Origin of the sequence: Methylobacillus methanolivorans (genome assembly GCF_044751345.1) — a bacterium.
Taxonomy (GTDB): domain Bacteria; phylum Pseudomonadota; class Gammaproteobacteria; order Burkholderiales; family Methylophilaceae; genus Methylobacillus; species Methylobacillus methanolivorans.
The window spans coordinates 921345-1036687 of sequence record NZ_JBIWXY010000001.1 but is presented as its reverse complement, the minus strand read 5'-3'; the positions used below and the strand labels follow the sequence as shown (position 1 = coordinate 1036687).

Annotated in this window: 95 protein-coding genes and 2 riboswitches (2 of these 97 cut by a window edge); of the genes, 59 read left to right on the top strand and 36 right to left on the bottom strand. The window is 53.1% G+C overall.

The window, feature by feature from the left end:
- Positions 1-135, bottom strand: the beginning of a protein-coding gene (locus ACIKP9_RS04740) for a sodium:solute symporter family protein (RefSeq protein WP_400879962.1). It extends 1317 nt beyond the left edge of the window; the window shows 135 of its 1452 coding nt (coding positions 1-135); it begins with the start codon at positions 133-135; its stop codon lies beyond the left edge, outside the window.
- Positions 136-181: 46 nt separating this feature from the next.
- Positions 182-286: riboswitch (TPP riboswitch) on the bottom strand.
- 105 nt (positions 287-391) lie between these two features.
- A riboswitch (TPP riboswitch) is annotated at positions 392-498 on the top strand.
- A 44-nt stretch (positions 499-542) separates the two neighbouring features.
- Between ACIKP9_RS04740 and ACIKP9_RS04735 the strand changes: the two genes are divergently transcribed.
- The 4 genes from ACIKP9_RS04735 to ACIKP9_RS04720 all read left to right on the top strand — a co-directional run bounded on the left by ACIKP9_RS04735 (position 543) and on the right by ACIKP9_RS04720 (position 4258).
- Complete coding sequence (locus tag ACIKP9_RS04735) at positions 543-1328, top strand: 3-oxoacyl-ACP reductase (protein ID WP_400879959.1); 786 nt, start codon at positions 543-545, stop codon at positions 1326-1328.
- Between the two features lie 10 nt (positions 1329-1338).
- Complete coding sequence (locus ACIKP9_RS04730) at positions 1339-2628, top strand: LLM class flavin-dependent oxidoreductase (protein WP_400879956.1); 1290 nt, start codon at positions 1339-1341, stop codon at positions 2626-2628.
- 69 nt (positions 2629-2697) lie between these two features.
- Complete coding sequence (locus ACIKP9_RS04725) at positions 2698-3957, top strand: MgtC/SapB family protein (protein ID WP_400879953.1); 1260 nt, start codon at positions 2698-2700, stop codon at positions 3955-3957.
- A gap of 85 nt (positions 3958-4042) precedes the next feature.
- Entirely contained in the window at positions 4043-4258 is a 216-nt protein-coding gene (locus tag ACIKP9_RS04720) for a hypothetical protein (protein WP_400879950.1), read from the top strand.
- 55 nt (positions 4259-4313) lie between these two features.
- Here ACIKP9_RS04720 and ACIKP9_RS04715 read toward each other — a convergent pair whose 3' ends face one another.
- The 3 genes from ACIKP9_RS04715 to ACIKP9_RS04705 form a co-directional block, all read right to left on the bottom strand.
- Positions 4314-6746 (bottom strand): TonB-dependent siderophore receptor, encoded by a 2433-nt coding sequence (locus ACIKP9_RS04715; RefSeq protein ID WP_400879947.1) that lies wholly within the window; start codon positions 6744-6746, stop codon positions 4314-4316.
- A 105-nt stretch (positions 6747-6851) separates the two neighbouring features.
- Positions 6852-7838, bottom strand: coding sequence for a FecR family protein (locus tag ACIKP9_RS04710; RefSeq protein ID WP_400879945.1), 987 nt, complete (start codon positions 7836-7838; stop codon positions 6852-6854).
- Entirely contained in the window at positions 7839-8285 is a 447-nt protein-coding gene (locus tag ACIKP9_RS04705) for a sigma-70 family RNA polymerase sigma factor (RefSeq protein ID WP_400881858.1), read from the bottom strand.
- Positions 8286-8474: 189 nt separating this feature from the next.
- Here ACIKP9_RS04705 and ACIKP9_RS04700 point away from each other — a divergent pair, with 189 nt between their 5' ends.
- The gene (locus ACIKP9_RS04700; protein ID WP_230347554.1) at positions 8475-9059 is read left to right on the top strand and encodes a LexA family protein; all 585 of its coding nucleotides are present in this window, start codon (positions 8475-8477) and stop codon (positions 9057-9059) included.
- A 183-nt stretch (positions 9060-9242) separates the two neighbouring features.
- On the opposite strand, the gene ACIKP9_RS04695 is transcribed toward ACIKP9_RS04700, so the two are convergent.
- Positions 9243-9806, bottom strand: a complete 564-nt coding sequence (locus ACIKP9_RS04695; RefSeq protein WP_400879941.1) for a hypothetical protein — start codon at positions 9804-9806, stop codon at positions 9243-9245.
- Between the two features lie 212 nt (positions 9807-10018).
- On the opposite strand from ACIKP9_RS04695, the gene ACIKP9_RS04690 reads away from it, so the two are divergent.
- The 13 genes from ACIKP9_RS04690 (at position 10019) to ACIKP9_RS04630 (ending at position 29071) form a co-directional block, all read left to right on the top strand.
- Complete coding sequence (locus ACIKP9_RS04690) at positions 10019-11146, top strand: porin (protein WP_400879939.1); 1128 nt, start codon at positions 10019-10021, stop codon at positions 11144-11146.
- 71 nt (positions 11147-11217) lie between these two features.
- Positions 11218-12441: a formamidase gene (gene fmdA / locus ACIKP9_RS04685; protein WP_230347551.1), complete on the top strand. Its 1224-nt coding sequence runs from the start codon at positions 11218-11220 to the stop codon at positions 12439-12441.
- A gap of 46 nt (positions 12442-12487) precedes the next feature.
- Positions 12488-12838 (top strand): FmdB family zinc ribbon protein, encoded by a 351-nt coding sequence (locus ACIKP9_RS04680; RefSeq protein WP_400879936.1) that lies wholly within the window; start codon positions 12488-12490, stop codon positions 12836-12838.
- 120 nt (positions 12839-12958) lie between these two features.
- Positions 12959-14203, top strand: a complete 1245-nt coding sequence (urtA, locus tag ACIKP9_RS04675) for an urea ABC transporter substrate-binding protein (protein WP_400879933.1) — start codon at positions 12959-12961, stop codon at positions 14201-14203.
- 104 nt (positions 14204-14307) lie between these two features.
- The gene (gene urtB, locus ACIKP9_RS04670) at positions 14308-15225 is read left to right on the top strand and encodes an urea ABC transporter permease subunit UrtB (protein ID WP_400879930.1); all 918 of its coding nucleotides are present in this window, start codon (positions 14308-14310) and stop codon (positions 15223-15225) included.
- Between the two features lie 22 nt (positions 15226-15247).
- A complete protein-coding gene (gene urtC, locus ACIKP9_RS04665) occupies positions 15248-16414 on the top strand; it encodes an urea ABC transporter permease subunit UrtC (protein ID WP_400879928.1) in 1167 nt (388 codons plus the stop codon).
- Positions 16411-17154: an urea ABC transporter ATP-binding protein UrtD gene (gene urtD / locus ACIKP9_RS04660; protein ID WP_400879925.1), complete on the top strand. Its 744-nt coding sequence runs from the start codon at positions 16411-16413 to the stop codon at positions 17152-17154. Before urtC ends, urtD begins: the two co-directional genes overlap by 4 nt.
- 64 nt (positions 17155-17218) lie before the next feature.
- Complete coding sequence (gene urtE / locus ACIKP9_RS04655) at positions 17219-17908, top strand: urea ABC transporter ATP-binding subunit UrtE (RefSeq protein WP_400879922.1); 690 nt, start codon at positions 17219-17221, stop codon at positions 17906-17908.
- A gap of 363 nt (positions 17909-18271) precedes the next feature.
- Positions 18272-20116 (top strand): allophanate hydrolase, encoded by a 1845-nt coding sequence (gene atzF, locus ACIKP9_RS04650; RefSeq protein WP_400879919.1) that lies wholly within the window; start codon positions 18272-18274, stop codon positions 20114-20116.
- Positions 20098-23724, top strand: coding sequence for an urea carboxylase (gene uca / locus ACIKP9_RS04645; RefSeq protein ID WP_400879916.1), 3627 nt, complete (start codon positions 20098-20100; stop codon positions 23722-23724). Before atzF ends, uca begins: the two co-directional genes overlap by 19 nt.
- Before the next feature lie 19 nt (positions 23725-23743).
- Positions 23744-24460: a GntR family transcriptional regulator gene (locus tag ACIKP9_RS04640; RefSeq protein WP_400879914.1), complete on the top strand. Its 717-nt coding sequence runs from the start codon at positions 23744-23746 to the stop codon at positions 24458-24460.
- 236 nt (positions 24461-24696) lie between these two features.
- Entirely contained in the window at positions 24697-28146 is a 3450-nt protein-coding gene (locus ACIKP9_RS04635; protein ID WP_400879911.1) for a hybrid sensor histidine kinase/response regulator, read from the top strand.
- Positions 28133-29071 carry a response regulator gene (locus tag ACIKP9_RS04630; RefSeq protein ID WP_400879909.1) on the top strand — a complete coding sequence of 313 codons (939 nt, stop codon included), beginning with the start codon at positions 28133-28135 and terminating at the stop codon, positions 29069-29071. The genes ACIKP9_RS04635 and ACIKP9_RS04630 overlap by 14 nt, the downstream gene beginning before the upstream one ends.
- 27 nt (positions 29072-29098) lie before the next feature.
- On the opposite strand, the gene ACIKP9_RS04625 is transcribed toward ACIKP9_RS04630, so the two are convergent.
- Positions 29099-31732 (bottom strand): chemotaxis protein CheW, encoded by a 2634-nt coding sequence (locus ACIKP9_RS04625; RefSeq protein ID WP_400879906.1) that lies wholly within the window; start codon positions 31730-31732, stop codon positions 29099-29101.
- A gap of 209 nt (positions 31733-31941) precedes the next feature.
- Between ACIKP9_RS04625 and ACIKP9_RS04620 the strand changes: the two genes are divergently transcribed.
- From ACIKP9_RS04620 to ACIKP9_RS04605, 4 genes are all read left to right on the top strand, one after another.
- Positions 31942-33177, top strand: coding sequence for a putative DNA modification/repair radical SAM protein (locus ACIKP9_RS04620; RefSeq protein WP_400879903.1), 1236 nt, complete (start codon positions 31942-31944; stop codon positions 33175-33177).
- 20 nt (positions 33178-33197) lie between these two features.
- The gene (locus ACIKP9_RS04615) at positions 33198-34118 is read left to right on the top strand and encodes a TIGR03915 family putative DNA repair protein (RefSeq protein WP_400879900.1); all 921 of its coding nucleotides are present in this window, start codon (positions 33198-33200) and stop codon (positions 34116-34118) included.
- 70 nt (positions 34119-34188) lie between these two features.
- Complete coding sequence (locus ACIKP9_RS04610) at positions 34189-35517, top strand: ammonium transporter (protein WP_400879897.1); 1329 nt, start codon at positions 34189-34191, stop codon at positions 35515-35517.
- On the top strand, positions 35514-36152 hold the full coding sequence (locus ACIKP9_RS04605; RefSeq protein WP_400879894.1) for a hypothetical protein: 639 nt from the start codon (positions 35514-35516) through the stop codon (positions 36150-36152). Before ACIKP9_RS04610 ends, ACIKP9_RS04605 begins: the two co-directional genes overlap by 4 nt.
- Positions 36153-36230: 78 nt before the next feature.
- Here ACIKP9_RS04605 and efp read toward each other — a convergent pair whose 3' ends face one another.
- Genes efp through greB form a run of 3 tightly spaced genes read right to left on the bottom strand, consistent with a single transcriptional unit; the run spans position 36231 to position 38469 of the window.
- Positions 36231-36788 (bottom strand): elongation factor P, encoded by a 558-nt coding sequence (gene efp, locus ACIKP9_RS04600; RefSeq protein WP_400879891.1) that lies wholly within the window; start codon positions 36786-36788, stop codon positions 36231-36233.
- A 59-nt stretch (positions 36789-36847) separates the two neighbouring features.
- Entirely contained in the window at positions 36848-37948 is a 1101-nt protein-coding gene (earP, locus tag ACIKP9_RS04595; protein ID WP_400879888.1) for an elongation factor P maturation arginine rhamnosyltransferase EarP, read from the bottom strand.
- Positions 37949-37971: 23 nt separating this feature from the next.
- Entirely contained in the window at positions 37972-38469 is a 498-nt protein-coding gene (gene greB, locus ACIKP9_RS04590; RefSeq protein WP_400879885.1) for a transcription elongation factor GreB, read from the bottom strand.
- 114 nt (positions 38470-38583) lie between these two features.
- Here greB and ACIKP9_RS04585 point away from each other — a divergent pair, with 114 nt between their 5' ends.
- From ACIKP9_RS04585 to ACIKP9_RS04575, 3 genes are all read left to right on the top strand, one after another.
- Positions 38584-41337 (top strand): PD-(D/E)XK nuclease family protein, encoded by a 2754-nt coding sequence (locus tag ACIKP9_RS04585; RefSeq protein WP_400879882.1) that lies wholly within the window; start codon positions 38584-38586, stop codon positions 41335-41337.
- Positions 41334-44708, top strand: a complete 3375-nt coding sequence (locus tag ACIKP9_RS04580) for a UvrD-helicase domain-containing protein (RefSeq protein ID WP_400879879.1) — start codon at positions 41334-41336, stop codon at positions 44706-44708. Before ACIKP9_RS04585 ends, ACIKP9_RS04580 begins: the two co-directional genes overlap by 4 nt.
- A 273-nt stretch (positions 44709-44981) precedes the next feature.
- On the top strand, positions 44982-45833 hold the full coding sequence (locus ACIKP9_RS04575; protein WP_400879877.1) for a choice-of-anchor A family protein: 852 nt from the start codon (positions 44982-44984) through the stop codon (positions 45831-45833).
- Between the two features lie 145 nt (positions 45834-45978).
- Here the strand turns inward: ACIKP9_RS04575 and ACIKP9_RS04570 are convergent, their stop codons facing one another.
- The 6 genes from ACIKP9_RS04570 to ACIKP9_RS04545 all read right to left on the bottom strand — a co-directional run bounded on the left by ACIKP9_RS04570 (position 45979) and on the right by ACIKP9_RS04545 (position 57016).
- Complete coding sequence (locus tag ACIKP9_RS04570) at positions 45979-46617, bottom strand: DedA family protein (protein ID WP_400879875.1); 639 nt, start codon at positions 46615-46617, stop codon at positions 45979-45981.
- A 2-nt stretch (positions 46618-46619) separates the two neighbouring features.
- Positions 46620-50024 carry a transcription-repair coupling factor gene (mfd, locus tag ACIKP9_RS04565; protein ID WP_400879872.1) on the bottom strand — a complete coding sequence of 1135 codons (3405 nt, stop codon included), beginning with the start codon at positions 50022-50024 and terminating at the stop codon, positions 46620-46622.
- A 150-nt stretch (positions 50025-50174) separates the two neighbouring features.
- Positions 50175-50450: a DUF2934 domain-containing protein gene (locus ACIKP9_RS04560; protein WP_400879869.1), complete on the bottom strand. Its 276-nt coding sequence runs from the start codon at positions 50448-50450 to the stop codon at positions 50175-50177.
- Positions 50451-50528: 78 nt separating this feature from the next.
- Positions 50529-52004, bottom strand: coding sequence for a metalloprotease TldD (gene tldD / locus ACIKP9_RS04555; RefSeq protein WP_400879866.1), 1476 nt, complete (start codon positions 52002-52004; stop codon positions 50529-50531).
- Positions 52005-52236: 232 nt separating this feature from the next.
- A complete protein-coding gene (locus ACIKP9_RS04550; RefSeq protein WP_400879863.1) occupies positions 52237-53094 on the bottom strand; it encodes a carbon-nitrogen hydrolase family protein in 858 nt (285 codons plus the stop codon).
- A gap of 67 nt (positions 53095-53161) precedes the next feature.
- The gene (locus ACIKP9_RS04545; RefSeq protein ID WP_400879861.1) at positions 53162-57016 is read right to left on the bottom strand and encodes a YhdP family protein; all 3855 of its coding nucleotides are present in this window, start codon (positions 57014-57016) and stop codon (positions 53162-53164) included.
- Between the two features lie 219 nt (positions 57017-57235).
- Here ACIKP9_RS04545 and ACIKP9_RS04540 point away from each other — a divergent pair, with 219 nt between their 5' ends.
- Both ACIKP9_RS04540 and ACIKP9_RS04535 read left to right on the top strand, forming a co-directional pair.
- The gene (locus ACIKP9_RS04540; RefSeq protein ID WP_400879859.1) at positions 57236-59137 is read left to right on the top strand and encodes an ATP-binding cassette domain-containing protein; all 1902 of its coding nucleotides are present in this window, start codon (positions 57236-57238) and stop codon (positions 59135-59137) included.
- Positions 59138-59190: 53 nt separating this feature from the next.
- A complete protein-coding gene (locus ACIKP9_RS04535; RefSeq protein ID WP_400879857.1) occupies positions 59191-59757 on the top strand; it encodes a hypothetical protein in 567 nt (188 codons plus the stop codon).
- 56 nt (positions 59758-59813) lie between these two features.
- Here ACIKP9_RS04535 and ACIKP9_RS04530 read toward each other — a convergent pair whose 3' ends face one another.
- Both ACIKP9_RS04530 and ACIKP9_RS04525 read right to left on the bottom strand, forming a co-directional pair.
- Positions 59814-60416, bottom strand: a complete 603-nt coding sequence (locus ACIKP9_RS04530) for an EF-hand domain-containing protein (RefSeq protein WP_400879855.1) — start codon at positions 60414-60416, stop codon at positions 59814-59816.
- A 122-nt stretch (positions 60417-60538) separates the two neighbouring features.
- Positions 60539-61084 carry a Spy/CpxP family protein refolding chaperone gene (locus ACIKP9_RS04525; RefSeq protein ID WP_400879854.1) on the bottom strand — a complete coding sequence of 182 codons (546 nt, stop codon included), beginning with the start codon at positions 61082-61084 and terminating at the stop codon, positions 60539-60541.
- Between the two features lie 178 nt (positions 61085-61262).
- Here ACIKP9_RS04525 and ACIKP9_RS04520 point away from each other — a divergent pair, with 178 nt between their 5' ends.
- A complete protein-coding gene (locus tag ACIKP9_RS04520; protein WP_400879852.1) occupies positions 61263-61946 on the top strand; it encodes a response regulator transcription factor in 684 nt (227 codons plus the stop codon).
- Between the two features lie 2 nt (positions 61947-61948).
- The gene (locus ACIKP9_RS04515; RefSeq protein WP_400879850.1) at positions 61949-63349 is read left to right on the top strand and encodes a HAMP domain-containing sensor histidine kinase; all 1401 of its coding nucleotides are present in this window, start codon (positions 61949-61951) and stop codon (positions 63347-63349) included.
- Here ACIKP9_RS04515 and ACIKP9_RS04510 read toward each other — a convergent pair.
- Genes ACIKP9_RS04510 through ACIKP9_RS04500 form a run of 3 tightly spaced genes read right to left on the bottom strand, consistent with a single transcriptional unit; the run spans position 63336 to position 66556 of the window.
- Positions 63336-64574: a glycosyltransferase family 4 protein gene (locus ACIKP9_RS04510; RefSeq protein WP_400879848.1), complete on the bottom strand. Its 1239-nt coding sequence runs from the start codon at positions 64572-64574 to the stop codon at positions 63336-63338. The genes ACIKP9_RS04515 and ACIKP9_RS04510 overlap by 14 nt on opposite strands.
- A 3-nt stretch (positions 64575-64577) precedes the next feature.
- The gene (locus ACIKP9_RS04505) at positions 64578-64976 is read right to left on the bottom strand and encodes a YchJ family protein (RefSeq protein ID WP_400879846.1); all 399 of its coding nucleotides are present in this window, start codon (positions 64974-64976) and stop codon (positions 64578-64580) included.
- A 5-nt stretch (positions 64977-64981) separates the two neighbouring features.
- Positions 64982-66556, bottom strand: a complete 1575-nt coding sequence (locus tag ACIKP9_RS04500; RefSeq protein ID WP_400879844.1) for a peptide chain release factor 3 — start codon at positions 66554-66556, stop codon at positions 64982-64984.
- Positions 66557-66808: 252 nt separating this feature from the next.
- Here ACIKP9_RS04500 and ACIKP9_RS04495 point away from each other — a divergent pair, with 252 nt between their 5' ends.
- Genes ACIKP9_RS04495 through ACIKP9_RS04480 form a run of 4 tightly spaced genes read left to right on the top strand, consistent with a single transcriptional unit; the run spans position 66809 to position 70597 of the window.
- On the top strand, positions 66809-67420 hold the full coding sequence (locus ACIKP9_RS04495) for a biliverdin-producing heme oxygenase (RefSeq protein WP_400879842.1): 612 nt from the start codon (positions 66809-66811) through the stop codon (positions 67418-67420).
- Complete coding sequence (locus ACIKP9_RS04490) at positions 67395-69569, top strand: ATP-binding protein (RefSeq protein WP_400879839.1); 2175 nt, start codon at positions 67395-67397, stop codon at positions 69567-69569. The genes ACIKP9_RS04495 and ACIKP9_RS04490 overlap by 26 nt, the downstream gene beginning before the upstream one ends.
- Before the next feature lie 12 nt (positions 69570-69581).
- A complete protein-coding gene (locus tag ACIKP9_RS04485) occupies positions 69582-69950 on the top strand; it encodes a response regulator (RefSeq protein WP_400879836.1) in 369 nt (122 codons plus the stop codon).
- Positions 69947-70597 carry a hypothetical protein gene (locus ACIKP9_RS04480; protein ID WP_400879834.1) on the top strand — a complete coding sequence of 217 codons (651 nt, stop codon included), beginning with the start codon at positions 69947-69949 and terminating at the stop codon, positions 70595-70597. Before ACIKP9_RS04485 ends, ACIKP9_RS04480 begins: the two co-directional genes overlap by 4 nt.
- 2 nt (positions 70598-70599) lie before the next feature.
- Here ACIKP9_RS04480 and ACIKP9_RS04475 read toward each other — a convergent pair whose 3' ends face one another.
- The 3 genes from ACIKP9_RS04475 to ACIKP9_RS04465 all read right to left on the bottom strand — a co-directional run bounded on the left by ACIKP9_RS04475 (position 70600) and on the right by ACIKP9_RS04465 (position 72582).
- Entirely contained in the window at positions 70600-71325 is a 726-nt protein-coding gene (locus tag ACIKP9_RS04475) for a Crp/Fnr family transcriptional regulator (RefSeq protein ID WP_230347502.1), read from the bottom strand.
- 149 nt (positions 71326-71474) lie between these two features.
- A complete protein-coding gene (locus tag ACIKP9_RS04470; protein WP_400881856.1) occupies positions 71475-72170 on the bottom strand; it encodes an MBL fold metallo-hydrolase in 696 nt (231 codons plus the stop codon).
- Between the two features lie 106 nt (positions 72171-72276).
- Positions 72277-72582: an ATP-binding protein gene (locus tag ACIKP9_RS04465; RefSeq protein ID WP_400879830.1), complete on the bottom strand. Its 306-nt coding sequence runs from the start codon at positions 72580-72582 to the stop codon at positions 72277-72279.
- A gap of 230 nt (positions 72583-72812) precedes the next feature.
- On the opposite strand from ACIKP9_RS04465, the gene mtlD reads away from it, so the two are divergent.
- Complete coding sequence (gene mtlD, locus ACIKP9_RS04460; RefSeq protein WP_400879827.1) at positions 72813-74999, top strand: bifunctional mannitol-1-phosphate dehydrogenase/phosphatase; 2187 nt, start codon at positions 72813-72815, stop codon at positions 74997-74999.
- A gap of 64 nt (positions 75000-75063) precedes the next feature.
- On the top strand, positions 75064-75408 hold the full coding sequence (locus tag ACIKP9_RS04455; protein WP_400879824.1) for a TIGR01244 family sulfur transferase: 345 nt from the start codon (positions 75064-75066) through the stop codon (positions 75406-75408).
- A 90-nt stretch (positions 75409-75498) separates the two neighbouring features.
- Here ACIKP9_RS04455 and acs read toward each other — a convergent pair whose 3' ends face one another.
- Positions 75499-77463: an acetate--CoA ligase gene (gene acs / locus ACIKP9_RS04450; RefSeq protein WP_400879821.1), complete on the bottom strand. Its 1965-nt coding sequence runs from the start codon at positions 77461-77463 to the stop codon at positions 75499-75501.
- Positions 77464-77576: 113 nt separating this feature from the next.
- Between acs and glnE the strand changes: the two genes are divergently transcribed.
- The gene (glnE, locus tag ACIKP9_RS04445) at positions 77577-80318 is read left to right on the top strand and encodes a bifunctional [glutamate--ammonia ligase]-adenylyl-L-tyrosine phosphorylase/[glutamate--ammonia-ligase] adenylyltransferase (protein ID WP_400879818.1); all 2742 of its coding nucleotides are present in this window, start codon (positions 77577-77579) and stop codon (positions 80316-80318) included.
- On the opposite strand, the gene ACIKP9_RS04440 is transcribed toward glnE, so the two are convergent.
- From ACIKP9_RS04440 to ACIKP9_RS04430, 3 genes are all read right to left on the bottom strand, one after another.
- Entirely contained in the window at positions 80319-80942 is a 624-nt protein-coding gene (locus tag ACIKP9_RS04440; RefSeq protein WP_400879816.1) for an HD-GYP domain-containing protein, read from the bottom strand.
- Positions 80943-81078: 136 nt separating this feature from the next.
- Positions 81079-81624: a DUF3828 domain-containing protein gene (locus ACIKP9_RS04435; RefSeq protein ID WP_400879813.1), complete on the bottom strand. Its 546-nt coding sequence runs from the start codon at positions 81622-81624 to the stop codon at positions 81079-81081.
- A 124-nt stretch (positions 81625-81748) separates the two neighbouring features.
- Positions 81749-83065 (bottom strand): PQQ-dependent sugar dehydrogenase, encoded by a 1317-nt coding sequence (locus ACIKP9_RS04430; protein WP_400879811.1) that lies wholly within the window; start codon positions 83063-83065, stop codon positions 81749-81751.
- Positions 83066-83157: 92 nt separating this feature from the next.
- Between ACIKP9_RS04430 and ACIKP9_RS04425 the strand changes: the two genes are divergently transcribed.
- Positions 83158-84315 carry a methyltransferase gene (locus ACIKP9_RS04425; RefSeq protein ID WP_400879808.1) on the top strand — a complete coding sequence of 386 codons (1158 nt, stop codon included), beginning with the start codon at positions 83158-83160 and terminating at the stop codon, positions 84313-84315.
- Here ACIKP9_RS04425 and ACIKP9_RS04420 read toward each other — a convergent pair.
- Together ACIKP9_RS04420 and ACIKP9_RS04415 are read right to left on the bottom strand one after the other, a co-directional pair.
- Positions 84312-85934, bottom strand: a complete 1623-nt coding sequence (locus tag ACIKP9_RS04420; RefSeq protein ID WP_400879805.1) for a Na/Pi cotransporter family protein — start codon at positions 85932-85934, stop codon at positions 84312-84314. The genes ACIKP9_RS04425 and ACIKP9_RS04420 overlap by 4 nt on opposite strands.
- Positions 85935-86125: 191 nt before the next feature.
- Positions 86126-86794 (bottom strand): PEP-CTERM sorting domain-containing protein, encoded by a 669-nt coding sequence (locus ACIKP9_RS04415; RefSeq protein WP_400879802.1) that lies wholly within the window; start codon positions 86792-86794, stop codon positions 86126-86128.
- A 245-nt stretch (positions 86795-87039) separates the two neighbouring features.
- Here ACIKP9_RS04415 and ACIKP9_RS04410 point away from each other — a divergent pair, with 245 nt between their 5' ends.
- The gene (locus ACIKP9_RS04410) at positions 87040-88908 is read left to right on the top strand and encodes a PQQ-dependent dehydrogenase, methanol/ethanol family (RefSeq protein ID WP_400879799.1); all 1869 of its coding nucleotides are present in this window, start codon (positions 87040-87042) and stop codon (positions 88906-88908) included.
- Positions 88909-88969: 61 nt separating this feature from the next.
- Here the strand turns inward: ACIKP9_RS04410 and ACIKP9_RS04405 are convergent, their stop codons facing one another.
- The 3 genes from ACIKP9_RS04405 to ACIKP9_RS04395 all read right to left on the bottom strand — a co-directional run bounded on the left by ACIKP9_RS04405 (position 88970) and on the right by ACIKP9_RS04395 (position 90533).
- Entirely contained in the window at positions 88970-89653 is a 684-nt protein-coding gene (locus tag ACIKP9_RS04405; protein WP_400879796.1) for a hypothetical protein, read from the bottom strand.
- Positions 89654-89760: 107 nt separating this feature from the next.
- The gene (locus ACIKP9_RS04400) at positions 89761-90372 is read right to left on the bottom strand and encodes a DUF2238 domain-containing protein (protein WP_400879793.1); all 612 of its coding nucleotides are present in this window, start codon (positions 90370-90372) and stop codon (positions 89761-89763) included.
- 5 nt (positions 90373-90377) lie between these two features.
- Positions 90378-90533: a DUF1757 domain-containing protein gene (locus ACIKP9_RS04395; protein ID WP_400879791.1), complete on the bottom strand. Its 156-nt coding sequence runs from the start codon at positions 90531-90533 to the stop codon at positions 90378-90380.
- A 137-nt stretch (positions 90534-90670) separates the two neighbouring features.
- Here ACIKP9_RS04395 and ACIKP9_RS04390 point away from each other — a divergent pair, with 137 nt between their 5' ends.
- Together ACIKP9_RS04390 and ACIKP9_RS04385 are read left to right on the top strand one after the other, a co-directional pair.
- Entirely contained in the window at positions 90671-92389 is a 1719-nt protein-coding gene (locus ACIKP9_RS04390; protein ID WP_400879788.1) for a PAS domain S-box protein, read from the top strand.
- The gene (locus tag ACIKP9_RS04385) at positions 92386-93024 is read left to right on the top strand and encodes a response regulator (protein WP_400879785.1); all 639 of its coding nucleotides are present in this window, start codon (positions 92386-92388) and stop codon (positions 93022-93024) included. The genes ACIKP9_RS04390 and ACIKP9_RS04385 overlap by 4 nt, the downstream gene beginning before the upstream one ends.
- Positions 93025-93028: 4 nt before the next feature.
- On the opposite strand, the gene ACIKP9_RS04380 is transcribed toward ACIKP9_RS04385, so the two are convergent.
- The 4 genes from ACIKP9_RS04380 to ACIKP9_RS04365 form a co-directional block, all read right to left on the bottom strand.
- Positions 93029-93739 carry a hypothetical protein gene (locus ACIKP9_RS04380; protein WP_400879782.1) on the bottom strand — a complete coding sequence of 237 codons (711 nt, stop codon included), beginning with the start codon at positions 93737-93739 and terminating at the stop codon, positions 93029-93031.
- A 31-nt stretch (positions 93740-93770) separates the two neighbouring features.
- On the bottom strand, positions 93771-94634 hold the full coding sequence (locus ACIKP9_RS04375; RefSeq protein ID WP_400879779.1) for a DMT family transporter: 864 nt from the start codon (positions 94632-94634) through the stop codon (positions 93771-93773).
- 64 nt (positions 94635-94698) lie between these two features.
- On the bottom strand, positions 94699-95823 hold the full coding sequence (locus ACIKP9_RS04370; protein WP_400879776.1) for an aromatic ring-hydroxylating oxygenase subunit alpha: 1125 nt from the start codon (positions 95821-95823) through the stop codon (positions 94699-94701).
- Positions 95824-96011: 188 nt separating this feature from the next.
- The gene (locus ACIKP9_RS04365; RefSeq protein ID WP_400879773.1) at positions 96012-96266 is read right to left on the bottom strand and encodes a hypothetical protein; all 255 of its coding nucleotides are present in this window, start codon (positions 96264-96266) and stop codon (positions 96012-96014) included.
- Between ACIKP9_RS04365 and ACIKP9_RS04360 the strand changes: the two genes are divergently transcribed.
- The 19 genes from ACIKP9_RS04360 to ACIKP9_RS04270 form a co-directional block, all read left to right on the top strand.
- On the top strand, positions 96266-97444 hold the full coding sequence (locus ACIKP9_RS04360) for an aspartate aminotransferase family protein (RefSeq protein WP_400879770.1): 1179 nt from the start codon (positions 96266-96268) through the stop codon (positions 97442-97444). The genes ACIKP9_RS04365 and ACIKP9_RS04360 overlap by 1 nt on opposite strands.
- 19 nt (positions 97445-97463) lie before the next feature.
- Complete coding sequence (gene argF, locus ACIKP9_RS04355; RefSeq protein WP_400879767.1) at positions 97464-98384, top strand: ornithine carbamoyltransferase; 921 nt, start codon at positions 97464-97466, stop codon at positions 98382-98384.
- Between the two features lie 40 nt (positions 98385-98424).
- Positions 98425-99645: an argininosuccinate synthase gene (locus ACIKP9_RS04350; protein ID WP_400879765.1), complete on the top strand. Its 1221-nt coding sequence runs from the start codon at positions 98425-98427 to the stop codon at positions 99643-99645.
- Positions 99646-99670: 25 nt separating this feature from the next.
- Positions 99671-99982: a pyrimidine/purine nucleoside phosphorylase gene (gene ppnP, locus ACIKP9_RS04345; protein WP_400879762.1), complete on the top strand. Its 312-nt coding sequence runs from the start codon at positions 99671-99673 to the stop codon at positions 99980-99982.
- Positions 99983-100257: 275 nt separating this feature from the next.
- On the top strand, positions 100258-100752 hold the full coding sequence (locus ACIKP9_RS04340; RefSeq protein ID WP_400879759.1) for a YajQ family cyclic di-GMP-binding protein: 495 nt from the start codon (positions 100258-100260) through the stop codon (positions 100750-100752).
- 75 nt (positions 100753-100827) lie between these two features.
- Positions 100828-102234, top strand: a complete 1407-nt coding sequence (gene leuC / locus ACIKP9_RS04335) for a 3-isopropylmalate dehydratase large subunit (protein WP_400879756.1) — start codon at positions 100828-100830, stop codon at positions 102232-102234.
- A gap of 23 nt (positions 102235-102257) precedes the next feature.
- Complete coding sequence (locus ACIKP9_RS04330) at positions 102258-102371, top strand: entericidin A/B family lipoprotein (protein WP_400881854.1); 114 nt, start codon at positions 102258-102260, stop codon at positions 102369-102371.
- A 20-nt stretch (positions 102372-102391) separates the two neighbouring features.
- Complete coding sequence (gene leuD, locus ACIKP9_RS04325; protein ID WP_400879753.1) at positions 102392-103030, top strand: 3-isopropylmalate dehydratase small subunit; 639 nt, start codon at positions 102392-102394, stop codon at positions 103028-103030.
- 77 nt (positions 103031-103107) lie between these two features.
- On the top strand, positions 103108-104163 hold the full coding sequence (leuB, locus tag ACIKP9_RS04320) for a 3-isopropylmalate dehydrogenase (RefSeq protein ID WP_400879750.1): 1056 nt from the start codon (positions 103108-103110) through the stop codon (positions 104161-104163).
- A 56-nt stretch (positions 104164-104219) separates the two neighbouring features.
- Positions 104220-105332: an aspartate-semialdehyde dehydrogenase gene (asd, locus tag ACIKP9_RS04315; RefSeq protein ID WP_400879747.1), complete on the top strand. Its 1113-nt coding sequence runs from the start codon at positions 104220-104222 to the stop codon at positions 105330-105332.
- 165 nt (positions 105333-105497) lie between these two features.
- Positions 105498-108596: a FimV/HubP family polar landmark protein gene (locus ACIKP9_RS04310; RefSeq protein ID WP_400879744.1), complete on the top strand. Its 3099-nt coding sequence runs from the start codon at positions 105498-105500 to the stop codon at positions 108594-108596.
- 64 nt (positions 108597-108660) lie between these two features.
- Positions 108661-109446 (top strand): tRNA pseudouridine(38-40) synthase TruA, encoded by a 786-nt coding sequence (gene truA, locus ACIKP9_RS04305; protein ID WP_400879741.1) that lies wholly within the window; start codon positions 108661-108663, stop codon positions 109444-109446.
- A 78-nt stretch (positions 109447-109524) separates the two neighbouring features.
- Positions 109525-110148, top strand: coding sequence for a phosphoribosylanthranilate isomerase (locus ACIKP9_RS04300; protein ID WP_400879738.1), 624 nt, complete (start codon positions 109525-109527; stop codon positions 110146-110148).
- Positions 110135-111337 carry a tryptophan synthase subunit beta gene (trpB, locus tag ACIKP9_RS04295; protein ID WP_400879735.1) on the top strand — a complete coding sequence of 401 codons (1203 nt, stop codon included), beginning with the start codon at positions 110135-110137 and terminating at the stop codon, positions 111335-111337. The genes ACIKP9_RS04300 and trpB overlap by 14 nt, the downstream gene beginning before the upstream one ends.
- A 13-nt stretch (positions 111338-111350) precedes the next feature.
- Positions 111351-112157 carry a tryptophan synthase subunit alpha gene (gene trpA / locus ACIKP9_RS04290; RefSeq protein ID WP_400879732.1) on the top strand — a complete coding sequence of 269 codons (807 nt, stop codon included), beginning with the start codon at positions 111351-111353 and terminating at the stop codon, positions 112155-112157.
- 106 nt (positions 112158-112263) lie between these two features.
- Positions 112264-113133, top strand: a complete 870-nt coding sequence (gene accD / locus ACIKP9_RS04285; RefSeq protein ID WP_400879729.1) for an acetyl-CoA carboxylase, carboxyltransferase subunit beta — start codon at positions 112264-112266, stop codon at positions 113131-113133.
- 15 nt (positions 113134-113148) lie between these two features.
- Positions 113149-114450 carry a bifunctional tetrahydrofolate synthase/dihydrofolate synthase gene (folC, locus tag ACIKP9_RS04280; protein ID WP_400879726.1) on the top strand — a complete coding sequence of 434 codons (1302 nt, stop codon included), beginning with the start codon at positions 113149-113151 and terminating at the stop codon, positions 114448-114450.
- A 25-nt stretch (positions 114451-114475) separates the two neighbouring features.
- Complete coding sequence (locus ACIKP9_RS04275; RefSeq protein ID WP_400879723.1) at positions 114476-115168, top strand: SPOR domain-containing protein; 693 nt, start codon at positions 114476-114478, stop codon at positions 115166-115168.
- Positions 115169-115174: 6 nt separating this feature from the next.
- Positions 115175-115343, top strand: the 5' portion of a protein-coding gene (locus tag ACIKP9_RS04270) for a CvpA family protein (RefSeq protein WP_400879720.1). 323 nt of this gene lie beyond the right edge of the window; 169 of the gene's 492 nt are visible here — the first part of the coding sequence; the start codon lies at positions 115175-115177; the stop codon falls past the right edge of the window.

The window sequence follows — 115343 nt, the reverse complement described above, 5'->3', positions numbered from 1 at the left end:
CGAGCCTTGGCTGTTGCGGGCGACGATGAATTCTTCAAGATTACCGCGATAACGGCGTGAGTAAGCCATGCCAAGAATGGCAAAAGCGGCAGCGAAAAAAACCAGCCAGGCGAGCGTGGCTTGTGTACTGAGCATCTTGTGGTGACTCCTGTAATCAACGAACGACAAGGAGTACGCAAACCCGATGCGGTACTTCCTTCCTTTCGCCAGCATGATCTGGATCAAGTGTTAAGGGTCATGGCCCATTGCCATTTCTCAGCCGTGATCGGCTCCCCCAGGATTGAACAGGCCAATAGCAAGTGGCCGTTCTGGTGCCGGATTATAACGACTTTCATCATGATTTTCACAATGCACTGGATGTGAAGCGTTCAAATTCCGTGCTATGGTTCAACCTTTCGGCACGGGGTGCCCTGGTGGAATGGTTTCTACAGGGCTGAGAGCAAACCCGTAACACCTGATCCAGATCATACTGGCGGAGGAATGCCTGTCGCAGCCCTGACTGCGGTGTCTTCCTTTGCCATGATTTACTGCAAAGGAATGACATGAACAATCCATCCGCCCCACAACTCCGTATTCAAGACCAAGTCGTGCTCGTCACCGGTGCTGCGCGTGGCCTAGGCCAGCATATTGCCCGTGCCTTCCTCGACCAGGGTGCAAGGGTTGTCATCAATTATCTGCATAGCGAGGCCGCCGCGGCCAAGCTCGTGGCTGAAGCGCCTGAACGTGCATTGGCGATAGGCGCGGATGTGTGCGATGCAGCCGCTGTGCGTGACATGCTGGAGCAGGCCCAGGCACATTTCGGCCTGCCAGTGACCACGGTGGTCAACAATGCGCTGCCAGATTTCAAGTTCAATGGCGATGCCCGAGCGCATGCTGCCGATCTTCGCTGGGAAAGCCTGCAGCAACAGTTTGATGGGGTGGTGAAGGGCGCGTTGAATACTGTGCAGGCGGCCTTGCCTGGCATGTGCGCGCAGGGCTGGGGCCGGGTGATCAATATTGGCACCAATTTGTTCCAGAACCCGGTCGTGCCTTATCACGATTACACTGCTGCCAAGGCGGCCTTGTTGTCACTCACACGTACCCTGGCACAAGATCTGGGGCCGGGCGGCATCACCGTGAATATGGTGTCGGGCGGCTTGCTGCGCACCACCGATGCTTCTGCTGCCACGCCAGAGGCTGTGTTTGACCTCATCGCTGCCAGTACACCATTACGCCGCGTAACGACACCAGAAGAGTTTGCCGATGCGGTGCTGTTTTTCGCCTCGCCCTGGTCGCGTGCCGTGACGGGGCAGAATCTCGTTGTGGATGGTGGCTTGGTCAAGAATTAGGGCTGCGGTCATGATGCACATCAATTTATTCCTGTTCGGCTGCGGCCACCACAACGCTGCCTGGCGCCACCCGGATTCCCAAGTCGAACGCCTGGGTGATATTCGCTATTACGAGGAAATGGCGCAGCTAGCTGAGCGCGGCAAGCTGGACGCGGTGTTTTTTGCCGATGGGCATGCGACCAATAACATCACGGATGGGCCGCGCTGGTTCCTCGAACCAGTCACCATGCTGACAGCCATTAGCCGTGCTACCAAGCACATCGGCTTGGTGAGCACCATTTCCAGTACTTTTTTCACGCCATTTCATGCCGCGCGGCTGATGGCATCGCTTGATCATATTTCCGGCGGGCGTGCAGGCTGGAACGTGGTGACGTCGATGTTTGATGTCGAGGCGAGGAACCATGGGTATGAAGCCATGCCGGGCCATGCTGAGCGCTATGCACGGGCTGAGGAATTTATCCAGGCGGTATTGCAATTGTGGGATAGCTGGGATGATGGCGCCTTACTTAATGACCGTGCAGGCGATTATGTCGATGAAAGCCGGGTGCGGCAGATCAATCACCAAGGCGCGCATTTCCTCGTTGATGGCCCCTTGACCGTGCCGCGCCCACCGCAAGGTAACCCTGTGCTGTTCCAGGCGGGCGCTTCCGATCATGGCCGCGCACTCGCCGCGAAATATGCCGAGGCGATTTATGCCGTGGCCTATGACCTGCCGTCGGCCCAGGCCTATTACAGCGACGTCAAGGCCAGGGTCAAGACTGCCGGGCGGCAAGTGGATGTACCTATCTTGCCAGGCCTGGTGACCTTCATCGGCTCAACTGAGGCCGAGGCGCGTGCCAAGCAGCGTGCGCTGGATGAGCTATTGCCGGCAGAAACATCCCTGCGGCAATTACAGTTGTTCATCGATCAGGATTGCATGAATTGGGAGCTGGATGCGCCAGTGCCCCCCTTGCCACCGCTGGAAGTCTTTACCGGCCCCAAGGGCCGTTATGCCACTGTGCTACGCATTATTGAGCGCGAAAAGCCTACCGTGCGCCAGCTATTAGGCCGCTTGGCGGCAGGGGGAGGGCATTGCACCATGGTTGGTACGCCAGAGCAGGTGGCTGACCAGATGGAACATTGGTTCCGCAATGGCGGTGCCGATGGCTTTAACCTGATGCCACCGATGCAGCCGGAAAGCGTGCAGGATTTTGTCGATCACGTCATTCCTATCCTGCAGCAGCGCGGCCTGTTCCGCCGTGATTATGAGCATGCCACCCTGCGCGGTCATCTCGGGCTGGCCAGGCCAGTGCGCGTCTAGCATTGTCTTGGTGCCAGAGGGCGCTGGCTCTTGGTATCATGCTCGCAGATATAACCGGGAACCTAATATATGCACCAGGCTTTTGCCATCGATACCATGCTGCACCTGCTCATCGCACTGGGTGCCGGGCTATTGATTGGCGCTGAGCGCGGCTGGCAAGAGCGCGATGAAAACGACTCATACCAAAGCGCAGGCATCCGCACCTTTGCCTTGACGGGCTTGCTGGGCGGCTTGAGCACTTTGCTGGGGCAGCAGATGGGCATGGCCGTCTGGGTGACGGTGCTGGCGGCATTGATGCTGGTGGTGGGCATTGCCTATGTTGTGGATGTGCGCCGCACTGGTGACCATGGCATCACCAGCGAATTGGCCTTGCTGATTACCTTCCTGCTGGGCAGCCTTGCCTTGTCTGGCTACGTGATGCTGGCGAGCGCTGGCGTCGTGGTGGTGGCCTTGCTGCTCAGCCTGAAAAACGTATTGCACTCCCTGCTCAAGCGCTTGAGTGAGGCCGAAGTTTCCGGTGCGCTCAAGCTGCTGTTCATCTCCGTGGTGATGCTGCCCGTATTGCCGAACGAGACTTATGATCCCTGGGGCGTGTTCAACCCTTATACCACCTGGTGGATGGTGGTGCTGATCGCCGCCTTGAGCTTTATTGCCTATATCGCCATTCGCCTGACTGGCACACGCTATGGCCTGATGTTGACGGCTATCCTTGGTAGCCTGGTGTCTTCCACCGCCATGACGCTTACCCTGTCACACTTGTCGAGCAAACCATTGCAGAATGTATTGTCAGCAGGCCTGCTGGCGACATCAGCCTTGATGTTTCCACGTGTCTTGCTGATTGTGGCCGCGGTGAATATTTCCATATTGCCGCATATTGCCTGGCCATTGAGTGTGATGTGTTTAGTGTATCTTGCCGGGGCAGGGGTGTTCTGGCTGCGGGCTATCAAGGAAGAGCCAGCCAATGCAGAAACACCACTACGCAACCCCTTTGAGCTACGGCCAGCCATCCGTTTTGCCTTGTTGTTAAGCCTGATCTTGTTCCTCGTCGAGGCGGGCAGGCGCTACATGGGGGATGCTGGTGTTTATCTGGTCTCTATCCTCGCTGGTCTGACCGATGTCGATGCCATCAGCTTGTCTTTATCGCGTAATGCCTTGCACGAGCTGGGGATGAACGTGGCGACGCAGGGTATTGTGCTGGCCGTGGTCAGCAATAGTGTGGTGAAGGCCGCACTGGTCGGTGTAGTGGGTGGCAAAGCATTAGCTTGGCGTACTTATCCCGTGATTGGTGTCGCTTTGGCCGCTGGTTTATTAGTGATGTTGCTTACCTGAGAAGTGGCTAGATTGTTCACGGGAAAGGCAATAAGCAGGCAGGAATTTGTTATCATGCCGCCCTTTTTTGCATAAAGGAACACGCATGGCAGACAATCAGAAAAAAGACAACAAGACCAATCTGGTGATCCTTGATCGCCCCATGATCTCGGTAGAAACGACAGAGTATAAGGAAGTCAGAATCACGGTGATTGGCATGGATGGCGCGATGGAAAACATTCGCCAGCAGGAGCTTTTGTTTCCCTTGGAATGTGCGGAGCAGGTGGCGCAGTTTTTGTTGCAGCTGGCTGTAAAGCAATAACAAATGACACATTCACTCCTACTTAATGTTGGCAAAAGCAGGAGTGAATAAGCTATTAGAAGCTGTATCGGGCAGTGGCGATGACACTGCGGGTATATCCCATTGTGCAGGCCCCCCAACCGCAAACTGTATATTCCTTGTCAAATAAGTTATTAGCGTTAAGCGCAAAATACCAGTGCGAATCATGGTGGTAATTCAGCATGGCATCGACTTGGGTATAAGATCGATTGGTGTAACTTTCGCCCCAAGGATTTCCGCCATTGCTTTCCCCTGTATAGCGCACACCTGCGCCAATACCAAGGCCTGATAAAGGTCCGGTGGAGATTTTATAATCCAGCCAAGTTGAAGCAGCTTTGCGTGGCACATAGACTGGGCTATCACCTTTATTGCCTATGCCGATACCATCGGTCTTGGTGACTTTTACGTCGTTATAGGTCAGGGCTGTGACCAGATTCAGGTTATCCAGCAACTGCGTTTTGATTTCCAGTTCTGCACCACGTGAGCGGATCTCTCCAGTTTGAAAAGCCCCTGTATTGGTATAAGTCACTACATTTTGTTGGGTGATTTCAAATACAGAAAAGGTATACAAATCCCGGCTGTTGTGCGGCATGTAACGCAATCCTGCTTCGTATTGCTTGCCAGTCGTCGGCTTGAAGGTTTTGCCGTTACCATCGACCCCAGCACTCGGGTTGAAGGATTCTGAATAGCTGGCATAGGGAGCAACACCATTGTCGAATATATAAGCGACACCTGCACGATAGGTGGTTGCTTGATCTTCCTGTTTATCTTGCTTAACGCCATTCAGTTTGTCGCTACCGCTGATGTCAGCCCGGTCCCGACGGCCACTCAGGGTGAACACCCAATGATCTCCAAACTTGATTTGATCTTGCAAATAAATACCGGTTTGCTTGATAGCGCTAGCTGTGACAGACGTATAGGCAGGTCGTGCAATATGTCGGCCATAGATCGGATTGCTCAAGTCCAGGTTATCGGCTGGGTCGACAGCAGAGCCATTACTCAGCGTATAGGCAGAGCGTTGAAAATCTACCCCAAGCAGCAGGGTGTGAGATAGCATGCCAGTATCTATCTTGGCTTGCAGGTGGTTGTCCAGTGCAACACCATTCAATTGCTCGTCTATATAGCTTTTGCTGCGACTGAGCAATGTACCGGTCAGGCTTTCTGCCCCCATTCGTGCATATTGAAAATCCACTTTGCTGGAACGCAGGTTCTGCCTGAATGTCCAGGCGTCGTTGAACGCATGTTCAAATAAATAGCCGATGGAGTATTGTTTACGTTCATTCTTGTCGTAGCGATAATCTCCAATCATGATGTCAGTAACTGTGGTCGGCGATCCCAGTTGTGCGGATACGCCAGTTTTTGCATGCAAATATTCGGCTTGCAATGTCAGGCTGGTTTTTTCTGAAGGGCGCAAGGTGATGGAGGGTGCCAGCAGTTCCCGATTGTCCTGGCTACGATGGCCGGTATCATATTTATACGGAGTTTCGCTATCACGTACCATGCCGATGATGCGGTATAACGCCGTGCTATCACTATTCAGTGGACCACCCATATCCAGGCTGCCCTGGTATCGGTTGTAATTGCCGGCCTGGATTTCCACTTGCTGTACCGGTGCTTCGCTGGGACGCTTGCTGATTTTATTGATAACACCGGCGGGTTCACTTTGACCGTATAGAACGGAGGAAAGGCCTTTGAGGACTTCGATACGCTCCACCGTATTGATGTCGGTGGATAACCGGCTCCATAGGCCATTAAACTCTCGTAGGCCATCACGGTACATGCCGGTTGTTGATGGGTCAAAGCCGCGGATAGTGCCAATGTCGAAACCTGGCCGTATGTCATTACCATAGTTTTCGCTGATCACTCCTGCCGTATAGCGCAATGCATCGCCATCCCGCTGCACATTTCGCACAGTGAGTTCGTCACGGGTGATAATCGAAATAGATTGCGGATTTTCCAGCAAGGATGAATCGGTTTTTGTTGCACTGGTTGAGCGTTTTGCCACATAGCCTTTTATCTGCCCAGTGGCTGTTTCATGCTCGCCAATTGTATGTACGCTGATCTCTGGCAATGTATTGCTGGAGTTGGGTGTGGATGATTGGTTGATGCCATTCACTTGACTGGCTTTGCGTAGACGATAGCCACCGTTTTCTGCTGCTACTACTTCCAGTCCGGTTCTCAACAGCAATGCTGATAACCCCTGCTGTTCCGTGAATCGACCTTGCAGGCCTTGGCTCTTGATGCCAATTGTTAGCGCCGGGTCGATGGCGATCATGCGGCCGGTGATGCGGCCGAACTCGCCTAGGGCTGAGTCCAGGGTGCCTGCGGGAATATCGTATTGTTGGGCTGTCGTATCGGCTTGCTGCTCTGCCGCATGCAGGTGCGGCATGGCGCAAATGCTGGCACTTAAAGCCATGCTGAGCAGAATAGCGTGTGTGATTTTTTTCTTGGTAAATGGCATCGCGGCCATGTGGTTCTCCCTCTGGTTCAAGTTTGCAATGGCACCGTGAACAGGTGCTTATGATTTACTTGATGCGTAGCAAACGAAAACCTGCCAGATGAGAACAGGAATTTTTTATAAATGATGCAGAGTGATCCAATAGCGAGTGAAGTACTGTATCCGTAGCGGCAGGGTTTCTTGCAGTAATCCGATGACGGCGAGGGTGTCGTCGATGGCATAGGCGCCGCTGACGAGCATATTGGCGGCATCGTCGGCGCAGCCCAGCTTGCCGCGATGGTAGCGGTTGAGTTCGGCAATGAACGCGAACAAGGGCATGCGTTCCACGACCAGCATGCCGGAGGCCCAGGCCATGCCGTGTTGATTGAGCGTGATGGGTGTGGCGATCTCCTGGCCGGTGAATTCGGCCTGCATCCCTGCGGCAAGGAATTGGCTATTGGCGCTGTTGCGGGGTTGCAGGCGCACCGCGCCTTCGGTCACCATCACGCGGGTCGGCGTGTGGTCTTCGTGACGCACGCTGAAGCGCGTGCCGATTGGGGTAATCGTGCCGTTGCTAGTCGTAACCACCATCGGCCTTGGGTCTTTTGCCGTGGCGATGAGGATTTCGCCATGATGCAGGGTGATGCGCCTTTCATGGTCGAGGAATTGCACATCCAGCGCGCTGTCGGTGTTCATCAGCAGGGAGGTGCCGTCCGCCAGGGTGAGCCGGCGTTGTTCGCCGACGCCCGTGCGTTGGTCTGCCATCCATGATGTCCATGGCAATTGTTGCCATGCCAACAGGCCGCTGCCGCCCGCGATGCTGATGCTGGCGATGGATTTCAGCACCATGCGGCGCTGCTTGCCGTTGGCAGATAATAAGGCTTGGCGCGCAAGCGGCGCTGCGACGAGATGGTTGTTGGCTTGCAGGTCAGTTGCTAGCCCGGTCATGCGTTGCCATGCAAGCTGATGCTGCTGGCTGGTATGTAGCCAGGTCTGGTGTTCCATTTGTTCATATGGCGATAACTCACTGGATTGCAGCCGCATCATCCAGGTCGCGGCTTGCTCGATGATGTCTGCGGGGATGTTGCTGTTGTCCCCGTTCATTGGGGTGAACAATCTATTCATCTAGCTTGCGTCAGTCGAGTACACAGCCTGATAGCAGTGTTGGAACCCCTTGATCATGGCTTTCTGCACTACATTGACCGAAACGCCCAGCTGCCTTGCAATATCGACATACTTCATGCCATCGAGCTGAGACATGAGAAAAATTTCCCGTGTACGGGCCGTTAGGCCTTCTAACACCCGGCTGATTGCAGCCAAAGCCTCCACGACCAAGGCCACGGTTTCAGGCGATGGGCTGGTTGCCTCGGGTTGCGAGGCAAGCGCGTCGAGGTAAGCCTGCTCCAAGGCATAGCGTCGGAAGTGTTGTGCAACCAGGCGGGTGGATACGGTGGTCAAGTAGGCTTTCGGCTCGCGTAGTTCATGATATTGGTTGGCAGCCAGAATACGCGCAAAAGTGTCCTGAGCGAGGTCGGCGGCCTGTTCCATATTGCCAAGTTTTCTGCGTAGCAGTTGTACCAGCTAGCGGTGGTGTTCTTGGTAAATGCTATGTAGAGGATGGGGCGCAGGCGGCGTGCTTGGGGAGTTCATAATGCATACAAATGATAATTAATATCAAGTTTAGCAGATGGGATTCACCCATGGAAAATTTAACAAAACAGGGGTTGACATTTTGTACGATCGTACAGTAAATTTTCATTCATGGGACAAGACAAAGACTTTGAATACCTGGGCAAGATCCAGGACTATTTCGCCGAGCACAAGACATTGCCGACGTTTAGCCATGTCGCGCAATTGCTTGGGTTCAAATCCAAGAATGCGGTGACATCGTTCGTGGCGCGGCTCAAGTTACAGGGCTTCCTCGACTATGCGCCTGACAAGCGGCTCAAGCCTGGCAGGCGCTTTTTCGAGCGTATCCTGGCTGAGAGCACGGTACAGGCCGGGTTTGCCACACCATCATACGGCGATACCCTGGACACGATGGGTATTGATGATTACCTCATCGAGAAGCCTTCGCAGACCATCCTCATCACCGTGCGTGGTGACTCGATGAAGGACGCCGGGATTTTCAATGGCGATGTCGTGATTGTGGAAAAACGTCCTTTTGCCAATCTTGGCGATATTGTCGTGGCTATCCTCAACCGGGAATTTACGCTCAAGACTTTGGGTAAGGAGGATGGGCAGTTTGTGCTGATTCCTGCCAACAAGGATTTTCCGGTGATTCGCCCCAATGGTGATTTCGAGATTTTTGGGGTGGTGGTGGGGCAGTTCCGCAAATATAGCTAAGTCCACATGTAAGTGCACATGGCCTAAGCCACTCTGTATTACGCCTCAAATGATGCCGCTGCCTAGAAAATAGGCAGCGGCATTTCTCTTTATTGCATCAGCAAGTTAATTTTGCCATCCCCAGACTGCCCACAAAGTTATGCACAGATTTTGTGGGGCGCTGTGTATAGGCTATTCACTGGCTTACTGCGCCTGTAGCGCTTTCCAGCCCAGTTCCCTCATGCAGAGCAACAAGCCTCGGCTCGCTTTTGCCGTGGTACCTGACATATCAGGCTGGTGTTCTGGCCCCAGCTTTGCCACGCATTGCTGGATATCAGCCTTGAGGTTGTCTGCACCTTTGCCCATTTTCCACCATGAGCTAATAGTAAACATATCCAGAGGGCTCTTGGGTGCTGGTGCCGGTGTTTCTTGTGTCACCCCGGTTTTTGCGTCGGCAGCGATTGCCACAACAGGTGCCGGTTTCTGCACTGTTGAGATATCTCGATAGTCATTCTTTAGTGATGCCTTGATGACGGGGTCATCATCATCCAGGTTGTCCTGTGGGTTGTGGAATATCCAGCCATTGTTTTCCATGCATTGTGCAAATGCATTCCCTTGCAGGCCTTGTGCCTGGCATGCATTTTTTGCCGTGTTGAGGTCGTGTACGCCAGCGCCTCTTTTATATGCAAATTCACCACCGCATCCTGCCAATACCAAGCATAGAGTCACGGTAGCTGGAATTGTCGTTATTAATCCTTGATTATTCATGTATTTTTCCATATTTCCCATGCCAGCCCCGGCATAGGCGTTGATTGTCGACGAGGCCAAATTACCATGCGGCCTGATTCTGGCATGTACGCAATATGACGTATTTAAGCCGACCCCCTCAATCGCTAATCTGGCAACACGAAAGATTTGGCGGGTAGTTCACCGTTCGGTTTGATGGTTTTTGGTGAAACTTAAACAAAGGGGTAAGGGAAATGAAATTCAAGATGAAGAAGTGTGCGCTGTTGGTGGCACTGGCAACCTCTGCTGCATTGCCATCCATGAGTTCACAAGCTGCTGGCACGATCACTTTTGGTGAAGATAAGTCAATCAGTATCGGCTTTGGCATGATCGGCAGTTTTTCCAGTGTAGAAAACGGTGCTGCCAACGGAAGCTCTCGCTCCAATGATTTTGATCTGAATTCCGCTCGTATCATGATTTCTGGATCGTTAAACAAATATATCAAAGGTATCCTGACCACTGAAAAGGATATCGCTGGTGAAGGTTTCCAGGTCATTGATGCTGCCGGCATTATTGAATTGACACCTAACTTCAGTATCTGGGCTGGTCGCTTCTTGTCTCCAAGTGATCGCGCCAACATGGCAGGTCCTTACTATTCACTGGGTGGTAACTACTGGGCAAGTATTGCATCACGTTATGGCTTTAATGGAGGCTACATTGGTCGTGATGATGGTGTGGCTGTGGTTGGTAATCTTCTAGAAGGACGCTTGAACTACTCCTTCGGTGTATTCGAAGGCAATACTGCATTCAAGATAGCACCAGTTGCAGGCCAAGTTGCTTCTGTACGTGGTTCGGATGGTCTGATGTATGCCGGTCGCCTCCAGTACGATTTTTGGGACCTTGAGCCAGGTTACTACGGTACCGGCAATTATCTTGGTACCAAAGACATTCTTGCTGTCGGTATTGCTGGTAGAACCCAGAACAATGGTGCTGTATCCGCTGCCGAACAAGGTAAGTACAGCTCTTACAGTGTTGACTTCCTACTTGAGAAGAAAGGCGTAGGACCTGGCGCTCTGTCATTGGAAGCAGCCTATTACGACTATGACACCGATGATGTCTTCCTGAGCGAGCAAGGTAAAGCTTATTCCGCTGGTGCTGGCTATATCTTCAATGAAAAGGTGGGTTGGGGACAATTCCAGCCATTCGTTCGCTACCAGAAATTCAATGCAGATTCGAAGATCGATATCAAGAAATATGACCTAGGCGTTTCCTACATCATTGATGGATACAACGCGCAGGTTAGTGGGTTCTACTCGAAGCAAAGCACCACGAATGTTTCTGATATTGACAGCATCGTGTTTGCGCTGCAGTTGCAATTCTAGTTGGGAATGGCCGCCATTCCTAAATGGAGTGACGGCCGTCATGAGTTGAGTTTCTTAAGGAGGATGTATAGATGAAGACCTTGATTAAGCTGGATTTCGACAAGCCAGCCTGGGAACAGGACGGCCAGATTCACAATCGTTGGCATCCTGATTTGCCCATGGTCGCCATGGTCAAGCCTGGTGACGAGTTCCGTGTTGAGTGCATGGACTGGACCGGTGGTCAGATCGGCAACAACGATAGCGCAAACGATATTCGTGATGTCGACCTGTTGCAGGTGCATTACCTGAGTGGCCCGATTGGTGTTGAAGGTGCTGAGCCGGGCGATCTGATGGTAGTGGATATCCTGGATGTAGGTACCTTGCAAGATCAACAATGGGGTTTCAATGGCTTGTTTGCCAAGGAAAATGGTGGTGGCTTCCTCACTGATCATTATCCTGAAGCAGCGAAAAGTATCTGGGATTTTCACGGTATCTATACCACCTCCCGCCATGTTCCCAACGTCAAGTTCGCTGGCATCATGCACCCGGGTTTGATTGGCTGCTTGCCATCCCGTGAGTTGCTGGATACATGGAACAAGCGCGAAGCTGAATTAATCGCTACTGATCCTGATCGTGTGCCAGCATTGGGCTTGCCTCCCAATCCAACGGGTGCCGTCATGGGCCGCCTGAGCGGCGAAGAGGCCTCAGCAGCAGCCAAGGAAGGCGCACGTACGGTGCCTCCACGCGATCATGGTGGTAACTGCGATATCAAGAACTTGACCAAGGGCTCGAAGATTTTCTTCCCGGTTTACGTCAAGGATGGCGGTCTTTCCATGGGCGATTTGCACTTCTCCCAGGGCGATGGCGAAATCACGTTCTGCGGTGCGATCGAAATGGCTGGCTACCTCGATATCAAGGTCAGCTTGATCAAGGATGGTGTGAAGAAGTATGGCGTCAAGAATCCACTGTTCCAGCCTAGCCCATTGACACCTAACTATCGTGACTACCTGATTTTTGAAGGTATTTCCGTGGATGAGCAGGGTAAGCAGCACTACCTGGATGTACAAGTGGCTTATCGCCAGGCTTGCCTCAACGCGATTGAGTACCTGAAGAAGTTTGGCTACAGCGGTGAGCAGGCCGTGGCAATTCTCGGAACTGCACCGGTTGAAGGCCATATCAGCGGTGTGGTGGATATCCCGAATGCGTGTGCCACCCTGTGGTTGCCAACCGAGATCTTTGACTTTGACCTGAAGCCGAATGCCGATGGCCCAGTGAAGATCATCACCGGCAACGTGGATGTCGCCAAGACATCCTGATCACAGACTTCTTGATTGACGATTTGAAAGCATAAGGGGAAGAGCCATGCCTATGTATGAATACAGATGTGATGAGTGCGGTGTGTTTTCCGCACTGGGAAAAATGAGTACCTCCAGCGAGCCTACGATCTGCCCAGATTGCGGCGAGTTGAGTGAGCGCATTGTCTCCGCACCACGCCTGGCCATCATGGGCAAGGCTCAACGAAGCGCGCATGAACGCAACGAAAAATCTGCCCATGAACCCCGGTCTACCCGCCGCTCTAGCTGTGGGTGCTCTGGGGGTCATACCTGCGGTTCATCATCGACTTCGAAGCAATCCACTCAGGGAAAAGAGAAAGGAAGCCTATTGCAGATGCAAACCAAGAAGACGGCCCGCCCCTGGATGTTGGGGCATTAGGGGTGTCCAGTATTACGTGATAGCGGCGTTGCGCCTTGCTTTCAAACAATGCTGAACATCCTAGGCAGTTAATTTAGTTGATCACCCCACTTTTTTAGTTTTAATTTCAGGAGAAATCTGATGAGTAAGACAAATCGACGCCAGTTCATCACTAAAACAGGCGCCCTGATGGGGGCAATGCTCGCAGCAGGCATTATTTCTGGTAGCGCTTTTGCTGCTGATACTTCCACTGCCAAGGTCAATACCACTGGCTTGGCTGTCACTGACAAGGTCGTGAAGGTAGGCATTTTGCATTCCTCCACTGGCACCATGGCGATCAGTGAAACCGGTTCCATCCAGGCTGAGAAGCTGGCGATTGCCCAGATTAATGCCATGGGCGGTGTACTGGGCCGCAAGATCGAGATTATTCAGGAAGACGGCGCCAGCGATTGGCCAACCTTCGCTGAAAAATCCAAGAAGCTGCTGGAAAAGGACAAGGTAGCAACAGTATTCGGCTGCTGGACTTCCGCTTCACGTAAGGCGGTATTGCCAGTGTTCGAGAAAGATAATGGCCTGTTGTTCTACCCAACTTTCTACGAAGGCCTGGAGCAATCCAAGAACGTGTTCTACACCGGTCAGGAAGCGACTCAGCAAATCCTGGCAGGCCTGGACTGGATCGCCAAGGAAAAGAAGGCCAAAACCTTCTACCTGATCGGTTCTGACTACATCTGGCCACGTACATCCATGAAGATCGCTCGTAAGCACATTGAGCAGCATCTGGGTGGCAAGGTCGTGGGTGAAGAGTACATCGCCTTGGGTGATACCCAGTTCGGCTCCGTGATCAACAAGATCAAGCTGAAGAAGCCTGATGTGATCTACGCAGCGGTGGTGGGTGGCAGTAACGTGGCATGGTTCAAGCAATTGAACGCTGCAGGCCTGAACTCCAAGAAGCAGAACATGCTGACCATCTCCGTGACCGAGGATGAAGTTCTGGGCATTGGCGGTGAGAACCTGGAAGGTTTCTACTCCGCGATGAAGTACTTCCAATCCTTGAAGAACCCAAACAACGAGAAGTTCGTTGCTGAGTTCAAGAAGATGTGGGGTCCTAAGGCTGTGATTGGTGACGTGACACAAGCTGCTTACCTCGGCCCATGGCTGTGGAAGGCTGCAGTTGAGCGTGCTGGTAGCTTCGATGTAGATAAGGCAGCAGCAGCATTGCCTGGCTACGAGTTCAAGGAAGCACCAGAAGGCTACGTGAAGGTTGATCCTAACCACCACTTGGAAAGCAAGCTGCGCGTAGGTAAGTGGCGTGCTGATGGTCAAGCGGATGTTGTTTACGAGTCCGAGTTGATCAAGCCTGATCCGTTCCCAAAGGGCTACCAATAATCACCTAGTGGTTTACATGCAAGAAGTCACAACAGCCCCGCTTGGGGTTGTTGTGGCGAGTACCAAATGTTTTATCTTCGTAAGTAAAAGGCTGGAGGCCGATTATGTTTGATTATTCAATGGCAGAGATAGGCAATATCGTTGTCATGCAGGCTTTCTCCGGATTGAGCCTGTTCAGCGTTCTTCTCCTGATGGCACTTGGCCTGGCGATCATCTTCGGGCAAATGGGTGTGATTAACATGGCCCATGGCGAATTTATGGCCATAGGCGCCTATACCACTGTGTTTCTTTCCCGGGTTGCCGAGACTTACGGAATTGTGAATTACTACTTTCTGTTCGCGATTGTTGCGGCGTTTATTATCGCGTTCATCATCGGTTATATCGTCGAGTTTGCCCTGATACGGCATCTTTACAAGCGGCCGCTCGATACCTTGCTTGCTACCTGGGGTTTGAGCCTGGTGATGCAGCAGATTTTCCGTTCTACCTTTGGTGCCAAGGAAGTCAGCGCCGTGTTGCCAGAATGGCTCATGGGCTCCTTCCAGCCGACGCCTGATATTGATATCCCGATTAATGGGGTGTTCGTGCTGGTGCTGGCTGCGGTAGTGACCTTGGGTGTCTTTATCTTCATGTTCCGTTCCCGTTGGGGCTTGCGTGTACGTGCTACGGTGCAGAACCGTGTCATGGCAGGTGCTGTGGGCATTAATACCAAGAAGGTTGACCGTGTGACCTTTGCACTCGGCTGTGGCATTGCCGGTGTGGCAGGTGCTGCGTTTACCACGATTGCTTCTACCGGCCCGACGACAGGTTCGCTCTATATCGTCGATAGCTTCATGGTGGTTGTTTTCGGTGGTGCAGCCAGCGTATTAGGCACGATTGCTTCCGCCTTCGGTATCGCCCAGGCGCAATCCATCCTGCAGTTCTTCATGACCAGTTCCATGGGCAAGGTCGCGACCCTGATGGTGATCGTCGGCATCCTCATGATGCGTCCAGAAGGCCTGTTTGCATCCAAAGTACGTAAGTAAGTAAGTAAGTAAGGGGAACACTATGAACGAAACATTAAGCAAAATGCTAGGCGGAAAGCAGGGGGCCATCGGCCTCGGCATTCTCGCCGCCCTGATCCTGGTGCTGTTGCCACTGGGGCTGGATCCCTTCCGTCTTGGATTGGTGGGTAAATACCTGACTTACGCTTTCGTGGCGGTCAGCCTGGTGTTGTTGTGGGGTAATGGCGGTATCTTGAGCCTGGGGCAGGGTATTTTCTTCGGCCTAGGTGGTTATGCGATGGCGATGTTCCTCAAGCTTGAGGCTTCTGACCCGGTGAGCACTGCGATTCAGTCTACCCCTGGCATCCCTGACTTCATGGATTGGAACCAGCTCACGGCCTTGCCATGGTTCTGGGAGCCGTTCAAGAGTTTGCCACTCACTATCCTGGCGATCCTGGTGATTCCTACCTTGTTTGCCTTCCTGATCGGTTACGCCATGTTCAAGCGTCGTGTGGGTGGTGTGTATTTCGCCATCATCACTCAGGCGATCGCACTGATCTTGAGCATCCTGATCATCGGCCAACAAGGTTATACCGGCGGTGTGAATGGTATTACCGACCTGAAAACACTGTTGGGCTGGGATATCCGTACTGATAGCGCCAAGTATGTGTTGTATTACGTCAATGCTGCATTGCTGATTGGCTGCATCCTGCTCTCTCGCTATGTGTTATCCAGCAAGTTCGGCATGTTGCTGCTGGCGATGCGTGACAAGGAAGAGCGCGTGCGCTTCTCAGGTTACGATGTATCCAACTTCAAGATATTCATCTTCTGCCTGTCTGCCATGATCTCGGCGATTGGTGGTGCGATGTTCACCTTGCAGGTTGGGTTCATGTCACCTACCTTCATTGGCATCGTGCCTTCGATCGAAATGGTGATCTTCGCAGCCGTGGGTGGCCGTATGTCCCTGATCGGTGCGGTGTATGGCACCTTGCTGGTAAATGCAGGCAAGACCATGTTCTCTGAAACCTATCCTGAAATGTGGTTGTTCCTCATGGGCGGCCTGTTCATTGCTGTGGTGATGTTCTTCCCCAATGGCCTGGCAGGTATCTACGACAAATATGCGAAGAAAGTACCTTTCCTGCGCAAGTTGTCTGAAGAGTCACCAAAAGCCAAGAAGGCTGATGCAGTACCAACGCCAGTTGAAACCAAGGAAGCAGGGGTGAAAGCATGAGTAATACTGATTTCGTACTGGCTATCGAAGACCTGACCGTATCGTTCGACGGTTTCAAGGCGGTCGACAAGCTCAATATGTACATCGACAAGAACGAGTTGCGTGTGGTGATCGGTCCTAACGGCGCGGGTAAGACTACGGTGCTGGACCTGATCTGCGGCAAGACCAAATCAACTGCCGGTTCAATCAAGTTCAAGAACCGCGAGCTGACCAAGCTTTCCGAACACGAGATCGTGCGTGCCGGGGTAGGCCGCAAGTTCCAGACACCGTCGATTTACGAGAACCTCACGGTGTACCAGAACCTGGAAGTGTCTTATCCCAAGGGCCGTGGCGTATTTGGCAGCCTGTTCTTCAAGCGTAGCGATGCCGTTGTGGCGCAGGTGCACAAGATCGCCAAGGAAATCATGATGGAGGATATCCTCGGCATGGAGGCAGCACTACTGAGCCACGGGCAAAAGCAATGGCTGGAGATCGGCATGCTGCTGATGCAAGAGCCTGAGCTGTTGATGCTGGACGAGCCAGTCGCCGGCATGAGTGCCAAGGAGCGTGACCAGACGGCTGAGCTGCTCAACCGCATCTGCCAGAACCGCTCTGTGATCGTGATCGAGCATGACATGGAGTTCGTCAAGAAGATCGCGCACAAGGTGACCGTGCTGCACCAAGGCAAGATTCTTGCCGAAGGTGCCATGGACAAGGTGCAGGCCAACGAAAAAGTGATTGAGGTCTATCTGGGCCACTAATGCCAAGATGCGGCGCGATTCTTCCAGTGTCGCGCTGCCAGCCCGGACAATGAAAGGATAGAAAATGATAGAAGTTAAAGACCTGACAGTCAGTTACGGACAAAGTGAAGTGATCCACGGCATCAGCTTTAGCGCCGCCAAGAACGAAACCCTCGCCATCATGGGCCGCAACGGTATGGGTAAGACCACCTTGTTCAAGTCGCTGATGGGTATCCTGCCGAGCAAAAGCACAAAGGCCACGGTGGATGGTGTAGATATCGGTGGTAGTGAAACTTTCCAGCGCGTGCAAAAAGGGTTGGCTTATGTGCCGCAAGGCCGCATGATTTTCCCGACCATGACTGTGCAGGAAAACATCGAGACTGGCCTGGAAAAATCCAAGTCACGCCAGATTCCCGAGGACATCTACGCCTTATTCCCCGTGCTTTACGATATGCGCGGTCGCAAGGGTGGCAACCTGTCCGGTGGTCAGCAACAGCAATTGGCGATTGCCCGTGCATTGGTGACCAACCCTAAAGTGTTGCTGCTGGATGAGCCGACTGAAGGTATCCAGCCATCCATCATCAAGGACATTGCCAAGGTGCTGAATGAAATCCGCAAGATGCGCGAAATCACCATCATTGTGTCTGAGCAGGTGTTGAGCTTCACCATGGAAATCGCGGACCGCATCATCGTGATTGATAAGGGCAATTTCATCCACGAGAACAAGCGTAGCGAAGTGGATGCGGCCAAGATCAAAGGCTACCTCTCCGTATAAGAAAACAAACAAAACAGCCTGCTGGCGGCGTTGCGCTCACTTGCCGTACTTATTGTACTGTCTGCGTGTCGCGCGCCTTGCCAGCACCGCTGTGCTGGCTTTTTTGATTGTTTTGAACGTGGGAGGGATTCAATCAGTGATTGAAACTGGTATTGGTTATAAATTGACTTCAGACTTCATGATGCACTTAATCAGTTTTCGACTATGTCCTATTGCCTAGACTTGCAAGATGAACTCAATGATGCAGATCATTTGCAATCTCGGTTCAGACTCTTAATTTAACAATGCAATACGCAATATTGCGTATTTCCGGTCGCAAGGTAGCCCTTTACTCTCTGTCTTGTATACAAGATGGAGCACAAAATGGCAGCAGGCACTCAAAGCATAGGCTGGACAATCGCGGATTGGGCCGCAGCATATGCAAATCACCAAACCCCTCAAGCATTACTTTCCGAACTTCTATTAACTTTCGATCAGGATGAACCGGCCTGGATCTGGATTGCATCCGAGGCACAACTGGATCGACAGCTAGCTCAACTCGCAAAGCTGCTTGCCGATCATCAAGGCGACAAGAGCAAGCTGCCGTTGTATGGCGTACCTTTCGCCATCAAGGACAATATTGATGCCAAAGGCTGGTCTACGACAGCAGCTTGTCCTGCTTATCAATATCAGGCTGAGGTAGATGCCACCGTCGTGGCCAATCTTCAGGCTGCAGGTGCGATTCTGCTGGGCAAGACCAACCTTGACCAATTTGCTACCGGGCTGGTCGGCACTCGTTCTCCGTATGGCGCTGTACCCAATACCTTTAACCCGGAATATGTCAGCGGAGGCTCAAGTTCAGGCTCGGCATCAGTCGTTGCCAGAGGACTGGTTACTTTCTCACTAGGTACTGATACCGCAGGTTCAGGCCGAGTGCCGGCAGGCTTCAATAATATTGTGGGCTTGAAACCTACACGGGGCTGGTTAAGCACCGCTGGGGTGATTCCCGCCTGTCGCAGCCTGGATTGTGTTTCCGTGTTTGCATTAACCGTCGATGATGCCGTCAAAGTCGCACAGGCAGCTGGCGGTTTTGATGCTGCCGATCCTTACTCTCGCCAAAATCCCAATACTGCATCTACCAAAGTATCGTCTAAGCCCAAACTTGCGATCCCCGATAAACTGGAATTCTTCGGTGACAAACAGGCTGAGCAGGTTTATCTGCAATCACTGGAAAAACTCCAGGCCATGGGGTGTGAAATTGAGGCGATCGATTACAGCCCATTCTCTGAGCTGGCTGAGCTACTTTATTACGGGCCGTGGGTGGCAGAACGTACAGTGGTACTCAATGATTTGCTGAAGAGCGATCCTGATGCGATCAACCCGGTGGTGGCCAATATCGTACGCAACGGCGAGAAATATTCGGCTTGCGATACCTTTGCCGCCGAGTATAAACGGCAGGCGCTGGCTCGCACGATTCAGCAGACCTTATCGGCTTATGATGCCTTGGTTGTTCCTACCACGCCAACTATTCGCACACTGGTAGAAATCGAGCAGGAGCCTGTCGCTTACAACTCCCAGTTCGGCACTTACACTAACTTCACTAACCTGGCTGACCTCAGTGCCTTGGCGCTGCCATCCGGGTTCCGGGAGGATGGCCTGCCTGCGGGTATTACCTTGATTGCCTCAACTTGGCATGACCAGGCATTGGCTGATTTGGGTAAGCGCTGGCAGGAATTTCTCTCACTGCCCCTTGGTGCAACTGGTCGCGCGTATACCAGCCATCCCGATGCTGACGACAACCTTGCGAGCAGCGTGAAAGTGGCCGTGGTCGGTGCGCACTTGACCGGCATGCCACTTAATTTCCAGCTGACCACGCGTGATGCGGTATTGATCGAAACCACCAAAACTGCGCCAGAGTACAAGCTCTATGCATTGCCTGGCACCACGCCTCCCAAGCCAGGTTTAGCCAGGGACAGCAAGGGCGAATCCATCATCATCGAAATCTGGGAAATGCCGATTGCCCGGTTCGGAGAGTTCGTCAGGGAGATTCCGCCACCGCTCGGTATCGGGAATGTGAAAACCGAGGACGGTCGGATTGTTAAAGGATTCATCTGTGAGCCGTGGGCGCTGGAAGGCGCATGTGACATTACGCACTTTGGCGGATGGCGTGCCTTTATCCAGAACAAGAACCAGACAGAAAAGGGCATCGCATGTTCAGTACCGTATTAATTGCCAATCGTGGCGAAATCGCCGTACGCGCCATCCGTACCCTGAAAAAACTCGGGGTCAAGAGTGTGGCTGTCTACAGCAATCCAGACCGAAACGCGGCGCATGTGCAGGATGCGGACGTTGCAGTAGCACTCGGCGGCGACAAGGCCAACGAAAGTTACCTGCTGATAGATAAGATTATTCAGGCTGCCAAGGAAACGGGTGCTGAGGCTATTTATCCAGGCTATGGCTTTCTGTCTGAAAGCGCTGACTTTGCAGAACGCTGTGAAGCAGAAGGTATTGCGTTCATCGGCCCGACCCCGGAACAGATTCGTGAGTTTGGCCTAAAGCACAGAGCGCGTGAGCTTGCGGCTGAAGCTAATGTCCCCATGGCGCCCGGTAGCGGCTTGCTGGCAACGCTGGAAGAAGCATTGACCACAGCAGAAGGCATTGGCTATCCCGTCATGCTCAAGAGCACGGCAGGTGGCGGTGGTATTGGTCTGACGCGTTGCGATAGCGAGGAAGATCTCAGGAATGCCTATGACTCAGTCAAGCGTATGGGCGAGCAGTTTTTCAGTGACTCGGGCGTGTTTCTTGAACGCTTCGTAGATCAGGCAAGGCACGTGGAAGTGCAGCTGTTCGGCGATGGCCTGGGCAATGTTGCCGCTTTGGGAGAGCGTGACTGTTCCTTGCAACGCCGTAACCAGAAAGTGGTTGAAGAAACCCCAGCACCTAACCTGCCAGAAGCAACCCGCAAAGCGATGCACCAGGCCGCTGTTGAGTTGGGCAAGCTGGTCAAATATCGCTCCGCTGGCACAGTGGAATTTATCTACGACCACAAGCGCGATGAGTTCTACTTTCTGGAAGTAAATACACGATTGCAGGTTGAACACCCAGTGACCGAGATGGTGACGGGCTTGGACTTGATTGAGTGCATGCTCAAGGTGGCTGCAGGTGATACAGACTCTCTGGATTGGGAGCGTATGCATAGTGCTCCTCAAGGATGTGCGATCGAGGTACGGATCTATGCAGAAGACCCATTACGGAATTTCCAGCCTAGTCCTGGTGTACTGACAGAAGTTTACTTCCCGGACGATGCGCGTATCGATGGCTGGATTTCGACCGGCACGGAAGTGTCGGCTTTTTATGACCCCATGATTGCCAAATTGATTGTGCATGGCAGCGACCGTGCCGCGGCGATCAAGAAAATGGAAACTGCATTGGCCCACACGCGCCTGCACGGCATTTCCACCAATCTGCAATATCTCCGTCAGATCATTACCAGCCCGGAATTCAATCAGGCTTCATTCTGGACTAGGTTCCTTGACCACTACCAGTTCGTGCCTGCCGTGATTGAAGTGCTGGAACCTGGCACTTATACCAGTGTGCAGGACTATCCAGGCCGTCTGGGTTACTGGAGCATAGGCGTGCCACCCTCCGGCCCGATGGACGATTACGCGTTTCGCTTGGCGAATCGTATCGTCGGCAATCATGAAAGCGCTGCCGGACTGGAATGCACACTGCAAGGCCCCAGCCTGAAATTCCATCAGGATGCCGTGATTGCACTGACAGGTGCCGATTGTCCCGCGACATTGGACGATGAGTTTGTTGCTTATTGGCAGCCTATCAACGTCAAGGCAGGTCAAGTGCTGAAGGTAGGCCGGGCTGCTAGTGGTTGCCGCACTTACGTTGCAATCCGTAATGGTATCGATGTGCCTCTATACCTTGGTAGCCGATCCACGTTCGCCTTGGGTCAGTTCGGCGGACATGCAGGCCGGACACTACGGCCTGCGGATATGTTGCAGATTGCCGATCCGGCATTGCCAGCATCCACAACACCTGCACCAATCAGCTTGCCGCAGGCGATGAGTTCCGACCTGATCCCACATTATGGGACAACCTGGAACATCGGAGTGCTGTATGGCCCGCATGGTGCGCCTGATTTTTTTACGTTGGAGTCCATTGATGCCTTCTTTGATGCCGAGTGGGAGGTGCATTACAACTCCAACCGGCTGGGCATCCGTTTAACCGGCCCCAAACCAAGCTGGACGCGTACCGATGGTGGTGAAGCCGGATTGCACCCCTCCAACGTGCATGATTGCGAATATGCGATAGGCAGTATCAACTTTACCGGCGACTTTCCTGTCATCCTGACGCGCGATGGCCCCAGCCTGGGGGGCTTCGTCTGCCCAGTGACGATTGCCAAGGCTGAACTGTGGAAGGTCGGTCAGGTTAAGCCCGGTGACAAGATCCGCTTCCATCCAATTAGCTTCGATGAAGCCCAGGCGCTTGAGCAAGCCCAATTGAGCACGCTGGAAACCCTGTGCGAGCAAGCAACGCCAGCACATACTGGTTATTCATTACTGCCTAGTGATACCAGCTCCGCGACTATCCTGGCTGAACTACCAGAAGAGGGGTATCGTCCTTCAGTTACCTATCGGCAGGCGGGTGATGCCTACATCCTGCTTGAATACGGCGACAATGTACTGGACTTGGCACTGAGGTTGCGCGTGCACTTGTTGATGGAGGCTATCAACAAGGCTCAAATTACTGGGCTTGAAGAGCTAGCTCCTGGTGTGCGTTCGTTGCAAATCCGCTATGACAGCAACAAGATTCTGCAAAACGACCTGATCCAGCGGCTGTTAGCGTTGGAAGCACAATTGCCGGATGCCAACAATATCAAGATACCTAACCGGGTGGTTTATCTGCCAATGGCATTTGAGGATTCCGCCACTCTAGGGGCAGTGCAACGCTACCAGGAGACAGTGAAGAGCAAGGCACCATGGTTGCCCAACAATGTGGACTTCATTCAGCGTATCAATGGACTGTCGTCGCGCGATGAAGTGCGTGACATCATCTTCGATGCCAGTTACATGATCCTGGGCTTGGGCGATGTCTACCTCGATGCGCCTTGTGCCGTGCCACTTGATCCAAGGCACCGATTGCTGACATCCAAATACAATCCGGCTCGCACCTTTACGGCAGAAGGCACGGTGGGTATCGGCGGCGTCTATATGTGCATCTATGGCATGGATTCGCCGGGCGGCTATCAGTTGGTAGGCCGAACCCTGCCTATCTGGAACAAGTACGTGAAGAATGCCCAGTTCAAGGATGGCAAGCCATGGCTGCTGCATTTCTTTGACGAGGTGAGGTTCTATCCTGTCTCCGAGGATGAGCTGACCAAGCTACGCGAGGAGTTCAGGGAAGGCCGTGCCGAGATACGCATCGAGGAAAGCACATTTGACTATGCCGCCTATCTCGATTTCATTGAAAGAAATCAGGACAGCATTGCCACATTTCAAGCCAAGCAGAAATCGGCTTTTGATGCAGAGGTTGCCCTGTGGCAAAACAGTGAAGAAGATGAGCAACAAGCCGATATTGCCCTAGAGCAGGACGACATTGATGACACTCTTCATAAAGTGCTGGCCAATCTGAATGGTAACGTCTGGAAGATACTGGTTGAACCAGGGCAAACCGTGGAAATAGGTGACACTCTGATGATTGTCGAAGCCATGAAAATGGAAATGACGGTTCAAGCCAGTGTTGCAGGTAGGGTGCACCATGTACGTTCCAAGGTAGGCCATATTGTCTCACCAGGGGATATGTTGGTTCTCATTGATCCTCAATAAGTGGAAAGCGGCGGTTTAAGTGCAATTACAGCAGCCTAGTGTAAAAGAGGGAGAACTACGAAAAAACAGACCTCCTGCGATTGCTGAGCGCATATATCAGGCGATTAAGGATGATATTTTTGAGTTTCGCCTGATTCCTGGTGACCGGTTTACTGAGCAGGAAATAGCGCAAAGGCTCTCTGCCAGCCGGACTCCCATTCGTCAAGCCTTGTTCCGCTTGCAGCAGGAGGGCTATGTCGAAGTTAGATTCCGTAATGGCTGGCAGGTTGCCCCTTTTGATTTTGAGAAGTTTGAAGATTTGTATGAATTGCGCATCGTGTTGGAACTGGATGCCATCAAGCGCTTGGGGCAATTCTCACCTGACCACGTATTGATTGCATTAAAGCCGTTGAGCGATATTTGGTTGGTTAAACAAGATGCAAGACTGACTGATATTGCTAGGGTTTCGGCATTGGATGAATCATTTCACTGTAGTCTGGTTCGTGCGGCAGGCAATGCAGAGATCGCCAGGGTACATCAAGATGTCAGCGAAAAAATCAGAATCATCCGGCGGCTCGACTTTACGAAGCCTTCACGGATTACAGCTACTTACGACGAGCATACCCAGATTCTCAAAGCCATTCTGAAAAGTCGCAGCGATGAGGCATGTCGTTTGATGCAAAGTCATATTGAGCTGAGCAAAATGGAAGTCCGCAAGATAACGATTCATATGCTGCATGAAACTCGCTCTATATAAGTCTTACCAGAGGAGTCTTTTTTTACCTCCAGATGTTTACGGACGGCTTGTCCTGGCCTTGGTGCATTCAATTTTCGGGTGCACCATGATGGTGCTTGGTGCCTGGCTCATGGCAAGTTGAACAGCCGCTGTCCTGCATTTCTCGTGATGGTTGGGAGAATTCCTGTGTAACTGCTGACTGGCTTGAAACTTGCTGCACTGATGGTAGGCGCATTAACGGGGAATGACACGGCTGCATGACGACAATTGACTATCAGTATCAGGCAGGGGCGAGCGGGGGCGCTGGCGAGGCAACGGAACCTACGCAGCGCATCGTCAAGGTGCGTCGCGACTACAACACCTGGGTCGTCAACGAGACACTGGAAGACTATGCACTGCGTTATACGCCATCGGCGTTCCGCAAGTGGTCTATCTTCCGTGTGGCCAATACGGCATTTGGTGCCATCTCTTTCCTGGTACTGGAAGCCATTGGTGGCACGCTTGCCATCAACTACGGTTTTACCAATGCCCTCTGGGCTATCATGGCCATCGCTTTGGTCATTTTTATGACTGGCCTGCCCATTAGTTACTATGCTGCGCGCTTTGGCCTGGATATGGATTTACTCACTCGTGGTGCCGGGTTTGGCTATATTGGTTCCACCATTTCGTCGTTTGTCTACGCATCGTTTACCTTCATTCTCTTTGCGCTGGAAGCCGCCATCATGGCTTATGCGCTGGAGCTATATTTTGATTTGCCGCTCTATGCGGGTTATCTGGTCAGCGCCTTGGTTATCGTGCCCTTGGTGACACATGGCGTCACCTTGATCAGCCGTATCCAGATGATTACCCAGCCAATCTGGCTGGTGTTGTTGGCCTTGCCATATATCTTCATTGTTTATAAAGACCCGCAAGTGATTGGCCGCTTGACCGAGTTCGCTGGCAAGTCCGGCTATGACGGCGATTTCAACCTGCTGATGTTTGGCACGGCGATGGCAGTGGGTATGGCGTTGATCCCGCAAATTGGCGAGCAGGTCGATTTCTTGCGTTTTATGCCGGAAAAAACCCAGAAAAACCGCTTTCGCTGGCATTTGGGCGTCTTGATGGCAGGGCCAGGCTGGATTTCACTTGGCATGCTCAAGATGCTGGGCGGGGCCTTGCTGGCCTACTTGGCCGTGGAGGGAGCACGTTCCTTCGAGCAGGCGGTGAATCCTAACCAGATGTACCTGGTTGGCTTTAGTGAAGTCTTTGCCAACCCTGAAGTTGTGCTGGCGGTGACGGTGTTTTTTGTTGTTATTTCCCAGCTCAAAGTCAATATGACCAATGCCTATGCTGGATCGCTGGCATGGTCTAACTTCTTCGCACGCCTGACTCACAGCCACCCTGGGCGCGTGGTCTGGGTCGTGTTCAATGCCATGATTGCCATCATCCTGATGGAAATGGACGTGTTCCAGGCGCTGGAACAGGTGCTGGGCTTGTATTCCAATATCGCTATTTCCTGGATCACGGCTGTGGTGGCTGACCTCGTCATCAATAAGCCTTTGGGCTTCAGTCCCAAGGGCATTGAGTTCCGCCGGGCATATCTTTATGACATCAACCCGGTAGGAGTGGGGGCCATGGGCATTGCCTCCATACTCTCCGTGATGGCGTTTTTCGGTCTGTTTGGCGTTGAGGCTGAGGCTTTTTCTGCCATGATCGCGCTCACTACGGCGTTGGTGACATCCCCGCTGATTGCCTGGGCAACCAAGGGTCGTTATTACATTGCGCGCAAGCCAGTGATGTATCAGCCTATCATCCGCGTACAGCGTTGCAGCATTTGTGAAAAGGAATATGAAATCAACGACATGGCGCATTGCCCGGCTTACCAGGGTGCTATCTGCTCGTTGTGTTGCTCCCTGGATGCGCGCTGTAACGATACTTGCAAGCCCCATGGGCGCATTGAGTACCAATGGCAGCGTGTCATGCGGCGCGTATTGCCGGAAAGCTGGGTGGAGGTCATGCAGAGCGGCTTGGGGCATTATCTGCTGCTCATGGCGGTGACGCTGGCTTTCCTCAGTGCCTTGTTCGGGTTGATCTATTTCCATGAGTCGCTCACCTTTACGGGCGAAAAAGAAGCCTTGCTGCCTGAGCTGAGGCTGGGCTATTTCAAGGTGTTTGCCGCATTGGCATTTGCCAGCGGCATTATTGCCTGGTGGATTGTGCTTACATCTGAAAGCCGCCGGGTGGCACAGGAGGAATCCAACCGCCAGACCAACCTGTTACAGCGTGAGATCATGTTGCACCGCCAGACCGATGCCGAGCTGCAACGTGCGCGGCAGGTGGCTGAGCAGGCCAATCAGGCCAAGAGTCGCTATATCACGGGCATTAGCCATGAGTTACGCACACCGCTGAACAGTATTCTTGGTTATGCGCAGTTGCTGGATAACGACCCGACTATCCCGGAAAACCGCCGTCAATCCATACACGTGATTCGCCGCAGTGGCGAGCACCTGTTATCGCTGATTGAGGGCACACTGGATATTGCCCGCATCGAGAGCGGCAAGCTCACGTTCGATCTGCGCCTAGTACGCTTCCCGGAGTTTATCCAGCAGTTGGTGAGCATGTTCGAGTTGCAGGCCCATAACAAGGGCATCAATTTTCACTATGAATTGCAGGGCGATTTGCCCAAGGTGGTGCGCATCGACCAGAAGCGCCTGAGCCAGATTCTCATCAACATCCTCGGCAATGCCGTGAAGTTTACGCGCCAAGGCGGGGTATCGTTCAAGTTGCGCTATGCACGCGAGATGTTGAATATCAGCATTGAGGATACTGGCCCCGGCATTGCGCCTGAGGAAATTGAGAAGGTGTTCGAGCCTTTTGCCCGTGGCTCAGCCGCTGCCAACAGCAATATTGGTGGTACAGGCCTTGGTCTTACGATTAGCAAGATGCTGACCGAGCTCATGGGTGGGCAGCTCACTGTGCGTAGCACCCCTGGCCAGGGTAGCCAGTTCCATATTCGCCTGTTCCTTTCCCAGGTGCGGGTACCGGAAGAGATCGAGAATGCCTCAATGCCCATGCCCTTGGCCTATAAAGGCCCACGCCGACGGATTCTCGTGGTGGATAATGAGCAAGTGGATAGAGAGCTACTGAAAAATATCCTTCAGCCATTGGGTTTTGAAGTGGCAGAGGCGGCAAGCGGGCGTGAGTGTTTGCAGGTGTATACCGGATTTAAGCCCAACGTCATCCTCATGGATCTGGCTATGCCGGACATGGATGGTTGGGAGGCGAGCTACATGATACGCAAGGTGCATCAGTCGGATGTGCCTATTGCCATCGTTTCAGCCAATGCCTTCGATAAGGGGCTGGAAAATACTGCTGGTATTCCGGCATCGGATTTCATCGTCAAGCCGGTGAATGTGATGGAGCTGTTACGCTGGATAGGCGAGCAGCTCAAACTGGAGTGGGTGACCGAGGTAGGTAGTGTGGTGAGCGATGCCGATGTGACGCTCAGGCATGAGGTGAATGAGGTGCAGACGCCATCCAGGGAGCAGCGGGATGAATTGATGGCGCTGATCAAGGTGGGATATGTAAAAGGCATTACCCGCAAGCTTGACGAGATCGGCCAAGATGACCGATATGAGACCTTTGTTGCGGCCATGCGCAAGCTATCGCAACAATTTGAACTTGAAGCAATGCAGAGAATGCTGGAAGAAGTGAATGATGGAGGCTAGAAAAGAGACCGCGGTGGTGCTGATTGTGGACGATGTGCCGGATAACCTAGCCGTGCTGCATGATGCGCTCGATGAATCTGGCTACATGGTGCTGGTAGCTAATAATGGCGAAACCGCGCTTCGGCGTGCGGAAGATGCACGCCCAGATATTATCCTGCTGGATGCGATTATGCCGGGGCTGGATGGATTTGAGGTCTGTGCCAGGCTCAAGGCCAACCTCAATACCCGTCACATCCCGGTGATTTTCATGACGGGACTGACTGAGTCGGAGAATGTCGTGGCAGGCTTTGCCGCTGGAGGCACTGATTATGTCACCAAGCCTATCCGCACTGCCGAGGTGTTGGCACGTATCAGCACGCATTTGCAAGCATCACGCCAGATGCACCAGGCACGTGGTGCTCTTGATGCCTTTGGGCAGGCGGCGATTGCCGTATTGCCACATAGTGGGCGCATCGTTTGGCAAACGCCTTTGGCACGTGACTGGATGCATCGTTATTTCACTGCCAGTGATATTGATACGGATACCTTGACCCCAATTGCATTGCTCAAATGGTTAGGTAACCTGAAGAGTGCTGGCACGGAGAGCTTGCCTCTCTCTGTCGTGCAGGGTAGCGGGCGCCTGATTTTTTCCCTGGCAGACCTGAATGCCGAGGAGCAATGGGTCATTATCCTCAGGGAAGAATCTGACGCCGCCCAGATCGAGGCATTGATGCAAACCTTTGGTCTCACCCAGCGCGAATCCGAAGTGCTCTACTGGGCGATCAAGGGCAAGACCAACCGCGACATTGGCGATATCCTCGGCACCAGCCCGCGTACCGTCAACAAGCATATGGAGCATGTCTTCGCCAAGCTGGGCGTGGAAACCCGCACTGCGGCTGCGGCGCTTGCTACCAGCAAGCTACGCAACCTCAAGGCGGGGGGCTGATCCTAACCCGGAGCATAAAGCTCAGGTTCAGGCGGCTTGCTCCAGCATTTCATCTGTGTTCACAGGAGAAGTTGCCGTCTGGCTATTCGCTTGCTGCGCCGCTTCGCTGATGCGCGTGATCAGGTTGATGGCCGACAGCAGGATCAGCAAATTCTCTCCCTTATCCGTCATGACCTTGGCAATGCCTTCGGCCGGGATATTGATGGTCGCAAAAAAGGCAGAGAGCGGCTCAATGGCGTTAGGTGCAATGGCCGGGATTTCTCCTAGTGCGCTGACTAATAGGCCGAATTTCGGTAGCTTGGGCCCGGCTTGTACAATGATGATTTGCTTATCCTGCTCAGGCGCCTGGAAATCAATGCCCGTGAGCCGGGCGAGATTGAGCACCGGCACGACGCTATCCCCATGTTTGAACATGCCTTCCAATACCGAGGAGGTATCAGGCAGAGGCTTGATATTATTGGCCTGGATAGCTTCGACAATATGCGCGGCGGGAAGGCCCAGCCAGTGCTTGTCGATATAGAAGGTAGCATATTCTTCAGCATTGTCAGCAGTAGTCATATTGCTTGCTGGCTTGAACTGATTTTGTTGTAGCAGGTTTTCTGAATCAATCATGGCGTTGATGTCAGCAGCCTTGCCGAGTGGAATAAAGATCAACGCAGTGACATGGTTTTTATAGTTGTCACCAGCACCCTTGTATTCACGGTAGCCAGACGATGCGCGTGCGCCCACGGCGTAGTAGTTGCCGTTGTAGAGGGCGATGTCGAAACCTGTACTTCCCGGTGTCAGCTTGCAGAGTTCAGGATGCACGGTGAAGTGGCTACCCACGGCAAAATCGCGTGATGTAGATGAGATGACACACAATTTTTCATCCACATAGAGCGTAAAGCTGCCCTTCACGACATCGTTATCTGCGTTATGCGGCAAGGCATCCATGAGCATGGCGGAAAATTGTGGCGTGCTGTCGAAGACAATGCCGATGCCGCCCACGGTTTGCTCCTGGTGACGGATAGCAGCGCCATAGATGTAAGTAGGCTGGTTGCCATATAGCGGGCTGGGCTCGAAATCAGAGACGACGTAATCCTGTGACTGGCGCAATTGCAAGGCTGCTTTTGCCCAATCGGCAGTGATGGTTTCACCCACCATGCGTTGGTAAGCCGGGTTCGACGTGGCGACAATACAACCATTGCGGTCAAAGACCACCAAGTTCGAATACACGGTATAAGCCTTGTTGATATAGACCAATACCTTGGTGATCGCACTTTTTTCCTGGGAGCTAAGTTCTGGCTTGGCCAGTAAGCGCTGGAATGTTGCTGTCAATGCCCACCAGCGGCAGTCGTTGGCGCGCTCGTACAGGTTGCGATCCATGATGTCGACGGCCAGTGAGGCAAAAAAGCGAGAATTCTCCAGCATCACGGCGACCACGGTTTGGTAGAGGTCAGCTACCGTTTTTTCGACGACGCTCTGTGTCTTGAAGCCAGTATTGCTGATTTCCCACAACAGCATTTTTGAGAAATTGTTTTGCTGTGCATTGTGGCTAGCATCGCGCTTTTGCCAGATATTGCCGTTCCATACGGACTGGTTGAGCTTGCTCTGGATAGTGGCTGCCTGCTTGGGAATGCCAAGCAGGGTTTGCGAGAAGAGCAAAGGGCTGCGCATGACCTTCTTCAGCAGCTTGGTATCAATACCGGCAATGATGTTGGCGACATTATCCTCGAAAGCATGCTCAAGCGGGATCATGACATGCCCACGCCAGCCCGGGCCCATGTAGCCTTGGTAGCCTTTGGTTTCACGCGTGACTGCCAGATATAGCCTGCCAGCAAAGCGCGTAACTATCCAATCCTGGCCCTGGGCATGTTCCAATGTAGCCCCAAGGGGAATCTGGTAATGATCGCTGCTGGCAATCACCCGGTCTTGCTCGTCCAACAGTAGCCCTACACACCATTCATTCTTGCCGATGAGGTCTTGGAAAATACCATCCATTTCATTTTCAAACTTGAAGCAGAGGCAAAGCACGCCCAGCGCGGCATCGCTATCGTCGTGACAGACCTTGCGAGCGTAGATCAGGCTAGATGATTGCGTCGGGGCGAGGTCGCTGTGGTGAAAAGCCTCGATATACGCGGCGTTGGAATGTAGCGCCTCCTTGATCAACGGATCGTGGGATTGAGTAGTCGGGTTGGTGTCATCCAGTTGCACCAAAATGTTGCCTTGTGCATCAAGCAGGATCACATTGAAGTACACCGAGTACTTTTGGACGTATTCATTAAAGCGTTCGCGGAGCTGGATAATGTCATGCGCTTCGGCAAGGCCAGCCAAATGCTTGTCGAGGAAGTTGCTGAGATTATCGTCAGTGGAAAGGAAGCCGATATCAGCCGTACGCTCAAACAGGTTACGCACCACGATATCCACGGCAACCTGTGCCTTGGCCGTGATGGCGGTAATGGTCTTGTTCAAGGTTTCCTGGGCTAGGCTATCCAATACGTCGGTGGTGATTTTTCCGAAGGCTTGACGGGTTTCGCTCATGTCGGTGCCCGTACCGGAAAGTTGGCTGAGCAGGGAAAGATTGTCCCAAGTGCCTTGCAATTGTTGTAGGGATTCGCGATAGCGATTCAAGCTGCTCATGCTTTGCTTCATGGTAGCAATGTTGGGGTTTGCGGTGGTCATATGATGCTTTCTTATAATGATGCCTACCCATAAGGCAGCAAATATCATGCCCGGGCGTGATGCCGGTCATCAGCCGCTCCGGATTTAGCCTGTGAGCAAATGTGCAAAGCGTCTTAAGTGAGCTCGATCTGCATGTCTCTGTTTGCATTTTTCAACGTCATCAATGACCAGGCACTAGTCAACTTTACTGTACGAACGTACAATTCATCATGGAGATTAAACAGAAGTTAGAAATACTGGCGGATGCGGCTAAATATGATGCCTCGTGTGCTTCCAGCGGCACTGAAAAGCGCAATTCGCGCGATGGCAAGGGCATTGGCTCCACCACGGGCGCAGGTATTTGTCATAGTTATGCACCCGATGGGCGCTGTATTTCCTTATTGAAAATATTGCTCACCAATTTTTGCCTCTACGATTGTGTATATTGCGTCAATCGCGTGAGCAGCAATGTGCAGCGGGCGCGGTTCAGCGCTGAGGAAGTGGTGCAGCTGACGCTGGCGTTTTATCGCCGAAATTACATTGAGGGCCTGTTCCTGAGTTCGGGCATTATCCAGAACCCGGATTACACCATGGAGCAAGTGGTGGAAGTCGCGCGTAGCCTGCGTGAAGATCATGATTTCCGGGGCTATATTCATTTGAAAACTATCCCGGATGCCAGCCCGGATTTGCTGGCAAGGGCAGGGCGTTATGCAGATCGCTTGAGCATTAATATCGAGCTGCCTACGGCTACTAGCCTCTCTGCGCTGGCACCAGAGAAGGATAGTACGGCTATCCGTATTTCCATGGCACGCTTACGCGAGCGGATTGATGCGGGCAAAGATAAAAGCACGAGTGGCAAGCGGCCGCCAAAATTCTCTCCAGGCGGGCAGAGCACGCAAATGATTGTGGGGGCAGATGCCACTGACGATAAGACCATACTTACTACCAGCGCTGAGCTCTATGGGCAATATCGTTTGCGGCGTGTCTATTATTCCGCGTTTAGCCCCATCCCCGATGCTAGCCCGGTGTTGCCTTTACAGTCACCTCCCTTGGTCAGGGAACATAGGCTATACCAGGCCGATTGGCTGATGCGTTTTTATGGTTTTGAGTCGCATGAAATCGTGACCAGCGAGCAAGGCATGCTGGCTTTGGATATGGACCCCAAGACGGCATGGGCGTTGCAGCATCGCGCAATGTTCCCCGTCGACATCAATCGTGCACCCAAGGCCATTTTGCTACGCGTGCCTGGCCTGGGTGTACGTAATGTGCAGCGTATCCTGGCTGCACGTCGTGTACGTGCAGTACGGCTGGATGATCTGGTACACATGCGCGCGCCTATTCAGCGCATGCTGCCGTTTATTCAGCTACCAGATCATCACCCAGGTGCGACGCTAGATGCAGCCAGCTTGCCTGCGCGGGTTAGCAACATATCCGCTGCGCCGCAGCAGCTAGGGTTGTTCATCTAGATATTGCTTGGAGGCATTGCATGCACAATGTTTATCTAAAGGATGAAACTGATGTTGACGGCTGGCGCACTGCGGCACGTCGCTTGCTGCATCAGGGAATTGCCCCGCATGAAGTGGATTGGTACGTCATGTCACCCCAGGATGCGGAGGTGCAAGCAGATTTGTTTGCGATGGCAGGTGAAGCCACATCTTGTGCAGGTGTTCAAGTATCCATGAGTAATGAGGCTACTCAGGCTGAGTCTCTATCGGCGACTAGGCAGGCTGTGTCCATTGTTGCTACAGATATCCAGCCATTGATGGTGTCCCGCCAATTCATCGAGTTGCTTCGCCCAGCCTTATTGCATCAGGCGCCAGAGCGCTTCGGCTTGCTGTATCGCGTGCTGTGGCGCTTGCAACGAGAGCGTGGCTTGATGCGCTTGGCGGGAGATGCAGATGTGGCAAGGCTGCATGCCATGGTCAAGTCGGTGCGGCGCGATATGCATAAAATGAAGGCATTTGTGCGTTTCCGAGAAACCATGGTGGATGAGCACCCACGTTATCTGGCGTGGTTTGAGCCGGCGCACCATATCATGGCAGCGGTTGCACCTTTCTTTATTGGCCGCTTTGCGACCATGGATTGGACCATCATGAGCCCACGCATGGGGATGCATTGGGACGGTAGCCACCTCCATTTCTTGCCTGGGGGCAAGTCTGAGACCATGCCAGCCGAGGATGCCAGTGAAGCCTTATGGCTGAGCTATTACCAGCATATTTTTAATCCGGCCCGGCTCAAGCTCAAAGCCATGCAAAAAGAGATGCCCAAAAAATATTGGCATCATTTGCCTGAGGCAGCGCTCATTACGTCATTGATTGCCAATGCTGGGAGCCGTACCCAATCAATGCTGGAGCGTGTGCCCGAGCTGCCCAGGCGAAAAATCGTGCGCTATCAGCGTAAGCCATAGCACCGCTTCATGCTCGCAGCTTGGCATTTTTTGTGCTTTTGAAGTTCTGGCTGTTATCACAGGACGAACCATGCACAATCATTCAGCTCCCATTTTTTTCCATGCCTTAGCGTTTTTGATTATTCATCTGTTGCTACCATTCAGTGTGCTGGCGGCAGACAGTGCCGTTGATATACAGGCTGTTGATACGGCCTGGATTGCGATTGCAGGCGCGTTGGTCTTTATGATGCAGGCAGGGTTTGCCATGCTGGAAAGTGGCATGGCGCGGGCAAAAAATGCCGTGAATGTCATGATGAAAAACTATATGGATCTTGCGGTCGGAGCGGTGCTGTTCTGGCTAATCGGCTATGGCTTGATGTTCGGCCATAACCCTACTGGCTGGATAGGCCAGGATCATTTTGCACTGGCCTATGGCTCAGATTGGACTGCCAGCATGATGTTTTTCCAACTGATGTTTGCCGCGACTGCTGCAACGATTGTCAGTGGTGCCATGGCAGAGCGAACGCGTTTCATGCCTTATTTATTCGGCGCTTGCGGCATTGTGGCGGTGATTTATCCAGTGTTTGGTAGCTGGGCATGGAATGAGCATGGCTGGCTCAAGCAAATGGGATTTATTGATTTTGCAGGCTCTACGGTGGTGCATTCTGTCGGTGGATGGTGCGCCTTGGCGGGCATCATGGTACTTGGGCCACGCCTGGGCCGGTTCGGTAGCAAAGGTGAGGTGCATATGATCCCGGGCCATAATCTCAGCTTGGTTGCCATGGGTGGTTTTCTGCTCTGGTTCGGCTGGTTTGGCTTTAACGGGGGGAGCACTTTAGCGGTAGGCACAGAGATTGGCCCGATTTTGCTGAATACCCACATGGCTGGCGCTGCGGGTGCGGTGGGCGCATTGCTTACTACCTGGATGACGCGCCAGCCCGTGTTGATGAGCTCAGTGGTCAATGGCAGCCTGGGAGGCTTGGTGGCGATCACGGCAGGTTGCGCTAGCATGGAAGTACCCTATGCAATCCTGACAGGCTTTGTTGGCGGTATTGTGACCATGTGCGGCACCTGGGGCCTGGAAAAGCTCAGGCTGGACGATGTCGTAGGTGCCGTGGCTGTGCATGGTTTTAGCGGCGTATGGGGGACATTGGCGGCGGGCTTGTTTCTCAAGGGCAATATGTTCGATCTCAATCAGGTCATTGTGCAATTGATTGGCGTAGCCGTGGCATTTGTATGGGTCTTTCTCAGTGCATTGCTGATGTATGGTTTGCTGGCACGCACGATAGGCCTGCGTGTCAGCACCATGCATGAGCAGCGCGGGCTGGATATTACTGAACACGGCGAAGTGGGGTATCCAGAATTCAACCGCGATGCGGCTTACCAGCGTGAGCATGTGGAGCAACTGAGTAAACTATGACCGTGGATATTGCATTGCGTCGCCGGGCAATATTGACCGGGCTACGGCCATTTCTCGACGATGATGCGCTGTTGTCAGCAGTGGCGCTGTGGGCGCGTGAATATGCTAACCAGCCGCCATTTGCGCTCAGTGGATTTGTCGCCAAATGCTGTGCCCGGGCTGAGCATTTGGCGCAACGGGGGCAGATGCTGCGTGCCATTATTGCTGCCATGGAGTTGCCACCGTCCCAATTATTGCCCGACCCAGGTAGTCAGGGCGAAATTCTTGCCGCTGTTGCTGAACAGGCTAGGCTCAATGATCAGACCCAAATGTTCTCTCTTTTGCTTTCTGCTCTCATCGGCTTAAGTGACGCCAGCATGCAGTCCATGATACGCAGCCGCCTGCTGCAACAGCTCACCAAGCAGAAACTTGAGCGTGAACCGCACCAAGTCATGCAAGACTGGCTTGCAGGCCATGTGGTTTCACTGACGAAAAACTACGACCTGAAATTATTGCAGGCCTTGGTGAACCAAGCTTATATAGTGATGTGCGAAGTGCTTGGGCCGGTGAAGGCAGATCAGCTACTTGCCAATGCGATCCGGCAAGTAGATATCCAGGGTGCTCACTTGAGCTTCCGGGTACACGATTTGTTGTAGTAAAGTCAGCATTGACCAATAAAAGCAGGCAATAAAAAAGGGAGCCAACATGGGCTCCCTTGCTTGGTTACTTGAACCTTACTTCACGCGGTTCTTGTATTCCAGTGTGCGGGTATCGATTTCGATCTTGTCGCCGATGTCACAGAACAATGGCACTGGCAGCTCGAAGCCTGTAGCGATCTTGGCTGGCTTCATGACCTTGCCGGAAGTGTCGCCTTTGACGGCAGGTTCGGTGTAGGTGATTTCGCGTACAACAGAGTTTGGCAGTTCAACGGAGATAGGCTTGCCGTTGTAGAACACCACTTCACATTCCATGCCGTCTTGCAGGAAGTTGAGCGCATCTTCCATGGTTTCCGCTTCAATTTCGTACTGGTTGTATTCAGCATCCATGAATACGTACATTGGGTCAGCGAAGTAGGAATAAGTCACTTCCTTCTTTTCCAGTACGACCACGTCAAACTTGTCATCAGCCTTGTAAACGGCTTCGCTCGGGGATTCTGTGAGCAGATTCTTGAATTTCATCTTGACCACGGAGGAGTTGCGGCCCGATTTGCTGTATTCGGCTTTCAGCACGACCATAGGGTCGTTACCTACCATAAATACGTTGCCTACGCGAAGTTCCTGAGCTGTTTTCATGTGATGTCCTGGGACTTAAAAAGGGTGAAGTGTAAAAAGTCGCGCATTATACCCGAAAATCAGAAAAATTTCTTACAGTAAATCACCAGCTTAGCGGCCAAGTCGGTTTCTTTTGCCAGGTTTTCTGCATAGGTTTGTGCTTGACGCTGCCAGCCTGGCAGGGCTGCCAGCACCGCCTGCCAGGCAGAGGGCGTGAAGCCATGGCGATTCCATGCCCGGTGGGCCGCCATCATGTGGATAGCCAAGTCTGAAGGGCTATCTTGGCAGTAGCGTTGCAGAAAAGCTTCCAGCTTGACGAGGTGAGTGTCTTCCTCTTGCAGATACGGTTGCCAGATCATTGGTTTGCCCGCCCATAAGGCCCTGATCCAGCTATCCTCGCCACGCACAAAGTTGAGGTCGCAAGCCCAAAGCAGTTGGTCATATTGCTCTTGGGAAAGGAAAGGGATAGTCGCGATCCTGAGCCTATCCTGGGTAGGGTGGGCATCAAGCCATTGCATGGCATGGTCGGCAGTCTGGCCCTGGGGAATAATGCACAGTACTGGTTGATCTGTTTGCGCGATCGCTTCCAGCAAGGAATTCACTGGGGCATGCGGATAGCAGAACAGGCTGATGGTATAGGCCTGGTTGGGCATCATGCCCAGGCCATGCCAGAAGGCAGCTTGCGATACCTTGCTTTGTTGAAAGCGTGAGCGTTCTGCCAGCAGATGGTTTTCACGGATGAGGCCACCGCAAGCCGGGGTGAAGCCTGGGAAAAAGAAGTGTTTAGTCAGGCCTAGTTGTGGGTGTACGGAAGGTTTTGCATGAAAATCATCTACCCATGATTCTGCACTCAAATATTCCAGGTTGATCCACACAGGCCGACGATTCTGCATGGCGTGCAGATAAGTTTCAGGTAATTCGCAAGCGAATGCCTCGATAACGACATCTGCAACCTCTACGGGAGGAAAAGGGCTACTCCAATGGCAAACGTCTACTCCGGCGATGTGCTGCGATGCCAATGTTGAGTCCAGCCCGGGGATCAACTTGGCAGCAACGCTGGGTTGATCTACCCAGAGCCTGACCTTGATGCCATGTTCGCATGTCAATTGCCTGGCCAGGCGCCAGCACACGCCTATATCGCCATAGTTATCGATAATGCTGCAAAAAATATCCCAGCGCATGCTCACATCACCCTTGTTCTCAATCAGTCTTGTGCCGGGGCGTGGTAACTGACGTCGACGACCTCAAAACTTTCTTCACCAGCCGGGGTTTCCACGCGAATGACATCGCCAGGTTGTTTGCCGAGTAGCGCGCGCGCCAGCGGGGAAATCCAGCTGATATAGCCTTTGCCTGGGTCCAGCTCATCCTGGCCGACAATGCGGTAATGATGTTCGCTATCTTTTTCCAGGGAATAAAGCTCCACCCAAGCACCAAAATAGATTTTTTCCAGGTCTTGTTGAGTTTGCGGGTCCACCACCACGGCAATATCCATGCGCTTCATGAGAAAGCGCAGGCGCGAGTCAATCTGGCGCAGGCGCTTCTTGCCATAGATATAGTCGCCGTTTTCGCTGCGGTCGCCGTTGCTGGCGGCCCAGGAAACATCACTGACCACCTTGGGCCGTTCAATTTTGTATAACTGCTCGAATTCGTCTTTGAGACGTGCGTAGCCTTCCGGCGTAATGTAGTTTTTCTGCTCAGCCATAGGCTCGCAAGGTAGGCGGCAAGGCCGTGGCTGTCAAGCTGTAGTTATGACGCATTTGGTAGTAGTGATGGCACGCAAGGCCAACCCTGCTTGAATCAAGTAAAATCCTCATCCATGAACAATCACCTTATTCTCTGTGCGACCGCACGTCTTGCCCGCGCCTTGCAGCTAGACCATGCCAGGGCGCAATCAGCCCAAGGACTGAAGCAATGGCCCTTGCTCAATATCATGACCGTCAGCCAATGGCTGGAGGGCTTATTTGATCACGCCATGCTTGCTGGCAAGCTGGATGTGCAGCAAGTACCACAGGGGGTGCTGAGCAATGTGCAGGAACGGCTATTGTGGGAGGCGGTGATCGAGGACGTGCTGGCGAGCGATGTGGCGAGTGCGCTGTTTGACATCAAGGGGCTGGCGCGCATGGCGCAGGAGGCCAACCAATTATTGCTCGAGTGGCGCTTGCCGTTGCCTGACGCTAGTTATAGCGAAGAAACCCGCCAGTTCATTGCCTGGCATCGTGAATTTTTATCACGCTGCCGACAAGGCGGCTGGATGGAAGCTGCACGCTATGTTGACTGGCAAGTGGAGATGTTGGCGCAGGGCATCGGAGACTTGCCAGAGTCCATTTCTTTTGCCGGGTTCGACCGCATTACGCCACAGATGGCGCAGTTACGTGCGGTGTTGCAGCAGCGCAATGTCAATGTGCAGCGCCATGACACTACACTGGCTGATACCGGTCATGCCCAGCGGGTGTTATTGGCTGATCAGGAGGCTGAGTGTCGTGCTGCGGTGGCCTGGGCGCAACAGCAGCTTGCGGATCATCCTGGCGCCAGAATAGGGATTGTTGTCCCGGAACTCGCCAAGCTGCGGGGGGCACTGGCACGCTTGCTGGATGATGCCTTGCATCCGGCATGGGTGCGCCCTGCCATGGTGGAGGCACCGCGACAGTATGATTTTTCCCTCGGTCAGCCTTTGCAGCGTGAGCCCGTGGTGCAAACAGCGCTGACCTTGTTGCGCTTCTTCAGCCAGCACCGACGGCAAGATAAAGTGGAGCAGCAGGATTTCTCGCAATTGCTGCAACAGCCTTACTGGTCGTATGCTGTAACCGAAGCGGATGCGCGAGCCCAGCTTGATGCCCGCATGCGGGAGCGATTGCCTTTGTCCATTAATATGTCGCGCCTGCAGCGTTTTATCCGGCGCGAAGCTGGCAGCGAGCAGGCACCATTGTCGCTTGCTGGCTTGCAAGCGCATATTGCCGCAGCGCTGGCGATTTTGCAGGCGCAACCAGCCCAGCAGCTACCTTCTGCCTGGGTGGACGTGATGCAGCGCGCCCTGGATGCGCTGGATTGGCCGGGCAAGCAGCGTAGTCTTTCCAGTTTTGAGTTCCAGGCGATCCAGGCATTCGGTAAGGTCTTACAGGCACTGGCGGCATTGGAGGTATTGCAGCAGCCCATGTCTTTTTCCCAGGCCTTGGCTAGGCTGCGCGAGCTGGTGCAGGAGCAGATTTACCAGCCCGAGGCCGAGGGCGAAGTGCGGCTCCAGGTGATGGGCATGCTGGAAAGCGTGAGCCAACCACTGGATGGTTTATGGGTGATGGGCATGAATGATCATAGTTGGCCACCGCTACCACGGCCTAATCCCTTGCTGCCTGCGGGTATGCAGCGTGACCATGGCGTCCCAAATGCAGATAGCGCCGTGCAGAGCGCATTTGCCCAAGTCGTTCACCAGCGTTTGCTGCATAGCGCACATCAGCTTGTGTTTTCTAGTGCGGCGAAGGATGGCGAGCGTGAGCTGCGCATCAGCCCGATGTTGCAAGATATATCATTATTTGATGCTGCTCCTGCGGCTAGCCAGAGCCTTGCGCAGAGCTTGGCTTTGCAGGATGCCAAGCCATTGCAATGGCTTGACGACCACCAGGCGCCAGCCGTGGCAGAGGGCGAGCATATCTCGGGCGGCACTGGCCTACTCAAGGCGCAGGCTATTTGCCCGGCCTGGGCTTATTACCAATATCGCTTGCATGCGCGGGCATTGAGAACACCAGTCAACGGCCTGGATGCTGCTGAGCGCGGTACCCTGGTGCACCTGGTGCTGGAGCATTTCTGGCAAGGGCGTGGCCTGCAAGACCTGCTGGAAATGGATGAAGTGCAACTGGAGCAGGCATTGGCTGAGGCGGTGCAGGTATCACTGACTGAATATATTGCCAGCTGTGACGAGACCTTGAGCGACGCTTTTTCCGAGCTGGAAACCATGCGCCTGACCCGCTTGCTCAAAGGCTGGCTGGCGCTGGAGAAAACGCGCGACCAGCCTTTTACTGTGCTGGCCAGTGAGCAGCAGCAAAAGATCATGATCGAAGGAGTTGAAATCACGCTCATCATTGATCGCATCGACCAATTGGCAGATGGCCGCCGTATCGTCATTGATTACAAGACAGGCCGCAAGCCAGATACGAAAAACTGGGCGCAAAGCCGCATCACCGAGCCGCAGTTACCGGTGTACGCCGCATTTGTCTTGGCCACGCAAGACCCTGCTGATGAAAGCGCTGAAGTCGCTGCCATTGCATTCGCCATGGTCAAGCTGGAAGAGCACGCGTTTGCCGGGCTTGCCAGTGATGGCGTGTTGCCCGCCATGCCGGTGCTGGATGACAAGAAAACCCGGGATGTATTTCCTGAGGGAGATTTCCCCGATTGGCATAGCGTGCTTGAACATTGGCATACCAGCATCACGAATGTCGTCAATGAACTCAAGCGTGGGGAGGCCGCAGTCGTGTTGCAGGATGAAAAAGAGCTTGCCTATTGCGAGGTGCTACCTTTGTTGCGCTTGCCGGAAAGGCAGCTACAGTTCGAGCGTTTGCAGCAGGGAGAGGCATCATGACCGACGCCATGGATTTGCTGGAACTGGATCGCATCAGTCGCGAGCGTGCCCTGGAGCTGGCTTCGTTTATTGTTGAGGCCCCGGCTGGTGCAGGCAAGACCGAGCTGTTGACGCAGCGCTTCCTGCGCCTGCTGACCACCGTGTCGGCCCCGGAGCAGATCATCGCCATTACGTTTACCAACAAGGCAGCCGCCGAGATGCGCTCGCGCATATTGGATAGCCTGCTGATGGCGGCCAGCGGCCAGATGCCGCAGGCCATACACAAGCAGCAGACTTTCCGCCTGGGTGTGGCAGCGTTGCAGCATGCGGCCAGCCTGGATTGGCAACTGCTGGACAATCCCTCGCGCTTGAAAATATTTACCATCGACTCCTTGTCGGGCCACCTGGCGCGGCAGATGCCATTGCTGAGCCGCTTTGGCAGCCAGCCAGCGATTAGCGAGGACGCCACTCCGCATTATCAATTGGCCGCTGAGCGCACGTTGGCGCTGGTAGACGAAGATGGGCTAGGGCAGGCTGTGCGCTTGGCGCTTGGTTATGTCGATAATGATGTGCAAAAACTCACCGGCCTGTTGGTGGATATGCTTGGCAAGCGCGACCAGTGGTTGGAGTACGCCAATCATGGTGATTTGCAGCAGGCTGCGGAGCGGGCGCTGGAGCACCTGATCAGCCAGGATTTGCATGCCGCGGCCACCATGTTGCCGGGCCGTGTGCAAAGCGCCTTGATGCCGGTGGCACGCTATGCCGCGAGCCACCTTGCCTGTGATGTGCCGCAAGCCTTGCTGCTGGACTGGGAAACACCGTTGCCTGCGACTTCCAAGGCACTTTGTACATGGCTGGCAGTGTGCGATCTGTTGCTGACTGGCACGGGCACGCTGCGCAAGACCGTCAACGTAAAAAACGGTTTTCCCGCGACATCGGAGTCCAAGCCATTCAAGGAGCAGTTTGCCGAGATTATCGCGACCTTGCAGCAGACGGCAGGTGCCGAGGCTGCCTTGCAGCGCCTGCGTAGCTTGCCGTTACGCCAGGATGAACAAAGCTGGCAGATGGTGGCGGCACTGGCGCAGCTGTTGAAGATTGCCGTGGCTCAATTGTGGGTGGTGTTCCAGCAGGCAGGCGAGGTGGATTTTGTTGAAATGTCGCTACGTGCATTGGAAGCACTGGGCGATGACGATACGCCTACCGACCTTGCCCTGGATTATCCCGTGCAGCATCTGCTGGTGGATGAATTTCAGGATACCAGTCCAGGGCAGGTCAAGCTGTTGCAGCGGCTCACTTCAGGTTGGACTCCTGGTGATGGACATACCTTGTTTGCCGTGGGCGACCCCATGCAGTCGATATACCGCTTCCGCAAGGCCAATGTTGGCCTGTTCCTGGAAGTGGCGGAAGAGGGCATAGGTGATTTGCCGCTGGAGCGCTTGCAGCTTTGCCGCAACAACCGATCATCCCCGCCGGTAGTGGATTGGATCAATGCTACCTTCAAGCATGTGTTCCCCGCAGAGGATAGCGTGGTACAGGGCGCGATTCATTACCGTGAATTCGTGGCGACGCGTGCAGCGGAGGCTGATGCTGGCGTGGTGGTACATCCACTGATTGCCGGGCCGGACCACGATGCAGAGGCATTGCGCATGCGTGAGGCGGCTCGGGTCGTCGAGATCATCCGCCAAACCTGGGCGAGCAAGCCCGCCGCCAGTATTGCCGTGCTGGTGCGGGCACGGGCGCACCTTGACACACTGGTGGCAGAAATTCGCCGCCACCATCCTGACCTGCATTTCCAGGCCGTAGAAATAGAGCAACTTGCCGGGCGCCAAAGTGTGCAGGACCTGCTGGCCTTGACGCATGCCTTGTTACAGCGTGCCGATCGCGTCAATTGGCTGGCCATGCTGCGTGCGCCTTGGTGTGGCTTGCAGCTAGCTGACCTGCATGTTTTGGCTGGGCGTGAGCGCTATCGCACCATCTGGTCATTGCTGCATGATAGTGCTGTGCTGGCGGGTATGAGCGAGGATGGCCGTCAGCGTAGCCACCATGTTGTGCAAGTGTTGACAGAAGCGCTGGGGCAGCAAGGGCGCATGCCATTGAGTCGCTGGCTGGAAAGTGCCTGGCTCATGCTGGGCGGGGCGCAATCTCTCTGGCAGGCTAGCGATATTACCGATGTGGAGGCGTTTTTTGCCCTCGTTGACCAGCTTGATCAACAAGGCCGTTTTAGCCTGGAGCGCTTGGTGCAAGAAGTAGAAAAGCTCTATGCCGCACCCGATATACAGGCCAATGGGCAGTTGCAGTTCATGACCATCCACAAGTCCAAGGGGCTGGAGTTTGATACTGTGATCTTGCCCGGCTTGGAGCGCCGCCCGCGCAATGGTGAAACGCCATTATTGCTGTGGGAGGAAGTGGCGGTGGAAACTGCACATGGCGTCAGCACTGAATTGGTGACGGCTCCGTTTATCCCCAAAGGTGCAAGCGGGCGCGATGAGCCTAGTCCTTACAGTTATCTCAAAATGCTGGAAAAAGAGCGTGCTGATCATGAAAGTGCGCGGGTGCTATATGTGGCGGCTACCCGTACTGAACGCTGCCTGCACTTGTTGGGTAGCGTCAGCCCCAATGCCAAAGGGGAGCTGAAGCCAGCCAGCGGGACGTTCCTCGATTCGCTCTGGCCACACTTGGCGGGGCAATTTATCGAGGTCGCTGCACAAGATGCACAGCCAGCGCAGCCAACTCCACAGGGGGTAGCGCTCGCTGATTTCATCCCCAAGTTGATTCGCGTTGCCGAGCCTGGGCTACCTGCTATCTATGCCGAGAACAGGCACGAGGCAATTTCCTCCGGTCAAGCACATGGCGAAACGTCGGTGCTCGGTAGGCAAGCTGGATTGGAGGCGCATATCGGCACACTGGCGCATCAATATGTGGAGCTGATTGCAGCCAATCCCGACTTTGACAGCTGGCTAACACGCTTGCCTAGGCTACAACCCGCGATGATGCGCTGGCTGGCCAGGCAAGGACATGCACTTGATGTTGCCGAGGCGGCAGCCGCGCAAGTATTGCAATTGCTGACGTTGACCTTGCAAAGCGCGGATGGTCGCTGGGTGCTATCGCCTCGACCAGAGGCCGCTGCTGAGCTTGCGATGGGCCATATAGGGGAAACTGGATTCAAGCCGCAAGTGGTTGATCGTTGCTTTATTGAGCAAGGCGAGCGTTGGATTATTGATTATAAATCAACACGCTTACCTGCCGATGCTGATGTTGGCATGATGCTCACGGCAGCGATGGCCTATGAAGAGCAACTTGCTGGGTATGCAGCATTGTTTGCCGATGAGGGCATTCCCTTGCGCAAGGCAGTTTATTTCATGGCCTTAGGCAAGTTATGTGAACTGCCGTGAAGCCAGACTGGCACCATTGACGAAATCATGACAAACATTGTCAGAATTTTGATCAGGGTGTGGAAATTTTGTCATGTTGACGCGATATAACGAAGGCTGGTGGTGGGGTTAGGCGACATTGGTTGGATGAAATAGAAAAATTAAGTTATTTTAAGTTTTTGAATTTAATTAATTTTTTTATAATTATCCAGGCGTAGAAAGATTCCTGGCATGATGTGGTACAGGGGTTGCTTATAGTAAAGCGAACACAACCCCACTATAGGAAAGTGAAAGATGAAAACGAAGTTAAGTATGTTGGCGGTATTGGCAGCAATCTCTGCTCCGGCAGCTGCGGGCACGATTGACCTTGGGGTTGCTTCTAACTATAACGTGTTTGTATTTGATAATTATCAAACTTCTCAATGGGGCTGGAGTTCAATAGATGGTGCTCTGGCCGTGGGCGGCAATGCTAATTTGACAAGCACAGGCGTGAGTAACTCCAAGAACAATCAATATAAGGTTGTAGTCGGAGGAGTTGCGACAGTAAATTCTTGGGATAGCGCAGTGTATAACAATACTGCCGGTATCAATTTTGCCGCTGCAAAGTCTAATTTGAGTGGCCTCTCGAACAGTCTGTATACAGCAGCAGCAACCGGCAGTGTGGAATATAAATATGGCACTGGTGGCTACTTGACAGGCACTAACTCCAATGTCGAGTATTTCACTCTTGACGCCGCAAACTTGTCATCGATTGGCAATTGGCAATTAAGCAATATTGCTTCTGGTGCAACGCTCATTGTCAATGTGTATGGAAGCAATGTTGCGCTGACTGGTGGTTGGGATGCGTTCGGTGGTTACAATACATTATTTAATTTTTATGATGCTAAGACAATCAATCTGAATAATATCAACTTCAGTGCTAGCATTTTGGCGACAGAGGCAACAATTACTGGTAGTAGTGGCTCGGTTAATGGCACGGTAGTTGCCAATAACTGGAATAATTCCCTGACTTTGGGAAATGGTAACGGGTTTGTCGCAATCACGACAGCAGTACCCGAGCCAAGTAGCTATGCCTTGTTGCTGGCTGGTTTAGGTGTGATTGGGTTGACAGCAACCCGTCGCAAGAGGATTTTGGCTAGAAGTTAAGCCATACCATCTGAATCCCGGGGGGGATAGAGGAGGAGAAAGGCGTGGGGTATTACTACCCACGCTTTTTTCCTTTCTGGCGTTTATGTTTTTTGCTTAATGTTTAGTCTTGGTCAGCGTATAGATGCGAGATCACCAATAATACTCAGTGATGATCGTGGTGATGCACCCGGCGGATTGCCTTCAGGTGACGGCGGATATACCAGACAGCGAATATGACGCCAGCTACGACCAGCACCATGTGGAATTGATGGAAATAGACTTCCAGAGATTCCCAATGCTGTCCGAACTTCATGCCAGCATAGGCTAGGAAATAACACCAGATCAACGAGCCAGCAAAGGTGTAAGCGATAAACTTGCCCATCGCCATGCGGGCAACTCCGGCGGGGAAAGCAATAAAGGTGCGTACTGCTGGCAACAGGCGACCAATGAAGATAATGATTTCGCCATACTTGGCAAACCAGCGGTCAGCCAGGTGCAGGTCGTGATGGGAGATCAGCACCCATTTGCCATACTTTTCCACCAATGGACGTCCACCAAACATGCCGAGGTAATAGGCAGGGATGGAGCCAACCACGCAACCCACAGCCCCAGCCAGTGCCACGCCCCATAATGTCAGCTCACCTGTGAAAACCAAGTAGCCTGCGAACGGCATAATGATTTCTGAAGGCAGGGGAATACAGGCAGATTCAATCGCCATCAACAGCACAATGCCACCATACCCCATGGTGGAGATGATGCCCATGATCCAAGCCGCAATGGCGGCGATGATTTTTTCCAGCATGTTTAGATGAGTTCCTTGAGCAGGTTTTTGATGAAGTCGGCACGTTGTGCGATGCCGGGGTATTGTACCGTAACCCTGAGTTTGTCCGGTCCGTTCATGCGGCAGCGGCGGTCACGTTGCAGCAGCGCGATGAGCTTGGTTGGGTCTAGCTCTGTGCTTGGCGCAAAGTGCAGCTGGATCGCGGAGTCGCTGGCGTCAATCTTGTTGATCCCCAGTGGTTTTGCTGCAATGCGCAAGCGGTGGCAGGCCATTAGGGCTTCACCTTGCTCGGGTAGTAAGCCAAAGCGGTCAATCAGCTCTTCCTGCATGGTGTCGAGGTCATCATCGTCGTTGCAGTTGGCGAGGCGCTTGTAGAGCACCAGGCGCTCGTGCACATCAGGGCAATAATCGTTCGGCAACAAGGCAGGCGTATGTAAGTTGATCTCGGTAGTTACGCCGAGCGGTGCCGATAGGTCAGGCTCTTTGCCTGCCTTGAGCTGTTTCACGGCGTGATTGAGCATGTCGGAGTAAAGGGTAAAACCAATTTCCTGCATTTCACCACTTTGGCTATCGCCCAGTAGTTCGCCCGCACCGCGGATTTCCAGATCATGCATCGCCAAGTGGAAACCTGCGCCGAGATCTTCCAATAACTGGATCGCATCAAGGCGTTTTTGCGCTTGTGGCGTGATATTGCGGTCTGGGTCGGTGAGTAGGTAAGCATAGGCCTGATGGTGTGAGCGGCCCACGCGACCACGCAACTGGTGCAATTGTGCCAGGCCAAACATATCAGCGCGGTTCATGATGATGGTATTGGCGGTGGGCACATCAATGCCGGTCTCGATGATGGTGGTGCACAGCAGCAGGTTGAAACGCTGTTGGTAAAAGTCACGCATCACATGCTCAAGTTCACGTTCGCGTAACTGGCCATGGGCGATGCCAATACGTGCCTCGGGCAAGATTTTTTCCAGCTTTTCCTTCATGACGAAGATGGTATCCACCTCATTATGCAGGAAATACACTTGTCCACCACGCTTGAATTCACGCATGGCGGCTTCGCGGATAATGCCTTCGGAGTATGTCGTCGCGAAGGTCTTGATTGCCAGGCGTTTTTGCGGTGGTGTGGCAATCACTGAGAATTCGCGCAGGCCTTCCATTGCCATGGAGAGCGTGCGAGGAATGGGCGTAGCGGTGAGGGTTAGTACATCCACCTCGGCGCGCATGGCCTTGAGCTGTTCTTTCTGGCGCACGCCAAAACGGTGTTCCTCATCAAGAATGACCAGGCCAAGATTCTTGAAATGAATGTCTTTTTGTATCAGGCGGTGAGTGCCGATCACAATATCGATACTGCCATCTTCCAGACCCTTGAGTGCCTGAGTTTGCTCCTTGGCAGTACGGAAGCGTGAAATTTCCGCAATCTTGATTGGCCAATCGGCAAAGCGGTCGCTGAAATTATTGAAGTGTTGTTCCGCCAAGAGTGTTGTAGGTACCAACACGGCTACCTGCCTGCCACCCATGACTGCAACAAAGGCAGCGCGTAGCGCCACTTCTGTCTTGCCAAAGCCGACATCGCCGCAAACCAGCCTATCCATGGGGCGGCCAGATTGCATATCGCTGATGACGGCCTCAATGGCGGCAAGTTGATCTGTCGTTTCTTCGAAGGGGAAGCCTTCGGCAAAGGCTTCATAGTCATGCAGGCCCAAGGTGAAGGCGTGGCCTTTGCGCGCAGCTCGCTGAGCGTAAAGGTTGAGCAGCTCTGCGGCAGTATCGCGCACTTGCTTGAGGGCTTTTTTCTTGGCTTTTTCCCAATGGCCGCTGCCCAGGCGGTGCAATGGCGCAGACTCTGGTGGGCCGCCGGAATAGCGCGAGATCAGGAATAGTTGTGAGACCGGCACATACAATTTGTCGTCGCCTGCATATTCTAGCAAGAGGAATTCGGTTTCACCTTCGCCAAAATCAATATTGACCAGGCCACGGTAACGCCCCACACCGTGTTGCTCATGGACGACCGGATCGTGCTCACGCAGCTCGGATAAATCCTTGAGCATGCCTTCGGTGTTGCGTTGTTTCTCCTTGTCGCGGCGGCGTTGCTGGCGCACGGTGTTGGCATATAGCTCGGCCTCGGTAATCACGGCAATGTCATCCAGGACAAAACCGCCATGCAAGGGGCTGATGCCTAGCATTACAGGCGCTGTGCTGGCCTGGAAGCTTAGCCAGTCGTCGCAGGCCTCATAAGTGATGCCATGATCACTGAATAGCTGTGCCATGGTTTCGCGGCGGCCCAGGCTTTCGGCAGCAATCAGGGTGCGGCCCTTGAAACGGCGCGTGTAGTCTTGCAGCTTGTTGAGTGGTTGTTCCGAGCGGCGCTCCACTTCCAAGGCAGGCAGTTTTTTGTCTGCATCCAGGCTCAATTGCAGTCTGGCCCAGGCATGGCTTTGGCTGAATAATTCATCCGCCTTGATCAGCAGGATTTCTGGCTTAAGAATAGGGCGCTCAGGGTCGTGCGCTAATTGGCGATAACGTGATTGTGCATCGTGCCAGAAGGCTTGTGCTGCCAAATCAAGGTTGCCATGTAGGCAGAGCAGGGCATCTGCTGGCACATAATCCAGCAAGGTCGCTGTCTGCTCAAAGAATAAAGGCAGATACCATTCGATACCACCACTGGCGATACCCTTGGAGACATCCTTGTAAATACGGCTGCGGGATGGATCACCCTCGAATATCTCGCGGAAATTCTGGCGAAAACGGGCAATGCCGTTTTCATCGAGCGGGAACTCCTTGGCAGGTAGCAGGCGGATATCGGCAACTGGGTAGAGACTGCGCTGGGTATCGACATCGAAGGTGCGGATGGTCTCGATCTCGTCATCAAACAAGTCCAGGCGGTAGGGCAATGCGCTACCCATCGGGAACAGGTCGATGAGGCCGCCACGCACGCTGAATTCACCTGGGCTCATGACTTGGCTGACATGGTGATAGCCGGCATTGGCGCATTGGTTGCGCAATGCTTCGACATCCAGTGTCTGGCCTTTTTTCAGCATGAAGGTATGCGCGGCCAAATAAGCATTGGGCGGTAGGCGTATCAGTGCTGTTGATATTGGCACAAGGACAATATCGCAACTGTTCTGGCTAATCTGGTACAGCGTGGCTAGCCGTTCAGAAATCAGGTCAGGGTGCGGTGAGAAGTGGTCGTAAGGCAGGGTTTCCCAGTCCGGCAGCAGATGCACCCGCAATTGCGGCGCATACCAGGGAATCTCCTCCAGTAGTCGCTGGGCATCGAAGGCATTGGAGGTAATGACGACGATAGGCGATTTTGCCGATGTCTGTGAGCGTTCTGTGGCCAGTCGGGCCAAGGCCAGGCTATCCGTGCCAGGTGTTAGTGGATCAAGTCGGTTAGTTTGACCAGTTGCCGGGATGGGCAGGGAAAACTGCATTGCTTCGCCGTGATAGATGGAATAAACGGCTTATTATAGCCTTCACCTTATAGCGCGGCTAATAGTGAATTGGGCAGGTGTAGTCGTTCACTGCCTCAAGACGCCTTCCAGGCTGTCCGCTTGCGGACATGCCAGAAGACAGAACTACTTTTACTTGCTAAGCAGTTTGTTGATTTGCGCTTCAGCTGCAGTCCAGTATTCCACCGGGCTGCCAGCAAAGCCATTGCGTTCAGCAAGAAAATACGCGGCAACCTCGACCATACGATAATGTTCTTCTGGACTGATCTGGCTAGTGGTATCCGTTGTCTTGGTCTTGCTGGTGCTGGCTTTTCTGGTGGTGGTTTTCTTGGGGGTCACAGGTTTGGCTGTGGGGGTCTTGGGTGCTGCGGTTTTTTTTGCAGTGGTGCTCTTGCTGGGTGTAGCCATGTCGAATCCTTTCTTGTGGTCGGGACTTCTATGCTGCGTTGAGGGGAGGTGAAGGCGGTAACCTTCACCTCCATCATATTAAACCGTTCCGCCCACCGTCAAGCCGTCAATGCGTAATGTCGGCTGGCCTACACCTACCGGCACACTCTGGCCTTCCTTACCGCAAGTACCAACGCCGCTATCCAGCGCCATATCATTACCTATCATGGAAACACGGGTGAGCACGTCAGGGCCATTGCCGATCAATGTGGCACCCTTGACCGGATAGGCGAGCTTGCCGTCTTCGATCATCCAGGCTTCAGCCGCGGAGAATACAAACTTGCCGCTGGTGATGTCGACTTGACCGCCGCCAAAGTTGGCAGCATACAGCCCCCTCTTGACCGACTTGATGATTTCCTCTGGCGCCATATTGCCGTTGAGCATATAGGTGTTGGTCATGCGTGGCATGGGGATGTGGGCATAAGATTCACGGCGTGCATTGCCTGTGAGCGCCATGTTCATCAGGCGCGCATTGAGGCTGTCCTGAATGTAGCCTCGCAAGATGCCATCTTCGATCAGGACAGTGCGCTGGGTAGGGTTGCCTTCATCATCAATATTGAGCGAGCCGCGACGATTGCTGATGGTGCCATCGTCGACCACTGTTAATCCCTTGGCGGCTACCTGATGGCCAATAGCATTGCTGAACGCAGAGCTACCCTTGCGGTTGAAATCACCTTCCAGGCCGTGGCCGATCGCTTCATGGAGCAATATGCCAGGCCAGCCTGAGCCGAGCACCACCGTCATGCTACCCGCAGGCGCAGGACGGGCCTCTAGGTTGACCTGGGCTTGGTGCACGGCTTTTTGTGCATAATCCTGCAATACTTCATCGGTGAAGTAACTGTAATCGAAGCGTCCGCCGCCGCCTGCGGAGCCTTGCTCGCGCCTGCCATTATGTTCGGCGATGACCTGGATCGAGAGGCGCACCAAGGGGCGCACATCCGCCGCCATCACACCATCATGACGCGCGACCATAATGACTTCATATTCACCCGCGACTGAGGCCATCACCTGGGTGATACGAGGGTCTGCTTTACGGGCATACATCTCCAGGCGCTCTAGCAACTTGACCTTGGCCTCGGCGCTGAGCGAGGCGATAGGGTCTTGCGGCACATATAGCTGGGGAGCGCTGATGCGCTGCACCGCCTGGCCTTGTTTTTCTTCGCCGAGTGCTGCAATGGCGCGTGTTGCATTGGCTGCCTGCTTGAGTGCAGGCAGGTTGATGTCGTCGGAGTAAGCAAAAGCGGTTTTCTCACCGCTTACAGCACGCACGCCTACACCTTGGTCTATGCTAAAGTTGCCTGATTTTACCTGGCCTTCTTCCAGTCCCCAGCTTTCCGCCCGGCTGTATTGAAAATACAGGTCGGCGTAATCGACCTGATGCGACATGATATTGCCAATCACGCCTTGTAGCTGGCCAACATCCAGGCCACTGGGAGCGAGCAGGGTTTCTGTCGCGGTGTTGAAGTGCGAGTCTGTCGCAGGGCTGGAGGCGGTGGGTAAGCTATCGGGTTTCATGGTAAAGCGTCTTCCAAGTTGCATGGATTCCATCATAACAGTGCGTTGGGATGACGGAACATAAGTATTTTCTGTAAATGATGCTTAATAGATGGAGTAGATCAGCGCTTTTTTCAAGCCAGATAGTCGTATCAACCAACAACATTGGTGCGCTTCTGGCTAGTTGCTCTGCCCGCATGACCTGTGGTGATACAAGGCAGGGCAACGATGCCAGAACCGGGTCGCGATGGCTTTATAGCTTGCGGTGCTTCAATGCCGGCAGGCTTTTGCGCAGGCTCTTGAGATAGGCGGTGTTGATGGATGAAATCACGACCCCTGAGCCACGAGGTAGCCTGTCCTGTACGACACCCCAAGGGTCCACGATCATGCTGTTGCCATGGGTTTCGCGCCCCGAGGCGTGGTAGCCGCCTTGACCGGGCGCGATCACGTAACAGAGATTCTCGATGGCACGGGCACGGATCAGTGTTTCCCAATGGGCTTTGCCGGTGGTTTCGGTGAAGGCAGACGGCACGGCGATGATATCGACATCGCCCATGGCGCGGTAAAGCTCGGGGAAGCGTAAGTCATAGCAGATAGAAAGGCCGAGCTTGCCGAAAGGTGTATCTACCGTCACAACGGCATCGCCAGGCTCTATGGTTTTCTTTTCCTGGTAATGCTCCTGGCCTTGCTCAAAGCCAAACAGGTGGATCTTGTCATAACGTGCTACCTGTTTGCCCTTGTCGTCGTAGACCAGGCAGGCGTTACGTACCTTGTCTGGATTATCAGACTCCATTGGCACCGAGCCACCGATGATCCATACTTGGTGCTTCTTGGCCGTTTTGGCAAGAAAACGCTGGATAGGGCCACTGCCTTCTTTTTCACGGACGGCAACCTTATCAGTATCTTTGATGCCCATAATGGCAAAATATTCTGGCAGGGCGATCAGCTTTGCTCCCATATTGACGGCAATTTCGATCAGGCGCTCGGCCTCGCTCAGGTTGGCAGCAACGTAAGGGCCAGAGGCCATCTGGATGGCTGCAATACGATTAATGCCAGGGATCGAGTTCTTGGCTTTGCTCTTGGCAACTTTTTCTCTTGATTTGATGGCCATGTTTTATTTTCCGGACGGATGACGAATTATCGGGTCAGTTTGTTGCATTTATACGAGGGGCATCAACTCATCGCCCCAGTGGCAGAGGTGCTTGGTTGTTATTGTCACGCTTGCTGCCTGCCTTGATTTCAACCGGGTTGTCCCAGGTGCCGACAAACTCATACTCTGATGAGGCAATCTGGTTCAAGGGGTCTTTCAACAGCTTTTGGGCAATATAAGTGGCGGCACCTACCACGGGGCCACCTGCCAGTGCTGCAATCGACAGGCTGTCGCTGACATACGGTGTTACCTTGACCTTGAGGTGCTGGGTTTCCTTTTGCAGGTCGGTTTCGCCTGTCATTTGTACTAGTGCAGTCGGGCCTTCCAGGCGGAAGTCGTCGCTGCGCATGATGCCATTATCGATACGGACATTGGCGCCAATCTTGTCAAAGGCAAATCCACTGCTGAATACATCACGGAAATCAAAGGTGAGGCGGCGCGGCAGGTTCTGCAATGTCAATACGCTGAACAAGCGACCAACGCCAGGCTGTATCTTGAGAATCTGGCCTTTGCGTACATCCAGCTGCAAGTCGCCGCTTAACCGGGTGGTCTCAAAATCATGCGGGCTACCTGGCCACTTGAGTTGGCCGGTGAGGTTGGCGTTGCCATCCTTGATGGCATTGGGGTAGCCAAAGCGCTCCAGGGTCTTGCCGACATTGGCGATTTTCCAATTAATGTTGAGGCGAGTGTTAGGCGTGCGCTTCCAGTTGTGCCATTCGCCATCGGCATTGAGCTCGCTTTCAGGGGAGGAAATGCGTAGCTTTTCAATGCTCCAGTCATTATTGTGCTCGTTGGCAAGCAACTCCAGCTTGCCTAGTTGCTTGGTGCCATATTCAAAACTCTCGGCTACGATATCCAGCGAAGGGTATTCGCTGACATTGCTTTGTTGGCTGAATTGGCCTTGAGTGCGCAACTGTGCAGTATCTGGAGTAGAAGATGGAATGCTCAGGCGCTTGAGGCGGGCCAGCACTTTGCCGTTACCTTGGCTTAGCCATTGAATATCCCCGGTCAGCTCCTTGCTTTGTGCCTGCATTTGCCAGCCATCCTTGATCGCCGTGGCGCTGAGCTTGAGGTCATTGATACGGCGGTCAAACACATCCAGCTTGTTGATAGCAAGGTCTACCTTGCTGATATTGACGCTATCGTTGGCTTGCTGGTTCTTGCCCTTGGTACTGCTGGCGAGTTCGCGCCATTCGTCTACATCAAGTAGATCCATCTTGCCATGTACGCTGATGCCGGGCTGTTGTGGCAGCGCTGGGGTGACGTTCAGGCCAATATCGCCACGTTCAACCTGCCAGTTGCCATTACCTTGCTTGGTACGCACAAACACTGCACCCAGATTGCTGCCATAGTTGACGCTAATATTGTCCCGATTGGGGTTGGGTTGTTTACGCTCAATGCGCAAAGGCACATTGTCGTTCATGGCCTTGTTGAGTGGGAAGGGCAGGCTGGAGGTCATGCCTTGCAGGGTGGAATTGATCAGGATATCCACGCCATTGGGGCTGGCATTGATATTGCCAGTCCAATCTGCCGTGCCAAATATCCTGTCAAATATGCCCGTGTCAAAGCTGGAGCGCAAACCAGCATCACTGACTTGCCCACGTGCACTGATGCGCACCGACTTATCCTTGCCTGAGCTCAGGCTGACTTGTGCTGGCCCGCCATAGACCCAGGTGCCGATATTTTGCCCACGCAGGCCACTTTCAGTGAAATCAAGTTTGCCATTGATGCGTGTCAATGGTGGGGTGTCATCGCTCGATAGGCTGCCATTGATGATAGTGTAGCTACCCTTGACCTTGGTCGCATCGACATCATTCAGTGGAATCTGCAAATCCAGTGCCAACTTACCATTGCCACTGGTTTCCAGGCCCTTCGTGAATCCACCCACAATCTCGACCAGCGGGCTGGAGTTGAGATATTGGATGCCATTGCTGATGGGGCCTTGGCCTTCGCTGACTACGCTCAGGATGGGCTGATGGGAAGCCAGGTTAGGAATCACGACCTGGCTCTTGATGACTTGTGTGCCTAGTGTATTGCCCTTGTTGGCATTTAACTCCATGCGATTGCCTTCAAACAGCATATCGAGGGCGATGTTATCGATCTTTGGCCACTCGGGGGCAAACTTCAGCTGGCCATCATGAATCTTGGCCTTAACTTGGAACAAGCCGTTTTTGTTGCCATCAAAAGGAAATTCGCGCAGATTGCCTTTGATGATGACGCTAACATCCTCACTCTTGCCGGCAAGGATGGATGTGTCCAACCACGACAAAGTCTGCTCGCCCAGAATCAATGGGAAATAGAAGCGGGCATACTCCCCATTCACACGATTAAGCTTGCCTACTAGCTCCAGCATATCGCCCTGCGTTGGGTTGTGCTGGAAGTTTGCATTAATGGCACCAGCCAGGTGACGGTTGGAAATATTGAGGTTGCTGACGCGGATTTCCGGTTTGCCGTCATTGGTTTTCCACTTCACCTGGCCGGTGAGCTTGTCCGCAGGCAATGGCCAGCGCAGGATATCCTTGAACTCAAGCTCGGCATTGCGCGAGCTAAGCGTCAGGTTGCCACCATCCTGGTCAGCATTGATGCTGCCACTCAATTGCTTGAAGCCGGGGATATGCATATAAGGGCGCATGCCCAGATCGCTGAACTGGGTACTCAATTTATACTTTTCCGGAAACCCGCCATGACTGGTCCAGGCCATATTGAGCTTGTGTAACTCGCCTACTGGCTTGATTTCTTCCAGGGTTTGCTTGAGTTTGCCAGGTAGTGGCAGGTGGGAGGCAAGCAAATACGCAGATGGCAGTGAAATGTCATCCAGCGCGACATTACCTTCCAATGTTTGTTGCTCACCTGCATGACGCTCACGCAGTGCGATGGTGCCATTCTGCATATCCAGGCCATTTGGCGTGACTATCTTGAGCCTATCGGCAGTCAGCTCCTGGCCATCCTTGTGCTTGATCCACTGCAACCTGCCGGATAGCTGTTGTAAACGGGCTTCTGGTTGATCCTTGATGATATGGCTGACAACATTGTGCAGGATGACATCACTGGTGAGTTTTCTTGGCGCGCCATTGGCAAATTCCAGCCACGCACGCATGGCACCATAGCCTTGGCGGATGTCGATCAGGTTTGTGGGCAACCATTGACGCCATGCGGCAATGTCGGTGCCATCGGCATGGGCATACAAGGTGCCACGCCAGTCATCAGGCTGGCCGATATCCTTGCCATAAAGGTTGCCGCGCACATCTATTGGCCCCGAGGCTGCGACCGACGGGATCGCTTGCAAGCCAAAACGATGGTGCCCGATCAGGCTGCTCCATGCCGGGTTTTCGATATGCAGGTTGAGTTGATCTAGGCTGAGGGCAGGGGCTTTGCGCAATTCATCATGCCAGGTGATGCTGGCATTGCGTACATCAATGTTGGCTTGCCGTAGCAACCAATTAGCAAATTCCGGTCTGGATGGCCCATTGGTCGCCATGCCAGCGACATAGATCGTGCCATCTTCCTCGCGGCGTATGCTCAACGCGGGATCATGAATGATCAATGAGCTGAGGCGTGGTTCCAGCAAGGGGATGCTGAGCCAAGAGACGCTGGCTTCAATGTGCTGAAAGGACAATGCGACGCGGTGGTCGGCATCGTAAATATCGATATTGCGCAATGAGAGATGCGGGTTAAGACCATTCCAGCTGGCATGTAGGTCTTGGATAGTCACGGTCTGGCCGAGAACGGTGCTTACCTTGGCTGCAATGCGTTCGCGGTAATCGCCGATATTGGGCAGGATCAGGTAGCGCAAGCCAAGGACGATAATCGAGAATGCAATGATGGCAAACCATAGCAGGGCGAGGGTGGTGCGGTAACACCATAGCAGGGACTTTTTGACCATATCTTTATTGCATCATCATCGCCGGAAGCCGCACGATTTGTGCCTGTGAGCTATATATTTATCAGTATGCCGAAGTATTTCATTGGCACGGGTGTTGGTCAACGCTTGAAGGGCGAAAGTTGCCAGGTTTAGCTTACAATAACAATTGTTCACAAAATATTGCCTGATTGTTCCGCGAGCAACCTCTCTTCCCCTTGTCCATTAATTGAGTAGACATTCTTGATTCAGCTTAAAAACATCAAATTGTACCGTGGCGTAAAGTGCCTGATTGAAGGCGCAAGCTTCCAGCTTCATCCAGGCCACAAGGTCGGCCTGACCGGCGCCAATGGCGCAGGAAAGTCCAGCGTATTTGCCATGTTGCGCGGGGAGTTGCATCCCGAATCGGGTGAGCTGGAGATACCGGCCCACTGGACCATCGCCCATGTTGCCCAGGAAACCCCGGCACTGGCCGATGCAGCGATAGAGTTCACGCTTGATGGCGACGTTGAACTACGCCAGGTTGAGGCCCAGCTACGTGAGGCCGAAGCGGCAGGCGAGGGCGAGAGGGTCGGGGAGTTATATGCTCGCCTGGGAGAGATTGATGGCTATTCTGCACGCGCCCGAGCGGCAGAGTTGCTGCATGGCCTGGGTTTTGGCTCTGCTGATCTGGCACGGCCTGTGTCTGATTTCTCTGGTGGCTGGCGCGTGCGGCTCAACCTGGCGCGGGCCTTGATGTGTCGTTCTGATTTGCTGCTACTAGACGAGCCCACCAACCACCTTGATCTTGATGCCGTGATCTGGCTGGAAAACTGGCTCAAGGATTATCGCGGCACCTTGCTGCTGATCTCGCATGATCGCGATTTTCTCGATGCCATCGTTAACCACATCGCGCATATCGAGCAGCAGAAGCTCACCCTGTATCGCGGTGGCTATTCAGATTTCGAGCGCCAGCGTGCCGAGCGTCTAGTGCAGCAACAGGCCAGCTATGAACGTCAGCAGCGCGAAGTGGCGCACTTGCATAAATACATTGACCGTTTTCGCGCCCAGGCAACCAAGGCACGACAAGCGCAAAGCCGTATCAAAGCCTTGGAGCGCATGGAGATGATCAATGCGGCGCACGTGGATAGCCCGTTCAGTTTCAGCTTTCGTGCTCCGCTTTCCGCGCCAGACCCATTGCTGGTGTTAGATCAAGCCGATGCTGGCTATCAATCTACCATCATCTTGCAGCACATCATGCTGACCTTGCGCCCTGGTGAGCGAGTTGGCTTACTGGGCCGCAATGGTGCGGGTAAATCTACCCTCATCAAGTTACTCGCCAATACTATGGCACCGCTGCAAGGCAAGCGCGTGGAAGGCAAAGATTTGCGTCTTGGCTACTTTGCCCAGCATCAACTGGAACAACTGCGACCTGACGAATCACCCTTGCAGCACATGCTGCGGCTGGACCCGGAAACACGCGAGCAAGAGCACCGCAACTATCTTGGAGGCTTTGATTTCCGTGGCGATATGGCGACCAGTGCCGTGGGCGCGTTTTCCGGTGGGGAAAAATCCAGGTTGGCATTGGCATTGTTGATCTGGCAACGTCCTAACCTTTTACTGTTGGACGAGCCAACCAACCACCTTGATTTGGAAATGCGCCATGCCCTGACCATGGCGTTGCAGGATTACCAGGGCGGTATGGTGCTGGTGTCACATGATCGTGCCTTGCTGCGTGCTACCTGCGATCGCTTCCTGCTGGTGGCTGATGGCAAGGTGCAGGAGTTTGAAGGTGATCTGGAAGATTACCGGAATTGGCTTAATGAGCAACGCCTGCGAGACAAAGCTGAAGAGGAAAAGTCCAAGCCAGAAGCCGTGCCTAATGCCCGGGCGCAAAGCAAGGCCGAGCGCCATGCCAGATTACAGGAGCGCCGCCCACTGCTGAAAGAACTGGAGCAGATAGAAAAGAAAATGGCGGCCTGGCAACCAGAGAAAAATCAACTGGAGCAAGCATTGGCGGCACCCGAGTTATATCAGGAAGCAGACAAAACCCGCTTGTTAAACCTGCAAAAGCGCCAGGCTGAGCTTGAGCAGCATTTGGGCCAGGCGGAAGAACGCTGGCTGAGCTTGCACGAGCAGCTAGAAGCGTTGCCGGAAATCAGCTAAAAGATAACCATCATTCTCAAGCTAAATTCAAGACCGAAGTACAAAGGAAGACCATGGAAATACGCTATTCACAAAGATTAAGCCTGGCTTATGCCCTGTGCCTCAATGAGGCCCGCACCAATGCAGGCGAGCCACCTAGCACCAATCTGGAAGACTACGATGCGCTGGAAGCCTCGACCTACTTGGCCTGTTACATTACCTTCCGGGCGATCAAACAGGCGGGGCGCTCGCCAGCCGATGAACGCGTGGAAAACTTCGATATGCTGGCTGTCTATCAGGCATATGCCATGCTGGTGTATACCTACCTGACACTACCGTTGGGTGAAGAGGGCATAGAGCCAGATTACAAGGCATCTGCCATCACCATTGCTCGTTCATTGTTCGCCGAGCTGGAAAACGAAGAGCTGGCCGAAATTATCGAATCCGGCAACCATAAATATCAACTCATTGGCGATGCAGAAGCCGAACACTGGATGAATTACCGCCAGGATGTTGAGAAAGTACTAATGGCATTTGTGATCGCTGCGACAGATGAAGAAGCGCCTTTCGATAAGGAGGAGTTGGTGCCGATGCTGGGGGCGTTGCTGAGTATGTTGTGTGAGGCGTTTGCGAGTGAATAAAATGTCAAATGATAACGAAACAACAGGCACCTGACGGTGCCTGTAACATTAATATGTTAAGCCGCTAAACTGAGCGAGTTGCTAGTGCTACTGGTATCGTCACTACTTCCATACGCCGCAATCAATTGCCCAATTTGTCGGTTGATGCTGTTGTCTTCTGGTTGTTTTGCTTGATTGCCTTCATTCTGGCGCTGATATTCCATGGCTTCTTTCGCGCTTACCTTGCCATCTTTGTTGGTATCCGCTGCCTCGAAGTTTGCGGCGATGGTGCTCATCAGGCTGGATAGTTGGCTGTCGTTGGTGCTGGAGGCAATGCTTTCCAGTTCGTCTTGGGTATAGCCTTCATCGTCTTCTTCGCCTTGTGGCGGAGGAGGCGGTGGCATACCGCCTTGCACGCGTGAGTTGTTGAACTGGCTGTTCAGTTCGCTCAGCAGGTTGCTGATGCCGCTGCTGAGTTCTGATTCCGTCAGTTTGCCATCGCTGTCGCTATCCAGCGAGCTGAACAATTCATCAGTATCGCTGCTGTCATCATTGCCATTGATCTTGCTCAGTGCCGATTGCAGGTCTGCCTGCTCGATATAGCCTTTATTGCTGGTATCCAGCTTGCCGAAAATCGAGCTGGCTATCTGGGACGCACTTCCCGAAATACTACTGATCATGTTGTTCTCCTGATTGTTGGTGTTGCCAGCAGGACGATTGCCCTGCTCATGGAGTTGCTAACGGACATGATGCGCCCAAGTTTTGCCTGTGAGGTGTAAAGCCGGGTAAAGCTATGTAAACCCTACATCTGCTTGAGTATTGCATCCCGGGGACGGCCTTCCCATGCTTTGCTGGCTGGTAGTGGGTGGTGCTCTGGACGAGCCTCGGGGCGTGGTTTGTCGAGCTCACGTTTTTCATCAAGCTTGATGAGTTGTTCTGGTGTGAGCACGGCGCGAATGCAGGATTCGGTATTGATGCGAGAGAAAATAGCATCGCCTTGAGCGCGGGCTAGTTCGGTGCTCAATTGCCTTGCTTTCTTCTCATCGAAGCCGGGGGAGGTGACAAGCTTGTCGATTTCTTCACGCAACTTGCGTTGTTGCTTGAAGTTGTTACGTGTTGCAGGCGCTTCTGCATGCAGGATGTAAAAAATCTTATCTTCTTGGGCTTCGCTCAATCCCAATGCGGCGAGATGGGGCGGCAAGCCAAAGCCAGGGGTTTCCTGCACAAATCCTGGGCCTGCTTTAGGTGGTGCGTCCTCCGGGTGTGGGGGCTCTGCGTTTACCCAGGTGCTGGATAGCGTTAATACACTGGTGATCAGGATGCGGACTAGGGTGCGGTGGGCATTCATGTTATTTCCTTTCTCTCAGGCACAATAATGACGAAACATGTGAGTGGAAATTTTGCTGCTGGCTGGTGTTAATTGCCGTTAACTGCGGGTAAAGATAGGTAAATTTGCCAGCTGGGGCATGTCGTGTTGAGCGGTGAATGGTTATGATGTGGCTGCATAAACAGTGTTCAGAATTCTTATGACAAAAGTACTTTTGATTGATGATGATGTGGAGTTGGTTAACCTGATCAGGGAATACCTGGTGCAAGAAGGGTTTGACGTGGAGTGCGCCCATGACGGCGAAACCGGCATCATCTATGCAGAAACATTATCTCCGTCCTTGATCGTGTTGGATGTCATGATGCCTAAACTTAATGGCATAGAGGTATTGCGCCGCATCCGAGCTTCCAGCAATGTCCCGGTCTTGATGTTGACCGCAAAAGGTGACGATGAACATCGTATTGTCGGGCTTGAGTTAGGTGCGGATGACTATGTGCCTAAACCATGTACTCCACGCGAGCTGATTGCCCGTATTCGGGCTATCTTGCGACGCATCGTACCAGTCACTGAGCAGACACAGGCCCAGATCAATGTCGGCCCGCTTGCGTTATGGCCAGAGCGACGTCTGGTGGAGTGGGAGGGGCAGCCTATTAACCTTACGAGTACCGAGTTCAATTTGCTGGAGGTGCTGGTCAGGCAGGCGGGGCGCGTGGTCAGTAAGAGCGATCTTTCTACGCTGGGTTTGGGGCGGCCATTGTCACGCTTTGACCGCACGATAGACGTCCACCTGAGCAGCATACGTCAGAAGCTGGGCACGCTCGCTGATGGGCGTCAATGTATTCAAACCGTGTATCGTATGGGTTACCAATTGATCAAAGAGTAGCCATGGGGCGTTTGTTCTGGAAGTTCTTTTTCTTCTTTTTCTTTGCGCAGATGACTTCCATTATTGGTGTCAGTCTGTTTTTCTGGGTTTCTGCGCAACAGCAAGCCAATGAACGACATGCGAATGAGCAGCTGCGCAGCGGCCCAATGGAAATGGCCTTGCTGGAAGCCGCGCATAGTGCATTGCAGCATGGTGGCGAGCCTGCTTTATCGGCGTTGCTGCAGCAGTGGTCTGGTAAGCATATGCCCCAAGTCTATGCGGTCAAGGAAAATGGGCAGGAGGTGTTGGCTCGTTCCCTCCCCGATGACATGGAAGATATCCTGCATGCCGGGCGCGGCGTGCTGACCGTGCATGGCAGTGATGGTCAGGCAGTCAGGCTGTTCACGCTAGAGCGTCGCTCCGCTGGCCCAGGCTTTGGGCCTATGCCTGGGCCGCAAGGGATGGAGGGAAGGCGTCCTCCAGGCGAGCCTAATGGCATGGGGCAACCTCCACCCAGGCCGGTGGGGCCGATTTTCCCCTGGACACCTGTGTGGGCAGGCCTGATTGCCAGCCTGGTATTTGCGGCCTTGCTGGCTTGGTATGTTTCAAAGCCTATCAAGGAATTGCGCAAGGCATTTGCCCGCGTGGCGGGCGGTAATCTTGAAGATAAGGTGAGCCCCGCCATGGGTAAGCGCCGCGATGAGCTGGCCGACCTGGGCCGTAGTTTTGATCGGATGACGAGCCAGTTGTACTTATTGATGCAAGGGCAAAAGCGCCTGCTGCATTATGTATCACATGAAATGCGTTCACCATTGGCACGGCTACAAATGGGGATAGGCCTGGCTAAGCAAAGCCCCGAGCGCCGCGCAGATAGCCTGGATCGCATTGAGCTGGAGTCCATGCGCATGGATAAGCTACTGGGCGAGGTGTTGGAGCTATCCCGGCTCGAATCGGGCGTGATGGCCGTCAAGAAGGAGAAAATCATGATCAGTGAACTCCTGGAAGTGGCGGTAGAAGATGCGCGGTTTGAGGCATCGGCCAAGAATGTGACTATCCAGAGCCGTATTGAGGCGGATGCAGAAATAGAGGCGCAGCCTGATATCTTGTACCGGGCCTTGGAGAACGTGCTGCGCAATGCGATTAAATACAGCCCTGACTATGGTGAAGTAAACCTGGAAACCCAGCGCCGGGATAATTGGCTGGTGGTGCGGATTTTAGATCGTGGCACGGGAATTCCTGAAACAGAACTGACTCATATCTTCCAGCCTTTTTATCGCGCCGATAGTGCAGGCAGCGTGACCGGGCATGGATTGGGGCTGGCGATTACCAAGCAAGTGCTGGATTTGCATGGTGGCAGGATCACGCTGCAAAACCGTCAAGGCGGCGGTTTGCTGGTCGAAGTTGCCTTACCTATGACTGGGTGAGGTCTTCACTTGCTGTAGGTAGTAGGGTATTGAATAGCTGCCGATAAGCCTGAATGCCTTGTGCCAATGGATAGCGCGCCAGAATCGTCTGGCGTGCAGCATCACGTATCTCCTGCAATTGGTTCGGTGAGGCATATACCTGATCTATGGCATCAGCTAGTTCCGTGGCGGAAAAGAAATCTACCAATAAGCCATTTTCCCCGTGCTCGATGACTTCCTCCACCGGCGCGGTGCGCGAGCCTATCACCAGGCAGCCAGCAGACATGGCTTCCAGCATGGACCAAGACAGCACGAAGGGCACGGTGAGATAGATATGTGCTGAGGAAACTTGCAGCACGCGCAAATATTGCTGATAGGGCAGCTTGCCAAGGAAATGTACGCGGTTCATATCCAGCCCTTGTACTTCTTGCAGCAGCCTGGCCCTGTAGGTTTCGCCCGCTGGCAATTTGCGGCCATAACTTACCTCGTCCCCACCCACGATCAAGATATGGCAATGAGGCCTGCGCTTGAGGATTTCCGGCAATGCGCGCATGAAGACATGAAAGCCGCGATAAGGCTCGAGATTACGCGACACATAGGTGATGACTTCGTCTTTGCGCGTTAACTTCAGGCCGGAACCTAGTTGTACCCAGGCGGTGGGGTCAGGCTGGGCAGCCTCGGTATGAATGCCTTCGTGGATAAGGCAGATTTTCCCCTGATATTCAGCAGGATATAAACTGCGCTGCCATGCGGTGGGGCTGATGCCCATATCAGCGGCATGCAGCGAGAGCAGATTGGTGATGTTCTTGGTGCGGATGCGCAGAAGATCATCCAGCGTAAGCGGATATTCAGGGTCGAAGCCGGCATCAGCGCCATGGGGTTGATAAAAAAATTCAAAAAAAGTAACCAGCCGCACATCGGGATAAATATCCTTGGGGTAAATCGCTTCACCCCAACCCATGTGGGCGACGATGATGTCGGGCTGGTAGCCCTTTTCCTTTAGGTGCAGCAGCGCCCTGGCAACACTTTGTCCTCTAATGACATGCTCTTCTACCGGAGCGAGATAGGGGTGTACGCCAGGGGTGCCGCTGCGGGCGGGGATATATTCCATGCGCTGCACGCCCTGCATGCCGGGTGCATGGGCCTCGCATAAACTTAATACTTGATGCTTGCCTTCATCGATCAGGGATTGGGCGATATGACGGAACTGCCCGGGAAAGTTCTGATGAATGAAGAGAATGTTCATGTTTCAGCTTTCGATAAAGTCGCCATCGACATACCACCATTGCCCTTGTTCACGGACGAAGCGGCTGCGCTCGTGCAGTTTTTCTGCCTTGCCATTCACCTTGTAGCGGGCGATGAACTCGACATTGGCATTGCTATTGTCGATTTGCTCATCGTGCAGGACTTTTAGCCCCAGCCATTTGAGAGGTGGCGCGTTTGCTTCATCATCCTGCAATGAAGCCGGGCGGGTGGAGGCCTGCCAGGTTTGCAGCAGGTAATCCGTCAAGCCCAGTACATAGGCGGCATAGCGAGAGCGCATGAGCGCCTTGGCATCGGGCGCTGGCTGCCCAGAGTGCCAGCGCTGACAGCATGCGGCGTAAGGCGCTCCACTATCACAAGGGCAGGTGACGCTGCTCGGTTTCATGCTGCTTAGAAGATCTCGCGCGTTTCGAGGAACTCAATGTCTGGATAGCGCTCTTGCGCCATTTGCAGGTTGACGCGATTGGGCGCGAGGTAGACATATTCCTCGTTGCCATCCAGGGCGACATTGAAGCCATACTTGTCCGCAATTGCCTTGAGATCGGCATCCGACCCCCGCAACCAGCGTGCGGTGGCACAATCGTAACTTTCAAATGCGACGTCTACGCCGTATTCATGTTCCAGGCGATGAGCGACGACGTCGAACTGCAACAGGCCGATGGCGCCCAGGATGAGATCGTTGGACAACAAGGGACGGAACAACTGCGAAGCGCCTTCTTCAGCCAATTGCTTGAGGCCGATCTGCAATTGCTTCATCTTCATCGGGTTCTTGATGCGTGCACGGCGGAAATATTCCGGCGCGAACGAGGGGATACCGATGAACTTGAGGTTTTCACCCTCGGTAAAAGTATCACCTAGCTTCACCGTGCCATGGTTGGGGATGCCGATAATGTCGCCGGAATAGGCCTCGTCCATGGTGGTTCTGTCTTGTGCCATGAAAGTGATGGCGTTGTTTACCGACAAGGTTTTGCCGCTGGCAACCTGCTTGATCTTCATGCCGCGCTCGAATCGGCCCGAGCAGATGCGCAGGAAGGCAATACGGTCGCGGTGTTTGGGGTCCATATTGGCCTGGATCTTGAACACGAAGCCGGAGAATTTATCTTCGGTGGGTGGTACCTCGCGGCTGGCGGTTTTGCGTGACAATGGTGCAGGGGACAATTCAACAACCGCATCCAGCAACGATTGCACGCCAAAGTTGTTAATGGCTGAACCGAAGAACACTGGTGTCTGCTTGCCATCAAGATAAGCTTGTTTGTCGAAGGCATTGGACGCACCGCGCACCAACTCTACATCAATGCGTAGTTCTTCAGCCTGGGAGCCGATGAGTTCGTCCAGGCGTGGGTTGTCCAGGCCCTGGATAATTTCTGCCGTGCCTTTTTCAGCATGTGGGTCGAAAAAGCTGATGGTGTCGTTGTACAGGTGATACACGCCACGGAAGCTCTTGCCCATGCCGATCGGCCAGGTCATGGGCGCACATTGCATGCCCAGCGTGGATTCAATTTCATCCAGCAGCTCGATGGGTGCGCGTGATTCGCGATCCAGCTTGTTGATGAAGGTGAGGATGGGCGTATCGCGCATGCGGCAGACATTGAGCAACTTGATGGTCTGGGCTTCTACACCGTTGACCGAGTCGATCACCATCACGGCTGAGTCCACTGCGGTGAGTGTGCGGTAAGTATCTTCCGAGAAGTCATCGTGACCGGGAGTGTCGAGCAGGTTGATCATGTGTTCGCGGTAGGGAAACTGCATGACCGAAGAGGTCACGGAAATACCGCGCTGCTTTTCCAGCTCCATCCAGTCCGAGGTGGCATGGCGTGCGGCCTTGCGGCCACGTACCTCACCGGCGACCTGGATGGCACCGCCGAACCAGAGCAGCTTCTCGGTAAGCGTGGTTTTACCCGCATCCGGGTGGGAAATAATCGCAAAAGTGCGCCGACGCTGGATTTCTGAAGTGAAACTGGACATATCTACCGTGAACGATGAGCAAAAACGAGCATTTTACCTTGTTTGTGAATATGACTATCGCTTAATTGTCGGGAGGGATTTGACCTTAAGTAAGGAATAAAGAAGAATATTGCAAAAATAGTAATACCTCATCGTAATATCTGATGAGCACGTGCTTGAAGGTAGGCCTTTGTTACATCCCTATGTGAAATGTCATATCGACATGCCTGCGGGTTTCCTATAATGCTTGATAACAAACAGAGGCAGGGCAGGATGAAGCACAATAATAATCAACTGGCTCCAGACGTTTTATCGCGCTTAAAGCAAGCGACGGGCCCCCTGCATGCCCAGCTAGACCAGCAGTTGCCTCTTGCGAACCCTCTGGCTCAGGAGCGCGATTACCTTCAACATATCCATCTGTTTTATCAATGGCTGGCTGCCATTCAGGAGACACTGATCCACCAAGCACGCTTGCCACAGGATTATCTTGACCAGAACCAACAGTCGCTGACTTGGCTGGCAGAGGATCTTCAGATCGCAGGCATGACGTTACCGCACGCTTACCCATCATTTTCCCTCACACCTGACCATGCTGCTGCTTGGGGTGTGCAATATGTTATTGAAGGATCCTATTTAGGGGCCAGTGTGTTGTTTAAGCGTTTTGCCGAGCTCCGTTCAACACGTTGCCCGATGAAGTTCTTTCGTGAACGTAGCCAGGGCAGTGCTTTACGCTGCAAGCAATTCAGGCAGGATGTTGCGACCGTGGTTAACTCGGAGCAAGACATCGTGAGTGCTGAGCAAGCTGCGAGGCAGGCATTTGAGCATTTTCTGCTGGTTATGGATGCCCCACAGGATCAATATGAGTCTAGCCAGCGTTACGCTTGATAACTGCAGCCAGGAACCGATTCATATTCCTGGCTTGATCCAGTCGCATGGGGTCTTGCTGGCTTTTGACCTTGATGCACGGCTGATGCATTGCAGCATGGGTGCGGATGCGGTGCTTGGCACACTGCCGGAACTAGGACAGTTGTTGCAGGCCAACCATATGACGCTGGCTCCCAAAGCCAACGCTGAAATTTCCGCTTGCTTGCGAGAGGCATCTGCAGGCCATGGCTTGATGCATACGCATGAGGTGACAATTCAGGGCAAGCTATTTGATTTGGTATTGCATGGCTATCAGGGTTTGGTGATTGCCGAGTTCGAGTTAAGGCTGGGGGAAGACCAGCATATTAATATCTACTCCTCCAAGGCACAGCAGGCGATTAGTGCCATCAAGTGCCAGACGACGATTAACGGTTTACTCAATGCCGCGGCAGCGGAGTTTCGCAAGCTCACGGGCTTTGACCGTGTGATGGCGTATCGTTTTAGGCATGATGATAGTGGTGAGATCGTCGCTGAAGCCAAGCGTGCCGATCTGGATAGTTTGGTGGGGCGCCGTTATCCCGCTAGTGATATTCCGGCGCAGGCCAGGCGTTTATATATTGAAAATACCCTGCGCCTGATTGTGGATGTCAATGCGCAGGCGGTGCCTGTACTTAAGGCAGCAGATACCAAGCCGCTGGATATGAGCCGTAGCGTGCTACGCAGCGTTTCCCCGATTCATATTGAGTATCTGCAAAATATGGGGGTGGGTGCCTCCATGAGTGTCTCGATTGTGTTGAACGGAAAGCTCTGGGGCATGATGGCTTGCCATCACATGTCGGCCCACCAAGTGCCTTATTCGATAAGGATGGCGTGTGATGTGCTGTGCCATATTCTCGCCAGTGATATCCAGCAGTTGGAGACCCGGCTGAGCGCAGAGCGACAGGTTGCCGGTGCCAGCCAGCGCGCAGCCCTGGTGCTGAAGCTGATGGAGTCGGATGATATTTTTTCGGCGTTATTCTCGGGTATTGCGGCGATTCGCGCATTGATCCCTTGCGATGCCATGATGATGACGCATGGCGGCAAGTTGCATGTGTCGGAGACTGCACCACCAGCCCTGGTCAAGCATTTGTTGCAATGGTTGAATGATGAGTTGAGTAACCGTGATTTCTACCATGCTGAAAAACTGGATGATCTACCTGCCGAGTTGGTGCCTTACATGGATGGCTTTTGCGGCCTGTTGGCGTTTAATATCGACAAGGTCAACCAGAGTTGGCTGATTCTGCTGCGCTTGGAGCAGGTGCATACCATTAGTTGGGGTGGCAAGCCGGAAAAAATCTATCAGCCCGGCCCGCTAGGCCCAAGGCTGACACCGCGCGGTTCGTTCGATGAATGGAAGGAAACCGTCAAAGGACAGGCCGAGCCGTGGAGTCGTGCTGATCTGGCCGATGCGCGTGATTTGCAGCATGACCTGCTTAAAGTCTGCAATACGCGTAATGCGGAAACTGAACGCATGCGCTCCCAGCTAATGGCAGTGCTAGGACATGATTTACGCGACCCCTTGAATTCGATCAGCATGGCTGCGCAAATGATGGAAATGCAGTCTGGCACCTCGCGCATGAGCGCTCGCATCAAGAGTTCTAGCGGGCGCATGCAGCGCCTGGTCAACCAAGTGCTGGATATGGCCCGCTTGCAGACTGGGCTTGGGTTGAATTTGGGGTTTGTCGAGACGGATGTCTCTGCGCTATTGCAGGATCTAGTGGAAGAAAATCTTACGGCTTATCCTGATGTGCATATCAAGACCGAGATTGCCACCGGTGTATTGGCGAACTTGGATTCTGATCGTGTGGCGCAAGTGATTGCCAACCTGATCAGCAATGCCCGGCATCATGGTGAGCCGGGGTGCGAGGTGATGGTCAAGCTCTGGACTGAGCATGGCTTACTACGCATGACAGTGCATAATGCCGGCGGGCCGATTGAAGCAGAGTTGGTGGAGGTCTTGTTCAACCCTTTCAAACGTCATGGTATGTCCAGCGTGCGTAACCGCAATGGCTTGGGCTTGGGCCTGTATATTGCGCATGAGATTGTGAAAGGCCATCAAGGAGAGATTCGCTATGACTATGTGGATGGCGAAATTGTGTTCAGTGTTGTACTGCCAATGTGGCAGGCTTAAAGGGGAAAAGCCTTGACGACAGAAGGACGGCGTGCATTGATTGTAGAGGATTACCAGGCTGCAGCGGAAACCTTTAAGGAGTTGCTGGAGATGCTGGGGCATGAGGCTGATTATGTCACCCAAGGGGCTGACGTGGAGCCGGCATTGGCGAGTAAGCGCTATGATGTGGTGTTCATGGACATCAACCTGCCAGATATTCCCGGATTAACCCTGGTCAATCACTTGCGTGAGCGCTTGCCGCAACAGCATATGCCCAGCTTTGTTGCATTCACGGGATTTGCGGCAGCAGATGTCGTGGGAGCCGATACCATCTTTGATGCCTATCTGGAAAAGCCGCTAGACTTACCTAGCCTGGAGCGGGTGTTGCAATCACTGTCATGAGCAGCGAAAACGCACAATACTGGCAGTTGGCAGGTATACAGCATGCGATTTTCATGCGTATCTTCCCCAGTCTGCGCCATGGGCTGGTGGGGCCAATCTCTATCGCCCGGATGAGTACCAGCATTGTCCGCAAGCTATTGACCAAGGAAGGGCAGCCCGGCATTGCCGAACAAGTTGCCCGCATTGACCAGCAATTACAAGAGGCAGTGTTAGCGATACGCGCACTGCAATCATGGGAGCCTGCTGCCAACGAGTTGGCCAACCCGCTCGACCTCATCCAGCAGGGCTTGCAGATCATGACCACGCCTTTTGCCATGAGCCAGATAGAGGTGAGTTTGGAGGATGATTGGGCAAGCTCCTTGCCCACAACCCCAGTGGCGCAACGCGCTTTTTTATATGCTTGGTTGGGTGTGTTGTGCCATTGCCAGGACAGCATCAAGGGCCAGGCCGTGTTGAGCATTACAGCAAGTCTGCCCCAAGCAAATCCAGGGCTTGTTATTACTTTGCCTGAGACTGTTACTACTGATGCTCCCGCTATTAATGGCCCCGGTTTGCTGATCGACCAGGATGCTTTGCATATACTGGCCCTGCATGCCGGATGGACGATGCAATACGGCCACCGGCAATTATCTTTCACATGGGCTTAGCCTTAACACAATAACGGTCGTTGCTTGACCGGGGCGTGATAATAATCCGTCAGGCTTGCCAGCATATGTTCATCATAGATCGTGAGCGCATTATTGCGGATGCTGTGCAGCCCTAGTTGTTCCAGCTTGCGCAAGGTCTTGTTGGTATGCGCGAGCGATAATCCCAATGCATCCGCAATTTCCTGTTGGGTAAGGGGAAATGGAATGGTCTTGCCTGGGGTGGGGTAGATGGCTTTGTAGCGTTTGTAAAGGTGGAGCAGCAGCATCGCGACTTTTTCCAGCCCACTTCTCGCGCCTACATTGATGAGATTGTCATCCACAATTTGCTCTTCTTGGGCGCAGAGCCAGGTGATGTCATAGGCCAGCGCTGGGTGATGCTCGTAAAGCTGCCATAGTTTCTGTCTATCTAGTTCGCACAGGGTGACAGGCGTCAATGCCTGTACACTGCTGCTGCTATTGTCGAGCAGGTTCTGCTGCAAGCCAATGAGATCGCCTGGAAACAGGAAATTCAGAATCTGCCGGTTGCCATTTTTCAGCGTGCGATGACGATATGCCCAGCCGTCTAGCAACGTGTAAAGCTGAGAGGTGGTCGCACCCTCCTGCACGATGATCTTGCCTGCAGGCAAGGTGACTTGGCGCAGCTTGAGTTGCTCGATAAAGGCAATTTCGTCTGGCTCATGATCCTTAAAGCTTTTTTGTTGGCGTAGGTAGGTGGTGAGGTCATCCATGTGACTTCCTTATTGTGTTTGTATGCTGTCCGGCTGCTTGATCAACGTCATTGTCGGGTGTAGTTGTAGATAGCTGATGGCTGGCGGTAGTTCCCTCGGGTGCATAGGGTATGACAAGATGGGTTGAGTGGCATATAGGCTAGTTGATGCTAGCCATGAGGCAATGCCTCTATGCCCAAGCGGTGGTTGGCAGGCACGGCAATATCTATCGACTCTGGCTTGGGTAAATCCAAGGCGTTCATGATAGTGATGAACGCTTCGCGGCTTTTGCCCGCCAATCGTGGGTTAATGGCTTTCTCCTGGCCAATGCAACTGACGCGATGGCCTTTGTAATCGTGACCAGGATATACCAAGGTTTCATCCGGCAGCGTAAACAACTGCTGGGTAATGCTATCGTAAAGTGTCCCCGGGTTACCGCCCTGAAAGTCTGTCCTGCCACAACCATTGATGAGCAGTGCATCCCCCGTGAAGACGCGATCAGCCAACAAGTAACTGACGCTGCCCAAGGTGTGTCCTGGAGTAGCCAGTACCTTGATGGGAGTGTTGCCCAAGGTCAGCTGGTCGCCATCTCGAAGCTGCAAATCAGCCGCCAGTGCATTGCAACGGCTACCAATCCCGGTCAGGGTATTTGTCTTTTCGCGCAACATCCCGCTGGCAGTAATGTGGTCTGCATGCACATGGGTTTCTAGCGAATATTTGAGTACCAGCCCATATTGATCAAGCAATTGCAGGTAATGCTCCAGTGCCGAATCCACCGGGTCAATCAACAATGCTTCGTGGCTTGCCTCATCTGCAAGCAAATAGGTCAGGGTCGAGGATTCCTCATCAAACAACTGCTTGAAAATCATGAGATTCCCTTCTTTGTATATTGCGTCCGCATGCTACCCGTATGAAGAGGTAAGCATGTCCAACTGATGTCTTACAGACACCGTGCTAGTGATGTTGTTCCGCCTATACGTTGTCAAGATGGCAGTAAATGGGAGTAATTATGCAAGCGGATAGGATGCTTCCGCATTGATTGTGCGTGTTTGGTCCATCTTCCAAGGCGGCACTAGTGTTTGAGAGGTGGAAACAAAGACCAGGCTCAGCGTTCTGGGCTAATAATGTCCAATGATGTGCCAATGCTATTTTCTGGCAGATAGTCAGACCCAAACCTGCGCCATGATCTCGACGATGAGCACCACGCCAAAAACGGGTCAATATTTTTGGCAATTCTGACGGATTTATTCCAGGGCTCCATTCACGGATGGTGATCATCCCTTTCCCAAGCGTTGTCACCAACGCAAATGTCGCATCAGTCCTACATCTCACGCCTGTTTCGTTTTGTTAGGAAGCTGCCTAATTTCTGCCCATTTCTCTTGCATCAGATTGAATCCAAAGGCCAAAGCGGGCAAAAGCATGAAAAAAATGTGGTATGGTAAAAAAGTCATCATTCATTTCACACCCGAGGTGAACCTCAACATTAGTCAATCACGTTAGGAAGTTACATGATTTTCAAGGAAAGACTTATCCATGCTGCCATCTTTGATATGGATGGCACAATGTTCGATACAGAACGCCTCCGATTCACCACTCTCAAGCAAGCGTCTGCCGAACTGTTCGGCGAAACCATCAGCGATGAAATCCTGCTCGGCTCCTTGGGCTTGAGCGCAAAAAAGGCGGAAGAGCTCGCCAAAAATCGTTATGGCGAGGATTATCCTTATGCCGCCATCCGTAAGCGTGCCGACGAGCTGGAGCTAGCCCATGTGCGCAAGCACGGGGTGCCAGTTAAGCCCGGTCTGTATGAAATCCTCGAGCGCCTTAAGCGCAATGGCTTGCTGATGGCAGTGGCTACCTCCAGCCGACGTGCCATTGCCGAGGAGTATCTGATCAATGCCAATGTCATGAAGTATTTCGACATGACCGTCTGTGGTGACGAGGTGAAGCAGGGCAAGCCGCATCCTGAAATCTTCCGTACCGCTGCCGGGGAACTCAATTGCTTGCCCGAACACTGCTTGATGTTCGAGGATTCGGAAAATGGATTGCGCTCAGCCTCCGCGGCTGGTGGATTGCCGATCTTGATAAAGGATATCAAGGAACCCAGGCCCGAGATCAAGGCCTTGGCCTATCAAGCCTACGACAGCATGCCGGATTTTCTGGCTGACCTTGTGAAGTTTACGCCGAACTTGCCCAAGCCCAAATTGACGGATGCCTTCCCCCAGACCATCAATCACATACGTGCTGGCATTCATGGTTTTGGTGCCATGGGTGGTGGTTACTTGGCGCAGATATTCTCGCACTGGGATGGCTATACCCGGCCTTGGGAAATCATCGGCGCCAGCAATAACACGACGCTACGCAGCCTGGTGAATGCCTTTGGCAAATATGACGTGCATTACAGCAATCTGGCTTTTCATCAGACCATAGACCGTATCCGCTTGATCGACATGGCAGATGAGGCCGCCGTGTGCGAGATGTATGCGGTGTGTGAAATCATTGGGCTTTGCCTGCCAGAATCCGCCATCAAACAACAAGCCACTGTGTTGGCAAAAGGGTTGATTGCTCGTTATCAGAATGGGGCGGGGCCACTGACTATCCTGGTGATCCTCAACAAGGTGGGTGGGGCGGCATTCGTCAAGCGGCAGGTGAAGGAGGCGATGTTGCGCCTGTTGGATGTGCAGCAGGCAGAAATGGTGATGGAGAGTGCGTGTTTTACCGAGACGGTTGTTAACCGCATGGTGTCAAAAATACCGAAAGAAATTCTACTGAAGCAGGCCAGGATTAATTTCGCTAGTTTTGAAAAGCAGACCCAGCAAAAAAGCTTGACGCTTGTTGGCAATATGGCGCCTATGCAGCAGGAATCTGTGCTGTTGGCCGAGCCCGGTTTGGGCAAGATCGTGAGCCAGCTCAAGCATGCTTCCCATCTCAATCGTGCGCTGGATCAGCTCGGCGTGACCTTGTTTGAAAGCGGTCCGGACATGGTGTTGTATGCCAAAAAGGGCGGCAAGATACTGGAGCGTTTGCGCCAAGTGCAGACCGTGGACAATATTGCCGAGATACAGGCAATCAAGAACCGGTTGCTGAACGGTACACATGCGATCATCGCGTGGTATGCCAGCCTGCTGGGTTACCAGACGATAGGGCAAGGCATGGGTGACGAGCGCGTGGTGATGTTGGTCAAGCGTCTGGTGAACAATGAGATCAAGCCAGCCATGCTGCAGGAAAACCCTGCATTGGCGGAGTACATCAACACCTCCTTCGTGAATAGCTTTATCGCACGTTGCAAGGCTTCCTTCAAAGACCCATGCCGCCGTATCGGGCGTGACCCGCTGCGCAAGCTGCAGCGTAATGAACGCATCATGGGCAGCATCAAGCTCGCAGCTCGATATGGCATTCAAACGCCCATGCTGGAATTTGGTGCTGCGCTGGGCATTTTGTATGCATTGCGCCTCGTGACACCTGAAGACAAGGAGTGCCAGCGTATCAAGGCTGTGTTCGAGCAGCATGGCAATGTGGCGGATGTATTGGCCTTGCATGGCGATTATCATGGCAAGCCTTATCAGGGGCTGGATCAAGAGCAGGATAGTGCGCTGATCGAGCGTATCGCTGAGCACCTACGTCAGTTGACCAATCCTGCATCCGCGCATTGGCAATGGCCCTTGAGCTATAACTATGCCGAGGAGTTGGCGTCTTGATGGGCATCGCTGGGTGGCGTGCGTGGTATATTGGCGAGACCTTACGGAAGGAATGACACAACACATGACGATTGCAATTAACAAGATCAGTGATCAATTCAGCAGTTGCCCACAACTGCATGTTGATCAAGTAGCCGAGGCCGCTGCCGCTGGCTTCAAGACCATTATCAATAACCGTCCTGACGGTGAAGGTGGCCCAGAACAACCCAAGAGCGATGAAATTCGCCAGGCAGCAGAGGCTCATGGCCTGCGGTATGTACATATTCCCGTCGTGCCCGGCCAGTTGACGCTGGTTCAGGTGGAAGAGCTTGTAGGCTTGCTACCAGACTTGCCTACACCTATCCTGGGCTTCTGCAAACTGGGTGCCAGGGCCGTCAATATCTATCAGCAGGCACACGCCAGGAGCTGATGAGTCGATATTGAACGATGTAATAGGCAAATAAAAACGGCATCCTGTACTTTCTTACCAGGATGCCGTTTTTTTTGAGGTCAGGAGGTTTTACCCTGCGGCCTGTTTCAGTTGCTCCAGGATGGCAGGATTATCCAGCGTGGAAATATCCGAGGTGATTTCCTCACCCTTGGCCAGAGAGCGCAGCAGGCGGCGCATGATCTTGCCAGAGCGGGTTTTGGGCAGGTTCTCGCCAAAGCGGATTTCATCTGGCTTGGCAATCGGGCCGATTTCCTTGCCTACCCAGTCACGCAGTTGGGTGGCAATGGCTTTAGCTGCTTCGCCTTCGGGACGCTCACCTTTAAGCACGACATAAGCGACGATGGATTCGCCCTTGATCTCATGCGGTTTTCCTACAATCGCTGCTTCGGCAACCAGTGGGTTGGCGACTAGAGCCGATTCGATTTCCATGGTGCCCAGGCGGTGGCCCGATACATTGAGCACGTCATCAATGCGGCCCATGATCCAGAAATAGCCATCCTCATCGCGGTGTGCGGAATCGCCAGCTAGATACAGGCCTTTGAGTTCTTCCGGGAAGTAGGATTTCTTGAAGCGTTCTTCATTGCCCCAAATGTTGCGAATCATGGAAGGCCAAGGCTTTTTCACCACCAGCAGGCCACCACCGGTACCTTCAATATGGGTGCCGTCTTCTTCGACGATATCCATGATGATGCCGGGCAAGGGGCGTGTACAGGATCCTGGCTTGAGATCAATCGCACCGGGCAAAGGGGCAATCATGTGCGCACCGGTCTCCGTCTGCCACCAGGTATCGGCAATCGGGCAACGCTCCTTGCCCACCACTTTGTGATACCACATCCAGGCTTCGGGGTTGATCGGTTCGCCCACAGTACCTAGCAGGCGCAGGCTTGAGAGGTCGTATTTGTTAGGCAGATCGCCACCTAGCTTGATCAGTGAGCGTATTGCGGTAGGCGCAGTGTAGAAAATGCTCACCTTGTGGCGTTCTATCATCTGCCAGAAGCGGCCTGCATCGGGATAAGTGGGTACACCTTCAAACACGACTTGAGTGCTGCCAAGTGCCAGTGGACCATAGGCGACATAGCTGTGGCCAGTAATCCAGCCCACATCTGCCGTGCACCAGAAAATATCGCTGGCTTTGTGGTCGAACACCCATTTCATGCTCATGATGGCACCGAGCAAATAGCCGCCGGTAGAGTGTTGCACGCCCTTGGGTGTGCCAGTTGAGCCTGAGGTGTAGAGGATGAATAAAGGATGTTCGGCATCTACCCAGGTTGGTTCGCAATAGTCGCTCTCGGCGGCTTCGATGTCATGCCACCACAAATCGCGTTGCGGGTTCCAGGCAATATCGACGCCGGTGCGTTGGTAGGCGATGACATGTGTCACTGCTTCGCAGCCACCCAATGTCAGTGCTTCATCCACGGCTGATTTCAGTGCGACAGCCTTGCCGCCACGCAAGCCACCGTCGGCGGTGATCACCAGCTTGGCGCCGACATCCACAATGCGTTCATGCAGGCTCTTGGCCGAGAAACCACCGAATACCACGGAGTGAATCGCGCCGATGCGGGCACAGGCTTGCATCGCGATGATGGCTTCTATGCTCATCGGTAGGTAGATAATGACGCGGTCGCCCAGGCCTATACCTTGTTTTTTTAGCGCATTTGCAAAACGGCTAACGCGTTGATGCAGTTCTTTATAAGTGATGTTTGTGACATCACCATTATCGGCTTCAAATATCAGGGCAATCTTGTTGGCGCGCTTCTCCAGATGCCGATCAATACAGTTGTAGGAAGCATTGAGCTTGCCATCGGCAAACCAGCGAAAGAATGGCGCGTTTGATTCGTCCAGGGTTTCGGTGAAGGGGGTATGCCAGGTGATTTCCTGTTGGGCAAGCTGGGCCCAAAAGCCGGTGTAATCCTGCTCAGCTGCATCGCATAATGCCTGGTAAGCTGGCAATCCCGATACAGTGGCGGCTTGGCGGAATGTTTCGTGCGGCGCGAAAATGCGCGTTTCCGTCAGCACGGACTCAATGGACGACATACAAACTCCTTCAAAACTCTATAATGAGGTTATGAATAGCGGTGGTGGCAATCGCTCAGGCATCACCGATAATGTTAGGAAGCGAATTATAACATTTCATTTACAATTTCAAGATGCGCACACTATCACAGATTTTGCAACCAGATACAGCCTTATCCACTGATGAAGAATATTTATTGCATGCGACCAAGTGCAGCCCATTTATCGCTCGCCTGATCAATAGCGATGCAGAACTATTGCCGGAGCTGGCGGCAAGCTTGCATAGCGCATGGTCTGCGGCTGAAATGCAAGCCTGGCTGGCACAACAAGAGGTTGTCGATGATGCCAGCCTCAAGCGTGCATTGCGCAAGTTACGCCAGCGCGTCATGTTGCGCCTGATCGTACGCGACCTGAATGGCTTGGGTGGGCTGGATGAAGTGATGGTGGTGGTGAGCGCGTTGGCGGAAGTCACCCTGCAATACGCCTTACAGCACCTGACGCCTTGGCTGGAAGCGCAGTATGGTGAGCCGATAGGCGAGGAGAGCGGCGAGCGCCAGCATTTCACTGTGGTGGGGATGGGCAAGCTGGGCGGCCATGAACTCAATGTGTCGTCTGACATCGACCTGATTTTTGCTTTCGCTGAAGATGGCGAGACCAACGGCGCAAAGGCCATCGGCAACGTCGAGTTTTTCACACGCTTGGCCAAGCGCCTGATTGCCGCCATTGATGAGATCACCGAGGATGGTTTTGTCTTCCGTGTTGACATGCGCTTGCGCCCCTATGGCTCCGAGGGGCCATTGGCCTGCAGCTTTGCCATGCTCGAAGAGTATTACCAGAACCAGGGGCGTGAGTGGGAGCGTTATGCCTGGATCAAGGGCAGGGTAGTGGCAGGGCCTGACCAGGGCTTGAGCCAGATGCTGCGGCCTTTCGTGTTTCGCAAGTATCTGGATTTTGGCGCGTTTGCTTCCATGCGCGATCTTAAGGTGCAGATCCAGCGTGACGTCAATCGCCGCGATATGCACGACAACATCAAGCTGGGGCGTGGTGGTATCCGTGAGGTCGAGTTTATTGCCCAGGTGTTCCAGTTGATTCGCGGTGGGCGTGATGCCAGCTTGCAGGTCAAGCCTACCTTGTCTGTATTGCAATTGTTGGACGAAAAAGGCTTGCTACCTACCAGTGCAGTGCAGGAGCTGCGTGCGGCTTATATCTTCCTGCGCAATCTTGAGCATAGGCTGCAATACCTGGAGGATACGCAAACCCAGGATTTACCTGTGAATGACGAAAGTCGGCAACGTATTGCGCTGGGGATGGGCTACGCCACGTGGCAGGATTTTCTCAACGTGCTGGAGCGGCATCGCAGCGTGGTACAGCGGCATTTTGAGGAGGTGTTTAGCGAGCCAGGCGAGGATAGTCAGGCAGAGCAAGCGCCGCGCCAAAGTGAGGCTGCATTGTGGAAACGCCTGGTGGAAGGCGAGGAGGCGGTTGGCATCATGGCACAGCTAGGCTACCAGGAGCCAGCCGATACATTACGCAAGTTACTCAGCCTGCACGATAGCCCACGCTACAAGCAATTGCCTGAGCTTAGCCGCCAGCGCTTCGATACCCTGATTCCATTGGCTATCAGGGAGGCTGCCCAGGAGCCCAAGCCGGACCAGGCCCTGATCCGTGTCGCGGATTTACTGGATAGTATCTGCCGACGTGCAAGCTATCTGGCGCTCTTGGCCGAGTACCCTTCAGCCTTGACCCTGGTGACGCGTATTGTCGGCGCTAGCCCCTGGCTGGCTCAATACCTGACCCAGCACCCGATTCTGCTGGATGAATTGCTCGACACGCGTAATCTCTATGCCGCCCCCGATTTTGCTGCCATGCATGCAGACCTGGAACAGCGATTGACATCGCTATCAGGGGATGTAGAGCGACAAATGGATGAAATGCGGCATTTCAAGCACGCTGCCGTATTCCGCTTTGCTGCCAAGGATGTGGCGGGGGAACTAGCACTGGAAACACTCTCGGATTACTTGAGTGCATTGGCCGACATCATTCTCGATGTGGCGATCAAGGCTATCTGGCCTGGCTTGCGTCATCGCCATCGGGATGAGCCGCTATTTGCCATCATTGGCTATGGCAAGCTAGGTGGCAAGGAGCTGGGCTACGCTTCCGACCTGGATATCATCTTTCTGTATGACGATGATGCGCCAGAAGCTGGCGAGGTGTATGCCAAGCTTGGGCAACGCGTGAATACCTGGCTGAGCAGCATGACGTCGGCAGGTATGCTCTATGAAACAGATATGCAATTACGCCCGGATGGTGCGAGCGGATTATTGGTGAGTTCGGTGCAGGCATTTGAAACCTATCAACAGGAAAAAGCCTGGGTCTGGGAGCATCAAGCGCTGACGCGCGCCAGGTTCTGCGCGGGTAACCAGCAGATCGGTGCGACGTTTGAGCGTATCCGCGACAGCGTATTGCGTCAGCCGCGAGAGCAGCAAGCATTGGCGGCAGAGGTTGTCTCCATGCGTCATAAGATGCATCAAGCGCATCCGAATCATGGCGAGCTATTTGACCTCAAGCATGATCGCGGTGGGATAGTCGATGTCGAGTTTATCGTGCAGTACTTGGTGCTGGCGTACGCGCCGCAATATCCTGAACTGACACGCAACCTGGGCAATATTGCCTTGCTTGACATATTGGGGAGCTTGCAGCTGATTGATGCAGTGCTGGCCCATGAGGTGGCGCAGGTCTATCGAGATTACCGTCGGCGTCAGCACGCCATCCGGCTACAGGGAGACCAGAAGGCGCGTGTGCCATTGGCTGAGGTAGAGCAGGGAGTCTTGGCTGTACGTCGCTTGTGGCAGCAGGTATTCGGCGCTGCGAGTTAGCTAATCCACGCGGGCCGGACTGTGCGCGATCACGCGCATAAACCGCGCCAGGATATTAGGATCCGTCTTGATGCCTTCTTCTGTCGCCAGTGTTTCGATGATTTCGCCATGATTGCGTGCTCGGTGATAAGGGCGTGTGGTTGCCATGGCATCATAGGCATCGGCAATTAGTAGGATGCGCGAGGCCAGCGGAATATTGCTGCCCGACAGCCCATCAGGGTAACCGCTACCATCAAAGCATTCATGATGGTGTCGAATGATATGGGCAATCTCATCTGCATACGGATGCAGGGTATTGCGAAACAGGCGCTCTCCCTTCACCGGATGCATCTTCATGATGCTCCATTCCTCAGCGTCCAGTGGGCCTGGTTTTAGCAGGACACTATCTGGGATACCAATTTTACCGATGTCATGAAAACGAGCGCCGAAGGCGAGTAGGTTGAGTTCTTGCTGGCTGAGGCTGCATGCCATGCCGATCTCGCGGGCGAGCAGGGAAACCCGGTCGCAATGCTGATGGGTGTAGGCATCTCGCTCATCCAGGGCAAGAAATAAGGCCTGTGCGGATTCAGCAAGATAAGACTCAAAGGAGGTCGGGGCAACTGCGTGCGGAACACTGCCTGTCAAAGCCAACCTCCTGCGACTATTTTACAGATGCTGGAGGGGTACAACGTTTAATCTCAATCAGTTTGAAGCTAGATATTACGTAACCTTAATATTAGGGCGTAGATTAACATAGCCTCGTAATGATTGAAATAGTTCGTTAGCAGGCGGGATTCTTGTCGATGATGGCTTGCAGGCTCTTGCCGGTTTTGCCTGTGGCAAAAGGTGCATGGTATTCAATGTCATATACCATCCACTCACCATTCTCTTTTCTCAGAATCACCTCATCGTCCCAGCGCTGGGTCTTGCCATTTTTTTCCAGGGTGAAGTGGATGGTGGATTGGCGTCCAAACTGGTTAGGGAGGCTGGGGTCTATGCTGAAGCTGGTGAACCCTGCGTCATTTGAGGTGAATAGATCGCCTGTGGTCCAGGGCGTCATTTTATCCCTGGAGCGGCAGCGGTGCTGCTCGCGCAACGCGATATAGAAAATTCGGTGTAATTTAGGGATGAAGTGCTGGGAAATTGCGTCCAGTTGCTGCATATTGGGTAGCCCGACGACTTTGCTGCTTTTCTGCAGGGAGGCGTAATCATCAAAGAAGCGTACAGCAGCCTCCCTGGCCTCGTCCTTATCCGATTTTGCGGCATTTACCGGGAAGGCAAACAATGAGCACAGTGTCAGTGCAATGGCAAGGTAAGGCCTGATCATAGGGCAGCTCCGGTAAATGCGGTCATGGGATGAAGATGGCGCATTAGAGCATGTGGGTAAAATAGCAGGCAAGCCTTGTTCAGGCTTGCCTGCTAGATCGGGAAAAAATCCGTATTCTGCTTCATTAATTTGCTGATTTTTCAGCAGTCACACGCCAGATAGTGTTACCTACATCATCTGCTACCAACAAGGCACCTTGTTGATTGACCAGCACGCCAACCGGGCGGCCCTGAGCTTCACCTTTCTGGTTGAGGAATCCAGTGAGTACATCGACGGGGTAGCCAGATGGCTTGCCATCTTTAAATGGGACAAATAACACCTTGTAACCGCTGCTGGGCTTGCGGTTCCAGGAGCCATGTTGGCCGACGAACATGCCATTGGCATATTGCTTGGGCAATTGATTACCTGCGGCTGCAGCCAAGCCAAGCGATGCCGTGTGTGGGCCGAGTGCATAATCCGGCACCAGGGCATTGGCAACCAACTCTGGTTTTTGTGGTTGCACACGTACATCAACATGGTTGCCATAGTAGCTATAAGGCCAGCCATAAAAGCCACCATCCTGCACCGAAGTGATGTAATCCGGCACCAGGTCACTGCCGATTTCGTCGCGTTCATTCACGGCGGTCCAGAGCATGCCGCTCTCTGGTTCCCAGGCCAGACCATTCGGGTTGCGCAATCCAGAGGCAAAAATGCGGTGTTCACCTGTCTTGACATCCACTTCCCAGATAGCGGCACGGCCTGATTCGATCTCCATGCCGTTTTCCCCAATATTGCTGTTGGAGCCGACGGTGACATACAGCTTGTTACCATCTGGGCTGGCGATCAGGTTCTTGGTCCAGTGATGGTTGAGCGGCAGGCCGGGGAGGTCTACCAGCTTGGTGGGCGGTGTCGTGATGCTGGTGGCTCCTTCCTGATAGGGAAAGGTCACCACGGCATCGGCATTAGCGACATAAAACGTATTGCCGATGAGTGCCATGCCAAATGGGGAGTGTAAATCCTTGAGGAAAACCGAACGCTGGTCGGCAATGCCGTCGCCATCCGTATCGCGCAGCAGGGTAATGCGGTTGGCACTAGGCGTGCCAGCACCTGCACGTGCCATGAACTTTCCGGCAATCCAGCCTTTCAGGCTGAAGCTGTCATCACCTTTGGGAGGGCTATTGGTTTCTGCCACCAGAATGTCGCCATTGGGTAATTGATAAAGCCAGCGTGGATGTTCAAGCTCCTTGGCAAAAGCATTGACCGTGGTGCCTTCGGCGGCACGTGGTTTTCCTTCTGCTGGCCAACCCACGGCAGTGGCGACATTAACAGTGGGAATCAGGCTGCTGCGTGGCTCCGGCAACTCCGGCTTGGTGCCAGTGCCTGCCGAGATGGATAGCTTGGCAACATCGCCACAGGCGCTGAGGGAAAGGGTAATCAGGGCAGGGAGCAATAGTCGATGCATGATGATGGTCCTTGATGTCATCCAGATAGGGGGCGCTCATGTTCTATAATGAGCGTATGGATTTGTTTATATGCGCAGTTTAATGACGCATCATGCTGAAAGAAAGTTCTGATTTGACGACATCTTTTCTCCCTGATACTCCGCTGGTTTCCTGGCAGGAGGGTTCAGACTTACATCAGGCTCAGTGGCGATCAGAAAACCACAGCAAGCCGCCGGTGCGTGTACAAGTCGTTGATGACACGCTCAAGGCAGATCATGCCTATCGTTTAGCGTGTGAAGGTACAGCATTGCTGTGGCGGGGTGATTTTCAGAATGCCCGCCAGTTATTGCAGGCGATGGCGCGGAGAATGGATCGCAAGCCAGCCAAGGCTTCATCTTCGCTGCTCGATGCATTCAACCTACATCGGCAGGCAATGGCGCAACGGGCTCGTGTGTTGGGCATGTTGTTGGTTGAGTTGGATGCGGATTACACCATTGCCTTGCGACGGGCACCCGATGTGAAGGAGGCTTGTTTGCAGGCTTATGGCGAAGCTGAGCATTCATCGCTGATTTCACTACGCGAGCTGCAAGGCGTGATTGGCGCTTATGAGTGGCGCAAGAAGGGTGTGGAGGTGGCCGCGCTGGGTGCGCAAATCCACCCGCATTACGGCGTGTTTTCGCCAGTGCGCGGGGAGTATGTTGATCTTGTGGCCCAGGCTGTCTTGCCAGATAGCGAGCTGGCATTTGATATTGGCACTGGTAGTGGCGTGCTGGCGGCGGTGTTGGCACAGCGAGGTGTTAAAAAGGTGATCGCCACTGACCAGGATGCTCGTGCCCTGGCATGTGCTCGTGAAAATATGCAGCGCTTGGGGTTGTCGCAGCAGGTGGAAGTGATGGAGTGCAACTTGTTTCCTGAAGGCAAGGCAGGTTTGTTGCTGTGTAACCCTCCCTGGATTCCCGCCAAGGCGAATGCAGCCATTGAGTATGCGATTTATGACCCTGGTAGCGCGATGCTCAAGGGCTTTCTCAATGGCGTCACGGCGCATTTGCTACCGCATGGTGAGGCATGGCTGATTTTATCGGATATTGCGGAGCATCTAGGTTTACGAACCCGGCAGCAATTGCTGGAGATGTTCGAGAGCGCAGGGCTCAAGGTGATTGCCAAGTTGGATACCCGGCCAAGGCATGGTCGTGCGAGTGACGATACCGATCCGCTGCACCAGGCGAGATCGGCAGAAGTCACTTCATTATGGCGGCTGACCGCGATTTAGGCCGCTTCTGAGGTTTCTTCAGTCTCTTCAGTAGTGGTGTCATCAGCTGCTGTGTTGTGCTTGTCGAAGCTGGCCTGCAGTTTATCGAATGCAAGCAGCGCCTTCGTTAGCTGTTGATTAAAGCGTCGTGTTTCTGCGAGTTTCAACAAGTCATCGCCGCCAGATTCATGGCCTTTGCGTTCATGCAGCACCTCTTCAAAAATCATCTGCTTTTTCTGTTGGCGCTCGCGTACAAATTGCCGGTAAGCATTGCGCAAGGAAGCTCGGTCTGGTGGCAATGGGCTATCGCTTACGGCTTGCCAATAGGGCAACTCTAGTTCAAACGCGGCCTGATCATGATCCAGGTGGCGCGCCAGGCTGGGGAGTAGTTGTAAGGCCATCGACAAGCGCAACTGGTTTTGGACCAGCTGGTTGAGCAACTCGGCTTCTTGGGCGGACATGCCTTGCTGGGCAAGTTGCGCGATGTAGTGATGCAGGTTTTGCAGGATTTGGCGGTTATCTTCCAGTAATTGACTATCCAATTTAGCTTGCTGGCCCATCATCAGTGCCAGGCGCGCGATCAGTTGCCCAGCACGCATGCCCTCAAGGCTCATCGCTTTAATGGCCAAGCTGGGAATAGCTAAACTGGATTGGTCGAGATTAAAGGAGCCCATCGGAGTCGGCGCCTTGAACTTGGTTTCCAGCCAGCGGATCAAAGGGGGCGTCAGCGGGTACATCAAGACCACGCCTAATGCATTGAAGGCTGTGTGAAACAAGGCCAGGATGAATTGCGGTTGGGTGTCGTTAAAGATTAACTGGGCCAACTCCTGAATGCCCCAAAGTAGAGGCTTGAGCATCAGCAAGGCCACAATCGCAGTGAGCACGTTGAACAACACATGCAAGCTGGCTACACGCTTAGCCGTGGCTGTGGCCGCCAGAGTGGCCAGCAGGGCAGTGGATGTTGTGCCGACATTGGAACCAATCACTACCGCCGCCCCGATTTCCAATGGCACTGCGCCGGTAGATACCGCGGTGACGACCAAGGCGATGACCGCCAGTGAAGCTTGCATGACCACCGTCAGCAACACGCCAGCCAGCATGGAAAGCACAATACCCCAGACACCCAGGCTGGTCAGGTAGGCAAAATCGACATTAACAAAGGCAGAGTCGAAGGTTGTTTTCAGGTAGCCCAAGCCCAGAAACAACAGCGCAAAACCGGTTAATGCCTCACCAATCCCTTGTTTCCTTGATTGTTTACTTAATAGCTTCAGCATGACGGCAATGCCGAGGATGGGTAGGGCCAGCTCATCCAGCTTAATGCTGCCACCTACCACGGCGACCAGCCATGCGCTCAGGGAGCTACCCAAATTGCTACCGTAAATGACAAACGCTGCAGCAGAAAGCGACAAAATATTGGCATTGGCAAAGCCAATGGTCGCGACGGTAATAGCAGTGGATGACTGCACAGCGAGTGTACTAACACTGCCGATGAAAATGCCTTGCATCGGTGTGCCGGTCCAGCGTTGCAGCAGTTGCATGAAACTGGGGCCAGCCGCGGTTTTCAACCCGCGTGTCATCCAGTCGATGCCGAGCAACATCAGGCCGATGGCACCCAGGCCCATGAAAAGGTCATACCACATGAAGTTTGAGAGTGCCTGCGTATGGAATAAAGGTGCTAGTTTAACCTGAAGTGTTGTTTTGCTCTGTCAGAGGATGGCTAATTCGAGAGAATGGATGATTGAGGAGTGTGCGGGGATGTATAACGCTGGTTTTGATCTGAAGGGGTAAAAGTGCACTACTGCATATGTTGCAGCAGTGCACGAGTCGTCGATTAGGCTTGCTTGCGACGGCGTGCTGCGAAGCCTACAGCACCCAGACCCAGCATGAGCATGGCATAGGTGGATGGTTCAGGTACTGCGGCAACTTGATCGACTTGGAACGCCAGGGATTGGGAGAAGCCGATGTTGAAGTTCAATGTATAAGAGCTGATTGGGGTGGATAGGTTGCTTAAATCCCAAGTGTAATAATAGTAATCAGCCGCTGTGCTAGTGTCGACGAAGTTGACCAGTGTGCCAGCAATGGCTTGGTTGCCACCGTTGTAACTTAAGGTCAGGCCAAAATCACTACCGCTGAAGTTATTGATGATGCCTTGAAAAGCGATGCTGCTAATATCACTCGCAATGGTGTTGTCAGTAAATGCGATAGCAGCAGTACCATAAAGGCCGAAGCTGGCAGGGTAGTAAGAGCCAGACAACAAAGTGAGTTTCGCATCGCCAGAGCCTGCTACATTTCCGGTAGTGCCAGCGGCCAATTGCGCATCAGTCAGCGGGGCTGCATTGCCATTAGTGTCTACACGATTGCGGTTCAGTTGGTTCCAGCCATCGAAAGATACAGAGTTTGCTACATCGATAAAGCTATCGTGAGTTGCGTTCGCTTGGGCGAGGCTGGCTACAGCAAGCAGGCTGGCACCCATTAGAATGCGCATGGCGGTGATGTTCATGTGATTTTTCCTTTTAGTTGAATAGTGATTAACCGGGCTTTCCCAATGAAAGTCCGGATATCCTCACCAGCAACCTGGCAATAAGCGCAAGGGCTTGCTGGCAAATTCTTACTTTATTAATATAAATAATAATGATTTGTATTATGTTTAAAAAATGGTGGGTGTCAACCCTTTTCTGGAAAGGGAATTTGCTTGTGTTTTGTAGAGCTTGTCATCCAGGGTGGGTGCAAAGCGTTATCTTTGAGATGTGTATTCGCTCTGTCCCTGTTTTATTCCTGCTGTCTTTTGTTTTCGTTGCCACCAATGGATTTGCCGCTGATTCCCTGCAAGCCTTGATTCAGGATGACACCCAATGGGTGAGTCCACGCAAGGATTACTACAACCAGGGATATAGTCGCCTGAACCAGATTAATCATCGCAACGTCTCGCGGTTAAAGTTGGCCTGGAGTTTTTCCACTGGCGTGCAACGTGGCCATGAGGGTGCGCCGCTCGTGGTAGGGAAAGTGATGTATGTGCATACCGCCTTTCCCAATCATGTCTATGCACTAGATCTGGATCATGACCGGAAGATTCTGTGGGCCTATTTCCCCAAGCAATCCAGCGATATTGAGGCGATCCTTTGCTGCGATAATGTGAGTCGTGGCTTGGCGTACGGTGATGGCAAGATATTGCTGCAACAGAATAATGGCCTGTTGTTGGCGCTGGATAGCCGCGATGGACATAAGGTATGGGAAGTGCAGGTGAATGATCCCAATATTGGCGCTACCAATACCAATGCGCCTTATGTTTTTCGTGACAAGGTGCTGACGGGTTGTAGCGGGGGTGAGTTTGGCGTGCGGTGTTTTCTCGCGGCCTATGCCTTGAACGATGGCCAACTGCAATGGAAAGCCTATAGCACTGGGCCAGATAGCGAGGTGTTGATAGGTGCCGACTTCAATGCCGAGAATCCGCATTACAGTGCTTTATCTGCGTATGAGAATGTCGCTGGTGGCAACAAGGAGGGAGGGTCATTTCGTGCCTTGCCTAAAGAAAAACTTCAGTTTCCAGCACCTGACTTGGGTGTAAAAACCTGGCTCAAACCGCAAGCCGCCGCCCATGGCTGGGAGCATGGTGGCGGCCCAGTATGGGGCTGGTTTTCTTATGATCCCAAGTTGAACTTGGTCTATTACGGCACTGGTAATCCTTCAGTCTGGAATCCCGACATTCGCCCGGGAGATAATAAATGGGCGATGACGCTGTTTGCCCGCGATCTTGATACCGGCATGGCACGCTGGGGTTATCAATTGACGCCGCATGATGAATGGGATTATGACAGTGTCAATGAGCTGATTCTCTGGGATCATGGCCAGCAAAAGCTGGCCACGCATTTTGATCGCAATGGCTTTGCCTATACCCTTGATCGACGAACTGGCAGCTTACTTTCCGCAACAAAAATGCATCCTTTCGTGAACTGGGCCACAGGGATTGACCTGCAAACCGGCATACCATTGAAGGATGCACGCTATGCTACGCACGAAGATCAGGAAACCAGCGGTATTTGTCCCTCAGCCATCGGTGCCAAAAATATGCAGCCTGCGGCATATTCGCCGCAAACAGGCTGGTTTTATGTGCCGCTTAATCATTTATGCATGACGTATGAGGCCGTGGAAGCCAAGTATGTCTCAGGGCAACCTTGGGCCGGAGCCAGTCTTACTATGCAGCCGGGGCCGGATGGTGACATGGGAGCTTTCATGGCCTGGAATGCGCTGAAAGCCAAGCCTGTTTGGTACAAGCAGGAAAAATTTGCAGTGTGGAGTGGGGCGTTGCCAACAGCCGGGAAAGTGGTGTTTTATGGCACGCTGGATCGTTGGTTCAAGGCCTTGGATGCACGTAATGGCAAGGAATTATGGCGTTTTCAGGTGGGATCAGGAATCGTGGGTAACCCGATGACCTATCAACACCGTGGCAAGCAATACGTTGCGGTCTTCTCTGGTGTTGGTGGCTGGGCGGGCATCGCGCTCAATCAAGGCCTTACTGGCGATAGTGAAGGTGCTGGTACGGCTGGCGCTTTTCGGGAGTTGAACTACTACAATGCTGCACCGGGTAGCGGTGCACTCAATGTGTTTGCATTGTAGATAGGCGAGCGGTGGTATTGCAGGTGCTGATTGCAACCCATCTGTAGGTCATCAAAGGCCGTCAAGATGCTGAATCCAGCAACCCCTTGATGAAGCTGCCAATACCGCTAAGCTTGCTGCCATATTCCAGGATGGCTGGTAGCTTTGATTTCTTGCGTGACTTCAGTGCTTCCAGGTGATTTTCTGCAATCTGTTGGCCAATATTGCCGATAATGGCGCGGATGTTTTGACGTGCTTGCTCCAGCCGTTTTCCCTGCCATTCTTGACCAAACATTCCTTCTTCCCAGCAGCGATCCAGGATGCGGTATAGCGTGGACAAATTGCCCACGACATATTCGGAGGCGGCATTAAAACTCAGGCTGTCGTCTACCAGTCGGGCCTGGTTTTGCAGGTGACGGAATAGCAGAGGTGTTTTCAGGTGAAAGCGCATCTGGCCTTTTTCTACGCTTTCCACATGGTAGTCTACCTGGGCCAATGCTGCGAGTAGTTGAGTCCAGGCCTCGGCTTCTGTCAGCTGTCCAAACTTGATCGCCGCACTTTCCAGCAGGCTTTTTGCACGTGACTCACGGATGCGGAAGATTGCACTGAGGCGAAAGGTGTCAGCGGTCTGCAATGCTTGTGCATATTCCCAAAGCAGCAAGGCGTCAAAGTCGCTTTTTGCCATGCCACCTAGGCCATGAGTGCTGACATACTCTTGCCAGATACGGTCAAAGAGGTCAATTTTCTGCTGATCGGTAAGAGACATGCCGTTTTCCTTCCATGATAGAGCCTGCATCAACGCTTGGTTGGCAGGCTATTTCAACTTACTGTGCCGGCCATGTTCCATGGCTTATGCTCTCATTGCAACCATGTTTATTTGTTGAGTTGTGCCAAGGCGCGATCATGCCAGCGGGATAACAATAGCAATGCAGAAGTGCCTCCCAGTAATGCAAACCACATATCGGATTGCGTATCCCATTCATATCCTTGCGTGCCGAGAAACTCATCCGCGTCTTGCCCCATCCACAATGCCGCAGCCCATTCGATAAGCTCATAGCTGGCACTGATGGCGAGTACGACACAGATCACCAGGAATGCCAGCATGTTGCTGCCACGCACATAAGCGCCACGCAGCAGGATTTCTCGTACAGCAATGGCGGGCACAAAGCCTTGCATGAAGTGCCCGATCTTGTCATAGGGGTTGCGATCCAGGCCCAGCCATTGGGCTATTTCAAACCCCAATGGAACGCGTGCGTAGCTATAGGCACCTCCCACGATCAGCACCAGTGCATGCAGGAAGATCAGGCTATAGAGCAGGGCGGTGAGCGGGTAACGACGGTAGCTTGCCCATAATAGCGGCAGCACTATCATCACAGGCAGAACTTCCATGAGCCAGGTCAAGCGGTCAAAGGGATGAACCCCTGATGCGATCAGTGCCGCGATCAAGGCCAGGCTACCCAGCTGCAAGCAACGTAGCTGCATCATATGGCTTAATCCCTGTCAGGCTTGTTGAACAGGGAAAATACAATTCCAAGCGTGATCCCTACCACGGCACCCAGTGCCAGGTTGTCAAAACTCAGGCCGATGGCTGTCCCTAGGATAGTGGCAACGCTGAGATTGAAAATTTCTTTGTATTTGTTTGGCATGGGGTGATTATAAGGGAATTAGCCTGAGCAACGGAGGTGTGTTACCCATGCGCTGGTACAGCGATAGACATGCTTTATACTCATGTACTTTGATCACTATGGCGAAGACAACGCGTCGCACGCCTATCGGATAATTTATGAGTTTACGAGTTCGATTCAACTTGCTGATAACGACCTTGCTACTGATGTTGATGGTGGCGGTCGGCTATGTGGTGATCAAGGGGATGCGGATTTCTACCGAGGAAAGTGTGGAAGCTGCAACACGGGTAACAGTGCAGTTGCTTGATACCGTGATTATTAATTCACGGCAGAATCCTGAGTGGGGTTATACCCATGATGTGATGCATACTTTCCTGCAATCGCTGGGGCATGTACGCAGCAGCGAGATTTTTCTTTACGATGCCCAAGGGGCGCTGATGTATCAATCGCCACCATCAACTTACCGTGCCGATGAGAACCCGCCGCGCTGGTTTGCGCGGATGGTGGAGCCTGAGCCTGAAGTCGTGTCGCGCCGTATTCGCTTTGGCATGCTGGTGGTGGCATCGGATGCTGCCGGGGCGATTCGTGAATCATGGGTTTCGTTCAAGAGCCTGCTCTGGATCGAGAGTGGATTCTTTGTGGTGTTGAATGCCTTGATTTACTGGATGCTGGGGCGCTGGCTGCGGCCCGCGGATGATATTCTCAAGGCGATTTCCCAGGTTGAGCAAGGCAATCTGGAGGTGAAGCTGCCACAATACCAGGTGCCTGAATTCTCCCGTATTGCACAAAATTTCAACCTGATGGGGGAATCCTTGCGTGATCGCACCGAGGAGAACCGTAGGCTGGCCCTGATTGTGCAACAGACCGCAGATGCGATCATGATTCATGATCTCAACGGTAATATCTCGTTCTGGAACCCGGCTGCACAGCGCATGTTTGGCTATGCTCCTGAAGATATCATCGGCAAGTCTGCCAACCTGCTGATGCCGCCAGATCATGAGAGTGAGCAGGCGCGCAATATGGCGGTGATCGTGGCGAATAGCCAAGTGGAATATTACGATACACAGCGTGTGGCACGTGACGGTAAGTTGCTGGATGTGTCTTTGTCGGCAGCGCCATTAATGGATCCTAAGACAGGCGAGATCATTGGCGAGATTTGCAGCATGCGCGATATTACCGAGCGCAAGCTGGCAGAGGAAACGGCACGCAAGCTGGAGGAAAACCGCCAGTTAACGCACTTGATTCAGCGCCATATTGAGGATGAACGCCGCAGCCTCGCGCGTGAGTTGCATGATGAGCTGGGGCAATATGTGACGGCGATCAAGACCTTTGCCGTGGCGATTGCCAACAAGGCCAGAACTGACATGCCGAGCATCGAAAATAGTGCGCAAACCATTGTGTCTGCGGCCAATCATATCTATGACGGCATGCACAATATCATCCGGCATTTGCGGCCTGGGTCGCTTGATAACCTGGGGTTATCCGCGGCCTTGCGTGATGCTGTTGCCGATTGGCAGGCGCAAAACCCGCAAGTGGCATTTAGCCTGGATTTGCAAGGCAAGCTCGATACGCTGGGCGAAAGCCTGAATATTAATCTCTATCGCATTGTTCAGGAGTCGGTGACCAACGCCTTGCGGCATGCCCAGGCTGACAGAATTGAGATCAGCCTTTCGCAGCATGAAAATGGTACCCTCACACTTTTGATCAAGGATAACGGTATCGGCATGAATATGTGCAATGTGGACCAGAGTCGCCATTTCGGCCTGTTGGGTATGCGTGAGCGTACCCAAGCGCTGTATGGCACGTTCAGCATAGATTCTCTGCCGGGCCAGGGCTCTGCCATATCGGTGACGATTCCGGAGAAAATGAATTCATGAGTGCAATCAAGGTAATGCTGGTGGATGATCATGCGGTGGTCCGCATGGGCTTCAAGTTATTGCTGGAATCTGATCAAGCGATACAGGTGATCGCCGAAGCAGAGAGCGGCGAGCAGGGTATCAAGCTTTATCAGGCGCATAAGCCTGACGTGGTGGTCATGGACATTACGATGCCAGGCATCGGTGGCCTGGAGGCCATAGACCGCATTCGCGCCAAGGACGAGCATGCGCGTATCCTGGTATTGTCTGCCCACGAGGATTCGGTGCATCCCAAGCGTGTACTGAATGCTGGCGCGATGGGCTATTTGACCAAGCGCAGCGCTGCTGAAGAATTGATCAAGGCGATCCATACCGTGGCAAGCGGCAAGATGTACCTTGAAGCCAATGTGGCGCAGCAGATGGCGATCCAGCAGATTTCCGGGCAGCAGAACCCAGTGGATGTGCTATCTGACCGTGAGTTTGAGGTGTTTATGGCCTTGGCCAAGGGCAAGACCACCAATGAGATTGCTGAGACCTTATCCTTGTCACCGCGTACCGTGGGTACCCATCTCTACAATATCAAGCAGAAGTTGAATGCCAGCAATTCTGCGGAGATTGCCTTGATTGCTATGCGTTCTGGCTTGATTGATCCCTGACCGTTCAGGGCTGGGTGAATATGCCTTTACCCGAAGCTTGTTTGAATGCGCGTTGTGGTTCCAGCCGATAGCGCGCGATATGCAAGTCGCTATGCTCTGAAACTTCCACCAATAGCTCCTGGCCGCTATTAATTCGTCCAAATTCAGGCGGTATCAGAATAGTGACTGTGGATTGTGGCGAACTAGCCAAAGCACCGATGGCAACCTGCCATTGCGCCAACGCTTCAAGCTGCGAAATGTCATTCCCGCGTAATCTGGCTTTTTCTAGTACGGTAGTTTTTTCCTCACCCAGCAGCAGATTCCACACCTCTACTGTGACCAGTGCGCTGGCGCTGATAGCCTGGTTGTTTATTTCTGTGGTGTTGGAAGCATGGGCAGGCAAAGGTTCTGCGGAGGGCTTGATTTCGGTAAAGCCAGTATTCAGGAATGCTGCCCAATATTCATCCATCTGTGGTGTTGCGCTGGAGGCGGTGGCGTAAGTGTTACCATGCCCTGGAATCATGTTGACGCTGGTGGTAGAGGACGAGTGGCCAGTGTCGTTCAGTAAATAGTTGTCGTAGGCATCGGAGGTGACTTTGTCTGCGGCCCGCATCAATAGTGATGAAGCGACTTGTTGCGCAATTGGCCCGCCCACGCAGCCAGTCAGGCTGCATGCAAGCATGCCCACCATCACGGCGTGGCGTGTATTCGACCATTGTGCAGATAATCGGCTCATGAGTTCTTCTACGGATGCTTGCGTTGGAAGTTTAACCTTTATTTTGCCTGGGCGTGGCACATACGCTGATGATGCCACTCAAGATGATGAGGCCAACCGCAAGCCAGCGATCAGCTGATAGGGTTTCTCCCCAGATCAAGATACCAAACAGGCTGGCAAGCACTACCGTGGTATAGGCCAGGCTACCCACAACCAGCGGGCTGCCCGTACGATAGGCGCGGGTCAAGGCAAGTTGAGCGATGGTGGCTGATGCACCTAAGCCAAGTAGCACGAGCAGGTCTTGCCAATCAGGCGGTGTGAAGTGGTAGAACAGCATCCAGAGCCCGCTACCAATGGTGCATACCAGTGTGAAATAAAACACGGTACGCCAGTCTGGTTCTCCCGCACGACCAAGTTGTGTGACGTGGAGATAGACAACACCCGCCATTGCGCCCGATAACAAACCAATTGCCCCAGCGATGAGTTCATCCACATGCAAGCTGGGCTTGAGCAATAAGGTGACACCAATAAAACCGATAACAACCGCTAAGAGCAGGAGCTTGCGTGGCTTTTCATGCAGCATGAACGGCATCGCCATGGCAAGAAACAAGGGCGAGGTGTAATTCAGTGTGATAGCCGTGGCAAGCGGCAGTTCGCTGATGGCAAAGAAAAAGCAGATCAGCGATGCAAAGCCAAGAATCGCACGCTTCATGTGCGTATTAATGAGCTTGGTCTTGAGTGAGCCGCCACGCAATTGCGTGACAATAAAGATAAACAATAGGCCAAACAGGGAGCGGTAGAATACCAACTCGGCACTGCTGAATTTTTCTGCTCCCAACTTGACGAGTACGCCCATGATGGCAAAGAAAAAGGCAGCCACTAGCATCCATAGGCTGCCAAGTCTGGGTAGATTCAAAATTTTCCTTCCGGCCTGCCATGCAGGCTGCAGAGATTAAGCAGGCAAGCGTTTGCCTAAAGGCTTATTTCAGGTGAGGGTCGAGTTGCCTGTGTAACCACGCATGGAAATGCTGCATGCCAGTTTCCATCGGATGCTGGTAGGGGCCGCGTTCATCAATGCCTTGAGAGGCCAGCGCGCGGCGTCCATCGTGCATGCGTTGGCAGATTTCCATGTCTTCCACGGCAGTTTCGGTATAGGCAGCCTGTTGTGCAGCGATGAAGGTTTCTTCAAAGAGTGCGATGTCTTCTGGGTAGTAAAACTCGACAACATTGGTACAGGCATCCGGCCCGCGTGGAATGATGTGGGAGACGACCAGCGTATTGGGGTACCACTCGATCATGAGGAATGGGTAATACACCATCCAGATTGCCCCATATTTGGGCGCTTGTTGTTGGTTGTAGCGCAGCACTTCGTTGTGCCAGTTGTCGTAGATGAGTGACCCGGATTTTTGCAGGGCCTTGTGCACGCCTACGGTCTGCACGCTATACCAGTCACCGAATTCCCAGTTGAGGTCATCACAATTGACGAAGTGGCCAAGGCCCGGGTGGAAGGGGCCAACATGGTAGTCTTCCAGATAAACCTCGATAAAGGTTTTCCAGTTGAAATGATACTCGTCAACCATGACTCGGTTCAGCATGTAACCGGTAAAGTCGAAATCCTGCTTGCAACCAAGTGCTTTTAAATCTTGTGCAATGTCACGCTTGCTGTCTAACAACAGCCCTTGCCAGTTTTTCAGCGAGGAGGTGTTCAGGTGCAAGCAGGGGTTTTCCTTGAAGTGTGGCGCGCCCAGCAATGTGCCGTGGGTGTCATAAGTCCAGCGGTGTAGCGGGCAGATGATGTTCTTGGTTTTGCCGCTACCCTTGAGCATCAGTGCTTGTCGGTGGCGGCAGACATTGCTGATCAGTTCAATGCCACTTTCATTGCGGATCAGCGCCTTGGCGTCATTCATCCACGAAAGGCTGTGATAATTGCCAACCTCAGGCACCATCAGCTCGTGCCCGATATAATGCGGAGCATGGGCAAACAGGTGTTGTTGTTCAAGCGTATAAATGGCGGGATCCGTGTACCAGGAGACCGGTAACTGGGTGCTGAATTGCGAATCGTGGCCCTGGGCGGGCAGCTTGGTCACAGAGGCTAGCGATACCATATAGTGCAGTGTTGTGAATTGACGCCTTGAATTCAAGCGAACATTAGATTTTGCCCTAAACTCAAGGAATTTGAAACCCATCCTGCAGTGTAGCGGGTATTTGCTGCATAAATCCTATTACCAATTCTTGCCTAAACTCAGGATTTACGCTACTCTCAATCCCTTGAAGCGAAAAGTATTAAGTCGCTTCAAGGTTGAGCAAAATCCGGCACTGCAGTGAGTTTAAGCCGGGTTTCCATTTTAAGATTCTCGACGGTGATCTCATGAAGACTGTAGTGCGCAAGGTAGCAACTGGTATTGCTCTGTTGGCAGCCATTCGACTGCTGAAAAAGCGCGCGCTCGTCCGCTGAGAGTGCCGCGTCATGCTGTAAACGGCGGCTGGTGCCGCCGTTTTTGTTTTTGAGCTTTAAAACTTGATCGAACCTAGAGGCTAGATACTGCAATGTCTGAACACTTGATGAATACCTACGCCCGCCAACCTGTGACCTTCACCAAAGGTGAAGGTGCATGGTTGTGGGATACCGAAGGCAAGCGTTACCTTGATGCACTGGCCGGGGTGGCGGTGAATGGTTTGGGTCATGCCCATCCTCGCTTGGTAGCTGCTATCAGTGAGCAAGCTAGCCGATTGATCCACGTCTCGAATATTTATGGCATTGCAGAGCAGGGCAAGCTCGCAGATAAGTTGTGCGCAATTTCCGGCATGGATAATGTGTTTGTCTGTAACTCCGGTTGCGAGGCCAACGAGGCTGCCATCAAGCTTGCGCGGCTTTATGGGCATAATAAAGGGGTAGAAAACCCTGAAATTATCGTCATGGAGCGTGCTTTTCATGGTCGTACCCTGGCGACGCTGTCTGCTACTGGCAATCGCAAGGCACAAGCCGGTTTTGAGCCCTTGGTGAGTGGTTTTATCCGTGTGCCTTTTGATGATCTTGAGGCAGTTCGTCAAGTGGCTCAACGCAACAAGAATGTTGTGGCTATCCTACTGGAGCCTATTCAGGGCGAGGGCGGTATCAATGTGCCGCGCGATGCCGCGGCGTATCTCAGCGGCTTGCGCGAGATTTGCGATGCCAATGGCTGGTTGCTGATGTTGGATGAAGTACAGAGCGGCGTGGCGCGTACCGGTACCTGGTTTGCCTTCCAGCACACCGATGTTGTGCCTGATGTGATGACCCTTGCCAAGGGCTTGGGCTCTGGTGTGCCCGTTGGTGCGTGTTTGGCACGAGGTGCTGCGGCAGAAGTGTTTACATATGGCAAGCATGGCTCTACCTTTGGCGGCAATCCACTCGCTTCCACAGCAGCCCTGGCAACGCTGGAGATTATCGAGTCTGATGGCTTGCTAGCGCATGCCGAGCAGCTGGGTAATTACATCCGTGAGGCATTGGCAACCAGCCTGCAAGGCGTGGCTGGTGTGAGTGTCATCCGCAATGCGGGCCTGATGATAGGGGTGGAGCTAGACAGGCCATGTAGTGGCCTGGTCAAGCAAGCGCTGGAAGCTGGTTTGCTCATCAATGTAACAGCAGATAAAGTGGTTCGCTTGTTGCCACCGCTCATCATGAGCGAGTCAGAAGCGCAACAATTGGTAGATACACTGACACCTTTAATCAAGAAATTCCTTGCTTAGTCGCGGGAATAAAAACGCTATGGCAATCAAACACTTCTTACAGTTCAATGACCTGAATGCGGATGAGCTAGCGCATATCTTTGACCGGACGCGCTGGATCAAGGAGCAGTTCAAGGCCTACCAGCAGTACTGGCCACTGACAGATCGCACCCTGGTGATGATTTTTGAAAAGGCCAGCACTCGTACTCGCTTGTCCTTCGAGGCAGGTATGCAGCAGTTGGGTGGTTCCGCCATCTATCTCAATACCCGCGACTCCCAGCTTGGGCGTGGCGAGCCGGTGGAAGATGCTGCGCAGGTCATCTCGCGCATGAGCGATATTGTGATGATCCGTACCTTTGAGCAGGAGATCATTGAGCGCTTTGCTGCAAATTCGCGTGTGCCGGTAGTCAATGGGCTGACCAATGAATACCACCCTTGCCAGATACTGGCCGATATTTTCACTTATATCGAGCACCACGGTTCAATCAAGGGCAAGACGGTCGCCTGGATTGGTGATTCAAATAACGTCTGTAATACCTGGCTACAAGCTGCTGAAGTGCTGGATTTCAATGTGCACGTCTCCACACCGCCTGGTTACGAGGTTGAGCCTGAGCGCGCCAATCTTTATGGTACTGACCATTACGAAGAATTTACCGATCCGATGGAGGCAGCACGTGGTGCAGACCTCGTGACGACCGATGTCTGGACATCGATGGGATTTGAAGCCGAAAATGAAGAGCGCCGTCGCGATTTCCATGATTGGCAAGTCGATGCAGACATGATGCGTATTGCAGGCAAGGATGCCTTGTTTATGCACTGTTTACCAGCGCATCGCGGTGAAGAAGTGACTGCTGATGTGATCGATGGGCCTCAATCCGTGGTGTGGGATGAAGCGGAAAACCGTCTACATACGCAAAAGGCCCTGATGGAATACTTGTTGTTGGGCAAAGTACAGGCATAAGCCTGGGTGAACTGGATTTAATTGAGAAAGAAACCGTCAAATGAGTGATGTGAAGAAGGTCGTGCTGGCTTACTCCGGCGGCCTGGATACCTCCGTGATCCTGAAATGGCTGCAAGATGTCTACCAATGTGAAGTGGTGACGTTTACTGCGGATATCGGCCAAGGCGAAGAGCTGGAGCCTGCGCGTGAGAAGGCCAAGAAATTTGGCGTAAAGGAAATCTATATTGACGATCTGCGCGAAGAATTCGTGCGCGATTTCGTCTTCCCGATGTTCCGTGCCAATACCGTCTACGAAGGCGAGTACCTGCTGGGTACTTCGATTGCACGCCCACTGATCGCCAAGCGCTTGATCGAGATTGCGCATGAAACCAAGGCAGATGCGATTTCTCATGGGGCAACTGGCAAGGGCAATGACCAGGTGCGCTTCGAGTTGGGTGCTTACTCGCTGGACTCTAATATCAAGATCATTGCGCCATGGCGCGAATGGGATCTGCTCAGCCGTGAAAAGCTGCTGGCTTATGCTGAGCAAAACGGTATTCCGGTTGAAATGAAGCACAAGCAGGGCGGTAGCCCATACAGTATGGACGCCAACTTGCTGCATATTTCATATGAGGGACGTCACCTGGAAGACCCAGCTGCGGAAGCAGAAGAAGATATGTGGCGCTGGACTGTGTCACCAGAAAAGGCACCGGACGAAGCCGAGTACCTAGATATTGAATATCGTAATGGTGACCCCATCTCATTGAATGGGAAGGCATTAAAGCCGCATGAGTTACTGGCTGAATTGAACCGCTTGGGCGGTAAGCATGGTATTGGTCGTCTTGATCTGGTGGAAAATCGCTATGTGGGCATGAAGTCACGTGGCTGCTATGAAACACCGGGCGGTACTATCTTGCTCAAGGCGCACCGCGCGATTGAATCCATCACATTGGACCGCGAAGTGGCGCACTTGAAGGACGATCTGATGCCACGCTATGCCAGCATGATTTATAACGGTTATTGGTGGAGCCCTGAGCGTGTGACGCTACAAACGCTGATTGATCACACTCAAAAAACCGTGAATGGTTGGGTACGCGTCAAGCTGTACAAGGGTAATGTCATCGTCACTGGTCGCGATTCCAAGACGGATTCATTGTTTGATTCGACAATTGCGACATTTGAAGATGATGCCGGTGCCTATGATCACTGCGATGCAGGTGGCTTCATCAAGTTGAATGCGTTGCGGATGCGGATTGCCGCAAACCTGCGCAACAAGAAATAATTAACAGCATTTTAGGAGAAGCATCGTGGCCCAGTTCGACAATATCAGTGTCAAGAAAAAAGCCAATGTGTATTTTGATGGCAAGTGTGTCAGCCATACTGTGCTGTTCCCTAACGGTACACGTGCGACAGTCGGCGTGATTTTTCCCAGCACCTTGACGTTCAATACCGGTTCCCCTGAGTTGATGGAAATCAATGGTGGTGTCTGCAAGGTTAAACTCAACGGTGAAACCGAATGGAAAACTTACAGCGCAGGCGAGAAGTTTACTGTGCCGGGCAATTCCAGCTTCGATATCGAAACGGTGGAAACGCTGGATTACGTTTGCCATTTTGAGTAAACGTGCCCGTTGTGAGTTGATATTGCCCAGGTGATATCAATGAAGCGAGAGTAGGCAGCCGTTTGTGGCTTCCAGTGGAAAAACGCAACGCCAAGCGCGGGGCGTTTTTCAATTTACGCGCAATGCTGGATAGTTTGCAGCAATAGCTGATTTGAGTACCAGTGTTTGATTTTTAGTGCCCACTTTGTTGGATGAAGTGAGTGACGATGCTCCTAAGGGCAATATGCGAATGATGCCTGCCACATTGGAGCGGATTGAGATGAGGATGGAAAACGATGCCTTCATTTGATATTTCTTCTGAAGTCGATATGGTTGCGTTGAAAAATGCAGTGGATGTTACCGGTCGACAGATCACCAACCGCTATGATTTCAAGGGCACCAGTGCCAATGTCGAGCTGAACGAAAAAGACAATCAGATCACGCTACATGGTGATTCTGACTTTCAGCTGGACCAGATCAAGGCCATCTTGCTGCCTGCAATGGAAAAGAAAGAGGCCGATAGCGCCAAGCGGTTGGATCACCAGGATGTGCAGAAAATTTCTGGCAACAAGGTGAAGCAGGTGTTGAAGATCAAGGCTGGTATCGATAGCGAATTGGCGAAGAAAATCGTCAAGTTGCTCAAGGATAGTGGTCTCAAGGTGCAAGCGAGCATCCAGGGCGATGAGGTGCGTGTGACCGGTGCCAAGCGCGATGTGCTGCAAGAGGCGATTGCCTTTGCGCGTAAATCCATTACGGATTTTCCTTTGCAGTTCGGCAATTTCCGCGATTGATAGGCCGATTCAACCATTGTTGCTAGTGTCGCGTTGAACAAAGTATTTAAGCAGGTTTAGTTTCAGAAAGATCGTATGTCAGCCAAAACGCTTTACGACAAATTATTTGATTCCCACGTGGTGCGTGAGGAAAACGGTGCCGCGTTGATCTATATCGACCGCCACTTGGTGCATGAAGTCACGAGTCCCCAGGCATTTGAAGGCCTGAAGATGGCTGGCCGCAAGCTTTGGCGCATCAGCTCTGTGCTGGCAGTGCCTGACCACAACGTGCCGACGACTGATCGTAGCCAAGGTATTGCCGACCCGATTTCGCGCTTGCAAGTGGAAACCCTGGACCAGAACTGTAGTGACTTTGGCGTGACCGAGTTCAAGATGGGTGATGCCCGTCAAGGGATCGTGCACGTCATGGGGCCGGAGCAGGGCGCAACCCTGCCGGGCATGACTGTGGTCTGTGGCGACTCTCACACCAGTACCCATGGCGCATTTGGCGCATTGGCACACGGTATTGGCACTTCCGAGGTTGAGCATGTGATGGCGACTCAGTGCTTGGTGCAGAAAAAATCCAAGGCCATGCAAGTGTTGGTGGAAGGTCAGCTTGGAGCAGGTGTGACGGCCAAGGATATTGCGCTGGCGATTATCGGCAAGATGGGCACTGCGGGTGGTACTGGTTATGCCATCGAGTTTGCGGGTTCTGCCATCCGTGGCCTGAGCATGGAAGGGCGTATGACCTTGTGCAATATGGCGATTGAGGCCGGTGCACGTGCTGGCATGGTCGCTGTCGATGACATCACGATCAATTACGTCAAGGGTCGCCCCTATGCGCCCAAGCCTGAACAATGGGATGCTGCGGTTGCTTACTGGCGCACATTGCATACTGATGAGGGTGCCAAGTTTGACGCTGTCGTAGAGTTGCGCGCGGAAGAGATCGAACCGCAGGTAACCTGGGGTACTTCCCCTGAAATGGTGACTGCTGTTAACGGCATCGTGCCGGATCCTGCCAAGGAAAACGATCCGACCAAACGTAGCGGCATGGAGCGTGCCTTGCAGTATATGGGCTTGCAGGCCAATACACCGATCTCGCAGATCCCCATTGATAAGGTATTCATTGGCTCTTGCACCAACTCGCGGATTGAGGATTTACGTGCCGCGGCTTCTGTGGCCAAGGGCAAGCATGTGGCACCCAACGTCAAGTTGGCCATGGTGGTGCCTGGCTCTGGCTTGGTCAAGGAACAAGCTGAGCATGAAGGCCTGGACAAGATTTTCAAGGAAGCTGGTTTTGAGTGGCGCGAGCCAGGTTGCTCCATGTGTCTTGCCATGAATGCTGATCGCCTGGAGCCCGGCGAGCGCTGTGCCTCGACCTCGAATCGTAACTTTGAGGGACGTCAGGGCGCAGGTGGCCGTACTCACCTGGTCAGCCCGGAAATGGCTGCTGCTGCCGCTGTCACAGGACATTTCGTTGATGTACGCCAATTGTTGAATTGAGTGTGATGATGCGAAAAATTTGGATGATGGCAGTACTCGCACTATTGGCGATGTCTTTGATGGCCTGTAATACCATCAATGGAGTGGGCAAGGATATTGAGAAGGCTGGCGAAGCCATACAGAAATCAAGCAAGTAACGAATCGTTATTGGAACAATATGCAAGCATTTACCCAATTGAATGGATTGGTGGCTCCCTTGGATCGCGCAAATGTCGATACCGATGCCATCATTCCTAAGCAATTCTTGAAATCCATCAAGCGTGCAGGCTTTGGCCCTAATGCCTTCGATGAGTGGCGTTATCTCGACCAGGGCGAGCCAGGCATGGACAATAGCAAGCGTCCGTTGAATCCTGATTTTCCGCTCAACTTCCCTCGTTATCAGGGTGCCAGCGTGTTACTGGCGCGAGAGAATTTTGGCTGTGGTTCGAGCCGCGAGCATGCGCCATGGGCTTTGCTTGACTATGGCTTTCGCGCCATTATCGCCCCGAGTTTTGCGGATATCTTTTTCAATAACTGTTTCAAGAATGGCATTTTGCCGATCGTGCTCGATGCAGCGATTGTCGATAGCTTGTTCAAGGAAGCGGAGCCCAAGGAAGGCTATCAGTTATTGATAGACCTGCAGACACAGACCGTGCAAACACCAGCTGGCGATAGCTACGGTTTTGAGATTGATCCATTCCGCAAGCATTGCCTCTTGAATGGCCTTGATGATATTGGCCTGACTTTGCAGCATGTCGATGACATCAAGGTATTTGAAGCCAAGCACAAGGCAACGCAGCCCTGGCTGTTCAACTAAATCCTGGCCCATGGTATTCCATTGAATAGCATGGGTTTGCTCCTGTTTACATCAAATCAATATCTGGGAACACGTTTATGAAGATTGCGGTATTGCCGGGCGACGGCATCGGTCCTGAAATCGTTGCGCAAGCTGTCAAGGTGCTGAAGGCGCTAGACCTCAACCTTGAGTTGCATGAGGCACCGATCGGTGGCGCTGGCTACGAGGCAGCAGGTGATCCTTTGCCCGAAGCGACATTAAAGCTGGCACAGGAAGCTGATGCTGTGTTGTTGGGTGCCGTGGGTGATTGGAAATACGATAGCCTGCCACGTGACCAGCGCCCAGAGCGCGGCCTGTTGCGCATCCGCAAGGCGTTAAACCTGTTTGCAAACCTGCGTCCTGCTTTGCTCTATCCAGAACTTGCTTCTGCTTCTACCCTGAAGCCAGAAGTGGTTTCAGGCCTGGATATCATGATCGTCCGTGAGCTGACTGGTGATATTTACTTTGGTCAGCCACGCGGCATTTCCACTCTGGAAAATGGTGAGCGCGAAGGTATTAATACCATGCGTTACAGCGAATCCGAGATTCGCCGCATTGCGCATGTGGCCTTCAGCATCGCGCAAAAGCGCAACAAGAAGGTGTGTTCCGTGGATAAGGCCAATGTGCTGGAAACCACCGAACTCTGGCGTCAGGTGATGATAGAAGTCGCCAAGGAGTATCCGGATGTCGAGCTTAGCCACATGTATGTGGATAATGCTGCCATGCAGTTGATTCGCGCTCCCAAGCAGTTCGATGTCATGGTGACTGGCAACATTTTTGGCGACATCCTTTCCGACGAAGCTTCTATGCTGACTGGTTCCATCGGTATGTTGCCTTCTGCTTCGCTGGACCAGAACAACAAGGGTATGTATGAACCTAGCCATGGTTCCGCTCCCGACATTGCAGGCAAGGATATTGCCAACCCATTGGCGACCATCCTTTCCGCTGCCATGATGTTGCGCTACACCTTTAATGATGAAGCCAATGCACTGCGCGTGGAAAATGCCGTGAAGAAAGCCTTGGAGCAAGGTTATCGCACTGCCGATATCTGGACTGAGGGGACTAACAAGGTCAAGTGCAGCGAAATGGGTGATGCGGTTGTCGCAGCGCTATAATCATCAATCAAACACAATGATAGGCCTGTATAAGGCCATTTAACCAGGAAGAGACGATGTTCAAAGTAGGGTTTGTCGGCTGGCGCGGTATGGTGGGTTCTGTGCTGATGCAGCGCATGATCGCAGAGGGTGATTTCCAGGATATTGAGCCTATCTTCTTCACGACCTCACAGACTGGTGGCGCAGGCCCTGCGATTGGCCGCGATACGCCTGCGCTCAAGGATGCCAAGGCTATTGCCGAGCTCAAAGCTATGGACATCATCGTTTCTTGCCAGGGTGGCGACTACACCAGCGAGATATTCCCTCAGTTGCGCGCGGATGGCTGGCAGGGGCACTGGATTGACGCTGCTTCTACACTGCGGATGGAGAAAGATGCCGTCATTATCCTGGACCCGGTTAACCTGGATGTGATCAAGCAGTCTCTATCGACAGGTGTTCGTAACTGGATAGGCGGTAACTGTACGGTTTCCCTGATGCTGATGGCCTTGAATGGCTTGTTCAAGGCAAACCTAGTGGATTGGGCAAGCTCCATGACTTATCAGGCGGCATCAGGTGCAGGTGCGCAAAATATGCGTGAATTGATTCGCCAAATGGGCGTAGTGCACGCTGGCGTCGCTACTGAGCTGCAAGATGCTGCTTCTGCCATCCTCGATATTGACCGCAAGGTGGCAGATACCCTGCGTAGCGCAGATTTTCCGGTGGATAATTTTGGTGTGCCTTTGGCTGGCAGCCTGATCCCATGGATAGACAAGGATCTGGGGAATGGGCAAAGCAAGGAGGAGTGGAAAGGCATGGCTGAAACCAACAAGATCCTGGGTCGCGATGCCAATCCTATCGTGATTGATGGCTTGTGCGTACGCATCGGGGCCATGCGCTGCCATTCACAGGCACTGACCATTAAGTTGAAGCAGGACGTGCCGTTGAATGAAATTGAGGGCATGTTGGCAGAAGCAAATGCCTGGGCAGAAGTGGTGCCGAATGAGCGTAATGAAACCGTCAAGCGCCTAAGCCCTGCCGCCGTGACTGGCACCTTGCAAACACCAGTGGGCCGTTTGCGCAAAATGGGCATGGGGGGTGAATATCTCTCTGCATTTACGGTAGGTGACCAGCTCTTGTGGGGCGCTGCAGAGCCATTGCGCCGCATGCTGCGCATCCTGGTCGAGGCTTGATTGTATTAATTAGCGCTGATGCCCTTGCTGTTTTGCCTAATGGGGTGCTGCCGGCCCCATGAAGCTTGGGCTAACATTGGGAATGTAAAGCGATGTATTAGCTTGAAACCGTAACTAATTGATGTTAGCTTAATAATGCTATTTAAAGTTGATAAGGGTGGAATAGTGCATAAGTCCAAATTTAAAGGGGTCGCGCTTGCGGTGTTGTTGGCGTTTGTGCCAATGATGGGTGAGGCTGCTGGCCTTGGCCGCTTGACCGTGACATCCGGACTTGGTGAGCCACTTTCTGCTGAGATTGAACTTCTTTCTACAACGCCAGATGAATTGGCTTCGCTCTCTGCAGGGATTGCACCGCAGGAAGCTTACAATGTGCAGGGAGTAGAGCGTACTGCAATTCATAATGCCATCAAGGTAGCGGTCAGCAAACGTGCTGATGGTGTGCCGGTTCTCAAGCTCACCTCATCGCAGGCGATCAGCGATCCTTTCCTTGATATGCTGATTCAGGTCGATTGGGCAACTGGGCGTTTGTTGCGCGAATACACGGTATTGCTAGATCCTCCTGGCTACAATAACCAGGCGCAAGTGTATAACGGGGTGCAGCTACCCCCTAGTGCCGCGCCTGCTATTCCTGTGCCTGCTGAAGTGCCCAAGCAAGCCCAGTCAGCTGTTAATACGGCTCCATCACGTAGTGCCCCAGTTCCTCCAACCCCGACTCGACCCCAGGCTAAGCCCGCACCTACGCCTGTGCCAGATACTTCAGCACCACATTACACCACTGCTCGCGGCGATACCTTGAGTGCGATCGCGCGTGAGCATCAAGTGCAAGGCGTCAGTCTTGATCAAATGCTGGTTGGTCTGTATCGCGCTAACGAGGATGCGTTTGCCGGCAAGAACATGAACCGCCTCAAGGTAGGGCAGATTCTGCGTGTACCTAGTGCGAGTGAGCTACAACAGGTCGCACCTGCCGAAGCCACGCGCGAGGTCAAGGTACAAACCTCTGATTGGAATGCCTATCGCAATCGCTTGGCGGACTTGGCTGCTGAATCCATACCCTCCACCGATGGTGGCGCTCAACAATCTGCTTCTGGACGTATTTCGACTCCTGCGACTGATAGGGCAACGCCACCTGCGGCAGGCCCGCGTGATGTCGTCAGGTTGTCAAGCAACAATGCAAATCAGGCACAGCTGAACTCGATGCAGGAAGAGCTAACTGCCAAGGATAAGAGCCTGAAAGAGGCAGCTGAGCGGACTGCGATGCTGGAAAAGCAAATTGCCGACATGCAGAAGTTGTTGGCGATCAAGAACCAGGCATTAGCCAATTTGCAGAATGCAGATGAACCTGCCGCCAAGCCTGCAATACCGCCAGAACCTGCTGAGATTAAACCTGAGCCCCAGCCAGAGCCTGAAGATACTACAGTAGCGACAGAGCCTACAGTCGAAGAAAGTAAGCCGGATGCAGCGGCGGCTGGTGATGCAGTGGAGCCTGTCAAACCTCAAAACCAGCCTGCACCAGTTGCTCCGCCGGTAGAGGAACCTAGCCTTTTCGATGAGCTGGTTGGCGACGACCCATTACCATTGGCGCTGGCTGGAGGTGGCATACTTTTGCTGCTTGGTGGCTGGTTGTACATGCGTAACAAGCGCAAGCGTGAGCTGGATAGTTTCGAGAAAGGCATCCTGACCGCAGGTGGACTCAAGCCTAATACGGTATTTGGTAACACTGCTGGTGCTACCGTGAATACGGGAGATACCTCTTTCCTGAATGATTTCTCGCAGAATACCGGCGGCATGATCGATACGCACGATGTTGACCCGATTGCCGAAGCTGAGGTGTATATGGCATATGGGCGTGATGCCCAGGCCGAGGAAATCCTCAAGGACGCGATCGTCAAGGAGCCGCAGCGTCATGAATTGCACCTCAAGTTGCTCGAGATTTATGCTGCTCGCAATGATACCTCTGCGTTTGAAACCGTTGCTGGCGAAATGTATACCACGCTGGGTGCTGCCGATCCTGTCTGGGGCAAGGTTGCAGCGATGGGGCGCAAGCTGGAACCAGAGAATCCTCTGTACTCCGAAGATAACATCACTGACAAGGCGAGTGCTCCTTTAGTGCTCGGTGCCGCGCAAGCCAATGAGGCTGTGCAGCAAAAGTCAACTGAAACCAGTGCTGGCCTTGATAGTGCGATATTGGCGGGGGCTGCGGTCGCCGCTACTGCGGGCTTGATGAATGATGATGGCGAGCAAGATCAATCCCTGGATGATACTTTGCTTGCTGGGTCCGATGAAGACAATGGCGATGAGCAGGATTTTCCAGCATTAGATTTTGATCTGGATACGGCTGTTGCTGAGCCTGATCAAGCGGAAGAAACTGCTGATCAATATGCTGGAAACAGCATGGATTTCACGCTTGATCTGCCAGAGCCACCTGCAGAAAACAGTATGCAATTGGATATTGCAGAGCTTGATGCAGCTATCCCTGACTTTGACTTGCCTGAGTTGTCTGCTGAATCGAATGGTGATGAAGGGCAAGCGGAAGAAACGGCAGTCCCTGAGTTCTTCATTCCTGAGCTGGATGAAATCGATAGCCAGACTGTAGTTGATGAGCCTTTGCAAACACCTGATGTCGATCTGGATCTACCAGAAATTGAATTGCCTGCGGTTGAGTTATCTGCTCCTGCTGCTGAAACCTCTGCTACCGAAGTGGGTGATTCGCCGGATGATGATGGCTTGCCGAATATTGATTTTGATTTGCCGGAGATCAGCTTCTCTGATGATGCAGCAGCGGATAATGTTTTGTCTGATGCCGATGAGTTGCCTGAACTACCCAAGGCAGGTGAGGCTGTGCCAGATCCGGAAGTTGAGGCAGATAGCGCACCAGAAACCAATGAGCCTAGCTTCAATTTTGCTGGTATAGATTTAGGTGGCGACACTCAAGCTGCTACAGAGGTAGAAGGGGCTGGCGAGGAAAGCATTGTATTCCCGGACTTTGATCTGGAGATTGATGACGAAGTGGCTGCAACACCCACAGCTAGTGATATCAACCTCTCCGGCATTAGTCTGGATGTGGCAGATGAGCATGCAGGGTCAACCGAGCCTGAGAGTGAAATGGATGAGTCTCCTGACGTTGATACCAAGCTCGATCTCGTCACCGCCTATATGGATATGGGAGATAACGAGGGTGCGCGTGAGTTGCTGGAGGAAATCCTCAATGAAGGTGGTCCACGGCAGAAACAAAAAGCTCAATCCATTCTGGATAATCTCCCTTGAGGCAACTAGCGTTGCAATACAAAGCCGGGAGTTGCCCGGCTTTTTTCATATCAGGTAGACATGGATGAGGTTGGCATTAAGTATTGAATATGATGGTGCTGGGTTTTGTGGCTGGCAGAGCCAGCCCAATGGTCAGACAGTACAAGATGCGCTGGAATTGGCTTTGTCTGCGATGGCGGGTCATCGTGTCAAGGTGTCGGCGGCCGGGCGTACTGATACCGGGGTGCATGCTTTATCCCAGGTGGTTCATTTCGATACGACGGCAATAAGGCCATGCAATGCTTGGGTGCGCGGCGTGAATACCAAACTGCCGCGATCGATTCGCGTGTTATGGGCTGTCGAGGTCGATGGACAATTTCATGCGCGATTTGATGCCTATCAGCGCAGTTATCAATACTGGTTGGTTAATCAGCCAGTAGCCCCTGCGGTGATGGCAGGGAAGGCAGGGTGGTTTCATCAACCACTGGATTTGCAAGCCATGCAGGAAGCTATTGCTTATTTACACGGGCAGCACGATTTTAGCGCGTTTCGTGCAGCGGAGTGTCAGGCAAAATCACCGGTGAAAACGATGCATCAAGCTTCGGTGAACGCTTTTGGCAGTAGTTTGGTATTTGATTTTTGTGCCAATGCCTTCTTGCATCACCAAGTGCGCAATATGGTGGGGGCGCTGGTGTATATAGGCAAAGGGAAATATCCTCCGGCGTTTATGGCCGAGTTGCTCGCTGCCCGGGACCGCACACTTTCACCACCCACATTTGCTCCTGATGGCCTTTATCTCACAGGGGTTGGCTATGATGCGCGGTGGGGATTACCTAGTGCTGAGCGTAAATTGCAGCTTGGAATTGCTTGAGGTTTGGCGGGATTTTTGTGCCATTAGACGCGATTTTCAGGTACCCTAGCGCCTTTCTATGACAGGCGTATTATCAGCTTGAGAACTCGCGTCAAAATCTGTGGTATCACCCGTGTTGAAGATGCGCTGACTGCGGTCGCGCATGGTTGTGATGCCATTGGTCTGGTGTTCTATGGACCAAGCCCCAGAAATGTTGATATACAGCGCGCCGCAGCAATTGTGGCTGCCTTGCCCCCTTTTGTCAGTAGCGTCGGTTTGTTTGTGGATGCCATGCCTGATGAAATAAACACTGTGCTCGCAGAAGTTCAGCTAGACCTATTACAGTTTCATGGCGAGGAGTCACCTGATGCTTGCCGTCTATATGGCCTGCCTTATATGAAGGCAGTTCGCGTCAGGGACGATACAAATTTGCTACAATACGCCACTCAATACCAAGATGCCCGCGCCTTATTGCTCGATGCCTTTTTGCCTGGTGTGGCGGGGGGTACAGGTCATGTCTTTGACTGGAGCTTGATCCCGCAGCAATTGCCAGTTCCGGTCGTGCTGGCAGGTGGGCTCACTCCTGATAATGTAGCAGGGGCGATTCGCCAGGTGCGGCCCTATGCGGTAGATGTCAGTGGTGGTGTTGAAGAGTCCAAAGGAATCAAGAGTGCGGCCAAGATCGCCGCGTTCATGCAAGGAGTACAGAATGCAGCTTTATGACATGCCAGATGCGCGTGGCCATTTTGGCCCGTATGGTGGTATTTTCGTGGCCGAAACATTGGTGGAGGCGCTGGAAGAATTGCGCGTCATGTACGAGCGTTATCGCCATGATCCGGAGTTTCTTGCCGAATTCGCCTACGACCTCAAGCACTTTGTTGGTCGCCCAAGCCCGGTTTATCATGCCGAGCGCCTGACCAAAAAAATCGGTGGGGCCCAGATATATCTCAAGCGAGAAGACTTGAACCATACTGGCGCGCACAAGGTAAATAACACCATCGGGCAGGCCTTGTTGGCTAAACGCATGGGCAAGCCGCGCGTGATTGCCGAGACGGGAGCAGGCCAGCATGGCGTGGCAACAGCTACTATTGCGGCCCGCCTTGGCCTGGAGTGTGTCGTTTACATGGGGGCGGAAGATGTGAAGCGCCAAGCACCCAATGTATTCCGCATGAAGTTACTGGGTGCCACTGTCGTGCCGGTAGAAAGTGGCTCGAAGACTCTCAAGGATGCGCTGAATGAAGCCATGCGGGATTGGGTCACGAATATTTCCGATACGTTCTATATTATCGGTACAGTCGCTGGCCCGCATCCTTATCCCATGATGGTACGTGATTTCCAGGCGGTAATCGGTATTGAGGCCAAGGAACAGATGCAGGAAATGATTGGCCGCCAACCTGATGCCGTCATTGCTTGCGTTGGTGGTGGTTCCAATGCCATGGGTATTTTCTACCCTTATATTGATGTTGAGGGTGTGCGCTTGATTGGCGTGGAAGCTGCCGGACATGGCATCGAAACCGGCAAACATGCTGCACCTTTGACTGCCAACAGCCCTGCTGGCGTATTGCACGGCAACCGTACCTACCTGATGCAGGATGAGAATGGCCAGATTGTGGAAACCCATTCTGTGTCGGCTGGCCTTGATTATCCTGGTGTTGGTCCTGAGCATGCTTGGCTTAAAGATATCAAGCGCGCCGAATATGTCGCGGTGACGGATGATGAGGCCATGGATGCATTTCATACCTTGTGTCGTACCGAGGGCATTATTCCCGCGTTGGAATCCAGCCATGCATTGGCCTACGCCATGAAGCTGGCAGCCACCATGTCGCCTGATCAGGTCTTGCTGGTTAACCTGTCCGGGCGTGGCGATAAGGATATCAACACTGTAGCCGGCCTGGCTGGCATTACCCTGTAACTTGGTGCTTCACATGTCACGTATTCAAGCAACATTCTCGGCGCTCAAGGCGCAAGGCAAAAAAGCTCTCATCCCTTACATCACCGCTGGTGACCCTCATCCTAGGCATACCGTATCGTTGATGCATGCCTTGGTGCAGTCTGGTGCCGATATCATTGAGCTTGGCGTGCCATTCTCCGACCCCATGGCAGACGGCCCCACCATCCAGCGTGCGACTGAGCGGGCGCTGGTGCACAAGGTAGGCTTGGGTGATGTGCTGGAGATGGTGCGCGAATTCCGCCTCACAGATGATCAAACACCTATTGTCCTGATGGGCTATGCCAACCCGGTAGAAGCCATGGGGCAGGCGAAATTTGCCGAGCGTGCCCGTGCAGTGGGGGTGGATGGTGTGTTGACGGTGGATTATCCACCTGAGGAATCCGGCGAGTTTGTGCAGCTGTTGAAAGCACAGCAACTGGATCCTATCTTCCTGCTATCTCCAACTTCCGACACTCACCGTGTTGACATGATTGTGCAACAGGCCGCTGGCTTCGTTTACTATGTGTCGCTCAAGGGTGTCACAGGCTCCAAGAATCTCGATATTGTCGAAGTGGGGACCAAGGTCAAGGCGATTCGTACGCAAACAGACTTGCCGATTGGTGTAGGTTTCGGGGTGCGGGATGCTGCTACTGCCAAGGCGGTGGCGGAGGTGGCGGATGCCGTGGTGATCGGCAGCCGCATGATCCAGGAAATCGAAAGCTCTACTGAAGATAACTTGTTAAGCAATGTGGTGAGTTTGACGCAAACTTTGCGTGCCGCCATTGATGCAGCAACGCATTAATCATTGAAGGTCGGGCAGGTGATGGCCCGGCACATTGAACGCTAAATGAACATAAGCGTTACCAGCCTGATGCCTGGTCGCTTCATGTCTGAATAAAGGATAAACCATGAGCTGGTTGCAAAAACTTCTGCCTCCAAAGATCAATCGCCCGGTGGGCAATAACCGCAAGACCGTCCCGGAAGGGTTATGGAGCAAGTGCCCTTCTTGTGAGGCGGTTCTCTATCGTACTGATTTGGAAAGTAATGCTGAAGTTTGCCCCAAGTGCTCTTACCATAATCGTATTTCTGCACGTACACGCTTGAATTTCCTGCTCGACCCAGAAGGGCGCTCGGAGATTGGTGCCGAGGTACAGCCTGTTGACCCTCTCAAGTTCAAAGATAGCAAGCGCTATGTTGACCGCTTGAAGGCTACACAAACTGAGATGGAAGAGACTGACTCATTGATCGTGATGCAAGGCAGCATCAAGAGCGTGGGTGTGGTTGCTGCTGCATTTGAATTCAAGTTCATGGGTGGTTCCATGGGCTCTGTCGTTGGTGAGCGGTTTGCACGTGGCGTTCAAGCTGCCATTGATAACCGCACACCATTCATCTGTGTTTCTGCCAGTGGTGGTGCGCGGATGCAAGAGGGTTTGTTCTCCCTGATGCAAATGGCCAAGACCAGCGCTGCGCTGACAAAGTTGGGTAAAGCTGGCTTGCCTTATATCTCGGTATTGACCGACCCTACCATGGGGGGCGTGTCTGCCAGCTTTGCCATGCTGGGTGACGTGATCATTGCTGAACCTCAAGCCTTGATTGGTTTCGCTGGCCCTCGCGTGATCGAGCAGACGGTGCGTGAAACCCTGCCAGAAGGATTCCAGCGCGCTGAGTTCCTCTTGGAGCATGGTGCCATTGACATGATTGTGGATAGGCGAGAAATGCGCGACAAGCTAGCGACCTTGATGTCCAGCATGATGCGACTTCCCGCGAGCGCTGCATAAATTATTCGAGCTTCTGTGACATCTTCTTTACCTGCTACTCGTGATCTCGCGGGCTGGCTTGCCTACATAGAGGCCCTGCATCCGGCCTCCATCGCAATGGGGCTGGAGCGCGTCGAATTGGTGCGCCAGCGCCTGGGGCTGCAACCACAGTTTCCTATCGTGATCGTCGCAGGCACCAATGGCAAGGGTTCAACTTGTGCCATGCTGGAAAGCATCTATCAAGCTGCAGGCTACAAGACTGGCTGTTACACATCGCCTCATTTCGTGCGCTATAACGAACGAGTGCGGCTTGGCGGGGTAGAGGTCGAGGATGCCGTGCTGGTCGAGGCATTCGAGGCGATTGAGCAAGCACGCGGTGAAACTGCTTTAACCTATTTCGAGTTTGGTACATTGGCCGCTGTCTGGAGTATGGTCGCAGCCAATGTGGATATTGCCATTCTGGAAGTTGGCCTCGGTGGGCGGCTGGATGCTGTGAATGTGTTTTCTCCGGTGTGCAGCATTGTCACCAGTATTGATCTTGATCATATGGATTTTCTTGGTAATGATCGAGAGTGTATTGGTCGGGAAAAAGCGGGTGTATTCCGTCCTGGTATTCCGGCAATATGCGGTGATGATCATCCACCATTATCTCTCTCATCGTATGCCAATGACAGTGGCGCAGACTTGCGCCTGATCGGGCATGCGTTCAGCTTTAAACGACAAGCCTCTGGATGGCTATACCAATCACCCGATCACGAGTATGCACTACCGTGGCCCGCTTTGGCAGGTGAGTTTCAACTTAATAACGCAGCTTGTGTCATTAATGCCGTTGATGCGCTACTGGTAACGCTGCCTGTTACGTTGGAGCATATGCAGCAGGGTCTGCAACGGGTTGCTCTGAGCGGTCGTTTCCAGATCTGCCGTCATCAGCCTCAAGTGGTGCTTGATGTCGCGCATAACCCTCATGCTGCCGGAGCATTGGCTTCGAATCTAGCGCAATACCCAGTGGCAGGGCGCACCCTGGCGGTATTTTCCATGCTGGGTGATAAGGATATTGCGGGAGTGGTGCAAGCGGTAGCGCCACATATTGATGTTTGGCACATCGCCAGGGTGACACATGGGCGAGGTGCCGGGGTCGAGCAATTGCATGAATATGTAAAAGCCCAAGCTACTGACGCCTATGTAGTGATGCATGCGGATGTGAAGGCAGCATATCAGCAAGCCTGTAACGAAGCAGGCGAAAATGATAGAATTATCGTCTTTGGTTCATTCTTCACTGTGGCCGATATCATGCGCGAGCTTGATATGGCGGCTTGTGAAAAGATAGCAACGCACTGATTCAACAAGGATAGTAGGATTTTTGATGGCATCTGACCAGTCGAGTGATCAGGAACTTCAGTTCAAGAAACGTGCGCGTAGGCGCCTGGTAGGTGCGGTTGCACTAGTATTATTGATGGTCACCATCTTGCCTATGGTGTTGGATGATCGTAGTAGCAAAGTGCCTCCGCAGGAAATCGCCATTAATATTCCCAGTCAGGATGGCCCTGAATTTAGTTCCAAAGTAGCCCCACAAGGCGAACCGGTTGAGGAAATCATTTCTGAACCGGTATTGTCGGCACCAGAGCCATCCGATAACGAGCCCGATTTCGAGGCAGCCCCTGTACAGCCAGCTCCCAAGCAGGAGTCTGTCAAGCCTGTATTGCCAGAGCCACCAGTCAAGAAGGAAGCTGCTAAGCCAGAGGCTAAGCAGCTTGCCGCCAAAGTAGAGCCTTCCAAGCCTGAATCACAAAAACAAAAGCCGGTGGAAACCAAGCCAGCTAATGCGGGTAGCTTCTTGGTGCAGATTGGAGTTTTCTCCGATCCTATCAACGTCAAGAATTTGCAGGACAAGCTATCTGGTCAAGGTTTGAAATCGCATACCGAAATGATTCCTACCGCCAGTGGCGACAAAACCCGTTTGCGTATTGGCCCTTTTGCTAGCCGCGAGGCGGCAGAGCAGGCATTGACCAAGGTGAAGGCAGCCGGCTTGTCCGGGATGGTCATCAGCAATAAATAGTCATCAATGACGGGCTTTGATTATGCAGTGCTGGTGATTCTTGGGCTTTCTGTCCTGCTTAGCATGATGCGAGGATTTGTACGCGAGGTGTTGGCATTGGCGGGCTGGGTGATTGCATTCGTCGTAGCAAAGCTTTATACGGTAGAAGTGTCGGCAATGTTGCCTGATTCCATTC

Excerpts from the sequence above, each read along its gene's own strand:
- ACIKP9_RS04510 (WP_400879848.1), bottom strand. The coding sequence starts at position 64,574 with ATGAACATTCTCTTCATTCATCAGAACTTTCCCGGGCAGTTCCGTCAT.
- ACIKP9_RS04630 (WP_400879909.1), top strand. The coding sequence starts at position 28,133 with ATGATGGAGGCTAGAAAAGAGACCGCGGTGGTGCTGATTGTGGACGAT.
- ACIKP9_RS04360 (WP_400879770.1), top strand. The coding sequence starts at position 96,266 with ATGTCTGAACACTTGATGAATACCTACGCCCGCCAACCTGTGACCTTC.
- leuC (WP_400879756.1), top strand. The coding sequence starts at position 100,828 with ATGTCAGCCAAAACGCTTTACGACAAATTATTTGATTCCCACGTGGTG.
- trpA (WP_400879732.1), top strand. The coding sequence starts at position 111,351 with ATGTCACGTATTCAAGCAACATTCTCGGCGCTCAAGGCGCAAGGCAAA.
- ACIKP9_RS04400 (WP_400879793.1), bottom strand. The coding sequence starts at position 90,372 with ATGATGCAGCTACGTTGCTTGCAGCTGGGTAGCCTGGCCTTGATCGCG.
- ACIKP9_RS04405 (WP_400879796.1), bottom strand. The coding sequence starts at position 89,653 with ATGTCTCTTACCGATCAGCAGAAAATTGACCTCTTTGACCGTATCTGG.
- urtC (WP_400879928.1), top strand. The coding sequence starts at position 15,248 with ATGAACGAAACATTAAGCAAAATGCTAGGCGGAAAGCAGGGGGCCATC.
- ACIKP9_RS04475 (WP_230347502.1), bottom strand. The coding sequence starts at position 71,325 with ATGGATGACCTCACCACCTACCTACGCCAACAAAAAAGCTTTAAGGAT.
- earP (WP_400879888.1), bottom strand. The coding sequence starts at position 37,948 with ATGCGCTGGGATATTTTTTGCAGCATTATCGATAACTATGGCGATATA.
- ACIKP9_RS04530 (WP_400879855.1), bottom strand. The coding sequence starts at position 60,416 with ATGATCAGTAGTATTTCGGGAAGTGCGTCCCAGATAGCCAGCTCGATT.
- ACIKP9_RS04415 (WP_400879802.1), bottom strand. The coding sequence starts at position 86,794 with ATGAACATCACCGCCATGCGCATTCTAATGGGTGCCAGCCTGCTTGCT.
- greB (WP_400879885.1), bottom strand. The coding sequence starts at position 38,469 with ATGGCTGAGCAGAAAAACTACATTACGCCGGAAGGCTACGCACGTCTC.
- trpB (WP_400879735.1), top strand. The coding sequence starts at position 110,135 with ATGCAGCTTTATGACATGCCAGATGCGCGTGGCCATTTTGGCCCGTAT.
- ACIKP9_RS04550 (WP_400879863.1), bottom strand. The coding sequence starts at position 53,094 with ATGGCCATCAAATCAAGAGAAAAAGTTGCCAAGAGCAAAGCCAAGAAC.
- ACIKP9_RS04525 (WP_400879854.1), bottom strand. The coding sequence starts at position 61,084 with ATGAATGCCCACCGCACCCTAGTCCGCATCCTGATCACCAGTGTATTA.
- urtA (WP_400879933.1), top strand. The coding sequence starts at position 12,959 with ATGAGTAAGACAAATCGACGCCAGTTCATCACTAAAACAGGCGCCCTG.
- urtD (WP_400879925.1), top strand. The coding sequence starts at position 16,411 with ATGAGTAATACTGATTTCGTACTGGCTATCGAAGACCTGACCGTATCG.
- ACIKP9_RS04575 (WP_400879877.1), top strand. The coding sequence starts at position 44,982 with ATGAAAACGAAGTTAAGTATGTTGGCGGTATTGGCAGCAATCTCTGCT.
- uca (WP_400879916.1), top strand. The coding sequence starts at position 20,098 with ATGTTCAGTACCGTATTAATTGCCAATCGTGGCGAAATCGCCGTACGC.
- ACIKP9_RS04605 (WP_400879894.1), top strand. The coding sequence starts at position 35,514 with ATGACCGTGGATATTGCATTGCGTCGCCGGGCAATATTGACCGGGCTA.
- mtlD (WP_400879827.1), top strand. The coding sequence starts at position 72,813 with ATGATTTTCAAGGAAAGACTTATCCATGCTGCCATCTTTGATATGGAT.
- ACIKP9_RS04615 (WP_400879900.1), top strand. The coding sequence starts at position 33,198 with ATGCACAATGTTTATCTAAAGGATGAAACTGATGTTGACGGCTGGCGC.
- ACIKP9_RS04380 (WP_400879782.1), bottom strand. The coding sequence starts at position 93,739 with ATGAGCCGATTATCTGCACAATGGTCGAATACACGCCACGCCGTGATG.
- mfd (WP_400879872.1), bottom strand. The coding sequence starts at position 50,024 with ATGCAGTTTTCCCTGCCCATCCCGGCAACTGGTCAAACTAACCGACTT.
- efp (WP_400879891.1), bottom strand. The coding sequence starts at position 36,788 with ATGAAAACAGCTCAGGAACTTCGCGTAGGCAACGTATTTATGGTAGGT.
- ACIKP9_RS04735 (WP_400879959.1), top strand. The coding sequence starts at position 543 with ATGAACAATCCATCCGCCCCACAACTCCGTATTCAAGACCAAGTCGTG.
- ACIKP9_RS04680 (WP_400879936.1), top strand. The coding sequence starts at position 12,488 with ATGCCTATGTATGAATACAGATGTGATGAGTGCGGTGTGTTTTCCGCA.
- ACIKP9_RS04585 (WP_400879882.1), top strand. The coding sequence starts at position 38,584 with ATGAACAATCACCTTATTCTCTGTGCGACCGCACGTCTTGCCCGCGCC.
- argF (WP_400879767.1), top strand. The coding sequence starts at position 97,464 with ATGGCAATCAAACACTTCTTACAGTTCAATGACCTGAATGCGGATGAG.
- leuB (WP_400879750.1), top strand. The coding sequence starts at position 103,108 with ATGAAGATTGCGGTATTGCCGGGCGACGGCATCGGTCCTGAAATCGTT.
- ACIKP9_RS04370 (WP_400879776.1), bottom strand. The coding sequence starts at position 95,823 with ATGGTATCGCTAGCCTCTGTGACCAAGCTGCCCGCCCAGGGCCACGAT.
- asd (WP_400879747.1), top strand. The coding sequence starts at position 104,220 with ATGTTCAAAGTAGGGTTTGTCGGCTGGCGCGGTATGGTGGGTTCTGTG.
- truA (WP_400879741.1), top strand. The coding sequence starts at position 108,661 with ATGAGGTTGGCATTAAGTATTGAATATGATGGTGCTGGGTTTTGTGGC.
- ACIKP9_RS04425 (WP_400879808.1), top strand. The coding sequence starts at position 83,158 with ATGCTGAAAGAAAGTTCTGATTTGACGACATCTTTTCTCCCTGATACT.
- ACIKP9_RS04455 (WP_400879824.1), top strand. The coding sequence starts at position 75,064 with ATGACGATTGCAATTAACAAGATCAGTGATCAATTCAGCAGTTGCCCA.
- ACIKP9_RS04730 (WP_400879956.1), top strand. The coding sequence starts at position 1,339 with ATGATGCACATCAATTTATTCCTGTTCGGCTGCGGCCACCACAACGCT.
- acs (WP_400879821.1), bottom strand. The coding sequence starts at position 77,463 with ATGTCGTCCATTGAGTCCGTGCTGACGGAAACGCGCATTTTCGCGCCG.
- ACIKP9_RS04700 (WP_230347554.1), top strand. The coding sequence starts at position 8,475 with ATGGGACAAGACAAAGACTTTGAATACCTGGGCAAGATCCAGGACTAT.
- ACIKP9_RS04695 (WP_400879941.1), bottom strand. The coding sequence starts at position 9,806 with ATGAATAATCAAGGATTAATAACGACAATTCCAGCTACCGTGACTCTA.
- ACIKP9_RS04715 (WP_400879947.1), bottom strand. The coding sequence starts at position 6,746 with ATGGCCGCGATGCCATTTACCAAGAAAAAAATCACACACGCTATTCTG.
- ACIKP9_RS04545 (WP_400879861.1), bottom strand. The coding sequence starts at position 57,016 with ATGGTCAAAAAGTCCCTGCTATGGTGTTACCGCACCACCCTCGCCCTG.
- tldD (WP_400879866.1), bottom strand. The coding sequence starts at position 52,004 with ATGAAACCCGATAGCTTACCCACCGCCTCCAGCCCTGCGACAGACTCG.
- ACIKP9_RS04385 (WP_400879785.1), top strand. The coding sequence starts at position 92,386 with ATGAGTGCAATCAAGGTAATGCTGGTGGATGATCATGCGGTGGTCCGC.
- ACIKP9_RS04570 (WP_400879875.1), bottom strand. The coding sequence starts at position 46,617 with ATGCTGGAAAAAATCATCGCCGCCATTGCGGCTTGGATCATGGGCATC.
- ACIKP9_RS04340 (WP_400879759.1), top strand. The coding sequence starts at position 100,258 with ATGCCTTCATTTGATATTTCTTCTGAAGTCGATATGGTTGCGTTGAAA.
- ACIKP9_RS04560 (WP_400879869.1), bottom strand. The coding sequence starts at position 50,450 with ATGGCTACACCCAGCAAGAGCACCACTGCAAAAAAAACCGCAGCACCC.
- ACIKP9_RS04330 (WP_400881854.1), top strand. The coding sequence starts at position 102,258 with ATGATGGCAGTACTCGCACTATTGGCGATGTCTTTGATGGCCTGTAAT.
- ACIKP9_RS04275 (WP_400879723.1), top strand. The coding sequence starts at position 114,476 with ATGGCATCTGACCAGTCGAGTGATCAGGAACTTCAGTTCAAGAAACGT.
- accD (WP_400879729.1), top strand. The coding sequence starts at position 112,264 with ATGAGCTGGTTGCAAAAACTTCTGCCTCCAAAGATCAATCGCCCGGTG.
- ACIKP9_RS04410 (WP_400879799.1), top strand. The coding sequence starts at position 87,040 with ATGTGTATTCGCTCTGTCCCTGTTTTATTCCTGCTGTCTTTTGTTTTC.
- ACIKP9_RS04490 (WP_400879839.1), top strand. The coding sequence starts at position 67,395 with ATGAGTCTAGCCAGCGTTACGCTTGATAACTGCAGCCAGGAACCGATT.
- ACIKP9_RS04535 (WP_400879857.1), top strand. The coding sequence starts at position 59,191 with ATGGAAATACGCTATTCACAAAGATTAAGCCTGGCTTATGCCCTGTGC.
- ACIKP9_RS04625 (WP_400879906.1), bottom strand. The coding sequence starts at position 31,732 with ATGACCACCGCAAACCCCAACATTGCTACCATGAAGCAAAGCATGAGC.
- glnE (WP_400879818.1), top strand. The coding sequence starts at position 77,577 with ATGCGCACACTATCACAGATTTTGCAACCAGATACAGCCTTATCCACT.
- ACIKP9_RS04610 (WP_400879897.1), top strand. The coding sequence starts at position 34,189 with ATGCACAATCATTCAGCTCCCATTTTTTTCCATGCCTTAGCGTTTTTG.
- ACIKP9_RS04420 (WP_400879805.1), bottom strand. The coding sequence starts at position 85,934 with ATGTGGTATGACCTTTTCATGGGCCTGGGTGCCATCGGCCTGATGTTG.
- ACIKP9_RS04500 (WP_400879844.1), bottom strand. The coding sequence starts at position 66,556 with ATGTCCAGTTTCACTTCAGAAATCCAGCGTCGGCGCACTTTTGCGATT.
- ACIKP9_RS04430 (WP_400879811.1), bottom strand. The coding sequence starts at position 83,065 with ATGCATCGACTATTGCTCCCTGCCCTGATTACCCTTTCCCTCAGCGCC.
- fmdA (WP_230347551.1), top strand. The coding sequence starts at position 11,218 with ATGAAGACCTTGATTAAGCTGGATTTCGACAAGCCAGCCTGGGAACAG.
- ACIKP9_RS04395 (WP_400879791.1), bottom strand. The coding sequence starts at position 90,533 with ATGCCAAACAAATACAAAGAAATTTTCAATCTCAGCGTTGCCACTATC.
- ACIKP9_RS04435 (WP_400879813.1), bottom strand. The coding sequence starts at position 81,624 with ATGATCAGGCCTTACCTTGCCATTGCACTGACACTGTGCTCATTGTTT.
- ACIKP9_RS04690 (WP_400879939.1), top strand. The coding sequence starts at position 10,019 with ATGAAATTCAAGATGAAGAAGTGTGCGCTGTTGGTGGCACTGGCAACC.
- ACIKP9_RS04720 (WP_400879950.1), top strand. The coding sequence starts at position 4,043 with ATGGCAGACAATCAGAAAAAAGACAACAAGACCAATCTGGTGATCCTT.
- ACIKP9_RS04495 (WP_400879842.1), top strand. The coding sequence starts at position 66,809 with ATGAAGCACAATAATAATCAACTGGCTCCAGACGTTTTATCGCGCTTA.
- ACIKP9_RS04390 (WP_400879788.1), top strand. The coding sequence starts at position 90,671 with ATGAGTTTACGAGTTCGATTCAACTTGCTGATAACGACCTTGCTACTG.
- ACIKP9_RS04710 (WP_400879945.1), bottom strand. The coding sequence starts at position 7,838 with ATGAATAGATTGTTCACCCCAATGAACGGGGACAACAGCAACATCCCC.
- urtE (WP_400879922.1), top strand. The coding sequence starts at position 17,219 with ATGATAGAAGTTAAAGACCTGACAGTCAGTTACGGACAAAGTGAAGTG.
- atzF (WP_400879919.1), top strand. The coding sequence starts at position 18,272 with ATGGCAGCAGGCACTCAAAGCATAGGCTGGACAATCGCGGATTGGGCC.
- ACIKP9_RS04620 (WP_400879903.1), top strand. The coding sequence starts at position 31,942 with ATGGAGATTAAACAGAAGTTAGAAATACTGGCGGATGCGGCTAAATAT.
- ACIKP9_RS04635 (WP_400879911.1), top strand. The coding sequence starts at position 24,697 with ATGACGACAATTGACTATCAGTATCAGGCAGGGGCGAGCGGGGGCGCT.
- ACIKP9_RS04725 (WP_400879953.1), top strand. The coding sequence starts at position 2,698 with ATGCACCAGGCTTTTGCCATCGATACCATGCTGCACCTGCTCATCGCA.
- ACIKP9_RS04515 (WP_400879850.1), top strand. The coding sequence starts at position 61,949 with ATGGGGCGTTTGTTCTGGAAGTTCTTTTTCTTCTTTTTCTTTGCGCAG.
- urtB (WP_400879930.1), top strand. The coding sequence starts at position 14,308 with ATGTTTGATTATTCAATGGCAGAGATAGGCAATATCGTTGTCATGCAG.
- leuD (WP_400879753.1), top strand. The coding sequence starts at position 102,392 with ATGCAAGCATTTACCCAATTGAATGGATTGGTGGCTCCCTTGGATCGC.
- ACIKP9_RS04350 (WP_400879765.1), top strand. The coding sequence starts at position 98,425 with ATGAGTGATGTGAAGAAGGTCGTGCTGGCTTACTCCGGCGGCCTGGAT.
- ACIKP9_RS04480 (WP_400879834.1), top strand. The coding sequence starts at position 69,947 with ATGAGCAGCGAAAACGCACAATACTGGCAGTTGGCAGGTATACAGCAT.
- ACIKP9_RS04465 (WP_400879830.1), bottom strand. The coding sequence starts at position 72,582 with ATGATCACCATCCGTGAATGGAGCCCTGGAATAAATCCGTCAGAATTG.
- ACIKP9_RS04505 (WP_400879846.1), bottom strand. The coding sequence starts at position 64,976 with ATGAAACCGAGCAGCGTCACCTGCCCTTGTGATAGTGGAGCGCCTTAC.
- ACIKP9_RS04520 (WP_400879852.1), top strand. The coding sequence starts at position 61,263 with ATGACAAAAGTACTTTTGATTGATGATGATGTGGAGTTGGTTAACCTG.
- ACIKP9_RS04580 (WP_400879879.1), top strand. The coding sequence starts at position 41,334 with ATGACCGACGCCATGGATTTGCTGGAACTGGATCGCATCAGTCGCGAG.